We start from the raw sequence: 113,005 nt of genomic DNA on the forward strand, positions 1-113,005 counted from the left end.
CGAAGCCGCCAAACAGTGAAGCTGACAATCCCATCATCGGGCCGAAACCCTAGAGATCCGATATGCAAGAAGTCCGTCCGTCGTATGACAGAACCAAACACCCCACATATCCCTTCATCAAGATAATCATGTCAAAGAGCGCCACTCAGTCGGCAAAACAAACTTGGAAGCGTCTTTCTCGACGCGCCCTCGTTTGCGCTTTCCGGTGCCCCGTAGCCTCTCGGTCAGTGCCTCGTCCGCTGCGGTGAGGGGCTATCTAGAGATGGCCCCGGTGACTCGCAAGCGAAAAAATCCCGAAATCAGTAAAAAACTTTCAAAGCACTGATCCCAAACGATTTCTTCCATCACATTCCTGACGCACCCACAAATCCGCACAGAATCACACCCCCGCCCAAACACCGCAGAAACCCCAGAACCCCACCAAACAGAGAACAACGGGAAAAGGAGTAGAGTCCTTTCTTCGAAGCGAGCCAGCGCCCCACCACAGTCAGGGCCGCCAATCCTCCAAGGAAAGCTACCAGGGACAACAATTCAGCCTCGTCCACGAACGACCGGTGAGAAGATGACCTGCGCAGGATATAGGTTGAGGAACTTGATTGATTGCCAAGGCTGTCATCAATCGTTCCGCTTGCACACAAGTCCAGCGCCGTAGCTCCCGCCCACCCTTTGGGCATAGCAGCCATGCGGCGGCGAGCATTGCTGCACCTGCGAAAGAGCCTAGATTAGGTTAAATCGAAGTCGCGTCGGAAGCGTCCCCATAGAGACGCAGGACCGACACTGGTCCGTTCAGTTCGGCGCAAATACGCGCTACAGTCTGGAGTGTCCTTGTGTTCAAGTTTATCGCCCTTTCCGCAGCAACCCTTTCACTCGCTGTACCCGCCTATGCCGAAAGCGCTCAGACGACCCAGCCGATCGAAGCGGTCAGCCTGCATGATGGCGCCCTCGACATGGTGGCCTACTTCACCGAGAACGATGATGGTGAGTACGTGGTTGTCGCGACTTTTGCCGAAGGTGACGGTGCCTACCCCAAGCGCATTACACTCGCGCTCGATGACGGTGATAACGTCCAATTCGCAATACTCGGTCACAAGGACTCGCTCTACGGCTTCGCACGCAATGGAGATGTGCTCGCAGTGAAAGTTGATCAGGTTCTCGCCACAACTCAGGCTGCAGGGCTGACACCTGATGCGACCTGATTTCGCTTCCTACTAGGCCAACCGGGCCGCCGCGGATGCTCACCGCGCGGCCCTTGTTGACTCTGACTGCCAATGCGCTGCATCGCTCCTCGCATCATGAGCAAAAACGCCCTAGCCTCGACCAATACGCCAGCGCTGATGATCCAAGGCACCGGATCAAATGTGGGCAAATCCCTTCTCGTTGCAGGTCTCTGCCGTGCAGCGCGCAATCGCGGCCTCCGCGTTGCCCCATTCAAGCCGCAGAACATGTCCAACAACGCTGCGGTCACGGCGGATGGCGGCGAGATTGGGCGCGCTCAGGCGCTTCAATCTTTAGCTTGCGGCCTGCCCACATCCATCCACATGAATCCTGTCCTCCTGAAACCGGAAACGGACCTCGGCGCGCAGGTCGTCGTTCAGGGGCACCGGTTTACGACCACCCGCGCGGCAGACTATCAATCCCTGAAATGCACGCTGCTCGACCGTGTCCAGGAAAGCTTCTCGCACGTGGGCAAGAACGTCGATCTGGTCATTGTTGAAGGCGCAGGCAGTCCCGCGGAGATCAACCTGCGCGAGGGAGACATTGCCAATATGGGCTTCGCTCGGGCCGCTCAAGTGCCTGTCATATTGGCGGGTGACATCGACCGTGGTGGAGTCATCGCGCAGATGGTGGGCACCCGAACCATTCTCGATCCTGCGGACGAAGCGCTCGTCGCGGGCTTCCTCATCAACAAGTTTCGTGGCGACATCAGCCTCTTCGACGACGGCTATCGGTTCATCGAGGAAAAAACCGGTTGGCGCGGCTTTGGCACGCTGCCCTGGTTTGCCGAAGCGGGCAGATTGCCAGCCGAAGATGCGGTCGATCTCGGAAGCCTTCCCTCCGATGGCGGCTTCAGAATTGCCTGTCCGATGCTATCACGCATTGCGAATTTCGACGATCTCGACCCGCTCAAAATTGAAGAAGGTGTATCTCTGCAGATGATCCCTCCGGGGTCCCCTCTACCGGGTGACGCAGATCTTGTGATCCTCGCCGGCTCCAAGTCGACCCGGGGTGATCTCGCCTTTCTCAGATCTCAAGGCTGGGATGTCGACCTCTATGCCCATGTACGCCGCGGCGGACATGTGCTGGGAATCTGCGGCGGCTACCAGATGCTTGGCAGGATCGTAAGCGACCCCGATGGCGAAGAAGGGCCGGCGGGATCCGATCCGGGCCTCGGACTTCTCGACATCGAAACAACGCTCGCGAGAGACAAAGCCGTGCGGAATGTTACCGGTCGGCACCTCCCAACAAACACCCAAGTCTCGGGCTATGAAATTCACCTTGGCGTCACCACCGGACCGGACTGCCTCCGCCCCCCGATAGAAATTGGAGGGCGTCCTGACGGTGCAGCCACGACAAATGGCCGCATTTGGGGCACATACGTTCATGGTCTCTTCGGGTCGGATCCTTTTCGGAAAGCCTTTCTCGGGGCTTTCGGCTTGAAGGCAAACAGCGTGAGTTACGCCGTAGAGGTGGAGACCACACTGGATGCGCTGGCCATGCATATGGAAAGCCATCTCGACGTCGACGGACTTCTGAGTATCGCCCTTTCAGGTCGCTGACAGGTCTTACCCACCCACGTTGCAGGCACCGGATGACCTCAACTCGGTGGCGGTGCGGCGCTTCGACGCTCGATGAACTCCACCTCGATCACTTCCGAAGGCCCCGTGAGCGAACCTGTATGGATAAGCCCGAGGAGCTTCCTGGCCGCACGTATTCCGATTTCGGTCCGGGGTTGGCGTATCGTAGTAAGAGCCGGAGTCAAATGCTGTGATATTTCAATATTGTCGAATCCCACAATCGACACATCTCGCGGAACCGAAACTCCGGCTGCCTGAACGACCCCAAGAAAACCGAGCGCCATTTCATCCGACGCCAGAAAAAGCGCCGTCGGCCGCTTCTCCATAGTAAGCCATCTTCTTCCCGCAGCCGCTCCGGAATCCATGCTGTAATCGCCATCGATCACCCAGCGTTCATCCACGGGAAGTCCACGCCGTTCCATTGCAGTGCGATATCCGGCCAGGCGGGATGCCGAGAGAACGTTTCCTTCAGGACCCGTCACATGTCCAATCGAACGGTGTCCCAATGAGACAAGATGGTCTACCGCCATTTCCGCACCATGCTCGTTGTTCACCCGGACGGTGGGAACATCCCTTTCCATCCACTCACACACCATAACCAGAGGCGGTCGCCCCGGGATATCCAGGGCTTGCGACGACAACGTTCCGTCAAACAACAAGATGCCATCGGCGCGTCTGAACCTGAGGTACTCTGCCAAACGGGCATCGGGGTCGGGACCCGTCTGTGTATCGGTCACTAAGAGCCCATATTTGGCGTCGCTCAGTTCGAGAGACAACCCGGCAAGGATCTGGGAAAAGAAAGGGTTGGCGATATTCGGCAGAAGCACGATTACCGTACCCGTTCGCTGCAGACGTAAATTCGCAGCTGTCGTATTTACCTGATAACCTGTTTCCTCTACGGCACGGCGAACTGCCTCACGGGTTCCAGCAGCCACCACCGAAGGCTTGGAAAGTGTCCGGCTCACGGTTGCCGTTGATACACCCGCGACTTTGGCGACATCCTGGATCGTCGCAAACTTGTATCCCATTCCACCCCCAATGCGACCCTCCCAAGAATGGCCCGTGAGATAACCGTTGTAAACGAATACAGCCTCTGCAATACTCGTTGCAAACGATTACAGAGCCATGCGCAGAAAGCGCGGCCAAGGGGGGAACAATTGAAGACGATCAAGGGGCCAGCCCTTTTTCTCGCCCAGTTCGCGGGCGATGAGCCACCATTCGACAATTGGTCAGACATCACGAGATGGGCAGCAGAAGCCGGCTATGTTGGCGTTCAAGTACCGAGCTGGGACCGGCGCCTCTTTGATCTGGACCAAGCAGCGGAAAGCAAAGGCTATTGCCAGGAATGGGCCGGGACAGCCAAGGAGAATGGTGTCGTCGTCACCGAGCTTTCCACGCACTTGCAGGGTCAGCTCGTTGCCGTGCATCCCGCTTTTGATACCGCGTTCGACGGCTTTGCTGCCCCGTCAGTCCACGGGAACCCGACAGCACGTCAGGAATGGGCTGTCGCGCAGGTTAAGAAGGCCGTCCTGGCTTCAGCCAATCTCGGGCTGACCGCAATGCCGACTTTCTCAGGCGCACTTGCCTGGCCCTACATTTATCCCTGGCCGCAGCGGCCACCGGGTCTGATAGATACCGCGTTTGGGGAACTTGCGGCGCGCTGGCGGCCCCTCCTCGACTTTGCGGAAGAGCATGGCGTCGACCTTTGCTACGAGATCCATCCTGGAGAGGACCTCCACGACGGCGTGACCTTCGAGATGTTCCTGGATCGGGTGAACAATCACCCGCGGGCGATGATGCTCTACGATCCGAGCCATTATGTCCTGCAATGTCTCGATTATAAGGCAAACCTCGATATCTATGCCGAACGCATCGGCGCGTTTCACGTCAAGGACGCAGAGTTCAACCCTACGGGGCGGCAGGGCGTCTATGGCGGTTACCAATCTTGGGTAGATCGTGCCGGGCGTTTTCGATCGCTTGGAGACGGGCAGGTCGATTTCAAGGCAATCTTTGCCAAACTGGCTGCAATGAATTTCGATGGCTGGGCCGTTGTAGAGTGGGAATGTGCACTCAAACATCCCGAGGACGGCGCGCGCGAGGGCGCCACCTTTGTTCGCGACCACATCATTCGCGTGACACCGCAAGCGTTCGATGATTTCGCAGACGGGGGTGCCGATGATGCTGCAAACCGCCGGATGCTGGGGTTGGACGCATGAGCCGGTTTGCGGACCGCACGGGGCCAATCCGACTCGGAATGGTCGGTGGAGGCCAAGGCGCATTCATCGGCGCAGTTCACCGGATCGCGGCACGGCTCGACGGACACTTCACTCTCGTCGCCGGCGCACTTTCATCGACCCCCGACAAGGCCAGAGCTTCGGGACTTGAACTCGGCCTTGCCGAAGATCGCATCTACGATAATTTCGCGGCAATGGCCGAGCGGGAAGCGTCGCGAGCAGATGGAATTGAAGCCGTCTCGATCGTCACACCCAATCATATGCATCTGCCCGTCGCACGAGAATTTCTCGATCGCGGGATCCATGTAATCTGCGACAAGCCGCTCACCGGGACACTCGCGGATGCGCAAGAACTGCAGGCAAGTGTGGCTGCGTCGAGCGCTCAGTTCATCCTCACTCATAACTATACCGGCTACCCGATGGTCCGCGAGGCCCGCGCCCGCGTTGAGGCCGGAGAACTGGGCAAGATCCGTCTGGTGCAGGTCGAATACGCCCAGGACTGGCTTTCCGAGGCGCCCGCCCCGGACAACAAACAAGCCGAATGGCGCACCGACCCCAGTCGCAGCGGCGCAGGTGGCGCAACAGGTGATATCGGCACCCATGCCTGGAACATTGCGCGTTTCGTGACTGGCCTCAAGCCGGAGGCCATCGCGGCCGACCTTCAGAGTTTCGTGCCTGGCCGGATGGTGGACGATAACGCTCATGTCATGATCCGTTTCAAGGATGGAGCGAGGGGAACGCTCTGGTGCAGCCAGGTTGCCGCCGGCTGCGAGAACGCCCTGCGTCTTCGGGTGTTCGGCACGAAGGCCGGACTGGAATGGCAGCAGGAGGAACCCAACCGGCTCATGTTCACGCCACTAGGCGGCAGCACCCAGGTCATTACGCGTGGCTCCGGCCAGACCTCGGAGGCATCACAACGGCTAACGCGCATTCCGCCGGGCCACCCGGAGGCGTTCCTCGAGGCATTCGGCAACATTTACTCCGAAGCGGCAGCAGCCATCCGCGCTGCGCGCACCGGAGCGGCGCTGCCAATGCATGTCACATTTCCGACCGTCAGCGACGGTGTAGAGGGCGTGGCGTTTGTGGACGCCTGTATCCGGTCCTCCAAGGCAAATGCGACATGGGTTACCCTTTGACAGCCGTTCTCGACGCGCGCGGAATAAAGCGCCGTTTCGGACCGATCGAGGTACTGCACGGCGTCGATTTTTCACTTCGAGCCGGAGAAGTTCACGCGCTTATCGGTGAAAACGGCGCGGGCAAATCAACCATGATGAAGATTCTCGGCGGCTACCTCGCGCCGTCCGAGGGCGAACTATTACTCAACGGCCAGCCCACGCGCTTTACGGATCAGCGCGATGCGGAGGCCGCAGGTATCCTGATGATCCACCAGGAATTCAATCTCGCGCTTCAACTTACTGTCGAGCAGAACATCTTCCTTGGTCGTGAAAGACGGCGTGGTCCCTTCCTGGACCACCGCGCCATGCAAGACGAAGCACGGACACTCCTCGCTCGGCTCGATTGCGACGTGGATCCCCGCGCCAGGATAAATGACCTTTCCGTGCCGAACCGACAGATGGTCGAGATTGCGCGCGCATTGGGCCGGAAGGCGCGGGTTCTTATCATGGACGAGCCGACCGCGGTCCTCACCAACCGAGAGACCGACATTCTGCTCGAACAGATCGATCGACTACGCACACAAGGGACAGCCATCCTCTACACGTCGCACAAACTCGACGAGATCCATCGGATTGCCGATCGCGTGACTGTGCTGCGCGACGGCCATCCCATCGTGACCCGCGCTGCGGAGGGTTTTTCCGAACATGCAATGGCCGAGGCCATGGTAGGCCGCGAACTGTCTGACCTCTTTCCGGACAAAATTGAGCCCTCATGCGAAGGGGTCCTGGAGGTTCGTGACCTCGACGTCCCAGGTCGGGTTCAAAAGGCCAGCTTCACGCTGCATCGCGGCGAGGTTCTGGGCTTTGCGGGCCTCGTTGGCGCAGGGCGGACCGAACTCATGGAAGCCATTGCCGGCCTCCGCCCGGCCACCGGCTCGGTTCGCATAATGGGCCGCGATATCGAGACGGGTTCAGTGCAAGTCACTCGACAGGCCGGGCTCATCTACCTGACGGAAGATCGCAAGGACAAGGGGCTACTCCTGGGCAAATCCCTGACGGAGAACCTCACCCTACTCGCTCTTGACCGCTTCGGGTCGATCCGCATCGACAAGGTGGCCGAGAGGCGTGCACTTGACCGAGCGATCGAGGAGTTCGACATCCGGGTCAAGGATCGCGAAATGGTTGCAGGAAGCCTGTCGGGCGGCAACCAGCAGAAGCTGCTTCTTGCGAAAACCATGCTGGACGAGCCTCGTATCGTCATCATCGACGAACCCACACGCGGCATCGACATCGGCACAAAACAGCAGATCTACGGTTTCATCGCAGCTCTCGCACGCGCGGGCAAAAGCATCATCGTCGTTTCCTCCGAACTTCCCGAAGTGATCGGCCTTGCCTCCCGCGTGGTCGTGATGAGCCGCGGCCGGATCGCCGGTGAACTCGAAGGCCGGGACATTACCGAAGATGCCATCCTGCGCCGAGCGATGGGATTGGCGGATACCGACGAGGAAAGAGTTACCGCATGAGTGAAACCACTTCCGCCGCGCCCGTTTCCCGATCCCGCATGACGTTCCGCCTGCAGACTCTCGGCCCGGTGCTGGCACTGGTCGCGCTGATCATTCTTGGCGCCTCCCTCAACGACAATTTCCTCAGTTATGCAAACATCACGAACGTTCTCGCGCGGTCAGCCTTTATCGGTATCATCGCCGTTGGTATGACATTCGTCATTACCGCAGGCGGCATAGACCTGTCCGTTGGCTCCATGGCTGCATTCGTGGCGGGAATAATGATCCTGGCCATGAACGCTCTCATCCCGACGCTCGGTGTCGGGGTGCCACTAATTGCGGCCGGCATGGGAGTTGCCCTCCTCGCGGGCCTCGGCGCAGGGCTCGTCAACGGTTTTCTGATATCCAAGATCGGGATCGAGGCCTTCATCGTCACCCTGGGCTCAATGGGGATCTATCGCAGTCTCGTCACCTGGCTCGCGGACGGCGGCACTTTATCGCTGAATTTCGAGGCGCGGGGCTTCTACCGCCCCGTCTACTACGACGGACTTCTGGGCATCTCGTGGCCCATCATCATGTTTGCGCTGATCGCGATCCTCGGTGAACTGGCCATGCGGCACACGCCATTCGGTCGCCATTGCGCGGCTCTCGGCGCGAACGAACAGGTTGCACGATATTCCGCCGTGAATGTCGATCGCACCCGAATGGCAACATATGTCCTGCTCGGTGGGCTCGTCGGCATCGCGACCATCATGTATGTGCCCCGCCTCGGCTCGGCTTCCGGTTCGACCGGTGTACTCTGGGAGCTGGAGGCCATTGCCGCAGTGATCATCGGCGGCACGGTGCTCAAGGGAGGCTTCGGGCGGGTCTGGGGCACAGTTGTCGGCGTCGCGATCCTGAGCTTGATCGACAACATCCTGAACCTCGCCTCGATCGTATCACCTTATCTCAACGGCGCGATACAGGGCGTGATCGTCATTCTGGCCGTTGTTCTGCAACGACAGGGAAAGAAGGCCGACTGATCGGCCGAAACGGGAGGAAAATATGGAACGCAGAGATATCTTCAAGGCAGCACTGGTCGGCACACTGTTATGTGCGTCACCGCTCGCAGCACAGGACGACAAGATTGCCATCGGTGTGGCGATCCCGTCCGCCACCCACGGGTTTATGGGTGGGTTGAACTTCCATGCACAGGAAGCGATCGAGCGGCTCGAGGAAACCTATCCGCAGCTTGAATTCGTGCTCGCCACCGCCGGTGACGCAGGAAAGATGGTCAACGATATCGAGGACATGGTGGCCACCCGCGGCATCGAGGCGCTGGTGGTTCTACCCTTCGAAAGCGAACCGCTCACATCTCCCGTCCAGGCCGTTGCCGAACAGGGGATCTGGGTTACGGTCGTCGATCGCGGCCTGTCGGTTCCGGGAATTGAAGACCTCTATGTTGCAGGCGACAATCCGGGATTCGGCCGGGTGGCCGGAGAGTATTTCGCTGAAAACCTGGAAGAAGGCGACAATATCGTTGTTCTTCGCGGCATACCCACGACACTGGACAACGAAAGGGTCGAAGCCTTCCAGGCTGCGATCGACGGTTCGGGGATCAACGTGCTCGACATGCAGCACGGAAACTGGAACCGCGACGACGCCTTCAATGTCATGCAGGACTTCCTGTCCAAGTATGACGACATCGACGCCGTCTGGGCCTCGGACGACGACATGGCCATCGGTGTAATGGAGGCCATAGCGCAAGCCGGACGTGAAGACGAGATGTGGATCGTCGGCGGTGCCGGCATGAAGGAAATCATCAAGCGGATCATGGATGGCGACCCGATGCTGCCGGTAAATGTCACCTACCCTCCTGCACAAATCGCCACCGCAATCGAATTGACGGCCCTCGGGATGGTGTCGGACACACCGGTATCCGGCCGTTTCATCATCGGGAGCCAGATCATCACCCCCGAGAACGCGGAAAACTTCTACTTCCCGGACAGCCCGTTCTAGTACAGCTTTTCGGGCATCCGGCTTGCCTGCCAATCACACCCCGAAGCGCGCCGAACCGCCGCTTCGGGGCACTGCTTCCAAGTCATTGCCAAGATGAAAGAGCGGGTGGGCGTCATCCACCAGTATGGCTCATATGCCGTGACATCTGGCCCAACACGGCTTGACGTGAATAGTCGAAATCATGCCCCTTCGGCTTCCGCGCGATCGCCGCGCGAATGGCATCGACCAAGGGACGATCGTCGTCAGGCCTCTCACGCAGCACTTTCCGCAGGTCCGCCTCGTCCTCCTGTCCAAGGCACATGAAGAGCTGACCGGTGCATGTCAAACGCACCCGATTGCAGCTTTCGCAGAAATTATGCGTCAGCGGCGTGATAAATCCGATCCGCCCGCCTGTTTCGGCGACGCGTACGTAGCGTGCAGGTCCACCAGTCCGTTCCGGCGTATCCGCCAACGTCCAGCGAGCCTCGAGATCGCGGCGTAGCGCTCTCAGGGAGTAATACTGGTCGAGACGGTCTTCCTCACCCAGGTCGCCCATGGGCATGACCTCGATGAACGTGAGATCGAAACCGCGCGCACCGCACCATTCGACGAAATCATGGATCTCATCACAATTGACGCCCTTGAGTGCAACCGCATTGATCTTGATATCAAGGCCTGCGGCGACTGCAGCATCGATACCCTTCATGACCTGCTCGAACCGCCCCCAGCGGGTGATCTTCCTGAATTTCTCCGATTGCAGCGTATCGAGAGAAATGTTCACCCGGCGGACCCCGCAATCGGCCAGATCCTGAGCATACCGGGCAAGCTGACTACCGTTCGTGGTCAGGGTAAGTTCCTTGAGGGCACCGCTTTCGAGATGCCGCGACATGCCCCGAAAAAACCCCATGATGCCCTTGCGCACCAGAGGCTCTCCACCGGTGATACGGAGCTTCTGCACTCCAAGTTCCACGAACGTCGTGCAGAGCCGGTCAAGCTCCTCGAGCGTCAGAAGCTCTTTCTTGGGCAGGAACTCCATGTGTTCCGCCATGCAATAGACACAGCGGAAATCGCAGCGATCGGTCACCGAAACCCTCAGGTAGGTAATCGCCCGCGCGAACGGATCGATCAATTGTGGCAGGTCGGTCACTCGGCTCCCCCGTCGGCATGGCTTCAGGCTGACTCCGAGCTATCCTCGCACCCTTGCCATTTCAACGCCAATTAAACTTTCGTATTTCACGAGATCGGCAGGAATGAGCAATCGTGCCGCTGGTTCGCGCCCGAAAAATGTCACGGGGCACGGAGATTGCCCCATGTGAACTCCAATTCAACGATTGTTGCAAATATGATGCTGCGCATGCGAAAAACTTGCGTCAGATTGAATAGGTATGCGCCTTCGAGCGCAGGAGAACCGTGATGCGAAAACCTGGCCGACCCCTGGTGCCGGAAACCGGGATTTGGGATGAGATGCGCGCAAGCTTTCGCTGGCCTCGTTACAAGCACTTCAACATTGCCGAAGCCTGCTGCGATGGATGGGCGCGAACCGACCCCGATCGGGTTGCCCTGCGCTATATCCGGCTCGAAGGTGACGAGCGCGTCTACACCTACGGCGTTCTGGCGCGATCGGCCCGTCGCTTCGCCAACGCATTGGCAGGTCAGGGCATCGGACGCGGCGACCGGGTCGCGATCCTTCTTCCGCAGACACCGGAAGCGCTCATTACCCACCTTGCCGCCTACCGGCTGGGTGCGATTGTCGTTCCGCTCTTTTCACTTTTCGGCGAAGATGGCCTGCACTTCCGGATGCAGGATTCGGGCGCGCGCGCCATCATCACGGATGCAGCCAATCTGCCGAAGGTCGTTGCGATACGGGACAACCTCCCCGATCTGCAAACTGTCTTCTCCATCGACGTGAGAGAACCGGGTGTGCTTGGTTTCTGGCAGGAACTCGGAAAAGCGGCCGATGCATGCCCCATGGCGGCGACAGGTCCGGACGATCCGGCCTTTTTGAGCTACACATCCGGAACGACGGGTCCGCCCAAGGGCACGCTACATGGCCATCGCGTGCTATTGGGACATCTGCCGGGTATCAGCCTCGCCCACAACGCGCTTGGACGTAAGGGTGATTGCGCTTGGACCCCTGCGGATTGGGCCTGGATGGGCGGGCTGACAAACCTGCTCCTGCCTTCGCTCTATTTCGGCGTCACCGTCGTGGCGCACCGAATGGCAAAATACGATCCGGAGCGTGCCGCGCATCTCATGACGCGCACCGGGGTTCGCAACACCTTTTTCCCGCCGACAGCTCTCAAGCTCATGCGGCAGGCAGGGGTGCAGTCCGTCCCCGGCCTGAGGACTGTGACATCCGCCGGAGAAGCACTGGGGGCGGAGCTGCTGGACTGGGGCAAAGGGGTGTTCGGCCTGACCATCAACGAGTTCTACGGCCAGACGGAGTGCAACACCGTATTGGGCAACTGTGCGGAAAGAATGCCGGTCAAACCGGGCTCCGCGGGTCGCGCCATTCCGGGCCATGAGGTTGCGATCATCTCGCGTGATGGGAAAATCCGCCCCCCAGGCGAACCCGGGGAAATTGCAATCCGGGCACCTGATCCTGTCATGTTCCTGAAGTACTGGAACAGCCCGAAGAGAACCGCCGAGAAATTCGTTGGGGACTGGCTGCTCACGGGCGACGAAGGCATCATGGATGACGATGGATACTTCTTCTTTCAGTCGCGCACCGACGATTTGATTACATCGTCCGGCTACCGCATCGGCCCGACAGAGATCGAGGATTGCCTTTCAAGTCACCCCGATGTCGTCATGGCTGGTGTGGTCGGTGTACCCGACCCGATTCGTACGGAAACGGTCAAGGCATTCGTCGTGCTTCGTCGTGGCGCCCGGGAAAACGGACTGGCCGAAGCACTCATGTCTCATGTGCGCGAACGGATTTCGCCCCATGTCGTACCGCGCGAAGTCGTTTTTGTAAAAAGCCTCCCCATGACGGCAACGGGAAAGATCCAGCGCCGGGTTCTCAGAGAGGCCTGATTGGCCATACTATTTCTGAAGTGCGGCTTTCACCGGACTGAATGCCGCATGGAGCACCTCGCATGCGGGAACCCTGCAAAGGTATTTCAAGAGGCCGTTTGCGGATAAAATTGTTGTTGTCTGCTATCGAATTCGGCCGGTTCCAAGTTATTGTTATTTGAATCGACCGCCATATCGTCTTTAATGCGCGGTTAACGATATGCCGAAGCGGGGCGGCGGCTCAAATGCGGATTGCAGACTACCAGCTCGCTGTCGAAGCGGCAGCCGACATCTGGAGCCTTTGGGAGGTCTGCCAAGCCTATACGCAGGCCCGCGGGTTCCGGCGCTATTACTACGCGCATCTTCCTCCGATCGGAGCTCCCGACGAAGGCGAATTGCGGTTTCGCACCGAGGGCTTTGACAAGGATGTCGTACGGACGTTCTTCGAATCCGGTTGCTACCAGGCGGGGCGCTTGCTGCAGCATGCAAAAGCCAACCTCCATCCGTTCTATTGGGACGAAGTTCCCTCCGACAAGCGCACCCTCAGCGATCCCGAGTTCTATACTCTCAGGCGGCGTGCGGAAGAGATCAGGGGGATCTGCATTCCGGTTTTCGGTCCCAACGGAAGAAACGGCTTGGCGAGCCTCGAAATGCCCGAGAGCAAGGAGCGGTTGAACTCCGAAGAGTTGCACGAGCTGCAATGGGCCGCGCAACTGGGTCACCTTCGCTACTGTGCTCTCTGGGTGCCGGAACTGGGCCCGCAACCACGGCTCTCACCCCGGGAGAAGGAAATTCTGATCTGGGTTGCCAGGGGCAAGAGCAACCCGGCCATAGCCGAGATCCTCGGAATATCGGTTCATACCGTCGATGCGCACTTGCGCCGGATCTACCTAAAGCTCGGCGTATTCGACCGCATCACGGCTGCCGTGCGCGCGATCGGAGTGGGGCTGATCAATACTGGCCAATCTGCCGGTCTGCCACTCGAGAACGAACCTCTATCACCACCCAAGGTCACAAACGCAGGTCAATAAGCCAACAGATGCCCGGCTGTCCCGTGATCGCGTTACCCCGTACGCGAGAATTGCCCACAGGCTGAACAAATGATCAAATGCGCGCTATCCGGCGAAACGGCAGCGGCAGGGACAGCAATTTGAGACAAGGTCTCCAACAAGAACTCGTCGCGCCCCTTCTTTGCGAGTGTGCGGCGACTCCGATGTTGAAACCAAACCCCACAGACCTGCCCGAGACGCTTGGCGAGATGCGGATGCTTCTGCGGTTCATCGAGGGGCGTCTCCATGATGTAGCCAACATAAAACCCCGCTCCATTGCCGAATCGAGCGACTTGGCTCGACAGACAGACGGCCTTCTGAATCTCCAGGAGCGCGTTGGGTGGAAAGCCACGCAGAGCCGCGCACGCTCCTTGAGCGAAGTCCGATGCAAGCTCGAAATCTGGGAAATGGTCGCTGCCGACATGGACGGCGCTGGGGGAGAACTGGGTACGGCTCTGGTAAATTCCGTCAAACGGGATCTGGACCTGTTTTCCCGATAAGGTCAGCCGTACTGACCCAAATCAATCGCTGGTACTGACCGGATCGGTGGGGGCGGCAGGCGCATCCGAGGGAAGCGTCTGCGGAGATCCCGGATCGGCCGGCATATCATCCTCCCAGAGGCCGTCATAAACCTGCCCCTCCGAGAAGGTCATTCTTCCCTGACCCTGACGACGCCCGTCCACGAAGTTGCCTTCGTAGACGTCTCCGTTCGGATAGACCATGCGGCCCTCTCCATTCAGCAGGCCGTTCTCCCAATTCCCCTCGAACACATGGCCTTCCGGTAGCACGAGTTTCCCCTGCCCCGAGCGGCGGCCATTGCTGAAGTTGCCTTCGTATTTCGTACCGTTCGGATAGGTCGCCACGCCTTCGCCATCGCGCATGCCGTCGCGCCACTGGCCGGTATAGGTGTATCCATCGTCGGTCGTCAGTGTGCCTTGACCATTGTTGCGACCATCGGCGAACTCGCCCGTATATGTCGCTCCATTCGCATAGACAGCCGTGCCCTCGCCCGAAATCACACCGTCCTGCCAGCTCCCCTCGAAACTGGACCCGTCCGCATAGGTGATCTTGCCCTGGCCATTTGCGCGGCCGTCCACGAAGCTGCCTTCGTAGACCGAACCATCGGGGTACGAGGCTTTGCCCTCGCCTTCGATCTGGTCTTCAAACCAGTCGCCGGTGTAGGAAAAACCGTCCTGTGCCGTCAGCGTTCCGGCACCGTGGCGCTGATCCTCCTTGAACCCGCCCACGTAAACGTCGCCATTGGCGGACACGAGCCGCCCCAGCCCTTCCCGCCTGCCAGAGACGAAGGCGCCCTCGTATGTGATTCCATCGGGCTGTGTCAGGCGTCCCTCGCCGTTGACCTGCCCGGCCTTCCAGCCCCCTTCGTAGCGCGCGCCATCCGCGGAAACGAGGAGGCCCGAACCTTCCGGAAGCCCCGCGGCAATCTCGCCCTCGTAGTAGCTCCCATCCGCATAGTCGATCCGACCGATGCCTTCTTTCTCGCCGGCAACCCAGTCGCCCTCATAGCCGTAGCCATCTGCGCCGGTGAGCTTGCCCTTGCCGTCTTGTTTGCCGCCGGAAAACTGGCCTTCGTAGCGCATCCCGTTCGCGTAGATCGCGACGCCTTCGCCGTCGATCACGCCCGCCTTCCAGGTGCCTTCGTAGACATTGCCGTTCGGATAGGTCAGCGTTCCGACACCGTTGGGCCGGCCATTGGCGAATTCGCCGATATAGACGGAACCATCGGGGAAGGTTGCCCGACCTTCGCCCTGGATCTGACCCTCCACCCATTCACCGGCATATTCGTATCCATTGGGAAGCGTGTAGGTACCGGTGCCATGCTGGAGACCGTCCACGAACTGGCCTTCGTAGACGCCCCCATTGTCGTATTCCTTGGTGAGGACCGCCGTCTGGCCAAGCGCCGCCCCGGCCTGCAAAAGACCGACGGAAAGGGTGATCGCTGGAAGTGTTCTTGCTCGTATCACGAATAGCTCCTGCCCAGCGCGCAGCCGGTTCTGATTGCCCGGAACTTACTCAATTGGGGGGTCGGGCCACAATGCCTAATCTCTGTTCGAGTGGCCGGGCAAACGGACGCATCAGCGCAATACAGGAACACTCGGCACCGCCTTCGACTGCCGCAGTTCGGCGAGCGATTCCCGTATCACGACCGATGCGCCCTGTATGGCGAGGCCCGCCATGACGGACGCCACGATCACGTCAGGCCAGCCGGTGCCGGACCCGAAAACCCCGAGCGCAGCGGCAAGAACCGCGAAATTGGCAACGACGTCGTTTCGCGAGCAGATCCAGACCGATCGCATGTTTGCATCCCCTTCGCGGAACGCGAGCAGAAGCAGAAGGCAGGCACCGTTGACGACCAACGCCGCCAGACCCACAAGGCCCATTGTGCTCCAGCCGGGGACAGTCCCGTGGAGGCTGTGCCAGACGACGGTTCCAATGACCCAGAGCCCGAACAGGCCCATTGAAATGCCCTTCAGCAGCGCTGCCCGCGCTCTGGCGCGCAGGCCAAGCCCCAGCACGAAAAGAGAAATGCCGTAATTCGCCGCGTCCGCGAAGAAATCGAGCGCATCGGCTTGCAGCGATGCCGAACCGGCCGCCAGCCCGGCGACGATCTCGACGCCGAACATAATCGCGTTCAGGATCAGCACGATCCAGAGAATCCGACGAATCCGCGAAGATGCCGGACCTAGGGCGACGCAGCTATCGGAGGAACAACAGGGCATTTCATCCTTTCTCGGTCGAGGCTTGCACAGCGTAGTCAGGAATGCGGAAGAATGACAGGGGATGAAACCCGCACCTAGCGAACCTCGCTATTCCCAGCATTGTCTTCCACCACTTCCGGGAGGTATGCCAATCCAGTTAATTTTCAGGAGGGTATGGATCGGAAATGTCGGGAAGATTTCGACTGACCCTCGCGCAGATCAATTCCACGCTCGGGGATCTGACTGGCAATCGGGCAAGAGCGCGAGAGGGCCACGCCGCCGGCAAAGCCGCCGGGGCCGATTTCGTCGCCTTGCCGGAGATGTTTCTTGTCGGTCAGTACCCACGAGATCTTACCGCGAAAGCGGCTTTCTGCGCCGATGCCTGGCGTGAACTCCAGATGCTTGCGGTTGAACTGGGCGATGGTCCGGCGCTCGGCATCGGGCTCCCCATCCTGGAGTCTGACGGCCGGTGTTTCAACGCATACGCGATTCTCCGAGATGGCAAGCTCCAAGGCTACGCGAGGAAACACCATCTCCCGAATCATGGTGCCTTCGATGAGACGCGGATCTTCGCATCCGGTCCCGTTTCCGGGCCTTTCGGGATGGGTCCGGTCCGGGTGGGCGTTCCGATCGGGGAGGATGCCCGGCATCCCGACGTGACCGAGACACTGGCTGAATGCGGCGCCGAAATCCTATTTGTTCCAGACAGTTCTCCCTATCATCACGGGATTCACGATCTGCGGATCGGGGAGATGGTCACGCGTGTGGTCGAGACCGGCTTGCCCTTTGTCTACCTCAATGCGGTGGGTGGGCAGGACGAGCAGATCTTCGATGGCGGCTCTTTCGTGCTCAATCCTCATGGCCGGTTGGCCGTTCAGTTGCCTTCCTTTGACGAGGTAATCGCGCATGTGGATTTCGAGGAGACCGCGGAAGGTTGGTGTGCTGTTCCGGGCGAGCGGGCGATCCACCCGCCGCTGATCGAGCAGGACTATCGCGGGATGATCGTGGCGCTTCATGATCATGTGACGAAATCGGGCGTCTCGAAGGTGGTTCTGGGCCTATCCGGCGGGGTGGACAGCGCGCTGGTCGCCGCCATTGCCGCCGATGCACTCGGGCCCGAGAACCTGCGCTGCGTGACGCTGCCGTCGGAAGACACCTCCGCGCAATCGCTCGAGGACGCCACTGGCCTCGCGAAGGCGCTCGGCTGCCCGCTTCACGAGGTTCCCATCGCGCCCGCTCGGGCGGCCATCACGGAGACGCTTCAGCCCCTTCTGAATGGGCGCGCACGGGACGCGACCGAAGCGACCACCCTGTCACGGCTGCGCGGGCTCCTGCTGATGACGCTTTCGGAAGCCTTCGGAGAGATGCTGCTCATCGCTGGAAATAAGATTGACCTGGCAGTGGGTTACATTGCGGATTACGGCGGCTACAACCCGATCAAGGACCTTTACAAGAGCCGCGTTATCGAGATCTGCCGCTGGCGCAATGCGAACCATCGCCCGTGGATGAAAGGCAACGAGGGCGAGGTGATCCCGGTGCGTGTGATCGACGAGGCGCTCGCGGCGGAGCAGCGCGCCGATGGGAAGGCTGGAGATGCTCTGCCACCCCTTGGAATTCTCGACCGGATCCTTGAGCATCTGATCGAGGATGACATGGGCGTGGGCGAGATCGTGGACCTCGGCTTCGAGCGCGAAGAGGTGAAGAGGGTCGAGCACCGGCTTTACAGCCGCGAAGCGGAGCGCCTCCGAGCGGCGCCCGGGCCGAAGCTCACCCGGAAGGCTTTCTGGCCCGACAGGCGTTATCCGGTCGTGCACCGCTGGCGTGATCCGACCTGACCACATTGCACACGCCGACTTTTGGCTAGACGCAACAGAGGGTCGGCGACCGTCCGAAGGTGGGAGCAGATGCCGGTTGAGGTCATCGATTTATGGTCGAGACACCCGAAGGCAAAGCTGGCGCGCCAACGTTACGGATGCGACCGCCCAGTCAGGCGGACGGTCGCAGGCCCGGCGGTGCTGCGCACCTCGTTTCGGGCCGAGGGCAGCGGCGCCTTCCTTGTATGCTATGGCGTCCGCAATGACGCGCTGGGCCCGTTTTTTCGTTCATTAACAGGCATTTGTCTCATGCATATTGTATGCAGCTTCCATGCATATTTCATGCATATTTCATGCATATTTCATGCATACGATTTGCGCCCTGCGATGGTTGGTTAATGGTCCGGCGGGCCGCGATCACCGGGGTTGGCCGGGACTGGTGCGCCCCGCCTCCGCGTCATCGGCAAGAAGCCCCGAAGCAAGCTGCTCGAAGGCGGTGATGGCGTCCTGCAGGACATCATCGGGCGTATCGCTTGAGGCGACCCAGAGCGCGGCGTTGAGCGCGGCCCCGTTCAGAAGGCGTGCGGCGGCCTCGATGGCGACGGGCTTGATCGCGCCCTTCGCGGCCAGGGTCTCCAGGCTGCGCATCGTCGCGGTGAGACAGGCGTTCTGGCTCGGCCATTGCGAGGGATCGCCCAGCACGGCCGGGCCGTCGAGCAGGACGATGCGCCGGACCTCGGGGTTCCGCGCCGCCTCGATATAGGCCGATCCCTCGGCCAGCAGCTTGTCCCACGCGCTGCCCCCCCTCCGCTCGGCCTCCGCCATGGCACCGGCGGCCATCTCCCCGTCGACCTCTTCGACGACGGCCGCGAGCAGGCCGCGCTTGTCGCCGAAATTGTGATAGAGGGCGCCGCGCGTCAGCCCGACGGCCGCGGTCAGGTCGTCCATCGACGTGCCCGAATAGCCCTTCTCGGTAAAGGCGCGCCGTGCGGCCGCGATCAGCTTGGCGCGGGTCTCCTCCATCATCTGCGCTCTCTTGCCGGCCATGCTCCCTCTCCCTCCGGTGCGAAGACCGGCCGTTGACATACGTAGCGTATGTGAATTAACTCGCATACGAAGCGTATACCAATTCGCCGTGCGAGGCGACACCCCGAAAGGATGCCCCGAATGCTCCGCAACCAACCCGTCTTTCCCGCCAATCGCCACGCCCTCTATGAACAGCACGGCTATTCCGCCGCGATCCGGTCGGGCGATCTGCTCTTCGTCTCCGGGCAGGTCGGCAGCCGGCCGGACGGCTCGCCCGAGCCCGATTTCGCACGACAGGTGCAACTGGCCTTCGACAATCTCAAGGCCGTGCTCGAGGCGGCGGGATGCGGCCCGGAAGACATCGTCGATGTCACGACGTTCCACACCGATCCCGAGGCGCAGTTCGGCGATGTCATGGCCGCGAAGGCCCGCGTCTTTCCCGAGCCTCCCTACCCGAACTGGACGGCACTCGGCGTCAACTGGTTGGCGGGCTTCGACTTCGAGATCAAGGTCATCGCCCGCTGCCCCGCGCAGTAGCACGAGAAGAATGGCCCGCAGCTACGCGCGCCGAAGCACCATCCCGGCATGGTGAAGGACGCCGTCCACGAAATCGCCGTCGGCCGTGAAGCCGGTGTCGTCCCGGTAGTCGATGTGATCACCCGTCACCTCGTATCGACCGGTATAGGCCGCCTCTCGCGTGCCGCGCGCCTCGACATAACGACCATCCGGCAGAAGCTCGTGCCGGATGTGGCCGTCCGCTGTGACCCACAGTCCGATGTAGGGGTGGATCATGGTCACATGGTCCGCGTGGGGCGGATGACGATCTCGTTCACGTCTACATCCTCGGGCTGTTCCAGCGCGAACCGGACGGCGCGGGCGATGGCGTCCGGTTTCAGGGCGATGGCCCGGTAGATCTTCATCCCTTCGGCCGCGACGGGGTCGGTGATGCTGTCGGCAAGTTCGCTTTCCACCACGCCGGGGTGAATGCAGGTCACGCGGATGTCCGGGTGCTCCTGCCGCAGCCCGTCCGAGATCGCGCGCACCGCGAATTTCGTGGCACAGTAGACCGCGGCTGTCGGCGAGGCGGTCAGTGCCCCGATCGAACCGATGTTGATCACATGCCCCGATCCGAGCGCGGTCATCTGCGGCAGAACGGCCGCGATCCCGTAGAGCGTGCCCTTGATGTTCACGTCCACCATCCGATCCCACTCATCGATCTTGAGCGAGGCCAATGCCGAAAGCGGCATCACACCGGCATTGTTCACGATGGCATCGACGCGCCCCCATTCGGCACGGGCCGCGTCGGCAAACGCAGCAACGCCGGGGGCGTCCGTTACGTCAAGCGCGCGGAAGCGGACATTCTCGCCCAGCTCGCTGGCCAATGCAGCCAGCCGGTCCGTCCGCCGCGCCCCGATCATGAGCTTCGCGCCCGCGGCCGCCAGTTCCCTGGCGATGCCCTCGCCAATGCCGCTGGAGGCGCCGGTGATTAGAATGACCTTGTCCATGTCGTGCTCCATCATCTGCATGATGAAGCTAGACAGGTCGCAGTGTCGTCGGTATCCGCTAAGTCATGGACGCAGTGTCAAGGCCAGCTAACCAATGGATCTGAATCTCTTGCGGGTCTTTCTGGCAGTTGCCGAGGCAGGAAACTTCAGCGCCGCCGCCGAACGGCTGGGCGTGACGCGTTCCGCCGTCAGCCAGGGCATCCGGCGGCTTGAGGATCAGCGTGGTGTCGCCCTTGTTCACCGCACCACCCGTCACGTGCGCCTGACCGAGGCCGGGGCCGCCTTTCACGCCGCTATTGCGGTGCCCCTTGCCGAGATCAATGCGGCAATGGACGATCTGGCCGTGGTGCCGCAGGGAACGCTGCGCCTCGCCGTCACCTCGATCGCCGAGAGGTTCCTGTCCGGCGCCCTCGTCGCGTCCTTCATGGAGGCCCATCCCCAGGTGGCGCTGGACATCACCGTGACGGATGACGAATTCGATATCGTGGCGGGCGGCTTCGACGCGGGCGTCCGGCTGGGCGAGGTCATCGCCCAGGACATGATCGCCATTCCCCTGACGGGGGAACAGCGGCAGGTCGCCGTCGCCACGCCGGCCTATCTTGCGACCCACGGCACCCCGGCCCATCCGCGCGAACTGATGTCGCATCGGTGCATCGGCTGGCGCCCGGCGCCCGAACGCGCGCCCTACCGGTGGGAATTCGAGGAAAACGGCTCTGCGTTCGATGTCGCGGTTCCGGCGCATCTGACCACCAACGACCTGCAGCTGATGATCCGCACCGCGCTCGCCGGTGGCGGGATCACCTTCGGTATGGAAGAGACCTTTGCCGAGCACATCCGCAGCGCGGCGCTCGTCCCGATCCTGCAGGATTTCCTGCCGCCCTTCGCCGGGTTCTATCTGTTCTATCCGGGCCGCAGGAACAATCCGCCCAAGCTGACGGCAATGATCGAGCATGTCCGTCGCTGGCGCGATCCGTCCTGAGGGCGGACAGCTTGGCTTGCAGCTGGGCCCATGGCACCATCGGTGCTGGGAAACACTGGCACGGAACAAGCCGAAGGCGCCGTGCCTGCGACGGCCCGACCGGACGGGTCGGCGCATCGTCTATGCAGGGGCATACCTCCGGTCTAGGCAATGTCGTCACCGTAAACCACGTTGAACAAGCGGTGGTGCGCCACCCCCCGGTCCGCCGCATGCACGACGTCGAGAACGGAAGCGATCTTGCACGCTTGCCTTCGCCCCGGAACATTTGCCGCTGTCCGCGTGTTTCAGAGCGATACGAAAGCGGACTTGTCCGCGCTTCGGAAACACACAAGAGCAAGGAACATTCCATGCGCAAGGCAGAAACTTTCGCGGGCGGCGACACTGACGCAACGGCCCCCGCGGCCGGTTTCCCGATCTCGGCAGGCATCTTCCTGGGATTGGGGATCGGCGGCTTCTTCGACGGGATCGTGCTGCACCAGATCCTTCAGTGGCACCATATGGCCTCAAGTGCGGGCTTTGCCTCGGATACGGTCGAGGGCCTGAAGTGGAACACGCTCTTCGACGGCCTCTTCCATGCCGCGACATACGTCTTCATCCTGGTGGGGCTCGTTCTTCTGTGGCGCGCGGCCAGGAAACCCCATCGGCCCTGGTCGAGCCGCCGGCTTGTCGGCAGCCTGCTGGCGGGTTTCGGGCTGTTCAACCTCGTCGAGGGCCTCGTGAACCATCAGATCCTCGGAATTCACCATGTGAACGAGACCGTGCCGCGCAGCCAGTGGATCTACTGGGATATCGGTTTCCTCGTCTGGGGCGCGGCGATGCTTGTGGCCGGCGTCGCCCTCCTGAGGCGCAGAACGGCATGAGGTCGGACAGCGCCGGGCCAACTGCCTGCCCGGCGCCGTCCGTTTTCGGGTTCTCAGAGATACATCAGCCCCAGGGAGATCACGATGCCCGAGAGGATCAGGTGCAGGGTGCAGAAGCCCATGATGTCCTTGGCCCTGAGCCCCGCGATGCCCAGGATCGGCAGCGCCCAGAAGGGCTGGACCATGTTGGTCCAGGCATCGCCCCAGGCGACGGCCATTGCGGCGCGGGCGGAGTCGACGCCCAGCGCCTCGGCGGCGGGCAGGATCACCGGGGCCTGAACCGCCCACTGGCCGCCCCCCGAGGGCACGAAGAAGTTCACGATACCCGCGCTGAGGAAGGCCCAGAACGGCAGCGTCGCCTCGCTCGCGATCGAAACCAGGGCATTCGAGATCGTCACGGCGAGACCGGAGCCCACCATGATCGCCATGATCCCGGCATAGAACGGGAACTGGATCACGATCCCCGCCCCGCCCTTCACGCCTTCATTTAGGCTCGCGAGCAGGTGCCGTGCGCTGCCGTGGAGCACGATGGCGACCATCAGGAACAGGAAGTTGACGATGTTGAGCGTGAGCCCGCCCGATCGCACGAAATAGTCCACGAGATAGGCAAGCCCGGACACACCGATGGCAACGGGGAGGATCTTGCTGTCCATCATCCGTTCGGAGGGCGTGTCGGCCTGGGCCACTGGCATTTCGGCGTCCTTGATGAGGGCCGGGTCCACATAGACGCTCTCGCTTTCGGGTGGCATCATCATCCGGTTGACCAGCGGCACCACGATCAGGAGTGCCCCGACGATGGCAAGGTTGAAGCCCGAGAAGATCGTCTCGCCGGTGCCGATGACCCCGATCTGGTCCTGAAAGGGATGGCCCTCCGTGGCGACGGCGAGCGGAATGGAACCTGCGAGCCCGCCGTGCCAGATCAGGAAGCCCGAATAGGCCGAGGCCACGAGAAGCCGGTAGTCCACGCGGATCTTGCGCGCGATCTCCTTGGCGAAGAGCGCACCCACGACAAGGCCGAAGCCCCAGTTGAGCCAGCTTGCCACGAGCGAGACGTAGCTCACCAGGAGGATCGCCGCGCCGGGCGAGGTGGCGACATCCGCGAGGCGGGCCAGCAGCCGCCGGACCACGGGCGTCGAGGCCATCATGTAGCCGGTGACGAGCACGAGCAGCATCTGCATGGAAAACTGCAGCAGTGACCAGAAGCCGTCGCCCCACATGCGGATGACCGCAAGCGGGGACTGCGCCTCCACGATCATCGCGGCCAGGGCCACGATCACGGTCAGGATCAGGACGAACATGTAGGGATCGGGCAGATACCGATCCATCAGCCGCACCAGCGGCCGGGAAATGATGTTGAGCAAGGCAGCTTCCCCCTATTTACGTTTCTCTTTGCCGGCCCGGGGGCCGGCACTCTCGTTTTCGTGGTCGCATGAGACAAACGCGTAAGTGCCGGGGCGGACCTCGAAGGCCAACACACCTCACAGGATCGTGAACCCCTTCGCTCTGATCGCGGCCCGCGTCCGGATCCTGCGGCTCGGGCAAACGCCATATTTCTGACATGCTTCGGTCACGAAACAGTCGCAATCCTTACCCAAAGACAAGCGGGCATCCCAAACGGAGTTCCCCCATGCATCTAAAGCTTGCCGGGTTCGTCTCCACCGCCGCGCTGGCAGCCGCCCTGCCGCTTCAGGCCGAGACGATCTTCAACCGCATTGCCGCCTTCCCGGTTCCCGAGAACCTTCCCGCCGATGCCGATCCAGCCACCGAGACCTCGGCGGAGATCATCGACGCGACCGAGGACGGCATGACGCTGGTCTATTCCGACAGCCCGCTCGGCGCGATCGGCCTTGTGGACATCACCGATCCCTTTGCCCCGGCACCGGGCGGATCGGTGGACATGGAGGGCGAACCCACAGCCGTGGCCATTCTCGGCAGCGAGACCGCCTTCGTGGGCGTGAACACGTCCCCGAGCTATACCGAGCCCTCGGGGCATCTGGCCGCCGTTTCGCTGAGCGAGAAATCCATCACCGCGACCTGCGACCTGGGCGGGCAGCCCGACAGCGTTGCTGTGGCGCCTGATGGCAGCTTCGTGGCGATCGCCATCGAGAACGAGCGCGACGAGGATCTCAACGATGGCATCATCCCGCAGATGCCGGCGGGCTACCTCGCGATCGTGCCGCTCGAGGGTGGCGCGATGGCCTGCGACGGGTTGATCAAGGCGGATGTGAGCGGTCTGGGCGGTGTTGCGCCCTCCGATCCCGAGCCGGAGTTCGTCGCGATCAACGCGGCGGGCGAGATCGCGCTCACGATGCAGGAGAACAATTACGTCGTCATCCTGGACCAGCAGGGCAATGTGACCTCGCATTTCGACGCCGGCAGCGTGGATATCGAGGGCATCGACATCGCCGAGGATGACGCGCTCGACTTCACCGGTTCGCTTTCGGGCGTGAAGCGCGAGCCTGATGCGGTGAAATGGCTCTCCACGGGGCAGATCGTCATTGCCAACGAGGGCGATTACGAGGGTGGCTCGCGCGGCTTCACCATCTTCAATACCGACGGCTCCGTCGCCTACGAGAGCGGCCCGGCCTTCGAGCACGAAGCGATCAAGATCGGCCACTACCCGGAAGCCCGCTCCGAGAACAAGGGCGTCGAGCCCGAGGGTCTCGCGACCGGCACCTTCGGCGACAGCGACTACATCTTCGTTCTGTCCGAGCGCGGTTCCGTGGTCGGCGTCTACCGCATGGAAGACGGCACGCCCACGTTCGTGCAGGCCCTGCCCTCGGGTATCGGGCCGGAAAGCGCCGTGGCGATCCCCTCGCGCAACCTGCTTGCCACGGCGAACGAGGTGGATCTCATCGAGGATGGCGGCGTGCGCTCGCATGTCATGCTCTTCGAGGCCCAGGAAGACGCGGCACCGGCCTATCCGTCGATCACCACCGAGGGCATGGACGCGCTCACCGGTTTCGGTGCGCTTTCGGGTCTTGCGGCATCCGAAACGCCCGGTCGGCTCTATGCAGTCAACGACAGCTTCTACGGCGGCCAGCCGACGATCTTCGAGATCGACGCCACCCAGGCGCCGGCGAAGATCATCAAGGCGATCCGCGTGACCGAAGACGGCGCACCGGCGGCCAAGCTCGACCAGGAAGGCATCGCGCTCGACGGCATGGGCGGCTTCTGGATTGCCTCCGAGGGTCGCAGCGACCGCGAGATCCCGCACGCGATCTACCATGTGGATGGCGAAGGCGCGATCACCGACACGATCCCCTTTGCGGACGAGCTGCTGGCGCATGAGACACGCTTCGGCGCCGAGGGCATCGCGGTATCGGGCTCCAAGCTCTGGATCGCCATCCAGCGCGAATGGGCCGACGACCCCGAAGGCATGGTGAAGCTGGTTTCCTACGATCTCGAGACCGGTGAATGGGGCGCGGTGCACTACCCGCTCGAGCCCAAGGGCGAAGGCTGGGTGGGCCTCAGCGAGATCACCATTCATGGCGACCACGCCTACATCCTCGAGCGCGACAACCAGATCGGTGGGGCGGCGAAACTGAAGAAGCTCTACCGCGTGCCGCTTGCGGAGATGCAGCCCGCAGCGCTCGGGGGCGAGCTTCCGGTGGTGACCAAGGAAGAGGTCCGCGACTTCATCCCCGACCTCGAAGCCGCCAATGGCTATGTCGTCGACAAGATCGAGGGTTTCACCATCGATTCCGCCGGCTATGCCTTCGCCGTGACCGACAATGACGGCGTGGACGACAGCTCGGGCGAGACCCACTTCCTCAAGCTCGGCCCGCTCGAGGCGATGTGATCGCCGTCAGGTGCATGAGAACGAAAAACGGGCCCTCACGAGGGCCCGTTTCCCTGTTTCCGCTCTGTGCGTCGGGATCAGACGCCGAGGCAGAGATACTTGATCTCGAGGTAGTCATCGCAGCCGTATTTCGATCCTTCGCGGCCCTGGCCGGACTGCTTCACCCCGCCGAAGGGCGCGACCTCGGTGGAGATCAGGCCGGTGTTGATGCCGACCATGCCGTATTCGAGCGCCTCGGCCACCTTGAACACGCGGGAGAGGTCGCGGGCGTAGAAGTAGGATGCCAGACCGAAGATCGTGTCATTGGCCTGCTCGATCACGTCATCGACGGTGTCGAACTTGAAGAGGGGGGCAACGGGACCGAAGGTTTCCTCGCTGGCCACCTTCATTTCCTTTGTCACGCCGGTCAGCACCGTGGGCTGGAAGAAGGTGCCGCCGCGCTCATGCGGCTTGCCGCCGGAGACGACCGACGCGCCCTTGGAAACCGCGTCCGAGATGTGATCCTCGACCTTTTCCACCGCGGATTTCGAGATCAGCGGCCCGGCCGCGACACCATCCTCGAAACCGTCACCGACCTTCATGGCCTCGACGGCCTTCACCAGCTTCTCGGCAAAGGCATCGTAGACGCCGGCCTGGACGTAGATGCGGTTCGCGCACACGCAGGTCTGGCCGTTGTTGCGATACTTGGAGATCATCGCGCCTTCGACGGCGGCATCGAGATCGGCATCATCGAAGACGATGAAGGGCGCGTTGCCGCCCAGCTCCATCGAGGTCTTCTGGATCTGCTCGGCGGACTGCTTCATCAGGATGCGGCCGACTTCGGTGGAGCCGGTGAAGGTCAGCTTGCGCACCTTCGCGTTGGAGCAGAACTCCTCGCCGATGGGCGCGCTGCGCTTCGCGGTCACGACACTGAAGAGACCTGCGGGCAGACCGGCGTCCTCGGCCAGCTTCGCCATCACGAGGGCGGAGAGCGGCGTTTCGCTTGCGGGCTTCGAGACGAAGGCACAACCGACAGCCAGCGCCGGTGCGACCTTGCGCGCGATCATCGCGTTCGGGAAGTTCCAGGGCGTGATGGAGGCCACGACGCCAACGGGCTGCTTCATGACGATGATGCGCTTGTCCGGCTGGTGGCCGGGGATCACGTCGCCGTAGACGCGCTTGGCCTCTTCGGAGAACCACTCGATGAAGGACGCCCCGTAGAGGATCTCGCCGCGCGCCTCGGCGAAGGGCTTGCCCATTTCCGCCGTCAGGATCGCGCCGAGGTCATCGGCATTGGCGACCATCAGGTCATACCATTTGCGCAGCACCGCCGCGCGCTCCTTGCCCGTCTTCGCGGCCCAGTCCTTCTGGGCGACATAGGCGGCGTCGATCGCCTTCCGCGCGTCCTCGACGCCCAGATCCGGAAGCGTCGCGATCACCTCGCCGGTCGAGGGATTGGTGACCTCGAACTGTGCGGAGGCATCTCCCGCCTTGATCCAGCGGCCACCGACGAGGGCGGCCTCAACCAGAAGCTCGGGGTTCGACAGCCGGCTGGCGAGCGACGTCGCCTTCGGCTTCTCTTCGAGAATGGTTGCGCTCATGGTTTGCTTTCCTCAGCCTGTTTCACTCGGCGGGGGCGCCAAGCGTGTTTTCGGCCCATCCGGCTGCCCGCCATGCGATCAGGCATACGGCGCCTCGACGATGTCTCCTCCCCCGTCATGGGGAGGACGTTGCCCTTGCGAGGCCAAGTGTCAAGGGAGCGCGGCCAGACTTCGACCCATTCCGCCTCCCGTCAGACAGGGGCTTGCCCCTGGGATTGTGAAATATTGGTGACACCGCGCGCCGGCGGTTGTTCGGCATAGTTATTTCGTATATTCGTGAATTATGGAAACAGTGACCTCCAATCGTCTCTCGGTGCTCGGCCATCCCCAGCGGCTTGCCCTCTTCCGCCTGCTCATGCGGCGGTATCCGGATCGGGTTCCCGCCGGGGAACTGGCGGCCGCGCTCGGCCTGAAGGCCTCCACGCTTTCGGCCTACCTCTCGGCGTTGGGGCAAGCCGGGCTGATCACCCAGGACCGGCTCGGCACGTCGCTTCGCTATTCCATCGACCTGGTCGAGGTGCGCCGCACCCTCGACTTCCTTCTTCTCGATTGCTGCCGCGGGCGCGCGGATCTCTGTGCGCCCGTCTCCGAACTCACACAGGCTGGAACAGATCTCATGTCCGACCAGAAATACAACGTGCTCTTCATCTGCACCGGCAACTCGGCCCGGTCGATCTTCGCGGAATCGATCCTGAACCGGGAAGCGGGTGACCGATTCACCGCTTACTCGGCCGGAACGAAGCCCTATTCCGAACTGAACCCCTTCGCTCTCGAGGTGCTCGAGCAGAACGGGTACGACATTTCCACCCTGCGCTCGAAGAACGTTTCCGAGTTCCAGGGACCGGACGCGCCGAAATTCGATTTCGTCTTCACGGTATGCAACCGGGCGGCGAACGAGGAATGCCCCTCATGGAACGGCCAGCCGGTGAGCGCGCATTGGGGCATGCCCGACCCGGTCAAGGCCGAGGGCACCGACGCGCAGAAGAGCCTTGCCTTCCACCAGTCCTATGGCGCGCTGCGCAACCGCATCCTGGCCTTCACCGCCCTGCCGATCGCCTCGCTCGACCGGATTTCCCTCCAGAAGGCCGTGGACGAGATCGCCCATGCCGACAAGGGAGTTCCCGCGTGACCGTCTACGCTCTCAACGGCCTTGGCCGCATCGGCAAGCTCGCCCTCAAGCCGCTCCTCGAAAGCGGGGCGGAGATCGCCTGGATCAACGATGCCGTCGGCGATCCGGCCATGCATGCGCATCTGCTGGAATTCGACACGGTTCATGGCCGGTGGAACGCCGCCTTCACCCATGATGACAGCTCGGTGAGCATCGACGGCACCCGCCTGCCCTTCATCGGCACGCGCGACATCAAGGATCTGCCGCTCGACGGCGTCGATGTGGTGATCGACTGCACCGGTGTCTTCAAGACCGAGGCCAAGATCGCCCCCTATTTCGAGGCCGGCGTGAAGAAGGTGGTGGTTTCCGCCCCGGTGAAGGACGGCAATGCCGCCAACATCGTCTACGGTGTGAACCACGACACCTATGACCCGGCCGAGCACAAGATCGTCACCGCCGCGTCCTGCACCACGAACTGCCTCGCGCCGGTGGTGAAGGTCATTCACGAGGCGCTCGGCATCCGTCACGGGTCGATTACCACGATCCACGACGTGACCAACACCCAGACCATCGTGGACCGCCCGGCGAAGGACCTGCGCCGCGCGCGCTCCGCGCTTAACTCGCTCATTCCGACCACGACCGGGAGTGCGACGGCGATCACGCTGATCTACCCCGAGCTCAAGGGCCGGCTGAACGGCCATGCGGTGCGCGTGCCGCTGCTCAATGGTTCGCTGACCGATTGCGTCTTCGAGGTCGAGCGGGAGACCACGGCGGAGGAGGTGAACGCGCTCTTCAAGGCCGCCGCCGAAGGTCCGCTGAAGGGCATTCTCGGCTACGAGGAACGCCCGCTCGTCTCGGCCGACTATACCAATGATGTGCGCTCGGGCATCGTCGATGCGCCCTCGACCATGGTCGTCAACGGCACGCAGCTGAAGGTCTACGCCTGGTATGACAACGAGATGGGCTACGCGCACCGTCTCGCGGATGTCGCGCGCATGGTGGGGGCCTCGCTGTGAGCCAGCCCTCCACCCGGCCCGAGGGGCTTTCGGCCTATATCGCCGTGACCGCCGCCTACTGGGCCTTCATGCTCACGGACGGCGCGCTCCGGATGCTGGTGCTGCTGCACTTCCACACCCTGGGTTTCAGCCCGGTGCAGCTGGCCTATCTCTTCGTGCTCTACGAGATCGCGGGGATGGTGACGAACCTGTCGGCCGGCTGGATCGCGGCGCGGTTCGGGCTCACCTCGACGCTCTATGCGGGGCTCGGGCTTCAGGTCGTGGCGCTGATCGCGCTGGCCCAGCTCGATCCGAGCTGGACCGTGGGGGTTTCGGTTGCCTTCGTCATGATCGTCCAGGGCGCTTCAGGCGTCGCGAAGGATCTGGCCAAGATGTCCTCGAAATCGGCGGTGAAGATCCTTGCGCCGACCGAGGGCGGAGGTCTCTTCCGCTGGGTCGCGGTGCTCACTGGCTCGAAGAACGCGGTCAAGGGCGTCGGCTTCCTGCTCGGTGCGGCGCTGCTCGCCTCGCTCGGCTTCGTCTGGGCCGTGCTCGTGATGGCCGTGGTGCTGGCCGCCATCCTCGTTGCCGTTCTGGTGGCGATGCCGTCGGGACTGCCGAAGGGCAAGAAGGGCACGAAGTTCTCGGAGGTCTTTTCGAAGTCGGCCAACGTGAACTGGCTCTCCGCCGCGCGTGTCTTCTTGTTCGGCGCGCGGGATGTCTGGTTCGTGGTGGGCATCCCGATCTACTTCTACGCGGTCCTGTCGGACGGCACGGAAGAGGGGAACCGCGCGGCCTTCTTCATGATCGGCACCTTCATGGCGGTCTGGATCATCCTCTACGGCGCCGTGCAGGCTGCGGCCCCGAAGCTGCTGAATGCGGCGAACAGGCCCGAAGGTGACCTGATCCGGGCGGCCCGAAGCTGGGCCGGGGCGCTGGCGGTGGTGCCCGCTGTGCTGACGGCAGCCATTCTCGTCGCAGATGGCCAGCAGACCTGGCTGACCGTGACGGTCGTCATCGGGTTGCTGGTGTTTGGTGCGCTCTTCGCGGTGAACTCCTCGCTCCACTCCTACCTGATCCTGGCCTTCACCAAGGCCGAGCGGGTGACGATGGACGTGGGCTTCTACTACATGGCCAATGCGGGTGGTCGTCTCGTCGGCACGGTGCTCTCGGGCCTGACCTACCAGGTCGGCGGGCTGGCCCTGACGCTGGGCACGGCGGCTGTCATGGTGGGGCTTGCGGCGCTTGCCTCGGGCAAGCTGAGCGTCGAGGAACCTGAGGCTTCCCTGGCCTGACGCCTCTCCCCCCACACACATGAAAACTCCGGTGCCTGCCTCGCGCGGGCGCCGGCTTGCCTCTTCTCCGGGCGGGTCGATCCGCGACCACACCCGGCGCCAATCTTTGGCCACCTTCTGGATTTCCCTACGTTTTGCCGCGAGGATCCGTCACACTCGCTTCCCCGGCGCCTCATTCTGGCTGCCCGTGAAACTGCGGACCAGGCCCCGGCACACCGGCCAAACAACGGAGACATCGATGGCAACGAGATCGGGAGATCAGGCCTTTCGGCGCAAGGACGGCACGAAGGGGCGTTGGCACGAAATGACCTATGGCGGCGCGCTGAGCTTTCTGCGCCGGAACTACAGTCGCGACCTGACCGATGTGGATGTGGCCGTCACCGGCATTCCCTTCGACAATGCCGTGACCTTCCGCCCCGGCTGCCGCCTCGGACCGCAGGCCATCCGGGCCGGGTCCGTGCAGCTTGCCGAACTCAAGGCCTTCCCCTTCGGATTCGATCCCTTCGAGACGCTCAGCGTGGTGGATTACGGCGACGTGCATCTCGATCCGCACCATCCCGACACCGTGCCACTGGCCATCGAGGCCCATGCGGACGAGATCCTCTCGAGCGGTGCGAAGCTGCTGTGCCTGGGGGGCGATCATTCCATCGCCTATCCGTTGCTCAAGGCGCATGCCAAGCATCACGGCCCGATTGCGCTCATCCAGTTCGATGCCCATTGCGACACCTGGGACGATGATGGCGTGCAGATGGATCATGGCACGATGTTCGCCCGCGCCGCCGACGAGGGCATCGTCGATCCGACGAAATCCACCCAGATCGGGCTGCGCACCTTCAACGACAGCGCCCATGGCTTCGAGATCCTCACCAGCCCCTGGATTCACCGGAACGGCATCGAGGCGGCCATCAAGATCACACGCGCCCGCGCCGGAGACGCGCCGGTCTACATCAGCTTCGATGTCGACGGCATGGACCCGGCCTTCGCTCCTGGCACCGGAACACCCGTGCCCGGCGGCCTGAGTTCCTGGCAGGCGCTCGAACTCATCCGCGGCATGGAAGGGCTGAATCTGGTCGGAATGGATGTGGTCGAGGTCTCGCCGCCCTACGACCATTCCGAAATCACCTCCATCGCCGCCGCCACCGTGGCCCATGACTGGCTCTGCCTCCTGGCGCGTGCCAAGGGAGCCAGGCCGGTGCGGATCGGACGGCTCTGACGGCTTTCGCCGAGGCGCCCAAAGGTCATGGGGAACGGGCGCGGTCCGATCGAGCCGAATCGCCGGGACTGCAGGGCTTCCCTTTTCCGGCCCGGCGTGGAATAGGGACGCCAAACCGACAGCCCATGGCGGAGATGTACAAATGATTCTACGCGAGGCGCTCACCTTCGATGACGTACTCCTCGTTCCCGGCCCTTCCGAGGTTCTGCCCGCGACGGCCGACACGCGCACGCTCATCACACCCAGCATCTCGCTGAACATTCCGCTTGTCAGTTCCGCGATGGACACGGTGACCGAGTCCAAGATGGCCATCGCAATGGCGCAGGCCGGCGGAATGGGCGTGATCCACCGCAATTTCACCGTCGAGGAGCAGGCCGCGAAGGTCCGCACCGTCAAGCGCTTCGTCTCCGGTGTGGTCGACACGCCCGTGACGCTGAGGCCGGACAACACCCTCGCCGATGCCCGCGTCCTGATGGAACAGTATCGCATCACCGGCTTCCCGGTGGTGGACGAGCGTGGTGTGCTGGTGGGCATCCTGACCAACCGGGACATGCGTTTCGCGAACGACGAGACCACGCCGGTGCGCGAGATGATGACGGCCGACGATCTCGCAATCCTCCGCGAACCCGCCGATCTTGCCGAAGCGCGCAAGATGATGCAGGCGCGGCGGATAGAGAAACTGCTTGTCGTCGATGGCAAGGGCAACCTGACGGGCCTGCTGACGCTCAAGGATCTCGAACAGGCCGTGCTCAACCCGCGTGCCGCCCGCGACGATCAGGGCAGGCTCCGTGTGGGCGCTGCCTCGACCGTCGGTGATGCGGGCTACGAGCGCTCGGTCGCGCTGATCGAGGCGGGCGTGGACATCGTGGTGATCGACACGGCCCATGGCCATTCGAGCGCGGTTGCGGAAGCCGTCAGCCGGATCAAGGCCTTCAAGCCGAAAGCACAGGTGATCGCGGGCAACGTCGCGACCGCCGCCGCAACCCGCACGCTGATCGATGCAGGTGCCGATGCGGTGAAGGTCGGGATCGGTCCGGGATCGATCTGCACCACACGCATCGTCGCCGGTGTCGGCGTGCCGCAGATGACCGCGATCTCCGACTGCGCGACGGAAGCCCGCAAGACCGGCCATGTCGTGATCGCGGATGGCGGCATCAAGTTCTCCGGCGACTTCGCCAAGGCGATCGGCGCAGGCGCGCATTGCGCCATGGTGGGCTCGATCCTCGCCGGGACGGACGAGGCGCCCGGCGAAGTGATCCTCTACCAGGGGCGCAGCTTCAAATCCTATCGCGGCATGGGCTCGGTGGGTGCGATGGCGCGCGGCTCGGCTGACCGCTACTTCCAGAAGGAAGCGAGCGCGGACAAGCTCGTGCCCGAAGGCATCGAGGGCCAGGTGCCCTACAAGGGCGCGGTCTCGGCGGTCCTGCACCAGATGGTGGGCGGTCTGCGCGCGGCCATGGGATACACCGGCAACCGGACCGTTCCCGAGATGCAGACCGGCTGCGAGTTCGTGCGCATCTCCAACGCGGGCCTGCGCGAAAGCCATGTGCACGACGTGCAGATCACGCGGGAGAGCCCGAACTATCGATTGGGATAGCGGGCCCAAGCCTCATATCCGGGCAAGAACCGGGGCGTTGGACATCAGCGCCTGAAGACGGGTTCTGGCCAGATCGACATGCCGGCACGAAACTCCGGGTTCAACCCGTTTTGGCCCGGACCGCCTTCGTCCCGAGCGAGCCTTCCCCGCACGAGGCCTCGGCCAGCGCCGCGGCGATCAGACCGTGGATCTCGTCCCATTCACCCACCGGTGGCAGGACCGTTCCGGCGTAGTGCCCTTCCTCCAGCGCTTCGGGCAGATCCTCCAGAACATGGGAATTGCTCGTCGCGAAGAACGGCAGGCAGAGCCCGTTCCGTGTCTCGGCTGCGGCGTCCCGCAGGTAGGGCGCCTCGTCGACATAGCCGGTGACGACGGCGGCAAAATCGCTTTCCTGCCGGATCCTCTCGGCCAGCGCCTCGGTGACGCGCTTGGGCCGCGGATTGCTCGGGGAGCCATGGGCGGCGAGGAGAAGCGGCATGTCACTTGCGGGCCGATCAAGCTCGCGACAGGCGCGATCGAGCCGAGACAGGATCATCTCCGGCAGTTTTGGATCGAGGCCCAAGGGGGGCAGAATGCGCGCATCGCCCGCTCCGGCCTCTGCGAGCCGCCTTGGCAGGTTGGTGCTTACGAACCAGCCATCTGTCATGAACATCGGATAGATGACCGGCGTTTCGCCCAGCGCATCTATTGCCGCCGCCAACGCTCCGCTCGCGGCAAGCGTTGCCGAGCGGACCGTCCAGCCCGGCAGCATCGCCTCGACGCGAGCGGCGCGCGCAGCAAGCTCGCGTTCCGGCCGCTCCGGATCGGAGGGCTGTCCATGGGCGACGATCAGGGCAGTCCTTGTCACTTCTGCCATCGAAACACGTGACCTTTCTCCAGAGTTTGCATGACCGGTCGTCGGGAGCCAACAGAGACCGCGGGGAAATTGGGCTATGGCGTTCCGGGGGGTGGTCCGGTGCGCCCCATGTGTCTGATTATGGCGTAGTGTTCCGGGGCGGCAAGCGACCATTACCCCTCGGCGCCGCTCAACAGCAGCAGGGCGTGGGGATCGGTCACGGTGATATGCCGCCGACGACTGGCAAGAATGCCCTGCCTTTCCCAGGCCGAAAGCAGCCGGCTGACCGTGTGGAGCGTGGTGCCGGTCATCTCGGAAATGTCCGCCCGGGTCACCGGAAAGGCGATCTCGACGTGTCCTTCGACCTTGCGACCGGACTGGCTGACCATCCTGAGCAGGGCCGAGGCGACCCTCTGTTCGACCGCCCGTGTCGCAAGCTCCAGAATCCTGGCGTGAAACTCCTCGACCCGCTCGCCGACCGTCTTGTAGGTCTCCGTGGCGAACCCGTCGTATTGCGTGACGAACGTCTGCCAGAGCCGCACCGGCCAGGAGAGCGTCATGGTTTCGGTGGCACAGACCGCGGTGGCCGGATAATGCGTCTTGCCGAGCGCGGGGGCTATTCCGAAAAGTTGACCGGGCGGAATGTGCAGCGCGATGATCTGCTCGCCGTCATCTGTCGTGCGGACAACCCGGATATAGCCGTCCAGCAGCAGGTAGAACCGTTCCGCCTCCAGACCTTCCGTGAAAACGGCAACGCCCTCGGCATGCCGCGCCGGAGTGGCGCGGTCCAGGATTTCCCGGATCTGCTGCCGCGACAGTTTCGAGAAGGGCGGCAGATCCCTCAGTAGGCTTTCGTCAAGCTTGGCCAATTTTCGGTCCGGAAGGTTGCGGAGAGACAAAGTCGGCGCGGAAGGGTTAGGACATTCTCGTCGAAAGAGAAACATCCCGGTGCGCCGGAACCGCGACCTGGCGCCTCCCTGCTCTTTCGAAAGGGAAACCCCATGCCCTCCAAGGCACCCTATACCGGCCCTGCCCTCATCAGCTACGGGTTCCGACCCTTCTTTTTCCTGGCCACCCTCTTCGCGTTGCTGGCCATCCCCGTGTGGCTTCTGGTCTGGCGCGGCACATTCACCCTCGGCGGCCCGTTCAGCCCGATTGACTGGCATATCCACGAAATGCTGTTCGGCTACGCCGCAGCCGTCATCGCGGGATTTCTCTTCACAGCCGTTCCTAACTGGACCGGTCGGCTGCCGGTTCGGGGCTGGCCGCTTGGCCTTCTCGCGATCCTCTGGCTTTCGGGTCGCATTGCCGTCGCGGGCGGGTTCGGCCTGCCTGCGGAGGGTGTGATGGTGCTGGATTGCGCCTTTCTCCTCGTCGTCACCCTTGCCATCGGCATGGAGATCATGGCGGGAAGGAACTGGCGAAACCTGCGGGTTCTCGTCCCTGTGTCGCTTCTCTGGGCGGCGAATGTCATCTTTCACCAGGAAGCGATGCGGTCGAGCGCTGCCGATCTCGGTGTCCGGCTCGGTTTCGCGGTGGTGGTCTTCCTGCTGACGCTCATCGGGGGGCGGATCATCCCGAGCTTCACCCGCAACTGGCTCACCAGGCGTGACGCTTCGCGCCTGCCCGCCCCGTTCGGGCGCGTGGACCGGATCGCGCTTATTGCCGGGGCCTCGGCGCTTCTGATCTGGGTGGCCGCGCCTGTCTCGGTTTTCGCGAAGTTGCTTCTTGCGCTTGCGGCAGTCCTGCACAGCCTGCGCCTTGCGCGTTGGAAGGGAGAGGCCACATGGCCCTCACCGCTGCTTCTGATGCTGCATGTGTCCTATGCCTTCGCGCCGGCGGGACTGCTCGCACTCGCCATGGCCGATACGCCTGCCATGGGACTGCACCTCCTGGGCATCGGCGCGATCGGCGGCATGACCGTCGCGGTCATGATCCGCGCCACCCGCGGACATACGGGCCGAAGCCTCGTCGCGGGCCGGGACCTGACGTTTGCCTACAGCCTCATCGTGCTTGCCGCATTGATCCGCACCTTCCTGCCGAATGTCGTGATTGCCGGGCTGGACGGCATCCTGCTTTCGGGCCTGATGTGGACGGCGGGGTTCGCCCTCATCGTGGTTCGGATTGTGCCATGGCTCGCGCTGCCGCCCGACGGCCGCAAGACACCCGGTCAGCCGAAGCGCCCTCAGGGCCCTGGCGCAGGGGCAAGCTTTCCGGACCCGAAATCCGGGTGAGGCACGCCGTGCCTCATCTGCGGTTTGCCGCGCCCCCCTGTTGGAAAATGGTTTCGCCATCATCGGCCAGCGCGCATAGTGGAACACCACCTGTGATCGAAAGCCACCACCGGGCCTATCGCGGAAAAGGATCGAACCCGGTCCCACCTGTCAGAACCGCCCAGCGGCGACTTGGAGTGCCTGAGAATGACCGAGACCGTCACCGTGGAAGCCCTGGGCAAGGCGCTTCTGGAAAGCACCGGCGCCAAGCGCCGCCTCGTCGGCGTCGCCGGACCGCCTGGTTCCGGCAAGAGCACGCTCGCGGACATGCTGCGGGACGAGTTAAACACTCATGTGCCGGGTTGCGCCGAAGTCCTGCCGATGGATGGCTTTCATTTCGACGACATGCTGCTGAAGGCGCGCGGGCATCTCTCCCGGAAGGGCGCACCCCATACATTCGACACCGGGGGACTTCTCTCCGCATTGCACCGGATTACCGCCAATGACGGTGCGGATGTTGCCGTGCCGGTCTTCGACCGCTCCATCGAAATCGCCCGTGCTGGCGCCCGGATCATCGGGCCGCGCGCGCGCATCGTGATCGTGGAGGGGAACTACCTGCTGCTCGATCACCCGGACTGGTCCGCGATCCGCGCGTGTTTCGACGTCACCGTCTTTCTCGATGTCCCCGAAGCCGTGCTTGAAGCGAGGCTCACGGCCCGCTGGCGCGGCTACGGGCTGGAAGGAACGGCCTTTCATGACAAGATGGAGGGCAATGACATGCCCAATGTCCGGCAGGTGCTGCGTGAGAGCGTTGCGCCCGATTACCGGATCGAGAACTTCTGAACCCCGGCCGGTTCAGGCCACCCGGCGCCGGATGGTGCCAGGCAGGGTGAAGCTGTTGCCGCCCTGCTCCAGTTCGGTCGCCTTGTCCCGCAGCGAGGTGACCGCCACGGTGGTTTCCTCGAACATGGCGGCATTGTGCTGCGTGATCTGATCGAGTTGGTTCACCGCGGCCGAGATTTCCGAAAGCGCGATGGCCTGCTCCGAGGATGTCTCCGCGACGCCATTGACCAGATCGTTCAGCCGCCCGACGAGCTGTTCGATCGCCTCGAGCGCGGTCCCGGATTCGTTCACCAGCGTCACACCGGATTCGACCTGGCGCGTGGAGGTCTCGATCAGCGTCGCGATCTCGCGAGCCGCTTCGGACGAGCGTTGCGCCAGGGCACGCACTTCCGAGGCGACCACGGCAAACCCCCGCCCGGCATCGCCGGCCCGCGACGCCTCGACACCGGCGTTGAGCGCGAGGAGGTTGGTCTGGAACGCGATCTCCTCGATCACCGTGGTGATGCGTGAGATGCTCGCGGAACTCTGGGCGATATCACTCATGGCCTTCACGGTCCGCTGGACAACCTCGCGCCCCGTCTCGGACATTTCCCGCGTGCTCGACACCGCCGCGGTGGCCTCTCTCGCCCCCTCGACGGAACTGTCCACGGAGGCGGAAAGCTCGGTGATCGCGGCGGCTGTCTCCTCAAGGGAAGCCGCCTGGTTCTCCGTGCGCTGGCTGAGCGCAAGGGTCGCGGAACTCAGGCTCTCGGTATCCGATCTCATGGACGCCGCGCCTTCGAGGATCATGCCCACGAGCATGGCGATATGCTCCACCGCCTCGTTGAAGTCGCGGCGAAGTTGTTCGTAGGCCGGCGGAAAGGCGTCCTGGATCGCCACGCCCAGATCGCCCTTGGAAATGGCGCTGAGCGAGTTGGCGAGCGTGTTGACCACGGCTTCCTGTTCGAGGCGCAGACGCTCGCGCTCTGCCTCCGCCGCGGCACGTTCCGCCTCCTGCTGCGCCCGCGCCTCTTCCTTCTCGACCCGCCGCTGCTCTTCTGCCTGGCGATGGCGCTCGGCAATCTCGGCCTCCCGCGCCTCGGCCTCACGCTCCTTCTCGCGGGCGGCCTCCTGCTGCCGGGCGTATTCGGCATCCTTCTCGGCCTGCTCTTTCGCGAGCCGTTCGCGCTCCTGCATGGCCTGCCGGAACATTTCGATCGAGCGCGCCATGTCGCCGATCTCGCCGCGCGCCTCGACATGCGGAACGGGAGCCGCGATGTTGCCTTCCCGCATGGCCTTCATCCGCTGGATCAGGCCCCCGATCGGCCCGGTGACACTGCGCACGAGGATCGTGGAAATGACCAGAAGCGCGATGAGGCTCACGCCCAGCACGCCCAGGCTCACATTCCTCAGATGCGCGAGATTTCCCTTGATGTCGGACACGTAGGAGCCGGTTCCGATGATCCAGCCCCAAGGCTGGAACTCGCGCGCAAACCCGAGTTTCTGATCGGTGACATTCGTGTCGGGCTTCAGGAAATCATAGAGGACGGCTCCCCCGCCCTCCTCGAGCGCAACCCGCCGCAACTCCTTGAAGAGCTTCAGCCCGTTGATGTCCTCGTATTCCTCCTGGTTGGTCCCGACCCAATCCGTGAGGATGGGATGCGCCACGATGGTCACATCATGTTCGAACACGTAGAAGTAGCCGATCTCCTCGTAGGTCAGCGACATCATGATCCGCTGCCCTTCGGCCTGTGCCTCATCGAGGGTCATTCCACCCTCGGCCACCTGCCGGTCGAGATCCGCGAGGATGCTGATCGCGGTATCCACCACATCGCTCAGGTGCCGCTCGCGCATGTCGTAGGCGTTCTGAATGGCCAGGGAAAGCAGCGTCCAGGCCAGGAAAGCCGTCAGCAGAACCGCAAGGGCGACAATCGCGTAGATCCGGGTCGACAATCTGTAAGCGCGCTCACTCAGCATCGAATTGACCTGCGTTATCTGTTCATGAACGGAATCAGGCGCTTCTGGACCCGGTCGTTCTTCTGCTTGATAGGCCTCGATTGCTGAACCACGGGTAAATGCGGGCAAAAACCCGCCCTCTTGCGCGTCCCGGCAACCGGCCAGGTCCGGAAACCGTTAGGGAATTCACGAAACTTGTGTGCGACCCGATGTTTCCGAGCGCGGCGTTTTCACGCTAAGGAAGCAATGCGGAACTGGTTTTCTGGAGAACGTGCATGGATCGTGTCGATTGCGTGGTGATCGGAGCGGGCGTCGTCGGACTGGCGGTGGCGCGGGAGCTTGCGCGCGCGGGCCGCGAGGTTGTGGTGCTCGAACGCGAGAGCCTGATCGGCAGCCATACGAGCTCGCGCAACTCCGAGGTGATTCATGCCGGCATCTACTACACTGCCGGCTCCGCCAAGGCCCTGCACTGCGTGCGCGGCAAGCACATGCTCTACGACTATTGCGAGAGCCGGAACGTGCCCCACAAGCGGCTTGGCAAGATCATTGTCGCCACCGAGCCGGAGCAGGTCGCAACACTTGAGGGGATCGTCGAGAAGGCCCGCGCGAATGGCGTCGATGATCTCACCCATCTCGACCATTCCGAGCTTCACCGCATGGAACCCGCGCTTCGCGGCGAGGCCGGGCTGCTCTCGCCCTCGACCGGCATCATCGACAGCCACGGCCTGATGCTCAGCCTGCAGGGCGAGATCGAGGATCACGGGGGCATGATCGCCTTCGGCACTGGCTTCGTCTCCGCTCGCGCAACGGCGGACGGCTTCGAGATCGAGACGGAAAGCGACGAAGGGCGGCTGACCATCGGCGCACGCGAACTGGTGAATGCGGCAGGTCTCTTCGCGGGCGAGGTCTCGACGGCGATCGAGGGTCTCGCGCCCGAGCACACCCGGCAGATCCACTACTGCAAGGGCAACTATTTCTCCGTCTCCGCGCGCGTGCCCTTCTCGCGGCTGATCTACCCGGTGCCCGAGCGCGACGGGCTGGGCGTTCACCTCACGCTCGACATGGGCGGCGCGGGTCGCTTTGGCCCCGACACGGAATGGATCGACGGCATCGACTACAGCCTCGATGCCAGCCGCGGCGACGTGTTTTACGCCGCGATCCGGCGCTACTGGCCCGATCTGGCCGACGAAGCACTCGCGCCGAGCTACACGGGCATCCGCCCCAAGCTCTATCCTGCGGGGGGCGCGGCCACCGATTTCACCATCGAAGGGCCGGAAACCCACAACGTGCCGGGCCTCGTGAACCTCTTCGGGATCGAGAGCCCTGGCCTCACCTCGTCGCTTTCCATTGCCGACACGGCCGCAGCACTCCTGCTGAAGGAATAGGGCGCCGCTCGACGGGTCAGGGCGCCCTACCCTGCAGATGTTCGATCAGTCCGCGACCACGTCCTGGCGCTGGCTGCCAAGCCCGTCGATGCCCAGTTCGACCACGTCGCCCGCCTTGAGGTAGCGCGGCGGCTTCATGCCAAGCCCCACACCCGGAGGCGTGCCGGTCGAGATGACATCGCCGGGATGCAGCGTCATGAACTGGCTGAGGTAGTGCACGAGGAACGGCACCTTGTAGACCATGGTGGCGGTCGAGCCGTCCTGCATGGTCTCGCCATTGACCTTTAGCCACATCTTGAGCGCGCTCGGATCGGCCACCTCGTCAGGCGTCACCAGCCATGGCCCGATCTGGCCGAAATTGTCGCAGGACTTGCCCTTGGTCCACTGGCCCGAGCGCTCGATCTGGAAGGCACGCTCGGAGACATCGTTCGTCACGGCAAAACCCGCCACGTGATCCATTGCCTCGGCTTCGGAGACGTATTTCGCGGGCTTCCCGATCACCACGGCAAGCTCCACCTCCCAGTCGGTCTTCTCCGAACCGCGCGGAATAATGATCGGGTCGTTCGGCCCGCAGATCGCGCTCGTGGCCTTCATGAAGATCACCGGCTCGGGCGGCACATCCATGCCACTTTCCTCGGCGTGATCGGCATAGTTGAGGCCGATGCAGATGAACTTCCCCGTCCCCGCGATCGGCGGACCCAGCCTCGGGTCGCCCTCCACCAGCGGCAGCGTGTTCGCGTCGAGCGCGGCAACTGCGGCCAGCCCCTCCGGGTGGAGCGCGTCACCCGCCAGATCGCCGACATGGGCGGAGAGGTCGCGCAGGCGCCCCTCGCCATCCACCAGCCCCGGCTTCTCCGCGCCGCGCTCGCCATACCGTACAAGTTTCATGCCCTGTCCCTCATCCTGTTCAAATCGACCAGCCGCCATCGATACAGACAGCCTGCCCGCTCGTGAACCTCGCGCCCGCCAGATAGACCGCGAGATCCGCAATCTCCTCCGGTTCCGCGATCCGCCCCATGGGCTGGCGCGCGACGAATTCCTTGTGCGCCGCCTCGTAGTCGCCCGTGGCACGCAACCGATCGTCGAGCGAGGGCGTCTGTACGGTGCCGGGGCAGATCGCGTTGCAGCGGATGCCCTGCTTGACGTAATCGGCCGCGACGGCCTTCGTCATCCCAAGCACCGCCGCCTTGGTGGTGGAATAGACGAAACGGTTCGGCACGCCCTTCAGCGAGGAGGCGAGGGAGGACATGTTGATGATGCACCCATCGCCGCGCTCCAGCATCCCCGGCAGAACGCCGCGTATCATCCGGATCATCGCCCTCACGTTCAGATCGCAGGCGAAGTCGAACTCCTCCTCGGTGGACTCGAGCAATGTCCCGTTGTGCACGATGCCGGCGCAGTTGAAGAGAATGTCCACCCGGCCCACCTGGGCGCAGAACGCCTCAACCGCTTTCCTGTCCAGCACATCGAGCCGCGCGGTCTCGCAGCTGTCGAGCCCTGCAAGCCCCGCCTCGTTCACATCCGTCGCGATGACCCGCGCACCGGCACGCGCGAATGCCACGGCGGTGGCCCGCCCGATGCCCTGGGCTGCCGCGGTGACAAGCACCACCTGCCCGGCCAGATCTGTCTGCCCCATGCCTCGTCCTCCCGTCAATTTGGTCTTGATTACATTACCGCGCCGATCTGCCACGGCACGAATTCCACCGCACCGAAGCCCTGCGCCTCGCTCTTGGTATGTTCACCGGAAGCCACGCGCAGCATCAGTTCGAAGATTTCGCGGCCCTTGTCCTCAAGGGTGACGCCCTCGAGAATATCGCCGCAATTCACGTCCATGTCCGGTTCCATCCGCCGCCAGAGATCGGGGTTGGAGGCGATCTTGATGCAGGGCACCGGCTGGTAGCCCGAAACACTGCCGCGACCGGTGGTGAACGCGATGAGGTTCGCCCCCGATGCGGTCTGCCCGGTCACCGAACAGGGATCGTAGCCCGGGCTGTCCATGAAGACGAACCCTGGCGCGTCGATGGGTTCGGCATAGCGGTAGACACCCGAGAGCGGCGCGGAGCCCCCCTTGGCCACCGCCCCGAGGCTCTTCTCGAGGATCGTTGTCAGGCCGCCCCGCTTGTTTCCCGGCGAGGGGTTGTTGTCCATCTCGCCGTAGTTGCGCGCCGTGTAATCCTCCCACCACTCGATGAGATCGATCAGCTTGCGGCCCGTGGCTGTATCGACCGCGCGCTGTGTCAGCAGGTGTTCCGCTCCATAGATCTCGGAGGTTTCCGAGAGGATCGAGATCCCGCCATGACGCACGAGCAGATCGGAGGCGACGCCCAGCGCGGGGTTCGCCGTGATGCCGGAATATCCGTCCGAGCCGCCGCATTGCATCCCCAGCACCAGCTTCGACGCGGGCGCCTCTTCGCGTTCGGCCTTGTTGGCCTCCGCCGCCAGTTCGCGCAGGATGCCGAGCCCCTTCTCGACCGTGGCCCGTGTGCCGCCGGTCTGCTGGATGGTCATGTAGCGGAACCGCGCGCTGTCCTTCAGCGCCTCGCGGTCGATCAGGTCGGGGATCTGCATCACCTCGCAGCCGAGCCCCACCATCAGGATCGCACCGAAATTCGGATTGTGGCCGTAGCCCGCCAGGGTGCGGAAGAGCGTCTCGTAGCCCTCGCCGCCCCCCGACATGCCGCAGCCGGTGCCATGGACCACCGGCACGATGCCATCCACGTTCGGAAAGGCATCGAGCAGCCGCTCGCGGTGGGCGTATTCCGCAATGAACCGCGCGACCGAGCCGGAGCAGTTCACCGAGGTCAGGATGCCGATATAGTTGCGCGTGCCCACCCGCCCCGAGGGGCGGTGAAAGCCACGGAAGGAGGCCTGCACCTCCATGGGTCGCAGGGCCTTGGCCTCGCTGCCGAACCCGTAATCCTGCTTGTGCGCCCCCATGCCGAGATTGTGGACATGCACGTGTGCGCCCGGCGCGATGTCCTCGGTTGCCGACCCGATGATCTGGCCGTATTTGCGCACCGGCGCGCCCGCGGCGATGGCTGTGGCTGCGACCTTGTGACCCGAGGGGATCTTGCTCGCTGCCGCGATCCCGTCTCCCAGATCCGCGCCCGCCGGAATGTCGCGAAGCGCCACCAGCACGTTGTCGCTTCCATGCAGCCGAAGCACGGCCGTACCCTGGTCTGTCAATGTGGTCACGGCGTCACGATCACTTTCACGAGTTGATCCCGGTTCTCGACCAGACCGGGAAAATGGTCGGGCAGCTTTGCCAGTGGCAGCACCAGCGACGCGATGGCATCCGTCGGGATATGCCCCTTCCGGATCGCATCCATCACCTGGTAGAAATCCGCCTCAAGCGCATTGCGCGACCCGATGATGCGTGCCTCCCGCTTGTGGAACTCGGCATCGCTGAAGCGGATATCATCCTTCACCACGCTCACCAACACCGTGCTCCCGCCATGTGCGACCAAGGGGAAACCGGCCTCGATGGCCCTTGCGTTCCCGGTTGCATCGAACACCACGTCGAACCCCTCGGCAAGATCGCCGGTGCTCAGATCATCGCTCGGCAGATGCCCGTGCTCGAAACCGAAATGATCACGCGCGAGCCCGAGCCGCGCCGGGCTCAGGTCCATCAGGTGCACCTCCGCCCCCGCGAGCCGCGCGAACATCGCTGTGCCGAGGCCGATGGGCCCCGCCCCCGTCACCAGAACGAGGTCACCCGGCCCGGTGCCCGACCGCGCGACCGCATGGGCGCCAATGGCGAGAAACTCAACCATCGCCGCCTGCTCGGCCGTCAGCCCGTCCGCCGGGTAGAGATTGCCTTCGGGCACCGCGATCCGCGCGCACATGCCCCCGTCCCGGTGAACGCCAAACACCTCGATCTCCGTGCAGCAATTCGGCTTGCCCTGCCGGCAGGCCCGGCAGCGCCCGCAGGAGACGTAGGGGTTCACCACCACGAGCCGGCCCTCTTCCGGCCCGCTCGCCACATGGCCCGAAAGCTCGTGGCCGATCACGCGGGGGTAGTCGAGAAACGGATGCTTGCCCTCGAAGATATGGTAGTCCGTGCCGCAGATGCCGATGGCCGCGATATCCACGAGCGCCCAGCCCTCGGGCGCCTCCACGGGCAGGGGCCGCGCCTCCACCGCCATCCGGCCGGGCTCGACACATACGCCGCATTGCATCGTCCGCACAGCGGTTCCGATCATGTCGCGGCCTCCAGGTTGCTATTGAAGTAGCCGAACCAACTCTGGGCACTTCCATGCCAGATTTGACACGTGGCAAATCTGGTCGCGCAGCCCGTCCCGGGCGGCTGCGCGCTTTCGCGCGCGCCACGGTCTTGCGCGTCCAGAACCATCGGTCGGGTCCGGCTCTTCCGCTCTCGACCTCCGCGCGTAGCGCTCCGCTCGACCAGCCTGCGCAAGTCTCCACTGGAGACTTGCCAGTGCAGCCCGGGGTTGGTGTGCGTCGCTTCGATCATGTCGCGGCCTCCAGATTGCGGGCCGACCAGTCAGCCGGCAGCTCACCCTTGACGATCAGGCTCAGCACGTCGTCCTTGCTCACCTCATCAATGGCATGGGCACCGACGACGCGCCCCTTGTTCATCACCACAACCCGGTCGCAGAGATCGAACACGTCATGCATGTCGTGGCTCACCAGGAAGATGCCGATCCCCTCCGCCCGCAACTGCCGGATCAGGTCCGCCACCATCGCGGTTTCGGACGGCCCGAGCGCCGCGGTCGGCTCGTCCATGATCAGGACGCGCGTGTCGAAATAGATCGCGCGCGCAATCGCGATCACCTGCCGCTGCCCGCCCGAGAGACTCGAGACCGGGTCGCGCAGGTTCTTGAAATTCGGATTGAGCCGGGCCAGCACCTTTCGCGCGGCTTCCATCATCCGCGCGTCGTCGAGGTTGCCGAACCGGGTCTTCAGCTCGCGGCCTAGGAAAAGGTTCGCCGGCGCGTCCAGATGCTCGGCCAGTGCCAGCGTCTGGTAGATCGTCTCAATTCCCACCGCGCGCGCATCGTTCGGCTCGGTGAAATGCACCACCTCGCCATTCACCCGGATCTCGCCGCCATTGGGGATCATCGCGCCGGCAAGTATCCGCATCAGGCAGGATTTGCCCGCGCCATTGTGTCCCAGAAGGCCCACGACCTCGCCGGGATAAAGATCGAGCGACACGTGATCGACCGCGCGAACGCCGCCGAAATGCTTCTCGATATCCTTCATTTGAACCAGCGGAGTGCGTGACACGAAAGCGGACCTTTTCATTCTTGGCGAAAAAGCCGGGGACAGCGCCATCACCGCCCCCGAAAGTTAAGTCAGTAGAGGACGTTCTGCGCCTCGTCGGCGTCGATATTGCTCTGGTCCACCAGCACCACGCCGGTGTTGATGTAGCTCTCGACCGTCTCGCCATTCAGGATGTCGATGATCGCGTTCACGCCCATCTCGCCCATGGCGAAGGAGCCCTGCACCGCCGTCGCTTCGAGCACGCCGTCGCGCACGAACTGCTGCAGGTCCTCGTTGCCGTCGAACCCGAGTGCCACGAGCTGGCCCGCCTTGCCGGCCTGCTCGATGGCGCGCCCCATGCCGACGGCGGTCGGTTCGTTCGCGCCGAAGATGCCCACGAGATCCGGGTTCGCCGCCAGGACGTCAGTGGTCTGGTTGAGCGCGGTCGCCATCTGGCTCTGGGAGTAGTAGGGCCCGACGATCTCAAGCTCGGAGTTCGCCTGGATATGGTCGGTGAAACAGCCGACCCGGCCGATCTCGGAGCCGACACCCGCCACATAGGACATGATGGCGATCTTGCCCTCGGTCCCTGCGGCATCGATCATCCGCTGCGCCACCTGCTCGCCGGCCGCGCAGTTGTCGGTGGAGAGAAACGCCTGATAGGTGCCTTCGCCCGCCTCGCTCAGCGCGCTGTCGATGATGACGACCGGAATACCGGCCTCGAAGGCGCGCTTGACCGGCGGCACCAGCGCATCGGGATCGGACGGCGCGAGCACGATGCCCGACACACCGCGGTTGATCGCGTTCTCGACAAGGTTCACCTCGTCACCGATCGCGCTCTCGGCAGCAGGACCGTCGAAGCTCATGGTGTGCTCGTCCTGCGCCTCGATGGCCGCCTGTGCCCCGAGGTTCACGTTCTGCCAGAAGTTCGAGTTCGTGGTCTTCACGATCACCGCGATCTCGCCCGCCTGCGCCATCCCGGCTCCAAGTGCGATCACCGACGCCGCGGCAAGGCTCTTTCCAAAAGTCATTTCAGTCCTCCACTGTTTATCTGTTCGCTGTTCTTTTTTTTATCGTTGTCACTGGCGGTTGCGGACCTGATCGATCCACACCGCTCCGATCACCACCAGACCGATCACGATCTGCTGGATGAATGCCGATACGCCGGCCATGTTGAGGCCATTGCGCAGAATGCCGATGATGAAGGCGCCGATCATCGTGCCCGAGATCGTGCCGACGCCGCCTGAGAGCGATGCGCCGCCGATCACCGCCGCCGCAATGGCATCGAGCTCATACATCACGCCCTCGCTGGGCTGGGCCGTGACGAGCCGCGACATCAGAACATTGCCCGCGAGCCCCGCCAGCGCGCCGGACATGGTGTAGGCTGTGAGCTTGACCTGGTCGACCCGCACACCCGAAAGCCGCGCGGCCTCCTCGTTCGAGCCGGTGGCGTAGATGTGCCGCCCGATCTGGCGCCGCCGTAGCAGGTAGGCCGCCGCTAGGGCAACAATGAGCAGAAGGATTGCGGGATAGGGAATTCCGGGGAAGATCACCTTGGGAAAGCCGTTATCCTGCATCTCGACCATGCGGAAGAGCGCACCATTGCCCAAGAGGCCGAAGCCCGATCCGAGCCCGGAGATCGGCACCGCGCCGGTGATCTGCAAGGCAAGGCCGCGCGCAATCAGCATCATGCCCAGGGTCGCCACGAAGGGGGGAATGCGCATCCTGGTGATGACGAACCCGTTGAAGGCGCCGCAGGCCGCACCGGCCAGGATGCCAAACACCATCGCGGGCGCGACCGGCAGGCCCGCCTTCACGCACATTGCGGTGATGACCCCCGAAAGCGCCAGCACCGAGCCGACTGAAAGATCGATGCCGCCGGTGAGGATCACCATCGTCAACCCGATCCCCAAAAGCCCGATCACGGAGGTCTGCAACAGGATCGTCAGCGCATTGTTCACCGAGAAGAACGCGCTTGAGGCCATCCCGAATCCAAGGATCAGCAGAATGAGCGTCAGCAGGGCCGAAAGCCGATGGATCTCTGCCGCGCCAGGCACGAGCCTGCGCGGGTCGAAAGCTTGCGTGTGCTGGCTTGCTTCAGCCATATACCCCCCGGCGTCTGAATTTTATTATTAAAAACTACTCCCATCGCTCTTGATTCCTGTCAACAGTTTTTTCTAATTTAAAACCGCACACGCCCCGGCACTGCTTTTGCGGATTTCGGCGGCGGCAAGGAAAGGCCCGATGACATGGCACGGAGCGACACGCGGTATAGGGAGGCCTACAACCGCATTCTAGACTATTGCGGATCGCTGCCAGTGGGCGCGGCCATGCCCGCGGAAAGTGCGCTGAGCGATATCGCCGAAGTGAGCCGCACCGTGATCCGCCGCTGCCTTGGCCGCCTGGAGGAAGAAAAGCTCATCAGCTGGGTCGGACGCGAGAAACGCATCCTGCGCAAGCCCACCGAGGCCGACCGCATCGACCTGCCCGAGAGCGGCGCCAGCCCCGAAGATCTCGAACAGCGTTTCCTCGAATGGGTATTGCGCTTCGACGTGCCCGCCAACACGCCGCTTTCGGTGGCGGAGCTTGCGCGCCGCTTCGACGTGCCGCAGCACGAGTTGAAGGAATTTCTCGCCGGCCTGAGCCGTTTCGGTCTCGTCGCCCGGCGGCGGCAGGGCGGCTGGATGCTTCTGGGCTTCACCGCCGATTTTGCCGTCGAGCTCTCGGACTTCCGCTCGGTGCTGGAGCAGAACGCCGTGACCTGCGTCGCGGAGGCGCCTGTCGATCATCCGGTCTGGGCACGGCTGGCCGAGCTACGCGCCCGGCATCTCTCGCTCAAGGAGCGGATCGACACCGATTTCCACGAGTTCTCGAAGCTGGACGAAAGCTTCCACGCCGCGATCAATTCGGTGGTGAAGAACCGCTTCGTGACCGAGTTCCAGAAGGTGATCTCGCTAATCTTCCACTACCATTATCTCTGGGACAAGACCGAGGAAAAACTGCGCAACAGCGCCGCCATCGACGAGCATCTCGCGATCATGGATGCGCTGGAGAACCGCGATGCCGAGGCCGCCCGCGAGGCCGCAGCCCGGCACATGCGCACCTCGAAGACTACGCTTCTCTCCTCGCTCCGTCATCACGAACTGGGGTGACTCACCCCAGCATGTCCGCGCTTTCAGCCGGAATGTCCTGCGCCAATGCATCGAGGTTGCGCTTCAGCGAGGAGACCTTCGCCGTGCCGAGCAGCACGGATGCCGTCGCCGGATGCCGCATCGCGAAATGCAGGGCGGCCGTCGCGAGCGGTATTCCATGGCGCTCCGCCTCGCGCTGCAGATCCGCGACCCGATCGAGCACCTCGCGCGGCGCGGGCCCGTAATCGTATGTCGCGCCCTCGACCGGCCCCGTGGCCAGGATACCGGAGTTGAACACGCCCCCCAGAACAAGGCTCGTCCCCGCGTCCAGACAGCGCGGCACCAGAGCCGCCTCCGCCGAGCGATCGAGCAGCGTCAGCCGCCCGGCGAGCAGAATGGCATCGAGGGGCCCGTGGTCCATGACATCGAGACAGACCTGGCATTCGTTCACCCCGAGGCCGATGGCCCCGATCCGGCCCTGCTCCTTCAGCCGCACGAGCCGGGCGTAGCCGGAACCGAAGAAGTCCTCCATGTGACGCGCGTTTTCCGCCCCATGGGTGTATTCACCGATGTCGTGAACATAGACGATCTCGACGTGCTTGACGCCTAGCCGTTCGAGGCTCTGCTCGAAACTTTCCTCGATCCCGTCCCCGGAGTAATCATAGCGCACATCGTTCTGCGCCGGATTGACGAACCCATCGGCTTGCGCAATCGGGGACTTCGCGGGCGAAAGCACCCGCCCGACCTTTGTCGAGAGCACATAATCCTGGCGACACTTGAGAAACCGGCCCAGACGCTCTTCCGACAACCCGCGCCCGTAGTGCGGCGCGGTGTCGAAATAGCGGATGCCCGCATCCCAGGCCGCCTGAAGCACGTCCCGAGCGGCCGCCTCGGAGACCTCGTGATAGAGATTGCCGATGCTGGCGCAGCCGAAGGCCACTTCCGTTACTTCGACGTCGGTTGCTCCGATGCGTCTCGTCTCCATTCCGCCCTCCCCTTTGCAGATCCGGAGATGGAGTATTTTATTATTTTGAACCGAATTTCAACAATCATCGCGCGGCAGGTGAAATCCGCGCTTATCGGATCGTCCGGCCCCCATCGGTGGTGAGGTTCGCACCGTTCACGATGCCGGCCCCTTGCGAGCACAGGTAGATCGCCGCCGCGGCAATCTCTTCGGGCTTCGCGAACCGGCCGACCGGGATCTCCCGCTTGGCCCGCTCCCCCTTCTCCCCGGCCCAACCGACCAGCGCCATCGGGGTCTCGACGACCGTGGGCGAGATCGCGTTCGTCGTGATGCCGAACTTCGCCCATTCCAGCGCCATGACCTTGGTGAGCCCGATCAGCCCCGCCTTGCTGGAGCCATAGGCCGCGTGCTCCTCAAGGCCGATCACCCCGGCCTGGCTCGCCAGGTTGACGATCCGCCCGCGCCCGGAGCGCTTCAGATAGGGCAAGGCCGCTGCGGCCATGAGCCATGGCGCGCGGAGATTGATCGCCATGGTCCTGTCCCAGTCCTCGACACGCATTTCCTCCGCCGGAAACACGATCCCGAAGCCCGCATTGTTGATGAGCAGGTCGATGCCCATCTCCGCGCCGATCCGCGGCACGAGATCGGCGATGGCCGCCGGGTCCAGGAGATCGAGATGAAAGGCCCGATGCTCCGGCCCCAGCCGTTCGGCAAGGGGGCTTGCATCCACGCGATCCACCAGCGCCAGTCGTGCCCCGGCCGCGGCGAAGCCCTCGGCCATTGCCGCACCGATTCCGCCAGCGGCCCCGGTGATCAGTGCCGTGAGACCCTTGAGTTCGGCCATGATCAGTCCTCCCGCCCTGAGCTCAGATATCGAAACTCGACGGCAGCACCACCATGTCCCGGATCGTGACATTGCGCGACCGGGAGAGCGCGAACACCACCGCATCGGCGACTTCCGAGGGCTCGATCAGCGCGCCGTTTTCCTTCGCCTTGCGCAGGTTCTCTTCGGGCCAGTCCGCCAGCAGCGCCGAGATCACGGGGCCGGGGGAGACCTGCCCGACCCGGATGCCGTGCTTCAGAAGCTGGCGACGCATGGTCTGCACGAAGCAGGTTATTGCCCACTTCGAGCCCGAGTAGACCGGCTCCCAAGGGATTGCCGAATGCCCGGCCACGGAACAGGTGACCATGATGTCGCCGGTCTTGCGCTCGGTCATGTGCGGGATGACGGCGTGGACGTTCTTCATCACCGCATTGACGTTGAGGTTCAGCATCCGGTCGATTGTGGCGGCATCCGTCTCCTCCAGATCACCGCCGATATAGGTCCCGGCATTGCAGTGCAGGATGTCGATCTGCCCGGTCTTCGCGAGGATCTCGGGCACCATCGCGTCGCAACTTGCAGGGTCGAGCAGATCCGTTACCTGCGCGATGCACTTCTCCCCATGCTTCGCGACCAGCGCATCGAGCGCCGCCTTGTCCCGATCCACCAGCACCACGGTCGCGCCCTCGGCCAGAAGCGCCTCCGCAGTCGCGAGCCCGATCCCCGATGCACCGCCGGTAATCGCCGCGACCTTGCCCTCAAAACGTCCAGACATGTCTCTCGTCCCCTCATCCACAGAAGTTCAGACGGCGAGAAAGCCGCCATCGACCGGCAGCACCGCCCCGGTCACCATCGCGCTGTCATCGGAAAGCAGCATGGCAATGGTTGTCGCCACATGTTCCACTTCCGCGAACCGCCCCACCGGATGGCGGACCATCATCGGCTCCGATTTCGCCGGATCGCTCCAGGCGGCCGCCGCGAGTTCGGTCAGCGTGATCGTCGGCGCGACGCAGTTCACCCGGATGCCGTGCGGCCCCAGTTCCTTCGCCATCACCCGGCTCGCGCCCTCGAGCCCGGCCTTCGATGCGGCATAGGCCATGTGCTCCGCGAAACCGCGATGACCGGCGATGGAGGTGACATTCACGATCGATCCGCCGCCACCCGCCTCGACGCGCGCATGGGCAAAGGCCTGGGCGCAGATCAGTGCCGCGCGCAGGTTGATCCCCATGACGGTCTCGTAGCCGGTTTCGGTCATCTCAAGCACGGATTCGAGCACATTGGTTCCGGCGCAATTCACCAGGTGGTCCGCCGTGCCCGCCTCCTTCATCGCGGCGCGCGCCTCCGACGTGTCCGCGAGATTGGTCAGGATCGTCTTTGCACCGGTCTCCTTGGCGAGGCTGTCGAGGTCGGAAGGCGTGCGCGCGATTGCCACCACCTCCGCGCCGCGCGCGGCAAGCGCCTGCGCCGTGGCCCGGCCGATCCCCTTGCCCGCGCCGGTGATGATGACGCGCTTTGCGGTGAAATCCTGTGCCATGTCTCCCTCCCCTGCGCCCTTTGGCGCTCAGTGCGTGATGTAGCCGCCGTCCGCGACCAGCGTGGCTCCGGTCACGTAGGATGCCGCGTCCGAGGCAAGGAACAGCGCACAACTCGCCATTTCCTCCGGCTCGCCGAACCGGCCCATCGGCGTGTTTTCCTGCCAGACCTTGCTCATGGCCGGATCTTCCATCCCGTCGATGGCCATGCGTGTGCGGATATAGCCCGGTGCAAGCGCATTCACCCGAATGCCGCGCGAGGCATATTCGAAGGCCATCACCGCCGTCATCTGGTGGATCGCGGCCTTGGAGGAGTTGTAGGCCACCTGAAGTTGGGGCTTGTTGGCGACATAGCCCGAGATCGACCCAATATTCACGATCGAGCCCGCGCCCTGATCCAGCATGGGCCGGATGCAAGCCCGCGCCACCCGGAAGGGCGCGATCAGGTTGGTGGACATGATCCGGTCAAGCCGCTCGTCGTCGAAATTATGGAAATCGCCGCCATCGGCCACGCCTGCATTGTTCACCAGCACGTCGAGCCGGCCGAATTTTTCCATCGTCGCGTCCACGAGCTTTCCGGGTGTTGCGGGATCGGTGATGTCGCCAGGGACGAAGGCGAAGTTCTCGCCTTCACACAGCGCGCGGGATTCATCGGTTTCCGAACGTGCACTCAGCAGGCACTTCGCGCCCGCCTCACCGAAGAGCTTCGCCGTTGCGAGGCCGATGCCGCGATTGCCGCCGGTGATGAGTGCGACCTTGCCGTCGAGGCGGAAGATGTCGAGGGACATGGGGGTAGGCTCCTGTCGTCAGAGATTGCAGGCGGCGTGATAGGCGCGGAGACTGCGCTCCACCCGCCAGAGCAGAAGATCGTTGGGGTCGAGCGGCCTGTCCGCGAAGCGCGCCGCCATCGGCATGTGCTGCCAGAACAGCGTCTGCGGCACGCGCTTTCCCTCCAGCGCTTCGAACAGGCGAGCCACAACGGCCTCCGCGCGCGGCTGTGCCCAGTAGTAGCGGATACGGTCCGATAGCGAGTAGTGCCGCAGAACCCGCTGCGCCTCCTCAGAGCCGGAATAATGGCGCACCCAGTTCTCCGGTGCTGCGCGCATCAGCGCCTCCATCTCGGCCTTCAGCGGGCGTTCGCCGTAATCCGGCAGGAGGTCCGTGGCGACGGCATCGAGCGCGTAGAGCGCCTCGCGCAGCACGAAAGTCAGTTCCGGCCCGACCTTGAGGATCGCGAAACCGTCCTGCACCAGGGCGCTCAGAGGGGCCGCGCCCTGGTAGTCGGTCGAATGCGCCTCGAAGACGAGACCCGGCAATTCGGTCAGCGTCGCGATAAGGCCTTGCGCCGCCGGCGGGTCGTAGGGAATGACATTGGCGTTGCCGAACTCGACACCCGGCTGGACCACGAGGCCGATCACCCGCTCGAGTGCCGCACCGAGGCCCGCCGCCTCAAAGACCATGCGATGCACGCGAACCGTTTCGAGCGCGGCTTTCGGGTCGGTCGGCGTGACCGTATCGAGCAGGTGGTCCGCGCCCCCGGGTGGGGGCACCTCGGTCCCGATGATGTAGCGCGGGGGTGCGAGCCCCGCCTCCTTAGCCGTGGTCTCCGCAACGCGCGCCAACCGGGCCGCGCGATGCGCCGTCGTCTCGTCATCGAGCGCTGCCGGCTCGCCCGCGCAGCCCATCGAGGCATCGAGATGAATTTTGGAGAAGCCCGCCCGGACATAGGCCGCGACCATATTCTCGGCCTCGGTCATCGCCTCCTCCGCCGGACGGTCGCGCCACGGGTTCGGCCCGAGGTGATCGCCGCCCAGAAGGATCTGATCGCGCGGGCAGCGCTCGCGCATCGCGATCAGCGTCACGAGATCCGCGAAATCCTGTGGCTGCATTCCCGTGTAGCCGCCCTGGTGGTTGACCTGGTTGCAGGTGGCCTCGATCAGAACCGTTGCCCCGGTCTTGCGCCCGTGGCGCAGCGCCGCGGCGAGCACCATGGGATGCGCCGAACAGACCGAGGTGATCCCGCGCGGGGTGCCGGAGCGATAGAGGTCTGCAAGCTCGTCCAGAGTGACACGGGTCATCGGCGGCACACCTCCGCGAGGAAGGCGTCGAGCTCGGCCCGGCTTCCCGCACCCTCCATCGGCCCCCGGACAGTCACATTGCGCGCCCCCGCAGCGCAGCCATAACCGAGGGCTTCCTCGAGCCCCATACCCAGCCGCCGCGCCGTGACATAGGCCCCGCCGAAACAGTCGCCCGCGCCGGTGGGATCGACCTCCTCGACCATTGGCGCCGCTGCATCCCGCCGCGTGCCATCGGGCAGAAAGACGCTCGCGCCGTCCGCACCGCGCTTGAGCGCGATTTCCCCCACGCCGCGCGCGAACAACCGCGCCACGGCCTCGGCTTCCCCCGAGACGCCAGCGGCCCGCTCCAACTCCTCGCCGGAGGGCAATAGCAGGTCGGCACGATCCACGAGGCCCGCGAACCGCGCTTCGGTCGCCGCATCAAGCTCGAGTTCCTTGCGGATGTTCGGATCGAGCGACAGGCTTCCGCCCCGGCCCTTCACCACCTCCACCGCCCGCTCGATCACCTCGACCGCGGGCGCCATCGACAGCGCCGAGCCCATGACATGCAGATGCCCGGCACGGGCCATGAGCGCCTCCACCGGTGCCGTCCAGCCGAACCGCGCCGCCGCCGATGTGGCAATGTTGTAGACGAAATCCCGGCTGCCATCGGCGCGGTAGCGCACGAAGGCGCTGCCCGTCGGCCAGTCCGCATCCACGGCCACGGCGGAGACATCCACCCCATCGGCCTTGAGCCGGTCGAGATTGACCCGCCCGAAGTCATCGTCGCCAACGGCTCCCACCATCGCCGCGCGGCCGCCCATTCTCCCGCACTGGTCGATGAAGATCGCAGGCGCGCCCGAGGGATAGGGCCCCATCAGCGGCTGGGCGGTACGAAACCCCTCGCCCACCGTGGTCGCGACGATCTCCACCAGGATCTCGCCCACCGTCACCGTGGGCCCGAGACTGTCAGGTGCGAGCGGCATCACGGCCTCGCATTGGTGTCGCGCCGGCGCTTCGCCTCGGCATGCTTGAGTTCGATGAACTGCTTTGCATGGGCGGCCAGCGGATCGTTGTCGTCCCAGGTGTCGCGCCAGATTGCGCAAGCCAGCGACAGCCCCTCGTCCACCACGGCCGTCGAAAAGCTCTCGAACACCACGTCGCGGTCATAGCCGATATCGAGCAGCGCATCGAAGATCGGCTCCCACTGGATCGTGCCACAGCCGAGATAGCCCCGGTTCGATTCGCCGATATGGAAATAGCCCAGTTTGTCGCCCGCCATCCGGATCGCCTGCGCGGGGTCGGCCTCCTCGATCTGCATGTGGAACGTGTCCATGTGCAGCGTCACGTCCGGGTTGCCGCAATCCTCCAGGAATTTCAGCCCCTGCGCGGTGGTGTTGAGCAGATTACTCTCGAAGCGGTTCACCAGTTCGAGCGTCAGCATCACGCCCGCCTCGCTGGCCTCGCGGCCGATCTCGCCGATCACTTCCGCCGAACTCATCCAGCCGTCGCGCGTGGGCGCCCGGCCGTATTTCATGTGCGCCGAGTAGAGAATGCCGCCGAGCTTGTCGCCGCCGATGTCGCGCACGGCCCGGACCGCATCGGAAAGCATGGCGCGCCCCGCGGCAACGGCATCCGGATCGCCCGAGGAAATGTCCTTGTCGTTCGGCAGGCCCATGGTCACGCCGATCTGGACGTCGAGCGCCTGGCTTCTCTTCGCCAGCCGGTCGAGATCGAACAGCTCGGGCCGAAGGTAGGCAAACTCGATGCAGCGGTAGCCATGCTCGGCGCTCTTCTCCAGCGCCATTTCCAGCCCCTCCTGGGTCTGCCCACCGGTCCAGACAAAGGAATGGATGCCAAGTCGTCTCATGTGTCGCCCTCCTCCGGGCCGTCGGCCAGCAGCAGCTCGCCGGTCAGATCATCCGTCACAAGCGCATTGAAGAGCCCCGCGCGCGCCGCCGCGCGGATAATCTCGACCTTGTGCGGCCCGGCCGCGGCCATGATCTTGTGCGGAACCTTCGCCACCACATCCATGGGCACGCCGATGGCCCGGTCGTCGATCGGATGGTCGATGGGCTGGCCGTTGCAGTCGAGAAAGCGCCCGAGCACGTCGCCCACCGCGCCCGCCGCCTCCAGCTCCGCCTGCGTCACCTCACTCGGCAGGCCGTATTCCACGAGGAAGGACTTGGGCGAGACGTCGCTTGCGGTCAGGATCGCCGCATCGAGCCGCTCGAACTTGGCGAAATGCTCCTCGAAGATCTCCTGTCCCAGAAAGGCTTCGCGATCGACGCTCTCCGAAAGATAGACGGGTGCGGCAAGCAGCGAGTATTTCGCCCCCACCCGTTCCGCGAGGCTCGAGGCAACGGCAAATGTGTTGAAGGACGCCCCCCGCGAGGTACCGCCCAACATCGAGACGATCTCCAGATCCGGAAAGGGCTGAAGCGGCATCCGGCGCACCGCGTTCTCGATGGTGAGCCCCCAGGATACCCCGAGCATCCGCCATTTCCCCTCGCGCAGCTGGTCGAGCAGATAGCTCGCCAGCGCCGCACCAACCGCCGAATGGTAGTTGTAGGGCGTCCGGTTCGCCGGTGCGACGAGCGCCACATCGATCCCGAGCCGCTCGCGCAGGGCCTCCTGCATCTCGATCCGCGGCAGGAAGGGCGAATGGATCTCGATCCGCACCATGTTGCGCGCCCGTGCCTTGCGGATCGCCTGGTTCACGCGCAGCCGGGTCACCCCCATCTGCTGCGCGACCTCGGCCTGGGTCATCTCGTTGATGAAGTAGTGCCAGCAGACTTCGCAGATGAAGGCATCGCTGTCTTCGAGAGCGTCGCGCGGCATGTTCTAAGTTCCTCCCCGATGGCGCCCGAACTTCTGCCGGTTCCGCCGACGGAGACACTGGCACACGTTACAGATGTTATGCAAGCATTACATTTGAAATTTTTCACTTGCATCGGAAGCGATACATATGCATTCATTGAGTGGGGAGTTGGAGTGGACGGACCGGCACTGACACGGTTGCGCAGCCGACCCCTGACAAACGGGAGGAGCTCATGAGCTTTGCATTGAAGATCGGCGCATCCGTGCTGGCACTCAGCGTGGCCGCCGGTTCGGCTTTCGCGCAGGACATCCAGATCGAGAACGAGGATTGGTGGAAGGAAGCCGGCGCGCAGTTCGACGGCGTGACGCTCCGTGGCGTTACCGAATCCACCCCGCCCTCGAACTATATCGGCGACGTGCTCGCCCCCAAGTTCGAGGAACTGACCGGCATCCGGGTCGAGGTCGAAACCACGTCCTGGGACCAGATGTACGACAAGGCCATCAAGGACATGGAAGCCGGCACCGGCATCTATGACATGGTCTATATCGAGCAGGACATCGTCTATGCCTATCTTGCCCGCGACTTCCTGGTGGACCTGACCGCCGCACTCGAGGCACAGCCGGACCTGAAATCCCCGAACTACTCGGAAGACAATTTCACCACCTTCGCCGACAACTTCCGCGGCGAGAACGGCCACCTCTACGGCACGCCGATGGAAGCCTTCATCAAGGTCTACCTCTACCGCACCGACCTGTTCGAAGACGAGGAGATCCGCGCGGCCTTCCAGGAAAAGACCGGCCGCGAGCTGGAGCCGGCCACCAACCACGCCGACTATGCCGAGATCGCGGAATTCTTCACCGCCTGGTTCGAGGAAAAGGGCGAGGACATCTGGGGCACCACGGCCCAAGCCCATACCGGCCACCCGGCCTCCTGGTATGAATTCTTCGAATCCGTCGCGCCGACCTATGGCGTCTACGACTGGGGCATCGACCCGGACAACAACTACGCCGCAAGCGTCGAGAACGGCGGCACCATGAACTCCGAGGAAGCCAAGGCCGCGCTGACATGGTGGCTCTCGATGCGCGACATCGCACCGCCCGAGTCCGTGCAGTCCACCTGGACCGAGGTGGCAACGACCTTCGCCGCCGGCCGCGCCGCGCAGGGCCTCGTCTACGGCGAGAATGCCGCCTGGATCGCGACGGATGACACCAAGTCCCGCGTGGTTGGCAATGTCGGCGTTGCCCTGCCGCCGCTTCAGGATGGCGTGCTGGAAGAGGCCGAAGCCGGAGATGGTTATATCGGCTACTATGACGGCGGCGCGTTCGGCCTGCCCGTCACGTCGAACAACCAGGATGCCGCCCTGCTTTTCATGCAGTTCATGGCACTCCCGGAAATTCAGGAAGACTGGGCCATCGCCGGATCGCGCATCACGCTCGACTCGACCTATGACGCGCCGAAGGTGCAGGAGGTCAACACGGAACTCGGCGGCTATTACGACATGCTCCGCGACCAGGGCTACCTGTTCAAGGGCGCGCCGGAATACGCCTTCCACGCCCAGGTTCGTGAAGCGACCGCACCGACCTTCTACTCCATCCTCACCGGCGAGATCGGCGTGAGCGAGGGGCTCGACCAGATGGCCTCGATTGCCGAACAGGAGCTGACCGACCTCGGCTACCGCCAGTAGGTCACGCTCCACCAGGGCCGGGCTGCGATCCTCCTCAGGCAGTCCGGTCCTCCCCGATCCAGTTTCTGGACACGACCGGAAGGCGCGCAACTGCGCGCCCTGTCCCCTCACCTCCGGAGCGCACCTCCGGGCAAGGCGCCTCGGCCAAGCCGGCCAGGGCGACGAATGACGCATCGCAACTGCGGGAGCTCAGGCCAATGCGATCCAACAGACTGGGCTGGATACTTCTCGCGCCCACGCTCTTCGTCCTCTTCCTCTTCGGCGTCGTGCCGTTCCTCTACGTGGTCTGGCTGTCCTTCCACCAGTGGAACCCCTTTGCCGCCAATCCGGACATCATCTACAACGGCGCCGCCAACTTCCGGCGGCTGGTCTTCGACGCAGGCTTCCTCGCCTCGCTCGGCGTCACCGTTGCCTTCGTGTTCTTCGCCGTGGTCTCCGAGCTGATCCTCGGCTACATCCTCGCCCAGGCCTTCCTGAAGGAATTTCCGGGCAAGGCGATCTTCCGCACGATCCACACGCTGCCGCTCATCATGGCACCCATCATCGTCGGCTCGATCTGGAAGCTGATGACCACGCCCTCGATCGGCATCATTCCGAGCCTGCTCGACAGCTGGTTTGGCTACGACCTCAATATCGGCCAGAGCGCCACGGCGGCCTTCACCGTCACCGTCATCATGGATATCTGGCACTGGACACCGCTGGTCACGCTCACGCTGATCGCGGCGCTCGTCTCACTGCCGCCCGATCCATTCGAACAGGCCCAGATCGACGGTGCAGGCAAGCGCCAGATCTTCTGGCACATCACCCTGCCGATGATCGCTCCGGCCGTCGTCGCCACGGTCTTCATCCGCCTGATGGACGCGCTGCGCACCGTGGACGAGGTGCTGATGCTTACCGGCGGCGGTCCCGGCTCGGCCACCCGCTATCTCGGCGTGCACATCTTCAAGGAGGTCTTCCCGCGGACGAACTACGGCTACGGCTCGGCGATCTCCGTCATCGTCCTCTACCTCACCATCGTCGTCTGCTGGCTGCTCTACGTGAGCATGCTCGCACCGCGGAACAAGAAGTGAGACCGGCCCCATGAAACAAGGCAATCCCTGGCTCAAGACGATCTTCTGGATCTTCGTGAGCTTCCTCACGCTCTTCCCGATCTACTGGCTCTTCGTCATCTCGGTGAAACCGGCGGTGGATCTCTTCTCCACCCCCGAGATCCTCCTGAGCGACCCCTACTGGCAGAACTACGTCGATGTCTGGACCGACCGGACACTCCGCGGCTACATGGTCAACTCGCTGGTGATCTCGTCGGGCAACGCGCTGCTGTGTACAACGCTCGGCTTCTTCGCCTGCTACGCGCTCACCCGCTTCAACTTCGGCGGCAAGGAGAGCATCTTCTTCTGGACCATCACCAACCGCATGGCGCCGCCCGCCGTGTTCCTTCTGCCGCTGTTCCTGCTGATGACCCAGGTCTATCGCTTCGGAGATTTTACTCTGCTCGACACCAAGATCGGCATGATCATGGTCTATTGCACCTTCAACCTGCCGTTCGCGATCTGGACGTTGAGGCCCACCCTCGACGGCATCCCGCGCGAACTCGACGAAGCGGCCTACGTCGATGGCGCCTCGAGCTGGAAGGTCATCACCGAAGTCGTCTTCCCCCTCTGTCGCCCCGGCCTCGCGGTGACGCTCATCCTCACCTGGGTCTTCGCCTGGAACGAATACCTGCTGGCCGCGACGCTCACCAACTTCAACGCCCGGACACTCACGACCGGGCTCTCCGAATACGTCACCACCACCGGAACCGAATGGGGCATCATGGCGGCGATCTCCGTCTTCACCCTGATCCCCGCGCTCATCGTCTTCACGATGGTCCAGCGCCATATTGTCGCAGGGCTGACCTTCGGCGCCGTGAAAGGCTGATCCCATGACCGGAAACGATATCGACATACCGCTCGACGGCCTCGGCGAGGAGGAGGACGCCCCCGCCCCGGCCAAACAGGACGCAGGCTTCCTGCCCATCGAGACCAACTGGTTCGACCGGGTCTTCATCTCCGTGGTGATCTGGGTCGCGCTCTGCCTGGTCTGGCTCCGCTTCATCGAACCCATCGGGCTCGACCTCTACTTCGCACATGCCATGGCCGTTCTCATCGGCGCCATCATCGTCTGGAAAGGGTGATCGACATGAAATCGCTGGTTCTGGAAAAGAAGGACGAACTCAGCTTGCGCGACTTCCCCGCGATCGACCGCGCGGAAGAAACGCTCGGGCCCCGTGACGTCCGCATCAAGCTCCACACCGTCGGCATCTGCGGCTCCGACGTGCATTACTACACCCACGGCCGCATTGGCCCCTTCGTGGTGAACGATCCGATGATCCTGGGCCATGAAGCTTCCGGCACCGTGATCGAGACCGGCGCACAGGTAACCACCCTCAGCGTCGGCGACCGGGTCTGCATGGAGCCGGGCATCCCAGACCCGAACTCCAAGGCCACCCGGCTCGGGATCTACAATGTCGATCCGGCGGTCCGCTTCTGGGCCACGCCTCCCGTTCACGGCATCCTGCGGCCCACCTGCGTCCACCCCGAGGCGTTCACCTATCGGCTGCCCGACAACGTGAGTTTCGCCGAGGCCGCGATGGTCGAGCCGCTCGCCGTGGGCGTCCATGCCGCCACCAAGGCGCGGGTCAAGCCGGGCGATATCGGCGTGGTGCTCGGTGCAGGCCCCATCGGCCTCGTCACCGCGCTCGCGGCGCTCGCCGCGGGCTGCGCGCGGGTCTATGTCACCGACCTCGCGGAGAAGAAGCTCGAGATCGCCGCAAGCCTCTCGCCCGCCATCACGCCGGTGAATGCCGGAAGCGAGAACCTCGTCGAGCGGATCATGGCCGACACCGATGGCTGGGGCGCGGATGTGGTCTGGGAGGCCACCGGCTCGCCCCGCGCCGCGGCAGGCGTTTTCGAGCCGCTCGCACCGGGCGGATGCGTGGTGATGATCGGCGGCCAGCCTGACCCGATCTCCTACGACGCAGGAGCGGCCATGATCCGCGAGGCCCGCGTCGAGAACATCTTCCGCTATGCCCATGTCTTTCCGCGCTGCGTGGCGATGCTTTCGTCAGGCGCGATCGACGTGAAACCGCTCATCACCAGAACCTTCGACTTCGACGACAGCGTCAAGGCATTCGAGATCGCCGCCTCCGCCCCGCCCGCGGACGTGAAGATGCAGATCGAACTGCCGCAATAGGGGGGCAATCCCGTGGCCGACGTAAAGATAGAAAACGCAATCAAACGCTACGGCAATGTGCAGGTCATGCACGGGGTCTCCGTGGACATCGAGGATGGCGAATTCGTCGTCCTCGTCGGTCCCTCGGGCTGTGGCAAATCGACCCTGCTGCGGATGCTGGCGGGGCTCGAGGAAATCTCCGACGGCTCGATCTCCATCGGCGGCCGCGTGGTCAATGACGTGCTGCCCAAGGAGCGCGACATTGCCATGGTGTTCCAGAGCTACGCGCTTTACCCGCACAAGACGGTGTTCGACAACATCGGCTTCCCGCTCAAGATGGCCAAGCGCCCGCAGTCTGAGATCAAGGAGAAGGTCGAGCACGCCGCCGGCATCCTCGATCTCACCAAGTATCTCAAGCGCTACCCCAAGGAGCTCTCGGGCGGCCAGCGCCAGCGCGTCGCTATGGGCCGGGCCATCGTGCGCGACCCGCAGGTCTTCCTCTTCGACGAACCGCTCTCGAACCTCGATGCGAAACTCCGCGTCACGATGCGGGTCGAGATCAAGGAACTGCACCAGCGCCTCAAGACCACCATCGTCTACGTCACACACGACCAGATCGAGGCCATGACCATGGCCGACAAGATCGTGGTGATGCGCGACGGACGGGTAGAGCAGATCGGCGCACCGCTCGACCTCTACGACAATCCGGCCAATACCTTCGTGGCGGGCTTCATCGGCTCGCCCTCGATGAATTTCGTCCAGGGTCGCATCTCCGGCCAGAACGGCACCCGGCAGTTCGTCTCCGATGGCGGGCTCAGCCTGCCGGTGCCTGAAACCTCTGCGGCCGATGGCCAGCCCGTGACCTACGGCATCCGCCCCGAGCATATTGCCATCGGTCCGGGCGGCGTGCCGATGAATGTGGTCGTGGTCGAACCCACCGGCTCCGAGACCCAGGTTTTCGCCCGGTCCGGCAAGGATCTGCTCGACGCGGTGGTGAAGGATCGCATCTCGGCCCGGCCCGGAGAGCAGATAGGGTTTCACATCGACCCCGCAAACGTGCATCTCTTTGACCGTGAAAGTGAACAGGCCCTGTGAGTTTCAGGGCATCTTGAACGGGAGTGCCCTGAAATGACCGAGATCTCGGCCGTGATCTTCGACCTCGATGGTTGTCTGGTGGATAGCGAACCCCATTCCCTCGAGGCGGTTGCAGCCGAGATGAACGCCATAGGGGTCACGGGCACCACGCCGGAGCAGATCCGCCACGACTATCTCGGCGTGTCGATGACCGATATCGTCCGCGACATCACCGAGCGCAGCGGTCTGCCCGTGCCTTCCGATTTCGTCGATCGCGTGGAACTGCGGCTTTTTGCGGTCTACGAACAGAAGCTTCAGCGGATCGAGAAGGCCACGCAACTTCTCGACCAGCTTGATGACGCCGGCATTCGGCAGGCCATCGCGACCGGCGGTTCATTGCGCCGCATGGGCGAGACCCTGCGCATCAGCGCTCTGGCGTCCCGCTTCGAGGGCCGGGGTTTCAGCGCCGAGCAGGTCGCCCGCGGCAAGCCCGCCCCCGACCTCTTCCTCTTTGCCGCCGAAGAGATCGGCGTGCCCCCGGAAGCCTGCGCCGTGCTGGAAGACTCCCCCCATGGGGTGAAGGGCGCGGTCGAGGCCGGAATGCGGGCGGTGGGCTTTGTCGGCGGCACCCATCTCGACGGCATCCGCGACGCCCACGCCGAACGGCTTTCCAATGCCGGAGCGGCCCCCGTGCTCACCTCCCTCGATGCCGCCTTCGAGGCGCTGACGGCCACGCGGTAGCGGGCCTGCTTCGCGCCTTGTTGGAATATCTGGCCTGACGCTTGCCGTGGCCTTGTCTTTTTCCCCGCACGATATGGCCGGCGACAGATCGTGCCGCGCAGCCCGTCCCGGACCGAAGGCCGCGACCCTCTTCGCATACATACCGAAACCATACTGAAACCATACCGTTTCCATACGCGCAGAAACTGCGGTCAGAACGGCAGCGGCGCCTCGAACTCGACCCACTTCCCGCCATCCGGGTGCATCATCCGAAGCCGCTGCGCATGAAGCTGCAGCCGGTCTGCGGCCGCCAGCGCATCGCCCGTGGCATAGAAATTATCCCCCAGGATCGGGTGCCCCAACGCCAGCATATGCACCCGAAGCTGGTGGCTCCGACCCGTTCTGGGGCGCAGTTCCAGACGGGTGGCATTCGATTCGCGCTCCAGTACCCTCCACTCGGTCAGCGCCGGCTTTCCCCGCTCGAAACAGACCATCTGAAGCGGGCGGTTCGGCCAGTCGCAGATGAGCGGAAGATCGACAACTCCCTCGTCCTGCTCGAGTATTCCGGCCACCCGCGCCACGTAGGTCTTGCCGGTCTGTCGCCGCTCGAACTGCCAGTTGAGATGCCGCTGCGCCAGCTTCGTCCGTGCAAAGACCATCACGCCCGAGGTGTCCATATCGAGCCGATGCACCAGAAGCGCATCGGGATAGCTCGCCTTCGCCCGCGCTTCGAGACAGTCCTGCGGACCGGGCGGCTTCGCGGGCACGCTCAACAACCCCGAGGGTTTGTCGAGCACCAGAAGCTGGTCGTCGCAGTGCAGGATCATTTCCGGCGAGAGTAAACGCGGAACCTGATCTGCATCATTTTTATCTGGCTGAATCATGGCTAGGACATGACCCATGCAATCTTGATAAGGCAACCCGCAAGAGGTCTCCAGATGTACAAGAATATCCTGGTTCCCATCGACCCGGCTCATGGCGAAATCGCTGACAGGACACTGACGATCGCGAAAAAGCTTGTCGACGATGACGGCCAGGTCACCGCGCTTTCCGTGATCGAACCGCTGCCGAGCTACATCTCCGGCTACATCCGCGAGCAGACGCTCGGCGACCGCATCAAGGAGAACCAGGAGGCCGCGATGGCTGCCTTGCGTGCCGCGATGGACCGCGTCGGCCTCTCCGGCAAGGTCATCCTCGACGAAGGCACCCCGTCGCCGGAAATCCTTCGTATTGCCCGGGAAATCGAGGCCGATGCCATCGTTCTCGGCTCCCACCGGCCGGATTTTCGCGATTACCTGATCGGTTCGACCGCCGCCCGCGTGGTGCGCCACGCGCAATGCACGGTCATCGTGGAACGCTCGACCCCCGTCCCGACCTGAGACGGGGGCCGGCTGCGCGCACTTACGCGCGAAGCGATCCGATCAAGCCAAGCAGCCCGGCGGTGGAGCCATCCTTCTCCGCCGTGGCGTCACCGGCCTGAACCATCGGCAGGAGCGCGGTCGCCAGCTCCTTGCCAAGCTCCACGCCCCACTGGTCGTAGGAGTTGAGCCCCCAGATCGTGCCCTCGACGAAGACCCGATGCTCGTAGAGCGCGATGATGCGCCCGAATGTCGCCGGATCGAGTTTCGGGTAGATCAGCGTCGTGGATGGACGGCTGCCCTCGAAAACCTTGTGTGGCGCGATGGCGGCGTCCTTGGTGGCCTCCATTGCCGCGGCCAGGTCGCGCCCTCGCATCAGCGCCTCGGACTGCGCCAGGCAATTGGCCAGCAGAAGCTCCTGGTGATGCTGGAGATCCCGCTCGTGTCCGTTCACCGCCACGAGGAACTCGCAGGGGATCACGTTCGTGCCCTGATGGATGAGCTGGTAGAACGCGTGCTGCCCGTTGGTGCCCGGCTCGCCCCAGACGATCGGCCCGGAAACCCGGTCGAGTTTCGCACCGTTAAGGTTCACGCCCTTGCCGTTCGATTCCATGTCGAGCTGCTGCAAGTAGGCCGGCAGCCGCAACAGCCGCTGGTCGTAGGGCAGAACCGCGCGCGTGTCATAGCCGCAGATGTTGCGATGCCAGATCCCCACCAGCGCCAGCAGCACCGGCAGGTTCTGCGACAGGGGAGCTTCGGCGAAATGCCGATCCATCTCGTGGGCGCCGCGCAGGAAGTCGATGAAGTTCTTCGGCCCCACCGCAAGCATCACCGGCAGCCCGACAGCGCTCCACACCGAGTAGCGTCCGCCGACCCAGTCCCAGAAGCCGAAGACGCGGGCATCGTCGATCCCGAAGGCCGCGGTCTTCTCAAGTGCGGTCGAAACTGCCGCAAGATTCGCCCCGAAGTCGTCGCCCAGCGCCCCCTTGAGCCAGGCCACGGCCGTCTTGGCATTGGTCATGGTCTCGATGGTGGTGAAGGTCTTGGAGGCGATGATCACCAGCGTCCGTGCGGGGTCGAGTCCTTCAAGCACGTCGTGGACATGCGCACCATCGACGTTCGAGACGAAATGCGCCCGTGGCCCATCGTGGTAGGGCGCGAGCGCCAGCGTCGCCATGACCGGGCCGAGATCCGACCCGCCGATGCCGATATTGACCACATCCGTGAAGGGCTTTCCATCCGCGGCTGCGATCGCGCCGGAACGCACGCCATCGGCGAAGTCGCCCATCCGCTCGAGCACCGCGTTCACACCGGGCATCACATCCGCGCCGTCAACCATGATCGGCGTGTTCGCACGGTTGCGCAGCGCCACGTGCAGCACCGCGCGGTTCTCCGTGGTGTTGATCTTCTCGCCCGAGAACATCGCGTCCCGCCGCGCCTCGACCCCGCTTGCCATGGCGAGGTCGATGAGCTGCGTCAGGGCGCGCGCATCGATGTTGGTCTTGGAGAAATCCAGCACCATGTCGCCCAGGCGGGCCGAGAACTCCTCGAACCGCTGCGGATTGCGCTCGAAGAGGTCGAGGATCGTCCGATCCTTGACCTCGGCATGGGTCGCCTCGAGATCCTGCCAGATCGCACTGGTGTCCGACATGGCTTACCCCCTCTTGAGCTGACTCGCCGCGCGGGCGCGCTCTTCGATCTCGCCCCACTTGCCCGCCTTGGCCAGGTCCGGCTTCGCGACCCAGGATCCGCCGCAGCAGAGCACGTTGGGCAGCGACAGATAATCGTTCACGTTGTCCATGCTGACCCCGCCCGTAGGGCAGAAATGCATCTGCGGCAGCGGTCCTGCAAAGGCCTTGAGCGCGGGCGCACCGCCGTTCGCTTCCGCCGGGAAGAACTTGCAGACATCATAGCCGCGCTCGAGCATGGCCATGGCCTCGCCCACGGTGGCCACACCGCCCAAAAGCGGCAGATCGTGCGCCTCGCAGGCCTCGACCAGCGTCGGCGTGATGCCCGGAGACACACCGAATTTCGCGCCCGCCTCCTTGGCATTGCGCACATCGTCCGGGGTCAGCAGCGTGCCCGCCCCGACAACACCGCCCTTCACCTTGGCCATGGCGCGGATCACGTCGAGCGCCACCGGCGTGCGAAGCGTCACCTCGAGGACCGGCAGACCACCCGCCACGAGCGCCTCGGCCATGGGCTCGGCCTGGGCGACCTCATCGACCACGAGCACCGGAATGACCGGGGCGAGCGAGCAAATCTCGCGGCTGAAAGCTGAAGCGTCTTGGGGGGTCATGCAGAAATCTCCGAAAACAGACTTGAAGCGCCGAGCTCGGCCGGCCCGACATTACGACGGAAGGCACCGAACAGGTCACGTCCCGTGCCATGCTCGTTGCCCGACAGATCGGCGCGGACCGGTGTGCGATCGAATACACCCTCCGTCAACACGTCGAGCTTGCCGTTCGTGGCATCGACACGCACCAGATCGCCATCCTTGAGCAGCACCAGAGGCCCGCCATCGAGCGCCTCGGGGCTGACATGGATCGCGGAAGGCACCTTGCCCGATGCGCCCGACATGCGGCCATCGGTCACCAGCGCGACCTTCAGCCCGCGATCCTGAAGCACCGCAAGCACCGGGGTGAGGCTGTGAAGCTCCGGCATCCCGTTGGCCTTCGGCCCCTGGAACCGTACCACGACCACCGTGTCGGAGGTGAACTCGCCGGCCTTGAACGCGGCCTTCACCGACTCCTGGTCATGGAAGACACGGCACGGCGCCTCGATCACATGGCGCTCGGCCGCAACGGCGGAGACCTTCATCACGCCCGTTCCGAGATTGCCCGATAGCCGCCGCAGGCCGCCCGTGGGCTGGAAGGCATCGCTGGCCGGGCGCAGGATCTTGTCGTTGAGCGTTTCGCCCGAGCCCTCGGACCAGGTCAGCTCGCCATTCACCAGCTTCGGCTCCTCGGTGTAGCGCGCCATGCCATCGCCCGCGACCGTGCGCGTGTCGGGATGCATCAGCCCGTTGTCGAGCAGTTCGCCGATCATGTAGCCGAGGCCACCGGCGGCATGGAAATGGTTCACGTCCGCAAGGCCGTTCGGGTAGACCCGTGCCATCAGTGGCGTCACGTCCGAAAGCTCCGCGAAATCCTGCCAGTCGAGCCAGATGCCGGCTGCGCGCGCCATGGCGATCAGGTGGATAAGCAGGTTGGTTGAGCCGCCCGTGGCATTGAGCCCGACGATACCGTTCACGAAGGCCCGCTCGTCGAGCACGTCACAGGTGGGCGTATACTGATTGCCCAGCGCGGAGATCGCCAGCGCCCGCTTCGCGCCCTCGATGGTCAGCGCATCGCGCAGCGGCGTGTTGGGATTGATGAAGCTCGATCCGGGCAGATGCAGCCCCATGAACTCCATGAGCATCTGGTTGGTGTTGGCCGTGCCGTAAAAGGTGCAGGTGCCCGGCCCGTGATAGGAGGCCATCTCGGCTTCCATCAGCTTGTCGCGGCCAACTTCGCCGGAGGCAAACTGCTGACGCACCTTGGATTTCTCGTCGTTCGGCAGACCGGAGGTCATCGGGCCGGCAGGCAGGAAGACCGCCGGCAGATGCCCGAAGGTCGCAGCCGCGATCACGAGACCCGGCACGATCTTGTCGCAGACCCCGAGATAGACGGTCGAATCGTAGACGTCATGGGAAAGCGCGATGCCCGCCGCCATCGCGATCACGTCGCGGGAAAAGAGGCTCAGCTCCATCCCCGCCTGACCCTGGGTCACGCCGTCGCACATGGCCGGAACACCGCCCGCCACCTGCGCCGTGCCACCGGCCGCGCGCGCCGCCTCGCGGATCAGGTCCGGGTAACGCTCGTAGGGCTGATGCGCCGAGAGCATGTCATTGTAGGCCGTGACGATCCCGAGATTGCCCGCGCTAGTCTTGGCCAGGCTCTCCTTGTCGCCATCCGGCATCGCGGCGTAGGCGTGCGCGAGGTTGCCGCAGGTCAGATGCGCGCGCTTGGGGCCTTCGTCGCGGGCCCGCGCCATGCGATCGAGATAAGGCCGTCGGTGGGGTTCGGACCGCTCGATGATCCGCTGGGTAACTCGGGCGACTGTGGCATTCAGGCTCATGTCGAACTCCGTATGTGAATTCTATTCGGCGTAGTGGACGGTCACCGGGCAAGGCGCGTTCAGCACCACGCGGATCGGCGCGTCCGCCGCCGGTCCATCTGTCAGCGCCGTCTCCAGCGCCGCCTTCTTCTCGGGGCCGGTGATGAGAATATGCGCGGCTCCGGCCGCCTTCAGCACCGGCGCTGTCAGGGTCAACCGCTCCTCCGGCTGGCTCGCGGGCTGGATCGGCATTAGGACCGGCGCATCCTCGGCAAGCGCGTCGCCAAGCTGCGGCGCATCGGGAAAGAGCGAGGCGGTGTGCATGTCCGCCCCCATTCCAATCACCAGAACATCGATGGGCAAGACCGCTTCGATCTCGCTGGCCGCCTGCGCGAGCGCCCCGTCCCCGGCATTGAAATCGATAAGCTGCACGGAACTGGCCGCGTTCTGCACCAGCGTGCCCTTGATCAGCCGCAGGTTCGAGCGCTCCGAGCCTTCCGGCACCCGGCGCTCGTCGGTGAGCAGGACCGTGATATCGGCCCACTCCAGATCCTCTTGCGAGAGCCATTCGAGGAACGGACCCGGCGTGGTGCCGCCGGGCACGGCGAGCGTGGCGCGCCCCTTGCTGGCATGGGCGGCGCGGAGCTGGTCGGCCACGAGATCCGCGAGGCTGCGCATCAGCGTGTCGCGGTCGGGATAGGGGGTAAAGGCAACCTCGGTCATGACAGGAGCTCCCGCCAGATATGGCCTTCCGCCATGGTAAGCTTGTAGCTGTCGATGGGTCCCGCGCTGCCTGGATCATAGGGCAAGGGCTTTGAGCCGCTCTCGGCCCAGGCAGCGATGATCGGATCGGTCCAGGCCCAGGCCGCCTCGACCTCGTCCCCGCGCATGAAGAGCGTCTGGTCACCACGCACCACATCCATGATGAGCCGCTCGTAGGCCTCGGGCATTTCGCCCGCCTCTTCCCCCAGCGCATCGGCGAAGGTCATGTCGAGGGGCACCTCCGCCAGACGCATTCCGCCCGGTCCCGGCTCCTTGATCGTCATGCGGAAGGTGATGCCTTCGTCGGGCTGGAGCCGGATGATGAGCGCATTGCCCTTCTGCTCGTCGACCTGCGGGAAGATCGCGTGCGGCGGGTGCTTGAAGACCACGGCAATCTCCGAGGTCCGCGCCGCGAGCTTCTTTCCCGTCCGCAGGTAGAAGCTCGTTCCCGACCAGCGCCAGTTCGAGATATGCACCCGCAGCGCGACATAGGATTCCGTTCGGCTGTGCGGATCGCCCACATGGTCGAGATACCCGCCCTCCTTGCCGTTCGCGCGATACTGGCCGCGCACCGTGTCGGTGATCTTCAGCGGATCGAGCGCTCGGATCACCTTCAGCTTCTCGTCGCGCACCGCATCGGGGTCGAAGCGTGAGGGCGGTTCCATGGCCGTCAGGCAGAGAAGCTGCATCAGGTGGTTCTGCACCATGTCCCGCATGGCACCCGACTTGTCGTAGTAGCTCCCGCGCCCCTCGACGCCGACGCTTTCGGCCACCGTGATCTGCACGTGCTCGATGAACCCGGAGTTCCACAACGGCTCGAACAGCGCATTGGCGAAGCGGATCGCCATCAGGTTCTGCACCGTCTCCTTCCCGAGGTAGTGGTCGATGCGGTAGATCTGCCCCTCGTCGAACACCTGGGAGAGCGAGGCATTGAGCTTCTTCGCGGATTGCAGGTCGTGTCCCAGCGGCTTCTCGATCACGATCCGGCACTCGGGCGTCGAGCAACCGGTCTCGGCCAGCCGGTGCGCGATCTCCTCGAAGAGGAACGGCGCAACCGAAAGGTAGAAGGCCCGGATCACGTCGGGGCGCTCGTTGAGCTTCTTGCAGAGCGTCGACCAGCCGTTCGTCCCCGTGGCATCGACCGTCACGTAATCGACGAGGCCCAGGAACGTCTCGACCGTTTCCGGCTTCAGGAGCTTGGGCTGAACGAATTCCTCCAGCGATTCCGAGACCATCTTGCGGAATTCCGCCCGGGTCATCTTCGAGCGCGCCGCCCCGATCACCCGTGCCTCGGGTGGCATCTGCCCGACGGCCAGACGCCGGTAGAGCGATGGCAGGATCTTGCGCTTCGCTAGGTCGCCCGTCGCACCGAATATCACGAGGTCGAACGGTTGAACTGGAATGACAGTGGAGACCATTCTGGCGTCCTTCTATTCAAGTTTTTTTCCGGGCTCGGGGCCGGATGCCTCATTCTTCAGACGACGCCGCGCACGCCGACATGCAGCGCGAAACGGGTCTCCCCGGCTGATCTTGAAGCGTCCTCACCCGCGTCTCAACGGTCTTCTCGGGTAGTTTTCGGATTTTTGTCAAGTGAACATAAATGAACACCAGCCGAACGTGGCTGAAAAGCTTTGCGCACGCGCACGAAAGATCATTGACGCGCGTCAATCATGGCGCGCGCGAACCCGAAGGGCCTGAATCGAAAGAGCTGTGTCAGTTCCGGTAGAGAAAGGACCGGCCGGTGCGATCGAAGAGGTGCAGCTTCGAGGTTTCCGCCGTGAAACGAATCGTCGCACCCCGGTCGATCCGGTGGATGCCGGGCAGTTTCACGATCGGAGCTTCCTCGCCCTCGCGGGGCGCCAGATGCAGCAGGGTCGTCTCCCCCAGCCCCTCGACGATCTCCACATCGCCCACGAGAACCGCATCTTCCCCGTCGGTGGGCACGAGATCTTCCGGGCGCACGCCGAGCTTGACCTCTTTGCCCTTGTCCTGCCCTTCGGACGGCACGGGGAGGGTCACCGTGCCGCCATTCTTCAGCGACACGACCGTGTAATCCCCGCTGGCCTTCACCACCCCGTCAAAGAGGTTCATGGCCGGTGATCCGATGAACCGCGCCACGAAGGTATTGGCCGGCTTCTCGTAAAGCTCCAGCGGGGGGCCGACCTGTTCGATCCCGCCGCCATTGAGCACCACGATCCGGCTCGCGAGCGTCATCGCCTCCACCTGGTCATGGGTGACATAGACCATGGTCGAGCCCGCCATCCGCTCCTTGAGCTGGGCGATCTCGATCCGGGTCGCCACACGCAGCGCCGCATCGAGATTCGAGAGCGGCTCGTCGAACAGGAAGACCTTGGGGTCGCGCACGATCGCGCGCCCGATGGCCACGCGCTGGCGCTGACCACCCGAGAGCGCCTTGGGTAGCCGGTCGAGGTAGGGCTCGAGCTGCAGCATCCGCGCGGCATTCTCCACCGCCTCGTTGATCTCGTCGGCCGGCCGCTTGGCGATCTTCATGCCGAAGGCCATGTTGTCGCGCACGGTCATGTGCGGATAGAGCGCGTAGGACTGGAAGACCATCGCGATGCCGCGCTGCGCCGGAGGGATGTCGTTCATCCGCACGCCGTCGATGCTGAAATCGCCGCTCGTGATCCGCTCGAGCCCGGCGATCATTCGCAACAGGGTGGATTTTCCGCAGCCGGATGGGCCAACGAAAACCACCAGTTCTCCGGTCGTGATCTCGAGATTGATGCCGCGCAGCACCTCGACATCGCCATACGCCTTGCCGACTTCCTTCAGAACCAGTTCAGCCATTTTCCCCACCTGCAATTGCGTCGCCGGACGCGGCCGAAAGCCTTGCGCCGCCGGAATTCGTGTTTCGCATCCGAGCCATCACTTGACCGACCCCGCGAGCAAGCCCCGCACGAGATAGCGCTGGAGCAGGAAGAACACCGCCAGCGGCACCGAGATCGAGACAAAGGCCGCGGTCGCGAGAATGCCCCAGTCGCCGCCGCGCGAACCGAGCAGGTCATCGGCGATCTTCACCGTCATGACCTGGCTCTCCGAGTTGCTCGGCAGGAAGACCTTGGCCACCAGCAGGTCATTCCAGGTCCAGAGGAACTGGAAGATCGCGAAGGAGGCCAGTGCCGGGAAGGACAGCGGCAACACGATCTTCACGAAGACCTCGAAATCCGTCGCCCCGTCGACCTTCGCGCTCTCGATGATGTCGCGCGGCAATCCGGCCATGTAGTTGCGCAACAGATAGACCGCGAGCGGCAACCCGAAGCCGGTATGGGCAAGCCAGATGCCGAGAAAGCTCTGCCCGATCCCGATGGAGTTGTGAAAATTCAGGAGCGGAACCAGCGCCAATTGCAGCGGCACCACCAGAAGCCCGACTACTGCCGCGATCAGAACCCCGCGCCCCGGAAACTGCATCCAGGCGAGCGCATAGGCCGCAAAAGCCGCGATCAGGATCGGAATGACCGTCGCCGGGATCGCCACCGTCAGCGTGTTGATGAAGGCCTTGTCCATGTTGTCGGCGGTCAGCACGGTCCGGTAGTTGTTCAACGTGAACTCGGGTGGTGTCAGCGCCTCGAAATAGATCCGCTGGCCGCGCCCGCCCGGCTCCTCCTGGGATGTGAACCGGTAGGAGCCGTCCTCGTTGACCACCAAGGTCTCGCCATCGCCGAGATCCGCGACCTCGCCTGCGTCATAGGCTCCCGGCTCCACGCCCCGCGTGCCGAACGCCCCGACCGTGCCGGTGCCGTCGGGGAAGGCCTCCGCGTTCTCCGGGTCGGCGAAGACATTCCCCTCGATCACCCAAGTGCCGTCCTGCTGGCCGGGATCGCCCGAGGCTCGCGCCCGGAAGGTCTGCTCGACCGCGAACGGCGTGCTCCACCAGCCCGAAGCCGAGATCTGGTCGCGCTCCCGGAAGGAGGAGACGAAAAGCCCGACAGTCGGCACCAGCCACAGGATCACCAGCACCACGACGGAGATCTGCACCGCCCAGACGAGCCCGGCCTTCTCGCCGATGGGTCTTTCGGTCTTGGCCATCGTCGTTACCTCATTTCCTTGCGGGCCTGAACGATGTTCCAGATCATCACCGGCAGAACGATGATCATGATGACAAAGGCCGTGGCCGTCGCCCGGCCGTCATCGCGGAACATGTAGGACATCATGTAACTGGGCAGGATCTGCGTGTCGAAATTGCCCCCGGTCATGGTGTAGACGATGTCGAAGACCTTCAGGACCAGGATGGTGATCGTCGTCCAGACCACCACGATCGTGCCCATGATCTGCGGCACCTTGATCTTGAAGAAGATCTGGAACGGGCTCGCGCCATCGAGAACCGCCGCCTCCACGGTCTCCTCCGGAATGCCCCTGAGAGCGGCCGAGAGGATCACCATGGCGAAACCGGTCTGGATCCAGATCAGGATCACCATCAGGAAGAAGTTGTTCCAGAACGGGATCTGCAGCACATCCACCGGGCGTTCCGCCCCCAGAAGTGCGCGGATCGCGTTCAGGATGCCGATATCGGGATTGTTGGCGTAGACGAACTTCCAGATCAGCGAGGCGCCCACGAAGGAGATCGCCATCGGCATGAAGATCAGCGACTTCGCGATATTGCCCCAGCTCAGCCGGTCGGTGAGCTGCGCCGCGACCAGCCCCATGAAGGTCGCGCCCGCCGGCACGAACAGGACCCAGAGCATGTTGTTGAACACCGCGCGGCGGAAACTCGGATCCTCGTAGAGCGCGATGTAGTTGCCCATCCCGATGAAATCTGTGCCCGCCCGGTTGAAGAGCGAGCGGTAGAAGGAGCCGACCACCGGATAGGCGAGATAGAGCCCGAGCGCGAAGATCGCCGGAAAAAGGAAGAGCCAGGGCCGGACCATGTTCGCGCGGTTGATGTTGCGCGCGATGTTCTTGCCCTTCGCCGGGAAGATCACCCGGTCCAGCACCATGTTGGAGGCGTAGAAATAGCCGATGCAGCCCACGACACCGATCAGGATGGTGACCATGCCTTGCACTAACGGGTTCATCTGGAAGCCTCCAAATCCGTGCCAGTTCGACCGGGCCGCCGCGCCATGGAATTGCGGCAGCCCGGCTTTTCAATCGTGCAGGAAGGCTTACTTCAGCGCGTCCCAGCGATCCTGGATCGCAGCCCCGACCGTCTCCGCATCGGCACCGGTGGTGTAGTCGACCATGCCGGTCCAGAAGGCGCCCGCACCGATCTCGCCCGGCATCAGGTCCGAGGCGTCGAAGCGAAGCGTGGTGGCGTTGGTCAGGATCTCGCCCATCGCCCGCAGCGAGTCGCTGCCATAGGCATCGGGATTCACCTCAGAGTAGGACGTGAGGAACCCGCTCTGCGCCATCCAGACCTCATGCGCGATCGGCGTCTTGAGGAACTCGATGAAGGCCCGTGCCGCATCGCTGTCGTTGGTGATGGAGAAGAGCGTGCCCGCACCCAGAACTGGGGTGCCGAGATCCTTTTCCTCGTAGGCCGGGAAGTAGAAGAAATCCACGTCCATGCCGACTTCCGTGCCTTCCGGGAAGAAGGTCGGGATGAAGGAGGCCTGCCGATGCAGGTAGCAATCGGGCGGGAAGTTGAAGAGACCGCTCGGGCTGTCGCGGAAGTCGGTCGTCGCCGCAGCAGCCGAGCCGCCCTGGACGAAATCGTCATTGCGCACGAACCAGCCGTAATCCTCGAGTGCCGTCAGCACCGCCGGATCATCGAAGGGGATTTCGTTGGCCACCCACTGGTCGTAGACCTCCGGCGGGTTGTTGCGCAGCATCAGGTCCTCGACCCAGTCCGTCGCCGGCCATCCGGTTGCGGCCCCCGATCCGAGCCCCACGCACCAGGGCGTGCCGCCATCCTCGACGATCTGCTCCGTGAGCGCCTTGAGATCCTCCATCGTCTCGGGGATCTCGTAGCCCATTTCCTCGAACTGCTCCGGCACGTACCAGACGAGCGATTTCACATCGAGCTTATAGAAGAGGCCATACATCGCCTCTTCGCCTTCGGGTCCGGCGAAGGTGGCGAGATCGGCAAAGGATTCACCGGCGGCGTAGTTGTCGACGACCCACTGCGCCGTTTCCTCGTCCAGCGGCGCCACGAAACCGCGGCCCGCCATGTCCGCGGCCAGACCCGGCTGCGGGAAGACGGCGATATTCGGTGCGGAGCCCGCCTGCGCGCTGATGACGATATCCTGCTCGAAGCTGTCCGACCCGGAGTAGTTGACCGTCGCGCCGGTCGCTTCCTCGAAATAGGCCAGCACCGACGAGAACAGCTGATCGTCGAGCCCGGTCCAGGGGCCCGAGATCGACAATGTCTGCCCGCTCAGGTCATTGGCGGAGGCAAACTCCTCGTAGCTCCCCCAGTTGAACCGGTCATCCTCGCCGGGTGCGAAGACCAGATCCTGGGCCCCGGCAGATACGGCGATAGATGCGAGTGCTGCCGCCCCCGCATACCGAAACACGCTCATGCATTCCCCCTCTGTCAGCGGCCGTTAAGAGGCCCGCATTACAGTCGGTCGACACAATTGCCAAACCGCTTTGATTCACGACACCATGCTCTTGCGACCCTGAACTGTCAAGCATTGCGCCCAACTCCGCGAAAAAACTTCCTACCAAATTCGCGAAAGGCGTATTATGGTCGCAAGCTATCCAAAGCGCTTTGAAGGCCGCCTGATCCATGAACCTCCGGGAGCTGTCGCAAATACTGGGCCTGTCGACGACAACCGTCAGTCGCGCGCTCAACGGCTATCCGGAGGTGAGCGAACTGACCCGCGCCCGCGTGGCCAAGGCGGCAAGCGATTATGGATACGCGCCAAACAATTACGCCCGTCGCCTCGCCACAGGCCGGACCCATTCCATCGGCCTCGTGATCCCCCTGGCGGAGCACCAGATGATCAACCCGGTCTTCGCGGATTTCCTCGCCGGCGCCGGCGAGGTCTACTCCGCGGCAGGGTACGACTCGGTGCTCTCGATCGTGCCGGAAGTGGACGAGGTTGCCTCCTACCGCGCCATGGCCTCCGAGCGGAAAGTGGACGGGCTCCTTGTCTCCGCCCCGCGCGTCAACGATCCCCGGCTCGAGATTCTCGCCGATCTCGGCCTGCCGTTCATCTTCCACGGACGCACCGGCGACGCCGATGAAGGCTACTCCTGGATCGACATCAACAACCGTCGCGCCTTCCGCCGCGCCACCGAGCTTCTCATCCACATGGGTCACCGCCGCATCGTGCTCATCAACGGGCAGGAGGCGCTGGCCTTCGCCGCGCGCCGCAGGCTCGGATACGAGGAGGCGCTTATCGAGGCGGGCCTCCCCATCGACCCCGACCTCATGCGCCAGGACGAGATGACCGAACCCTTCGGCTACGAGGAGGCCCGGAAGTTCCTCGAGCGCGAAGCGCCGCCCACCGCCTTTCTCACCTCCTCGATCCTCTCTGCCTACGGCGTCCTGCGCGCGGTGCGCGAGGCCGGGCTCCAGCTCGGCCGCGAGGTCTCGATCATCACCCATGACGACGACCTCTCCTTCCTGCCCAACAGCGGCGACGTCCCGCTCTTCACCGCCACGAGGTCTTCGGTCCGGGCCGCCGGCAAACGCGCCGCTCAAATGCTGATCGACCTCATCAAGTCTCCCGGCCTTCCACCCAGAACCGAGCTCTGGGAAGTCGATCTCACCATCGGGCGCTCCACCGGCCCCGTCCCCAACAGGTAGTTTCATGACCAGCGACACCAGCCGCTTCGCCTTCGCCCGCAGCAATTTCCCCAAGGGCTTCCGCTTCGGCGCAGCCACCGCCGCCTACCAGATCGAGGGGTCCTCCTTCGGCGGTGCCGGCCCCTGCCACTGGGACACCTTCGCGCAGACACCGGGCAACACCGCCGGTGCCGAGGATGGCTCCGTTGCCTGCGATCACTACCACCGCTGGGAGGAGGATCTCGACCTCGTGCGCGACGCGGGCCTCGATGCCTACCGCTTCTCGATGTCCTGGGCACGCGTGCTGCCCGAGGGCCGCGGCCAGCCCAACCGGGAAGGGCTCGACTACTACGACCGGCTGGTGGACGGCATCCTCGAACGCGGGCTCGAACCCTGGGCCACGCTCTATCACTGGGACATGCCCGCCGCCCTTTCGGATCTCGGCGGCTGGCGCAATCGCGACGTGGCCGACTGGTTCGCGGAATACACGCAGATCATCATGGGCCGCGTCGGCGATCGGCTGAAAGGCACCGCCACGCTCAACGAACCCTGGTGCGTCGCCTGGCTCAGCCACTTCCTTGGCCATCACGCGCCGGGCCTGCGCGACATCCGGGCCGCGGCGCGCGCCATGCATCACGTGCTCCTCGCCCATGGTCGCTCGATGGAGGTGATGCGCGCCATGGGGCTCGAGAACCTCGGCATCGTGCTCAATTTCGAACACGCGCGCCCGGCGGACGAGAGCGATGGAGCAGCACTTGCCGCCGCACGCTACGACGGCATCTACAACCGATGGTTCATCGAGGCACTCCTGCACCGCCGCTACCCCGAGATCGTCCTCGAAGGCCTCGCGCCGCATCTGCCCGCGGGCTGGGAGGACGACATGGACCTGATCGGCCGGCCGCTCGACTGGCTGGGCGTCAACTACTACACCTGCAACCGCGTCGCCCCCGATCCGGACCAGCCCTGGCCTGCGCTAACCAGCGTTCCCGGCCCCCTGCCCAAGACCGACATGGACTGGGAAATCGCCCCCGACGGCCTCGCCTTCTTCCTCAAGCGTCTCTCGGCGCTCAGCGACGGCAATCTGCCGATCTATGTCACGGAGAACGGCATGGCCGATTCCGCACCGGAAGATGACCAGACCCGTATCGCCTATCTCGACAGCCATTTTGCCGCCGCGCGAGCAGCCATCGACGACGGCGTCGACCTGCGCGGCTATTTCGTGTGGTCGCTGCTCGACAATTACGAATGGGCCTTCGGCTATGACAAGCGCTTCGGCATCGTTCATGTGGATTTCGATACCCAGAAGCGCACCCCGAAGGCAAGCTGGCATGCCCTGCGCGCCGCGCTCCGCGAACCCGCCCCGGCGGAGTAACAGAAAACGCCCCTCGATCACGTGGCAGCCGAGCGGCGGGACGAAGAGGACACAGCGCCTCGCCCGCCGCTCCGGTCACGTCAGAGCGGCCAGTTCTCGACCGCCTGGGATTTTTTCGAGAACCGGGTGAAGATCGGCCCGAGCAGTCCGACCATGCGCCCGGAGAAGGCGGGGCTGCCGGTTTCACAAATCGTCTTGAGATTGTTGGCAATGAAACCTTGAGAGGAGATCATCTCCTTGGCGAGCTTGCTACCCGGAACCAGATTGTCGATGCGCAGCTCGAACTCCGTGCCGCCCTCCTTCTCGGTCAGCGTGTAGGTGACCGTCACCGGCGGCTCTTCGATATTCGTCATCGTGAACGTGTGGGAATAGACATCCGGCGGCTCGAAGCGGAGCACCTCGCCCACCACCATCGCAACCCTCCGATTGGCGCTGACCATGCGAAAGGTGGCGCCCTCACGCATTCCGCCCGCGGTTTCGCATATCGACCCGAAAAAGAACGGCAACGCCTCGTCGGTCTTGACCAGCGTGTTCCACACGGTCTCTTTCGGGGCTTTGATCAGGGTGCGGTTGATGTTTGTTGTTCCGGAGTTCATTCGTCAGACCCTCTCTCGGCTGTCTGCGCCGCGGCCTCCGCCACGGACTTGATGAAGCTCATCCGGTCCAGCCAGTGAGCGGAAAAGGTGTCCGTCCAGCGCTCGTATATCGCCTGGATCGGTAGCGCGTTCATGTAGAGACGCCGCGAACGGCCATCCTTCTCGCTGATCACCAATCGGGCTTCTTCCAGAATCTTCAGGTGGTTCATCACCGCGATGCGGGTGACATCGAAATTCGCCGCAAGCTCTCCGACGCGGAGCCCTGGCCTTTCCAGAATGAGGTCAAGCATTGCCCTCCGGGACGTATGGGAAAGCGCGGAGAAAACCCGGTCCATTTCAGATTCGGTAAACATGTAATTACATAATTACATATTGGATCGGCCGTCAAGCTTCAGCCAGAGCGCCCGGCGAACCTTTCGCCTTGGAGATGGGCGACAGGGCGAAATCCAGGAAACCCTGTCTCCGGGATTTCGCTTCGGTCTCTAGAACGATCTGTATTCCGCCTCAGACGGCGCTTTCTGCTGGAATGGCCTTGGCCCGGTCCGTCTCGACGGTCCGGATCAGCGCGTTGATCTCGTCGGCAATGATCTGCGGGTGATCCTCTGGCGTGAAATGCAGCCCACCTTCGATCCGGCGCAGCGGTGCGCCAAGGTCCGAGGCCAGACGTTCGCCATACTCGATCTTCTGGAAGTCATCAGCCTCACCCCAGACGATGCGGGCCGGAATGCCAAGCTTTGGCAGTTGATAGGCGATGGCCTTGGTGTCTTCCACGTTGAGCGACTGCGCCTGCCGCACGAAGGCCTCGGCCTCGCCGTGGCGGGCATAATGCGGGCCGTGTGCGTCAAATGCCGCTTTGGCGGCTTCTTCCGTTTCATGGCCCTTCGAGAACATCAGTTTCAGAAGCTGGTGGAAGGCCCCGTCGGGGGCGTGCTTCGCGATGGAGCCGGTTTTCGCTACCACATCCACGAGTGGCACAGGCCACGAATCGTAGCAGATCGCGTTCGTCAGCAGCAGACCGGCGACCATCTCCGGGTGTCGCACGGCCACGATCTGCGCCACGCCCCCGCCGAGGTCATGGGCGGCGACGATCGCGCGCTCGATGCCCAGGCTTCGCATCCAGGCCGCGAGGTACTCGGCTTGCGCTTCGATCGAAATGTCGCGGTCCACGCCCTCGGGGATAGATGCGCCATAGCCGGGCATTTCCCAGGCGAGGACTCGACGGCCCTCGATGCGCGGCGCGACCTCGCGCCAGAGCGCCGGACAGGTCGGGATGCCGTGGATCAGGATGAGGGGATCACCCGCTCCGGTTTCTTCCCACCGCATGTCGATCCCATCGACGGTGATGCTATGGCTCTGCATGGCGTGACCTCTCTTTGTGGATACCAGTGTTCACGCATTCAATCCGCCACGCCCGGGTTCGTTCCCGCGCCTGCCCCGTCCTCACGGGAACCTGAATGCGGAGTGTGCGGCATCGCCGGAGGGCTCCGCGAGAGCCGCAATCCTTAACAGAACGCAAATTTTTATATGCATGAAAACACTACGAAAAGCATATCGAAGTCATATCGTTTTTCACACCGGATTCCTGCCGCTTCGACACCTTGAGACACGGTCCTGACCAGGCGACATATCCCACCATCAGCACCCGACAAACTCCGCCTTCGCGAGCCCGGAACGAGGGCCACGAAGCGGGCCGAGATCGATAAACCCGTTGACAGAATCGCCTTCATGCGTGCATGACACCGATGTCATGACACCGATGTCATGATAATTTTGCAAGGAGCGGGAGCGTGCCGACCATCTACGATGTCGCGAAAAAGGCCGGCGTATCGCCGAAGACCGTCTCGCGCGTCCTCAATGGCGATGCACCGGTCAACGAGAAGACCCGCTCGAAGGTTTCGGACGCGATCGCGCAACTCGGCTATGTCCCGTCCCAGGCCGCGCGCATGATGCGCTCATCCCGGTCTGGGCTTATCGGTCTGATAACAGGCGCAATTTCCACCTCACCGCATGGAAACGAACCCGGCGGCCTGCCCGACATGCTGATCGTTCAGGCAATCCAGCGCGAGATGTCCGCGCGCGGCAAGATCCTGATGATCGCCGATACGGGTGGCTCTTCTTCCACCGTGCCGATGCTGGCCGCGACCTTTGCACAGCACAGGGTCGAGGGGCTCATCTATGTCGCCGACCATCACCGGGAGGTGGATCTGGATCTCGGCGGCGCGAATTGCCCGGTTCTGCTGACAAACTGCTACGACAGCCAAGGCACGAACTGCGTTCTGCCGGATGACACCACCGGCCAGGCGGCTCTGGTTTCGCGGCTGATCGAAGCCGGGCATCGGCGGATCGGCTTCCTGACGCTCGATCAGGCCATGTCCGCGGGCCGGCTGCGTCTCGAAGGCTACAAGTCCGCGCTGTCACAGGCCAAAATCCCGCATGACCCCGCGCTTGTCGCAGCGGGTCACGCCATCGGCCTCGAAATGCAGGGTGAAACACTGACCAAGGCGCTGGAGCAACTGCTCGCGCTCGACCAGCCTCCAAGCGTGATCTGCTGCGGCAATGACGAGATGGCGATGCGGGTCTATGGCCTGCTCCGCAGCCGGGGCCTTCGCGTGCCTGAAGACATTTCTGTCGCCGGCTACGACAACCACCGCGGCATCGCCGAAATGCTGCATCCTCATCTCACGACCGTCGAGCTGCCCTATGTCGAAATGGGGCAACGGTCCGCTGAATGGCTTCTGGAATTGATCGGGGGCACCCCCCCTGCAACCCCCAGCCCCCTGCTCGTGCAGGGACCGGTGGTCTGGCGATCATCGGTGACGGCGCTCGACAAGACCTGACACTTATCAAACGGGAGGAGAGAACCATGAAATGGACGAAACGAACCCTTGGCGCATTGGCCGCCACCACAGCCCTGGCCGGCATGGCCAGTGCCCAGACCGAACTGTCGCTGTGGTATCACGGCGCCGGCAACGAGGTGGAAAGCCGCATCCTCAATGGCATCATCGAGGATTTCAACGCCGCGCAGGATGACTGGGCAGTCAGCGTCGAAAGCTTCCCGCAGGAGAGCTACAACGACTCCGTGGTCGCTGCGGCGCTGGCGAACAACCTGCCCTGCATCCTCGACGTCGACGGCCCCGTAATGCCGAATTGGGCCTGGGCCGGATACCTCCAGCCGCTGCCGATCAGTGAAGACGCCATCGAAGGCCACCTGGACGCCACGATCGGCCGCTGGAATGACGAGATCTACTCGGTCGGCCTCTGGGACGCAGCCGTGGCGCTCTATGCCCGCCAATCCACATTGGACGAATTGGGCCTGCGCAAGCCGACGCTGGATGACCCCTGGAACAAGGAAGAGTTCATGGCCGCGCTCGACGCCGCCAAGGACACGGGCAATTACGACTACCCACTGGACCTCGGCACCGCCTGGACCGGCGAATGGTATCCCTATGCCTTCTCGCCCTTCCTTCAGAGCTTTGGCGGCGACATTGTGGATCGCTCGACCTATGACACTGCCGACGGCATGCTGAACGGCGACGCGGCCATCGAATTCGGCGAATGGTGGCAGTCGCTCTTCGAAGAGGGCTATGCTCCCGGCACCAGCCAGGACCCGGCAGACCGCGATTCCGGTTTCATCGAAGGCAAATACGCGTTCTCGTGGAATGGCAACTGGGCCGCAGCCAACACGCTGGCGAACGTCGAAAACCCGGACGACGTGCTCTTCCTGCCCGCTCCCGATTTCGGCAACGGCCCGATCATCGGCGCGGCATCCTGGCAGTTCGGCGTGTCCAGTGCGTGCGAGAACCCCGAGGGTGCGGCCGCCTTCGCGGAGCACGCGCTTCAGGACAAATACCTCGCGGCATTCTCCGACGGCATCGGCCTGATCCCTGCGTCCAGGGAAGCGGCTGAAATGACGGAGAGCTATGCCGAAGGCGGCCCGTTGGCGGTATTCTTCGACCTCTCGGAACAGCAGGCGCTCGTTCGCCCCGTGAGCCCGGGCTATGTGGTCGCCGCAACGGTCTTCGAGAAGGCCTTGTCCGACATCGCCAACGGCGCGGACGTGGCAGATGCACTCGATGCCGCGGTTGACGAGATCGACGACGATATCGAGGCCAACCAGGGCTACGGTCACTGAACTCACGCGGGGGCCGCGGCGCGGTCCCCACCAGACCCCGAGGGACTGTCATGTCTATCAAGCTGACACGGTCGAACCGTGCCGGGTGGCTTTTTGCGCTTCCGGGCTTCTCGCTCCTCTTTCTGTTCATCATCGTGCCGTTCTTCTTCGCCTTCTGGCTTTCGCTGACGAACCAGCGCCTTGTCTCGCCCAATCCGACCGAATTCATCGGCTTGAAGAACTACACCGAGCTTCTGAGCGTATCCGTCATCACGCTGGAGCCGGAGCGCGACGCGGCTGGCGAGGTGATCCGGGATAAGGATGGCGCCTTGAAGTATCCGCGCGTCCGCAGCATCACCCGCTCCGACGATTTTCCACAGTATCGCGGGATGCGCGAATGGTTTCGCTGGCACTGGGGGGACACTGCCAAGGTGGTGATCGCGTCGGATGTCGTGTTCATGAAGGCCCTGGTAAACACGCTGGCCTTCGCGCTTTTCATCGTGCCCGTGCAGGGCGGTGGTGCGCTGCTGCTGGCCTTGCTGATCAACCAGAAACTGCGCGGCATCAATGCCTACAGGACGATCTACTTCATGCCGGTCGTCATCTCCATCGTGGTGATATCGCTGCTCTGGCGGTTCATCTACTCGGGCGATGACGGTCTTCTTAACAACATCCTTGCAGGCCTGACCTTTGGCGCATTCGAGCCGATCGATTGGCTGGGCCGGACGGACACCGCGCTGGGTGCGATCATCGGCATGTCAGCCTGGCAGGGCATGGGCTTTCACATGGTGATCTGGCTCGCCGGGCTACAGTCGATCTCGCCCACGCTCTACGAGGCAGCTGCCATTGAGGGCGCCAGCAAATGGCAGACCTTTCGCTACGTGACATGGCCGGGGCTCAGGAACACCGCGATCCTCGTGCTAATCGTCATCACAATGCAGTCCTTCGCGGTTTTCGCCCAGATCGACGTGATGACCAACGGCGGCCCGCTCGATTCAACGCAGACGCTGGTCTTCCAGACCGTCGAACGCGGCTACGGCAAGCAGGACATCTCGGGAGGTGCGACCATCTCGGTCATCCTGTTCCTCATGGTCCTGATGATCTCGGCCCTGCAGGGGTATCTGACCCGGGAGCGCAAATAATGGCCCTCGTCACTTCCGACAATCGCGGCCTCAGGCTTGCGGCGCGCTATGCGACGCTATCGCTCGTGGCGTTGATCTTCCTCTTCCCACTGGTCTTCATGGTGGTCTCAAGCCTCAAGCCTGACCAGCAACTCCTGGCCGACACGTCGAGCATCCGCGCCTTCCTGCCGGTGGGCGACATCAGCCTCGATAACTATTACAAGGCGTTCGAACGCGCCCCCATCGGGCTCTTCATGATGAATTCGGTGGGCATCACCATCGTCACCGTGTTGCTTTCGATACTGCTCTGCTCGCTGGCGGCCTTCTCCTTCGTCTTTCTGGAGTGGACCGGCCGCAACATCCTGTTGAGCGTCATCGTCGCCACCCTCATCATCCCGTTCGAGACCATCGCGGTGCCGCTTCTGCTCTTCGTGTCGAAACTCCCCTGGATCGGCTGGGAAGGTCTGGAATGGGGCTGGCTGAACACCTACAGGGTGCAGGTCATCCCTTGGATCGTGGATGCGCTGACGATCTTTCTCTTCGTGCAATTCTTCAAGGACCTGCCGCGCGAACTCATCGAAGCCGCCCGTGTCGAAGGCGCGAGCTGGTTCACGATCTACCGCAGGATCGTCATGCCCCTTTCGGGTCCGGTTCTGGCAACCGCGGCCATCCTGAAATCGCTGAAGATGTACAACGAACAATACCTCTGGCCGCTGATCGTGGTTCAGGACGAGGCCCATCGCCCCGTCATGGTGGGCTTGGGCTACTTCTTCCAGCTGCAGATCGCCTGGGGCGAGGTCATGGCCTACCTCACGCTGATCTCCGTGCCGGTCATCGGCTTCTATCTTGTCATGCAACGCGCCTTCATCTCGTCGATCGCATCGACCGGCGTGAAGGGCTAAGGACGAAACACATGGTTATTGCACTCGAGAACGACTGGATCTGGGACAGTTGGTATGCCCATGACGGCGAGCGTTGGCACGGGTATTTCCTGAAAGCCCCCAAGAGCCTGATCAACCCGGAACTTCGCCACTTCAATGTCAAGCAGGGCCATGCCACGAGTGAGGATCTGGTCAACTGGGAGCATAAGGGCACCTGCTTTGAACCCGCGCAGACGAAAGCCTGGGACAATTTCACCACCTGGACCGGGTCGGTCGTTCGGGACGACGCCGGTCTCTGGCACCTGTTCTACACCGGCACGTCCAAGGCCCAGGAAGGGCTCTACCAGCGGATCGGTCATGCCACTTCCACCGACATGCACAACTGGGAACGCGTCGGCGACGGGCTCTGTCTAGACCTGACCGGACCGAATGCGGCGCACTACGAGGCCGATCATATGGTGGGCTTCTGGCACGACCGCGCCATGCGCGACCCATGGGTGATGCGCGACCCGGACGGCGACGGCTGGTTGATGTATTTCACCGCCCGCGCCCCAGGCATCGAAGAGCCCAATGCCGGCGGAGCCATCGGTTTCGCGACCTCGCCCGATCTGCGGAACTGGACCCTGCAACCGCCGGTCTTCATCGGAGGTTTCGGGCAGTTGGAAGTGCCACAGGTCTTCGAGCACGAAGGACGCTGGTTCTGCCTCTTCTGCACCGCCGCCGAGCACTTCTCGAAGGCGCAGGCCGAGGAAGCACCCTCCGGCCCCGTGACAGGCAACCACTATCTGATCGGGGAAAGCCCGCGCGGTCCATGGAAGATCGCACCCGGACCATTCCTTGACGGCGCCCTGCCCTGCTACCGCTACGCGGCGCGGATCGTCGACACCGGCGAGAGTCTTGTGATCCTCGGCTTCAACGACCATGCGCCAGACGGGGTCTTCGGTGGCTACGTCCTGGACCCCGCCCCCGTCACCATGGACGAGAACGGCTACCTCCGCGTGGAGCGGCCTCTGGAAGCTGCGGAGTAGAGACAATGGCAACGCTGAAACTCAAGGATGTTCGCAAGAGCTATGGTTCGGCCCACGTCATAAAAGGCGTCGATCTGGAAATCGCCGACGGAGAATTCACTGTATTCGTTGGCCCCTCGGGCTGCGGGAAATCCACGCTTCTTCGCATGATCTCCGGGCTCGAGGACATTACCGCGGGAACATTGGAAATCGGCGGGCGGGTGGTCAACGACCTGCCACCCAAGGACCGCGGCATTGCGATGGTGTTCCAGTCATACGCGATCTTCCCGCACATGACGGTGCGCGAGAACGTGGCCTTCGGCCTCACGATCGCGGGTGCATCGAAACAGGAGAAGGAGGAAAAGGTGGCTGAGGCCGCGCGCATCCTGCAGATGGAACATCTGCTCGACCGACGTCCGAGCCAGCTCTCCGGCGGCCAGCGGCAGCGTGTCGCCATCGGCCGCGCCATCGTGCGCAAACCGGAAGTGTTCCTGTTCGACGAGCCGCTGTCCAACCTGGACGCTGCCTTGCGGATGGACATGCGGATGGAGATCGGCAAGCTCCACAAGCAGCTGGATGCCACGATGATCTACGTCACCCACGACCAGGTCGAAGCCATGACCTTGGCCGACAAGATCGTCGTGTTGAAGGACGGCAAGGTGATGCAGGCGGGCCCGCCGATGGAGCTTTTCCACGAGCCAGCCAACCGCTTCGTCGCGGGATTCCTCGGTGCGCCGTCCATGAACTTCCTCGATGTATCTGTTGATGGGAAGGACGCAACTGAGGCCAAGGTGGCCAATGCGGCACTGGAGCCGATCGCGGTGGAACACAAGGGCCGCATCACCGGACAACCGCGGGCGGTTCTTGGCATCCGACCGCAGCATGTCTCGGCGACGGAGCCGGGCCAGGGAATGCTGCACGGCACCGTTAACCTGTCAGAGCGGCTGGGCACGGAAACTGTTGTCGATCTGACGCTGAAGGACGGCACGAAATTCATCGCGACCTTCGACGAGGACAAGGTGTTCGATCCGGGAGAGGCCATCAGCCTCCGTTTTGATCCCGCCCGCGCACATCTTTTCGCACCGGGCGACGAGTCGGCGGCTCCACACTGACCCGTCCCCGGTCGATTGACCGGCGAAGCGCCTGGGCCCGCTTCATGTGCGCGGTCTCCGGCGGAGCATGGGCGTGCGTTTGCACGCTCACGCGTCATCACACCGCAAGCACCTTTGCGCCACTCGAGGAAGTAGCGCCAAATCCCTTTGCCGGGTCCAACCATGTCATTGATTTCGTTGGTAGCGGAGGAGGGACTTGAACCCCCGACACGCGGATTATGATTCCGCTGCTCTAACCACCTGAGCTACTCCGCCAACGAGGGCGGTCTATACGCAGGCGGCTGATGGCCGTCAAGGCCGCTTCTGTCTCCAAAATGGAGCGCTTGCGCAAAAAATCACTCTAGCGATCAGCGAGCGCGCCAACCGCCTAGCGTCCGCGGTTGGAGATCCAGCGACACTGGTAGGGCGCGAACGTGACGACGCCATTTGCCGCATGAAACGCCTCGCCCGAAAGCAGATCGATCCACTTCTCGCCGGAGATCAGGTTGATCGCCACAACCGGGATCTCGACCGTTTCGTTCGTGACATTGTGAAGCGCAAAGATCGACTGGTCCCGCTCCCTGCTCTGGCGCCAGAACCCGAAGATCTGCTCGCCCAGGTGCATGGTGAACTGGGTCGCGTTCGGGTGAAATGCCGGCTGCTTGCAACGAATGGCGAGCCGTCTCTTCATCTCCGCAAGCACCTGGGCGTGAACGGTCCCCGGATCGTTGAGTTGGGCTTGAAGTGCGGAATACTCCCAGCGATGCCGGTTGATGGCCCGGTTCGCTCCCGTCCGCTCCACCCCCTCGAGATCGTTGCGTGTCGCGAGCAGGGAGTGGATATAGAATGCCGGAATACCCTCGAGCGCCATCACGATGGTCTGGCTGCTCAGGAATCGCGCGATCTGATATTCGTCCTCGCCCTTGAGCGTGCCTTTCATGGCGTCGAAAAAGGTCACGTTGAGCTCATAGGGTTTCTGCCCCCCGTCGGGCATGGCCCGCATGCTCACAAGCCCCCCGAACGACCGAACCGCGCCGATCACATCCGCAAGCTCCTCATCGCTCAGAAGCCCTTCGGCCCCACGCACGCCGATCCCGTCATGAGAGGCGGAGAAGTTGAGATAGGCACAGCCCAACTGGGCTGGCGGCATTCCCATCTGCCATTCGTTGAGATGCTTTGCGGTTCCGGACAGAAGGGCATGCAGAATCAGCGGCGGCAGCGAGAAATTGTAGATCGCGTGCGCTTCGTTGCGATTGCCGAAATAGGAGAGATTCTCGGCATTGGGCACGTTTGTCTCGGTAAGCAGCACCATCGGCTCTACCGCATAGTCGAAGAGCACTCGCATCAGCCTGACGATGGCATGGGTCTGCGGCAGGTGGATGCAGGAACTGCCGATCTCCTTCCAGATGAAAGCGACCGCATCGAGGCGGATGATCCGAACGCCCTGGTCGATGTGAAGCCGCATGACGCGTAGAAATTCGAGCAGAACCTCGGGGTTGCTGAAATCGAGATCGACCTGATCATGGCTGAACGTACACCACACATGTCGCGGACCGTTCGCCGTCTGCACTTCGCGTAGGAGCGGACTTGTGCGCGGACGCACGACGCTCGAGAGGTCTTCCTGCGGATCGGCCTCGAAGAAGAACTTGTCGAAGGGTTCGTGACCCTGGAGATACTCATTGAACCATACGCTCTGGCTCGAGACGTGGTTCAGCACGAGATCCGACATCAGCTTGAATTCTTCGGCGATCCGGCTGATGTCCGACCAACTCCCCAAGCTGCCGTTGACCGCGCGGTAATCTGTCACCGCAAAACCGTCATCGGAGGTAAAGGGAAAGAAGGGGAGGATATGGACCGCGTTCACCGCGCCCTTTAGATACGTCTCGAGGAAATGGCGCAACAGATCCAGCGGCTTATGCGAACCATCCACGATAGAATTGCCGTAAGTGATGACCAGCGCGTCGCGCTCTGACCAGAGCGAGCCGCCCGGCGGTCGCGCACGGCTGCGCGGCTTGGTCTCCTCAGGCCAAAAAGCCTCGACAACAGCCGCAGTCAGTTCCGCAGGATCCTTGTCCGGATAGATCGAAGCCAGAAGCGTTGAAACTTTCAGCCGAAGTGACGAATTGATTGAGGCCACTTTGGGGAACTCGCAAGCTGCATCATAATTGCCTCACATCCTTTCCCCTGTTGCCGCGCTTGGCAAGGCGAGCATTTAAGATTTGTGAAGACGCACCCGGTTTGCTGCGTTCAGTGCACTCTGTGGGCAGTCGCGGGTCAAAAACTGTTCAGTGGCGGGAATGTCCAATGGAAGGATGGGTGCGCCCGACCGGCCAGGTAATTGCGGTTTGACAAGCAGCCCGCGTTCGTTAGCGTCGCGGCAAGCTTGGCCCGATCGGTCGGCTGCACGCATACCCCGACTACCGCGGACAGGCCCGCAATGAATGCAAACTCCACCCGCACGTTCCCCATCGTGTTCTCCGACCTTGATGGGACCTTGCTTGATCACGCCACATACGACTACGCGCCCGCCAAACCGGCGCTGGCACGACTGAAGGAACTGAGTTGTCCTCTGGTGCTCGCTAGCAGCAAGACAGCGCCCGAAATGGCCGCCATTCGCTCCGAGATCGGGTTCGAACATTGCCCGGCAATCGTCGAAAACGGCGCAGGCGTCATGGCCCCCGGTCCGTTTGACCCACACGCGGATGCCAACTCCTACGACGAACTGAGAATGGCGCTTGATTCCATACCGGCGCAGCTAAGAGAGGGCTTTACGGGGTTCGGCGACTGGAGCGCGGAGCAGGTCGCAGAACAAACCGGCCTATCCGTTGAAAAGGCACGGCTCGCGAAGGCGCGGCATTATTCTGAGCCCGGCCTTTGGCACGGCACGGAGGCAGATGAGCGAAGTTTTCTTGGCGAACTCGCAGAGATGGGGATCTCGGCACGCCGGGGCGGGCGCTTTCTGACCTTGAGCTTCGGGGCAAGCAAGGCCGACAGGATGGAGCAAATCGCGGAAAGGCTTGCGGGCGAAGAGGTCGACAGGGTTGTCACGCTTGCGCTCGGAGATGCTCCAAACGACTTGGAAATGCTCGAACATGCCGATCGCGGCGTGATCGTCGCGAACCCGTCCGGAACGGGAATACCCCATCTCGCGGGTGAAGATGCCGGCCGGATCACTCGAACCGCACTACATGGCCCGGCAGGTTGGAACGAAGCTGTATTTCGCTTTCTCGCGGAGATCGGCGCATGATCGCATCGCGGTCAAAAACTCATAAGGAAATTTTCGGGCATGGCTGATTTCCACCAGAATGGCTTCGTCGCCACCCTGCACAACCTCCGGAGCACGGACACGGCAAAGCTCACCGCAGAGCTCGACGGCTTCGCACGCACGCGCAAGATCACACTCATCTTGCCCTCCCTGTTTTCCGAACTTGAGGGCGACGCCCTGCCCCACATCATTGACGAGCTTTCGGGGGCGAGCTTCGTCAATCGGATCGTCATCGGGCTCGACCGCGCGGACAGCGACCAGTATCGCATAGCCAAGGAATTCTTCTCCCGCCTGCCACAGGAACATGCCGTTCTCTGGAATGACGGGCCAAGACTCAGAGAGATCGACGCCCATATGGAGCGGATCGGGCTGGCGCCTGAGGAGCCGGGCAAAGGGCGGAACGTCTGGTATTGCTTGGGGTATGCGCTTGCCTCGCAGGGCAGTTCGGTCATTGCGCTCCACGACTGCGACATCACGACCTACTCGCGAGACATGCTGGCGCGCCTCGTCTATCCTGTCGCGAACCCGAATTTTCCGTATCAGTTTTGCAAGGGTTATTATCCACGGATCGCTGAAGGCAAGCTGAATGGCCGCGTCAACCGGCTGCTCGTGAGCCCCCTTCTCATCGCGCTGAAGAAGGTCGCGGGAGATCGCGTCTTCTTCGACTATCTCCGAGCTTTCCGCTATCCGCTCGCAGGCGAGTTCGCCATGCGTACGGCCATCGTGCCGGACATGCGCATTCCCTCGGATTGGGGGCTCGAGATCGGCTTTCTCTCGGAGGCATGGCGCAACGTCAACCCACGCTCGATCTGCCAGGTCGATATCTCCGACGCATATGACCACAAGCACCAGCAGGTTTCGGCTGACGACCGCTCGAGCGGACTTTCCCGCATGTCGATCGACATCTGCAAGGCGATGTATCGCAAACTGGCAGCAGAGGGAGTCGTCTTCACGCGAGAATCGTTCAGTTCATTGAAGGCGACCTACCACCGCATCGCACTCGACATGATCGAAAGCTATTATAACGATGCTGTTCTCAACGGCCTCTATATCGACCGGCACCAGGAAGAGAGCAATGTGGAGCTTTTCGCGTCGAACGTGGTCGAGGCGGGCAACATATTCCTGGAGAACCCGATGGAAACGCCCTTCATTCCGAGCTGGAGCAGGGTCTACTCGGCGGATCCGGATATCCTGCGCCAGATGCTCGATGCAGTAGCGCAGGACAATGCAGATTTCGCGCCCTGAGGGCAGTCCGGGCGGACTGCCCCAAGACGGCGCGCTCAGTCCTTCTTCTTGCCTAGGTCACGCTCGGCCCGGACGTCCTTGTCCATCTTTTCGAGACTTTCGATGATGCCGTCTGTCTCGGTTTTCTCGTCAGGCACGGCTTGGCGCTGGTTGTGGACCTGTTCCTGATCGTCACCCTGCAACCGGTTATAACCCATCTTGTCGGAGGCGAGATCTGTCTCGGTGATATCGCTGGTCTTTCCGCCGGGTTTGCGTATCGACATGTTCATTCTCCTTCTCTGTAAACGGGGGAGGTCGCTCGGATCAGCCTCGCTTTGCCGCGTCCATTACGAGACGGAGTTCGTCGGCAATCGCGCCTTCGATCGCGAAAGCCTCGTTGGGCACCACGCCGGGATCTTCCTCATGATCCTGCACTTCCAGCCTGGCCTCCAGCGTTTCCCGCAAGGCCCCCGAATCGCCGCAATGCTCAAGTAGCAACGCCAAGATCTTCCGATGCGCTATGAGTCGCCCCTCCAGACTGCCGATCGTCTCCGATTTCATCTGTCCAATTCCTTTCCACGTCGCGAGTGAGCTAGCTTTTGGCAGCCTGATTTCCAGCAACCGCAAAAGATTCAACGATCCGCGCAAGAGAAGGTTTCCTCCTCGCGAGACGTTGATGAACAGGTCGCAAGACCTAGGTCAGGGGAAGGAAGTGACTAGAAAAGGAGCAGACCCGATGAAAATTCCGCATGAGAGCTGGGTTCTGATCCTCGATGGAGAGCGGTTCCTGCTTCTCGCGAATCGAGGAGACGAGGACATCATCGACCTCCGGGTGCTCAAAGCCGAGGAAATCGAAAATCCCGCAACCAGCGAGCAAGGCACGGAACGCCCCGGCCGGTTCCCCGACGCGGGCATTGGCAAGAGTGCGGTGGCACAGACCGACTGGCATGCGCTAGAAAAGGAAAGATTCGCAGCAGATATCGCCGAACGCCTGAAAAAATGGGCGATGGCGGGCCGCTACTCGAAACTTGTGATTTGCGCGGATCCCAAGACGCTTGGACGCATTCGCCCGGAATACCACGTCGAAGTCTCCCAACGCCTGATTGGCGAGATCGACAAGGACCTGACATCCATGCCCGTCGAGCAGATCGAGAAGATCCTTACGTCACCCTGAACGAGGAAAAACCGCAGCCGTCAGACCGGCCCTCGCATTGGAAAGCTGGTTCGCCGGCAGGCGGAATCTTGAAGATTTCTGGTGCGAACACGTGGGAAAGCGCTCTTCAACCCTTGGACAGATCAAACTGATCAAAGGTGCGATCGGGGCAGCCTCAGGCCCCGACCGCGAGTTTGCGTTTCGCTTCGCCGCTTGAAGGGTCGCGGAGGACATAACCCCGACCCCACACTGTCTCGATATAGTTCTCGCCTCCCGTGGCTTCGGACAACTTTTTCCGCAGCTTGCAGATGAAGACGTCGATGATCTTCAGCTCCGGCTCGTCCATTCCGCCATAGAGGTGATTGAGGAACATCTCTTTCGTAAGGGTCGTGCCCTTGCGGAGAGAAAGCAGTTCCAGCATCTGATACTCTTTTCCGGTGAGATGCACCGGGTTCCCATCGACCTCGACCGTCTTGGCATCGAGATTGACCGTAAACTTGCCGGTGGTGATCACCGACTGGGCATGACCCTTAGACCGGCGCACGATTGCATGGATGCGCGCGATCAGTTCCTGACGATGAAACGGTTTCGTCATGTAGTCGTCGGCGCCGAACCCGAAGCCCTTGAGCTTGTTCTCGGTATCATCCGCGCCGGAAAGTATGAGAATCGGCGTCTCGACCTTCGCGAGCCGAAGCTGCCGGAGAACGTCATGTCCGTTCATGTCCGGCAGATTCAGATCGAGCAGGATCAAGTCGTAATCATAGAGCTTGGCGAGGTCGATCCCTTCCTCCCCAAGGTCCGTGGCATAGACATTGAGGTTTGCGTTCTGGAGCATCATCTCGATACTCTTCGAAGTTGTCGGATCGTCCTCGACCAACAGGATACGCATGTGCAGCTCTCCGTCTCTGCCAACCAAGCCTGAGCATTTCGATGTTAATCTTAGACAGGCATTGGTTAACGACTGATTACGATAGGCACACGCTAAGACTTCGCCTTAAAGTTGTCTATACTTTTGTATCGCAGTCACCCTGAGCGCGGCGGCTCCGTGCTTGTGGACAGCGGACCTCCAGAGATCGAGTTCCTCGTCCGATAGACGATACATTTCGCAAGCTTCTTTCTCGTCGATCAGGCCGTAGTCGACGGCCGCCACGACCGTCGCTTTCCTCCGCGCAACCCAACGCTTCGTGTTGGCTGGCGGCAAATCGGAACGTGTCAGTTTGCTCCCGTCCGGAAGCTCGACAAACACTGGTCCCTTCTCTCGGCGAATATACATCGGTTACTCCCAACTCACTCATCACCCGGGAGAACAATACGTGGCCACGCCTTAAATGCGGGTGAACCAAACACTTGAACATGAAAAGGATTTTACTATATTCCCCGGAACTTGGGATTTCCGGAAATGATGCTCGAAACTGCGCCTGATACTCAGGTCAACTCGCTTGGCCTCAACAAACCCGTGAACGAAACACGTGTGGTCGTCGCCATGTCCGGCGGCGTGGACAGTTCCGTCGTGGCGGCCATGCTGGCCGAAGAAGGTTATGATGTCGTTGGGGTCACGCTCCAGCTTTACGACCACGGCGCCGCACTCGCGAAGAAGGGAGCATGCTGTGCGGGGCGCGACATCCACGATGCGAGGCGGGTCGCCGAGACGATGGATTTCCCTCACTACGTGCTCGATTACGAGAACCGGTTTCGCGAAAGCGTGATCGATGAATTCGCCGACTCCTACCTCGCTGGAGCGACCCCTGTTCCCTGCATTCGATGCAACGAGCGGGTCAAGTTCCGCGATCTGCTCGAAACCGCGAAGGATCTCGACGCCGACTGCATGGCGACCGGGCACTACATACGCCGATTCGCCGGGCCTTCCGGATCGGAATTGCACCGCGCGGCAGACCCGGATCGCGACCAGAGCTACTTCCTGTTCTCGACAACCCGGGAACAGCTCGACTATCTCCGCTTTCCGCTGGGCGGCCTCGCTTCAAAGGCAGAGACCCGCGAACTGGCCGCGCGCTATGGCCTGCCCGTCGCCGACAAGCCCGACAGTCAGGACATCTGCTTCGTTCCGAACGGCTCCTACGCCGCCGTGATCGAGAAGCTGCGGCCAGGCGCCGCGGAACCCGGCGAGATCGTCCATATCGACGGTCGAGTGCTCGGAACTCATGATGGTGTGATCCGCTATACCGTGGGCCAACGTCGCGGGCTCGGCATCGGTGGCACTGTCGATCCGCTCTACGTGATCCGGCTCGATGCCGATGCCCGGCGGGTGATCGTTGGGCCGCGCGACGCACTGGCAAGCCGGGCGGTGCCAGTAGCGGAAGTGAACTGGCTCGGCGATACGGCCTTCGAGGACGCGCCCGAAGGTGGTTGGGAAGCCGCCGTTCGCGTTCGCTCGACCCGCCGGCCCAAACCTGCACGCATCCATCCGCTCGGCAACGGACGAGCGCGCGTCGAACTCCTCGACGCCGAAGAGGGCGTCGCGCCCGGTCAGGCCTGCGTTTTCTACGCCCCCGAAGGCAGCCGCGTGCTAGGCGGCGGCTGGATCATACGGGTGTGATGAAACTCCCCTAGAGTTGCACCGTTAGACGAGCGACCTTGGGAGAGAGCAAGACATGGCCCAACAGCAACCGCTGGAAGACATCGTGGGCGACCTGCGGGGCGCCTCAAATGATCAGGACATCAGTGTGGGCAAACTCGTCGAAGCCTTCGACGATCGGCCTGCAGGTGTCGTCGTAACACTTCTGGCGTTTCTGGCACTCATTCCGGTCATCGGTGGTCTGCCCGGTGCGCCGGTGGTCATCGCGCTATTGATCCTCACCATGCTCATCAAGCCCTACTTCGGCGGCGGTGGCATCTGGGTTCCAGGGTTCATAGCGAAACGCAAGATCCCGGCCGAAAAGCTGGAGAAGGGCCTCGACGCCGCAGAACCCTGGGCCAAATGGATCGATGGCCTGACTTCGGAGCGGCTCCGCTTCATCGTGGCCGGTCAGGTTCCGCGTAGCATCGTCTTCGGTCTCGTCGCCCTGCTCGCCATCGCGCTCGTGCCTCTCGGCCTGATCCCGGCTGGCATCACGCCCGCCGCGCTCGGCATCCTGGTGTTCGGCCTCGCACTCGTGGTGCAGGATGGCCTCTTCGCCATCATCGGCTACGCATTCTCGGCCGCCTCCGCCTATATGCTCTTCCAGTTCCTGTAGGACAGAGACGCAATCCACGCGCTTCATTGAGGTTTTTCGGACCGGCACCGTTCCGGGTTGAGGATAGCGCGAAGCGCTTGCCAACGCGCCCTTCGTCTAAACACAGTTGGCGGTGCGGGCGTGGATGAAAAACAACACCCACCTCATACCGGGAACCACAATGCGCCACGTGGGCATCACGGACAGTACGGCGCAGGACTTCATTCTCTCCTATTTCGAATCGGTGCCCATGCCGAATTGGCCCACACCACCCCTTGCGGCCGACCGCGGATCGACTAGGCTCGCGCCGCTGCCGAAAAGGGGGAGATCACATGAGCCTGCAAGCCGTTCTGGACCGAATTGACGCGGAGCTGCCGCAATCGCTCGACCGTCTCTTCCATCTTCTTCGGATCGAGAGCATCTCGACCGATCCGGCCTATGCCACGCCCTGCGTCGAAGCCGCGGACTGGCTCGTCAATCAGCTCAGGACGATTGGCCTTGATGCGAGCCGCCGCGACACGCCCGGCCATCCGATGGTCGTGGCCCATGGCGGTGACAAGGGGCCGCACCTTCTTTTTTATGGTCACTACGACGTCCAGCCTGTCGACCCCCTGGAGCTCTGGACCGCGCCCCCCTTTGAGCCGGCCATTCGCGAGACGCCCAACGGCAAGACCATCGTTGCCCGCGGCTCAAGCGACGACAAGGGACAACTCATGACCTTTGTTGAAGCGCTCCGCGCATGGAAGACCGTAGAAGGTGATTTCCCGGCGCGCATCACCATTCTCTTCGAAGGCGAAGAGGAGAGCGGCTCACCCTCGCTCGTGCCCTTCCTGAAGGAGAATGCCGACGAATTGCGAGCCGATCTCGCTCTCGTCTGCGACACCGGCATGTGGGACCAGAACACGCCCGCGATTTCCACCATGCTGCGCGGCCTCGCCTCCGAGGAAGTCACCATCCACGCCGCTGACCGCGACCTGCATTCGGGCATGTATGGCGGTCCGGCGATCAACCCGATCCGCGTGCTCACTCGCATCCTTGCAGGCCTTCATGACGACACGGGCCGCATCACCCTGCCCGGCTTCTACGACGGCGTTCATGACCTCCCTCCCGAGATCAAGGCACAATGGGACGGGCTGAATTTCGATGCATCTGAATTCCTTGGCGCCGTGGGCCTCTCTACGCCTGCGGGGGAGCAGGGCTACTCCGCGCTCGAGCAGATCTGGTCACGCCCCACCTGCGAGGTGAACGGCATCTGGGGCGGCTATACCGGCAAAGGCTTCAAGACCGTACTGCCCGCCGAAGCCCACGCCAAGGTGAGCTTCCGCCTTGTCGGCGATCAGGATCCCAACGCGATCCTCGAGAGCTTCCGCAACTATATCGAGAGCAGCCTGCCGCCTGATTGCACTGCAAGCTTTGCACGGAAAGAACCATCCGGCGCAACCATGCTCCCCGTCGATGCTCCCGAGTTCACCAAGGCCCGCGACGCCCTCACCGAAGAGTGGCCCAATCCGGCCGTCTTTGCCGGATGCGGCGGCTCCATACCCATCGTCGGGCATTTCCGTGAAATCCTTGGCATGGATTCGCTGCTGATCGGCTTCGGCCAGGATGACGACGCGATCCATTCCCCGAACGAAAAATATGACCTGCGCAGCTTCCACAAAGGAACACGGAGTTGGGCGCGTGTGCTCTCGGCGCTGAGCGATCAGAATTAGATCCCATCCTCTTCAGCCGGGCTCACCGGCTGAAGAGGGAACTCACCTCAAAGCGCCCCGAAATCGGCGTCTCTCACGATCACTCCAGCGGGATGGATTTCGCTCGCAGGAGCCGTTTCTGAGCCGCAATCCGAAACGGCGCGTTCGGCGCTCCGAAACCGGAATAGCCGCCGCGCCGCTCTACGATCTCGAAGAACATGCCGTTCGCGAAGGGTCGCGAATAGAGCTGGAAAAACTCTCCCGTCCCGTCCCGGTCATAGAGGATGCTGGCGGACTTCATCTGTGTGACCATCCCATCCGGAAGATCGAAACGCGCTTCCAGGTCGGCATAGTAGTTTTCCGGCAAGGGCAGCGTCTCGAATCCTTTTGCGGCCAGGCTCCGCGCAGTCGCGAAAATGTCCTTGCTCTGAAATGCTATGTGCTGGATCGAACTGCCAAACGTGTCGGCAAGAAAGCCGCCCGCCAGCGTTCGGTGCGTCTCCGCGCCGTTGAGCGTGATGCGGAAAGACCCGTCGGGTGTAGAGAGCGCCTGACTTCGCACCAGTCCGTCCGGGTCGATCACATCGACCATCGGCGTCTTCGCCATGTCGAACAGGGTGGTATAGAACAAGGACCAGCTGAGCATCTCCTCGTAGCTCATCGTCTGGGCAAGGTGATCCACGCGCGTCAAACCGGCATCGGGGGCAGCCGCCGCGCTCTCTGAGCGGAACTCGACAGACCAGACATCCGCAAGGCCCGCCGACCGGTCCAGGAAATGCAGCACGCTGCCGCAGAGGCCGCGAATGGCCGGAATATCAAGCTCGCCCGGCCCCAGGGGCTGGCGGAAGGTTTCGGCCCCGAGTGCCGTGGCGCGTGCCACCGTATCAGCCGCCGATCCGACCTCTATCCCGATATCGCAGACGTTTGTGCCCCGTGTAGACCAGGCACTATTGGCATATCCCGTGGCTTCCTCGTTGAGCACAATACGAATCTCGCCTTGCTGCCAGAGCGCGAGTGCCTTGCTGATATGGCTTCCGACACGCCGGAACCCCAGCGTTGCAAGAAGGTGCTCAAGTTGCGCCTTTTCGGCATCGCGCGTTGCGAACTCTATGAACTCGGCACCACGAACGTCGAGACGGGGCGGAAGTTCCGGCAGGTCCAGCGCGTGATCAGGTTCTACGCGCCGCACGTCATCAAGGATCGCCACAAGCGAGCGATGACCGTCTCGCGCGACAATGCACGGACGCCCGCTGCGGAACTGGTCATTGAAGATTTCGAGGCTGACCGGGCCGGAGTAGCCGGTCGCCACGACCGCTCGCAGGAATGCGGTCACATCGAGATCCCCTTCCCCGGGCATGCAGCGGAAATGCCGTGACAGATAGAGTGGATCCATGTCAATCGCAGGTGCATCGGCAAGTTGGACGAAGAAGATGCGATCGCCTGGTATCCGTCTGATGGTCTCCGGGTCGATCTTGCGCGAAAGTGTGTGAAAGCTGTCGAGGATCAGGCCGACATTCGGATGATCGGCGCGCCGCACGACCTCCCAGGCATCACGGTGATCATTCACGTGGCGCCCCCAGGCCAGCGCCTCGTAACCGACACGAAGCCCCCGACGCGCCGCGCGCTCTCCGAGCTCGGCGAAATCCGCCGCCGCCCGGTCGATCCCGCCAAGTGCCTCCTTGTGAACGCTGGAACAGATAAGCACGAGCTCACAACCAAGCTCCTGCATCAGGTCGAACTTGCGCTCTGCCCTGTCAAATGCCTTCGTACGCAGCGGTTCGGGCAGGCCCTCGAAATCGCGAAACGGCTGAAACAGCGGAATTTCCAGCCCCATGGACCGGATCTGCTGACCCACTTCGCGTGGCGGTCCGTCGTGAGCGATGAAATCCTGCTCAAATATCTCGATCCCGTCGAAACCTGCTGCAGCGATCGCTTCGAGTTTCTCCGGCAAGCTCCCGGAAATGGATACCGTTGCGATTGACGTCTTCATGGCCCTAGCATCCTGAGTGCTGCAGCCGGAAGCATACCATCTTCCGCTCATGACTCAGGATCGACATCTCAGGCACCTCCCGCACGAACGAAACACTGAATGCAAGCGGATGCCGCACGCAACGCATCTTAGCGGCAGGAACCACTTCGACCAAGCCGATACCGGTTGGCTGGTTTCCGGTTCTTCATGCGGTGGGAGCCTGAAGAAAGCCTTACGGATCTGCGATTGACCGCACAATGACCGGATGTGCGACAGTCTATCGGGCTGAAGTTGCGCCTTGATACCAGGCCACGATGCTCCGGCGCGCTTGTGGTTCCATTTCTATTGCGCTTGGCGGCGGCATGGCGTGGCTGCGACCCGCCTGCAGGTAAACCTGCTTGGCATGGCGCGCCACATCGGCTTCCGTCTCCAGCACCACGCCCTTGGGCGACCAATGAATACCCTCCCAGGAAGGTTCGCGCGCATGACACATGGAGCAGTTTCCGACCACTGCTAAATAGGCGTCATCGAACCCCGCGTCCGAAGCAAAGCGCTCTTCCACGGGCGTCAGCACGCGGGCTTCCGCCTCTTCATACGTCTCCCCGCCCGGCACGGTCGACAGCCATGCGATCACCAGCATGATCAGCACCGTTGCCAACCACGTCCAGGTCGGCCCGGCTCCAGTGGCATGCATGGTGTTGAAATAATGACGGATCGTCACGCCGGTCAGGAAGATCAGGCTCGCGATGACCCAGGCATATTCCGTCCCGAACGCAAGGGGATAGTGGTTCGAAAGCATCAGGAAAACGACCGGCAAGGTCAGGTAGTTGTTGTGCGTTGAGCGCAGCTTGGCGATCTTGCCGTATGTCGCATCCGGCGTCCGCCCCGCCTGCAAGTCCTTCATCACGATGCGCTGGTTCGGCATGATAACGAAGAAGACATTCGCAGTCATGATCGTGGCCGTAAAGGCGCCAAGATGGAGGAGCGCCGCCCGGCCCGTGAAAATCTGATTGTAACCCCAGGACATGGCCACGAGGATTGCAAACAGGAGCAGCATGAGCACGGTCGGTGCTTCGCCCAGCTTCGATTTGCAGAGAAAGTCATAGAAGAGCCAACCGATGGTGAGCGAACCACCGGAAATCAGGACCGCCTGCCAGAGCGACAGGTCTGCCTTTGAAGGGTCGATGAGAAACAACTCGCCCCCCACCCAGTAAACGACCATCAGAAGCGCCACACCGGAAAGCCAGGTCGCATAGCTCTCCCATTTGAACCAGATCAGGTGCTCCGGCATGTTGTCGGGTGCGACGAGGTATTTCTGGATGTGGTAGAAGCCGCCGCCGTGAACCTGCCATTCTTCGCCATGCGCACCGGGCGGCAGATGGGGCGCCTTCCTCAGACCGAGGTCGAGGGCCACGAAGTAGAAGGACGACCCGATCCATGCAATCGCCGTGATGACGTGCAGCCAACGGACCGAGAAAGCCAGCCAGTCCCAGATGATTGCCAGATCGTACATGGCATTGCTCCCTTTTTTTGCTGGCACCATGCTATTCAGGATGGCTTTCTTCTGGTATTTGCAATGAAGACCAAGCAGCATCAAAAATATCCGAATAATGTCGTATCTCGACAATGTCCGAACCTTCGTCCGGGTCTATGACCTCGGCAGCATGTCCGCCGCGGGGCGAGATCTGCGCATCTCGCCAGCCGTCACATCCTCGCGGATATCGCAACTTGAAGAACATCTCGGGGTCCGGCTTTTCCAGCGGACGACACGCAGCCTCACCCCAACCGAGCAGGGCAAGGCGTTCTACCGTGGGGCGATGGACATCCTGGAGGCGATCGAGACCGCCGAAGCTCAGATCGTTAACATCACCGAGAATCTCAAGGGATCGCTCTTTGTGGCCGCCCCCCTCGGTGTCGGTCGCCGGCTGATCGCGCCGCAGGTGCCCGGCTTTCTGGAGCAGTATCCGGAAGTGAGCCTGCGTTTGCGCCTGACCGACAGAAAGGTCGACCTGACCACCGAGGGCCTGGACCTGGCGTTTTTCCTTGGTCTGCCCGAGGACAGTAACCTGCGCATCCGCAAGATCGCCGATGTCGAACGCGTACTCTGCGCTGCACCCTCCTATATCACGGCCCGTGGAATGCCTGCGAATGGCGCCGAGCTCGTTTCCGCAAAGCACGAATGCCTGAACCTGCGCTTTCCTGGCGCAACGGAATTCCAATGGCGGCTCATTACACCCGAAGGCCCGCAACGTTTCCGCGTCGAAGGCCGCTATGAATGCGACGACGGCGATGTTCTCACCGAATGGGCCCTCGCCGGCCATGGAATCGCAATGAAACCCCTTTTCGAGGTTGCCGATCACCTCGCGTCTGGTGCCCTCGTCGCGGTTGCCCAGCAAACACCCCCGGAACCGATCCAGATGGCCTGCCTCTTCACCCACCGCCGAGGCCAGGACCCGAAGGCCCGTCGCTTCATGGAATTCGTGATCGAGCGTATTGCCGACACGTTCCGCCCGTAGACTCGCCTAACTCCCGCGGTAGGTCGAATAGCTGTAGGGCGAAAGCAGCAGCGGCACGTGATAGTGGCTCTGGTCTGACAGGCCGAACCGGATCGGGATCGCATCCAGAAACCGCGGCTCTCCCGCCTGCACACCCACCGCGTCCAAATAGGCGCCCGCATGAAAAACAAGCTCATATATGCCGGTCCTGAATTCCGACGCGGGCAGGATCGGTTCGTCCGTTCGTCCGTCATCGTTCGTCCGCATCGCCTTCAGCAAACTGCGCGCGTCGCCATCGATCCGAAACAACTCGATCTTCATCCCCTCTGCCGGGCAACCACGCGCCGCATCGAGCACATGGGTCGTCAGGTATCCGGTCACGGGCAGTTCCTCCTTGGTCTTCACGCGCATCTAGCCTCGGAGAGCCAGCGGCGACAAAGCGCGACATTTGGGAGGCTCCTTTCTGATTTAATTGAAAATGCGCACCGATTTTCCGGGTTATACTGCGTCAAAACGGGGAGCCATCACAATTGAACCGCTATCCGCGCAACATGACCGGCTACGGGGCAGAGCCTCCTGCCGCCAACTGGCCCGACGGGGCAAAGATCGCCATCCAGATCGTCCTGAACTACGAAGAAGGCGGCGAGAACAATATCCTGCACGGCGATCCGGCGTCGGAGGCCTTTCTTTCCGAGATCACCGGGGCGCAGCCCTGGCCTGGTCAGCGGCACTGGAACATGGAGTCGGTCTACGAATACGGCGCCCGCGCCGGTTTCTGGCGGATTCACCGGCTGCTGAAGGAGCTGCCCATTACCGTCTACGGCGTTGCGACGGCGCTCGCCCGTGCCCCCGAACAGGTGGCGGCCATGAATTCCGCGGGCTGGGAGATTGCCAGCCACGGGCTCAAATGGATCGAACACAAGGGCATGACGCCCGAGGAGGAACGCGCGCAGATCCATGAGGCGATCAGGCTTCATACCGAGGTAACGGGCCGCGCACCGCGCGGGTGGTATACCGGGCGCTGCTCCATGAACACGGTCGATCTCGCCGCCGAAATCGGTGATTTCGCCTATATTGCAGACAGCTACGCCGACGATCTGCCCTACTGGGTCCGCGCGGGCGGCAAGGACCAGCTCATCGTCCCCTACACCATGGATTGCAACGACATGCGGTTCGCGATCCAGGCAGGCTTCACGGATGGGTCGCAGTTCGAACGCTACCTCACGGACAGTTTCGACATGCTCTACGCCGAGGGCGCGGCTGGAATCCCGAAGATGCTTTCCATCGGGCTCCACTGCCGGCTGGCGGGTCGCCCCGGTCGCGCCATGGCTCTACAACGGGCACTGAAACATTTCTCGAAACACGACGGCGTCTGGTTCGCCACTCGCGAGCAGATCGCCGACCACTGGGCAAGGGAGCATCCCGTGAAACAACGCATTGCGCCATCGCAGATGGACAAGGAGACTTTCGTCGCGGAATTCGGCCGCGTCTTCGAACACAGCCCCTGGATCGCCGAAGGTGCCTTCGCAGCTGAGCTCGGACCTACTCATGATACTGCGACAGGCATCCACAGCGCCATGGCCCGAGTGTTCCGCGCCGCATCCGAAGAGCGACGGCTCGGAGTGCTGACGGCCCACCCCGACCTTGCGGGCAAACTGGCCCAGGCCAAACGCCTTACCGCCGAGTCCACAGCCGAGCAGACCTCCGTTGGTTTGGATGCGCTTACCGACGCGGAGCGCGCGGCCTTCACGGAGTTGAACGAGCGCTACACCGCCCAGTTCGGATTTCCCTTCATCATCGCCGTGCGAGACAACACCAAGGCAACCATCATGGAAGCATTCCGGCGACGCGCTGCGAACGACCGCGCCACGGAATTTGCCGAGGCCTGTCAGCAGGTCGAACGCATTGCAGAGCTTCGCTTGCAGGAGAAATTCGCCGCATGACCGATCGGATCCGTATCCAGCCTTTGACCGTGGAAGCCTTCGCCCCCTTCGGCGATGTCCTTGAAGTGAACGGCGCACCCGACAAGATCATCAACCAGGGCATGTGCGGCAGACACCATGACCGCGCGGTGCTCGACTTCCCTGACGGCCGTGCGGGGATCAGCCTCTTCGACGCCAAACCGCGCAAATTGCCCCTCACGCTCGATATGGTGGAACGCCATCCTTTAGGCAGTCAGGCCTTCATTCCGATGAATGAACAGGCATTCCTGGTGGTTGTGGCGCCAGACGAGCATGGAAAACCGGGTCGCCCCCTCGCATTTCTCACTCGACCCGGACAAGGTGTGAACTACCACCGGGGGGTCTGGCATGGCGTGCTCACGCCGCTTTCCGAACCGGGCCTTTTCGCCGTCGTGGATCGCATTGGAGAGGGCGCGAACCTGGAGGAGCACTGGTTTCGGGACGAGTTCGAAATCGTGGAGTGACATTTTTACCCGGCGAGATGCCGGACCTGGTTGGAAACGGGGAGAAACACTATGGCCGACGATTCTGTCGGGACGCCGGAGCAGCTGCGCGACCCGAACTATACACCACCTCTGGCCAAGGCCGTGCCACTGGGCATCCAGCACGTTCTGGCCATGTTCGTCTCGAATGTGACGCCCGCGATCATCATCTGCGGGGCCGCCGGTTTCGGCTTCGGGTCCGACAGCGCCGACTTCCCGCAGATGATCTACATGATCCAGATGTCGATGTTCTTCGCAGGCGTCGCCAGCCTGTTCCAGTCGATCGGCATTGGTCCCGTGGGGGCTCGCCTGCCGATCGTGCAGGGAACGAGCTTCGCCTTCATCCCGATCATGATCCCGCTCGTCGCTGGAAAAGGGGTCGATGCCATCGCGGTTCTGATGGGCGGCATCTTCGTGGGCGGCCTGTTCCACACCTTCCTCGGACTGTTCATCGGGAAGCTCCGTTTCGCGCTTCCGCCGCTCGTAACCGGCCTTGTCGTCACCATGATCGGTCTCGCGCTGGTCGAGGTGGGGATCCAGTATGCCGCCGGTGGCGTTCCGGCGATCGGCACACCGGAATACGGTTCCGCACTCAACTGGTCGATGGCCGGGATCGTGATTCTCGTCACCCTCGGCCTCAAGTTCTTCGCGCGCGGAATGCTCTCGGTTTCCGCCGTTCTGGTTGGCCTTCTGGTGGGCTATGCCTTTGCATACCTGTTCGGCCAGGTCAGCCTTGGCAATGTCAGCAATGCAGCCCCCTTCGCACTGCCCGATCCGATGCATTTCGGTATGGAGTTCTCTGTCGCGGCAATCATCGGCTTCTGCCTCATGTCCTTTGTCTCCGCCGTTGAAACTGTCGGCGATGTGTCCGGCATCACCAAGGGTGGCGCGGGCCGCGAGGCGACCGACAAGGAGATTCAGGGAGCCACCTTTGCGGACGGGATCGGCACTGCAATCTCGGGCCTGTTCGGTGCGCTGCCCAACACGTCCTTCAGCCAGAATGTCGGCCTCATAGCCATGACGGGCATCATGAGCCGCCATGTGGTGACCATCGGCGCGATCTTCCTGATCCTCTGCGGACTCATGCCGAAGGTCGGCGCAGTCATCTCCTCGATCCCGATCGAAGTTCTCGGCGGAGGCGTCATCGTCATGTTCGGCATGGTCGTTGCGGCCGGCATCTCGATGCTTTCGGACGTGAACTGGAATCGCCGCAACATGGTGATCTTCGCAATCGCCCTTTCGCTCGGACTCGGCCTTCAGCTTGAGCCGGACGCGCTCCAGTATATGCCGGGAACCCTGAAGGTTCTGGCGACATCGGGCATCCTGCCTGCAGCTCTCATCGCCATCGTTCTCAATCTTGTCCTGCCGGAAGAATTGACTGACGAGGCAACGGAGGAGGTTTCCGGTGGTATGGCCGGGCATGGCCGCGGTTCCCTGCCGGAGAGCAGGCACAGCTGATCCGAAGGACGCCGGCAACACATCCCGAGAAGGACGCCCGCGGCTCTCCGCGGGCGTTTTCATTAGTTAGACCTGCATTCGCGCCAGTTCGGCCAAAATCACGAAACGCCGTCCAGAGCTAGAAATCCACCTCGATAGCAAGACCTTTGTCCACTGCGAGATCGACCACCGCCGAAGCCACAGCCAGATCCTGAAGCCCCACGCCTGTGCCATCGAAGAGCGTGATCTGATCGTCAGAGCTTCGCCCCGGATGGCTCCCGTTGATCACCGCGCCTAGCTGGGCCACATCCGCTGCCGTGATCATCCCCTGCGCAACGGCATGTTGTGCCTCACCGATCGAAACCGATTGCGCCACCTCGTCGGTAAAGACACGGGCCGCGGCAAGCAGTTCCGGCGCAACCTCCTGCTTGCCCTTCGTGTCCGTGCCCATGCAGGCAACATGCGTTCCCGCACTGACATGGCTTGCTAGCACCACGGGATCGAAGGACGAAACGATGGTGATGATCACATCGGCCTGGCGCATACCCTCAAGCTCGACCGCCTCGAAAGGCACACCGGCTTCGCCGGCGACCGCCTCGAGGCGCGCAAGCCGATCCGGGTTCCTGTTCCAGCCGATGACCTTTTCGAAATCGCGCTGCTCCAGCGCAGCCCGAAGCTGGAACGTCGCCTGATGCCCCGCACCGACCATGCCGATCACCTTCGCATCCTTCCGCGCCAGATGCCGTATGGAGACGGACGAAGCGGCTGCGGTGCGAAGCGCAGTCAGCAGGTTTCCCCCTACCATCGCCTTCACCTTGCCGCTGTCCGGATCGAAGAGAATGATCGTCGACTGATGATTGATGAGCCCCTGCCGTTCCATGTTGTGCGGCCAGTAGCCCCCTGCCTTGAGCCCGAGCGCAAGCCCCGCACGATCAAAACCGCCCTTGAACCCATAAAGCGCATCTTCATGCCCGATGGCCTCGCGCACCACGGGAAAGTTACGCGCGTCGCCTGCGGCCATGGCGGCAAAGACTTTCTCCACCGCGTCGAACGCGGCCTGACGACTCACAAGGTCGGCAATCTCCCTCTCCGGCACGATCCACATGCATCCCTCCATTCGCAAAACGCATCCGCGCGCCTCAGCCGATAGGAGCCGTGGCACGCGAACACCGGGCGGCTCACTCCCGAGCCCGCCCGTTCTCCAGTTCGATCAATCAGTAGGCCTTGCCGCGAGCCGAGACAGGCCAGAGCGTCTCGACCTTGCCGTTCCGCACGCCCACATACCAGTCATGGACATTGGCGGTCGGATCGCAATGGCCAGGCACCAGCCGCAGCTTCTCGCCCACCTTCAGCCTGCCCTGAGGATCGGCAATCACCCCGTGCTCATCCGAGCACTTGATGTATTCCACATCCTCCCGCCCGAAGATGAACGGCAGTCCGCTGTCCACCGACTGTGCCTTCAGACCTGCGTCACAGATTGCCCTGTCCGCCTTGGCGTGGCTCATCACCTGCGTGAGGATGAAGAAGGCGTTCTCCCACTCACCCTGATCGATCCGCCTGCCGTTTTTGTCGAGAATGCGTCCGTAGTCGGCATCCATGAAGGCGTAGGAGCCGCATTGCAGCTCGTTGTAAACGCCCGAGTTCGCTTCGAAATAGTAGGAGCCGGTGCCACCACCCGAGACAAGCTCCGGCTCGAGGCCCGCCCCCTTCAGACCATCGACCGCATCCCGAACCATTGCGATGGCGATGTCGAGTTTTTCCTTGCGCGCCTCATAGCTGTCGAGATGCTGCATCGCGCCCTGATAGGCTTGGATACCCGCGAAACGGAGCCCGAGTGCTGCATCCACTGCGCGCGCAATCGCTAAAACATCCGCAGCTGTCGTCACACCACAGCGCCCGGCACCGCAGTCGATCTCGACGAAACATTCCAGCGTGGTGTCGTGTTTCTCCGCCGCGGCCGAAAGCTCAGCCACGTTCTCGATATCGTCGACACAGACGATGATCCGTGCCCCGAGCTTGGGCAACCGCGCCAGCCGGTCGATCTTGGCCGGATCGCGCACCTGGTTCGACACCAGCACGTCCTTGATCCCGCCGCGGACAAACACCTCGGCCTCGGACACCTTCTGGCAGCAGACACCCACCGCGCCGCCAATCTCCTCCTGGAGCTTCGCCACATCAACCGACTTGTGCATCTTGCCATGGACACGATGCCGCATCCCATGCGCCTTCGCGTATTCTCCCATCTTCCGGATATTCCGCTCCAGGGCGTCGAGATCGAGCACCAGACACGGCGTCTGGATATCGGCCTCATCCATGCCCGGCAGCGCGGGAACATCGAAACCCACTTCAAGTTGGTCGAGCTTGGTATGTGCGTTCATGTCGATAACTCCCTTCACGTCAACCACGGCAGCCTGTCGAGATCGACATTGCCGCCTGTAATGATCACGCCGACACGCTTGCCCTTGAACGTCTCGGGGTTCTTGAGAATGGTCGCGAGCGGCACCGCGCTCGACGACTCCATCACCACCCGCAGATGTTTCCAGGTGATCTTCATCGCGTCGACGATCTCCTGCTCTGATGCCGTGTAGATGGCCGAGACATGGCGCGAAACGAAATGCCAGGTCAGGTCCTTGAGAGGCACCTTCAGCCCGTCCGCCACCGTGTCCGGCGCATCATCGGCGATGATATGCCCCGCCTTGAAACTGCGATAGGCATCATCGGCCTGCTCAGGCTCCGCTGCGATGATCTTCGTCTCTGGTGCGAGCGTCGAAAGCGTCAGGCAGGTGCCCGAGACCATGCCACCGCCCCCGATGGGTGCGACCACGAGATCGAGCCCGTCCGCCTGCTCGACCAGTTCCTTCGAACACGTCCCCTGCCCTGCAATCACCCGCGGATCGTTGTAGGGATGAACGAAGTCGCCCCCCGTCCTGGCCTGCACCTCGGCGAAGACCGCCTCGCGCGCGCTTGTCGAAGGCTCGCACTCGGTGATCTTGCCGCCATAGCGCCGCACCGTGTCCTTCTTTGCCTGCGGGGCCGTGCGCGGCATGACAACATGGCAGGGAATACCACGCTTCATCGCAGCAAAGCTCAGACATGAGGCGTGATTGCCAGAAGAGTGCGTCGCCACACCCTTGCGTGCCCGATCCTCGTTCAGCCCGAAGACGGCGTTCGAGGCCCCACGCACCTTGAAGGCACCCGGCTCCTGGAAATTCTCGCATTTGAAGAACAACTGCGCCCCGGACAGTTCGTCGAGATAGGCCGAGCGCCGAACCGGCGTGCGAAGGACATGCGGCTTGATCCGCTCGTGAGCGACCAGCATGTCCTCGTACGTCGGAACGTCCATGATCCCGTCCTTCATCACGCCGCGTCCTTCTGCGCGACCAGCCGGTTTGCGCGGTAGTAGTCCTGCGCGGCAGCGACGCCCGAACCCAGAGTGATGTCCAGCCCTAGGTCGGCCATGCACATCTCGGCCGTGGCAATACCCGACAGCGCCATGACATCCGTGAGACTGCCCAGATGGCCGATGCGGAACACCTTGCCCGCGACCTCGCCCAGGCCCACACCGAAGGCGACCCCATAGGCATCGGCCGCGTGGGTCACGATATCCGTCGCGTTGAACCCCTCCGGCGTGCGGATCGCGCTCACGGTGTCGGAATAGACCGATGGCTCCACTGCGCAGAGCTCCAGCCCCCAGGCCCGGATCGCCGACCGCACACCCTCCGCAATCCGCGCATGGCGCGCAAAGACGTTCTCCAGCCCTTCGTCGAGCAGCATGCGGCAGGCTTCGTTCAACCCGTTCAGGAGCCCGACCGCTGGCGTATAGGGATAGGCGTTGTTGGCATAGCCCTTCGCCATGTCATGCACATCGAAGAACGTCCGCGGCAAGCCAGCGGTCTTCGTGGCCTCCATTGCCTTCGCGCTGAAGCCTGTAATGGCGAGGCCCGCCGTCAGCATGAAGCCCTTCTGCGAGCCGGTGACAGCAACATCGACACCCCACTCGTCAAAGCGGAAATCCATCGAGGCGATGGAACTCACACCATCGACGAAAAGAAGCGCCGGGTGGCCAGCCGCGTCGAGAGCCCGGCGGACCGCCGCGATGTCGGACTTCACGCCCGTTGCCGTCTCGTTATGGGTGGCCAGAACCGCCTTGATCTGGTGCCCCGTGTCGGCAGTCAGGATCTCCTCGTAGCGGTGAGCTGGCAGGCCCGCTCCCCAGGGAGTCTCGACGATCTCGACGTCGAGCGCGTGGCGCTGGCACATGTCGATCCAGCGATGGCTGAACATGCCGTTGCGCGCAGCCAGAATCCTGTCGCCCGCCGAAAGCGTGTTGGTGATGGCCGTTTCCCAGCCGCCTGTCCCGGTCGAAGGGAAGATGAAGATCTCCGCGCTCGTGCTCTTCAGAACCTTCCGCACCCCATCGCGTGCAGGATGCAGGATCTGCCCGAAAAGCGGCGAACGGTGATCGATCGTCGGCATGTCACAGGCCTTGCGGAGGTTCTCGGGGATGTTGGTAGGCCCCGGAATGAAAACAGGGTTCTGAAAACTCATCTCTCGCTCCTTCCGTCTTTATGGCGACCCTACCGCAATGAAATCGAGCAAGCCATTTTTTTGAAATTGTTTTTCAAAAATGATAGTTTTGCAAATATCCGTTTATTGCGAACGACATATATTTTTCATATGTTGATATGGTTTTTCATTTTCGCCAGCAGGCACCTTATGGAATCTCGAGAAAATGGCATCGGCGGCACGCGCAGACCGCGCGGCAGGCCCCGTGACTGGGAGGACAAGACCAGCCAGAACACCATCAAGTCGCTTGACCGCGCGATGGAGGTCTTCGAGTTCCTCAGCGAAGCGCAGGGAATGACCCTGAGCGAGATCTCGTCGGAAATGGGCCATTCCCCGGCCACGGTCTACCGCATTCTCGTGACACTGGAGACACGGGGGCTGGTGGAGTTCGATGTCGAAGAACAGCTCTGGCATATCGGCGCGCGCGCCTTCGTCATCGGCGCACGGTTTCTGCGTCGAACACAATTGGTCGACAGGGCGCGCCCCATTCTTCGCCGCCTGATGGAAGAGACCGGCGAGACCGCGAATCTCGCCGTCGAAAAGGGAGGCTCCGTGCTGTTCCTGAGCCAAGTGGAAACCACCGCGAACATCCGCGCCTTCTTCCCGCCGGGCACCCTGTCACCCTTGCATGCCTCAGGCATCGGCAAGGCCCTGCTGGCGGAAATGGAAGAGGAAAGGTTCGCGCGTTTCCTCAAGCGATCGGATCTTTCCGCCTTCACCGAGCACACGTTCATTGACCCGGGCGCGCTGCGGCACGAGATCGAGATGATCCGCGCGCGCGGTTACTCGATCGATGACGAGGAAAAGAACATCGGCATGCGCTGCATCGCGGCCCCCGTCTTCGACATGAACCGCGAGGCCATCGCGGGCATTTCGG

General features: G+C 63.0%; 104 protein-coding genes and 1 tRNA gene (1 of these 105 cut by a window edge). 51 read left to right on the forward strand and 54 right to left on the reverse strand.

The annotated features are described in order from the left end of the window. Nucleotides 1-827: 827 nt before the first annotated feature. Nucleotides 828-1,196 carry a hypothetical protein gene (locus ACP15W_RS07760; RefSeq protein WP_424932301.1) on the forward strand — a complete coding sequence of 123 codons (369 nt, stop codon included), beginning with the start codon at nt 828-830 and terminating at the stop codon, nt 1,194-1,196. 96 nt (nt 1,197-1,292) lie between these two features. After that, a complete protein-coding gene (locus ACP15W_RS07765) occupies nt 1,293-2,777 on the forward strand; it encodes a cobyric acid synthase (RefSeq protein WP_424932302.1) in 1,485 nt (494 codons plus the stop codon). 38 nt (nt 2,778-2,815) lie between these two features. Here the strand turns inward: ACP15W_RS07765 and ACP15W_RS07770 are convergent, their stop codons facing one another. Next, a complete protein-coding gene (locus tag ACP15W_RS07770; RefSeq protein WP_424932303.1) occupies nt 2,816-3,823 on the reverse strand; it encodes a LacI family DNA-binding transcriptional regulator in 1,008 nt (335 codons plus the stop codon). Between the two features lie 129 nt (nt 3,824-3,952). Between ACP15W_RS07770 and ACP15W_RS07775 the strand changes: the two genes are divergently transcribed. The 5 genes from ACP15W_RS07775 to ACP15W_RS07795 are packed head-to-tail and all read left to right on the forward strand — an operon-like array spanning nt 3,953 to nt 9,644. After that, nucleotides 3,953-5,011 carry a sugar phosphate isomerase/epimerase family protein gene (locus ACP15W_RS07775; protein WP_424932863.1) on the forward strand — a complete coding sequence of 353 codons (1,059 nt, stop codon included), beginning with the start codon at nt 3,953-3,955 and terminating at the stop codon, nt 5,009-5,011. Continuing rightward, nucleotides 5,008-6,165, forward strand: a complete 1,158-nt coding sequence (locus ACP15W_RS07780; RefSeq protein ID WP_424932304.1) for a Gfo/Idh/MocA family protein — start codon at nt 5,008-5,010, stop codon at nt 6,163-6,165. The genes ACP15W_RS07775 and ACP15W_RS07780 overlap by 4 nt, the downstream gene beginning before the upstream one ends. After that, complete coding sequence (locus tag ACP15W_RS07785; RefSeq protein WP_424932305.1) at nt 6,150-7,667, forward strand: sugar ABC transporter ATP-binding protein; 1,518 nt, start codon at nt 6,150-6,152, stop codon at nt 7,665-7,667. The genes ACP15W_RS07780 and ACP15W_RS07785 overlap by 16 nt, the downstream gene beginning before the upstream one ends. After that, on the forward strand, nt 7,664-8,668 hold the full coding sequence (locus ACP15W_RS07790) for an ABC transporter permease (RefSeq protein WP_424932306.1): 1,005 nt from the start codon (nt 7,664-7,666) through the stop codon (nt 8,666-8,668). The genes ACP15W_RS07785 and ACP15W_RS07790 overlap by 4 nt, the downstream gene beginning before the upstream one ends. Before the next feature lie 22 nt (nt 8,669-8,690). Then, on the forward strand, nt 8,691-9,644 hold the full coding sequence (locus tag ACP15W_RS07795) for an ABC transporter substrate-binding protein (protein ID WP_424932307.1): 954 nt from the start codon (nt 8,691-8,693) through the stop codon (nt 9,642-9,644). A 112-nt stretch (nt 9,645-9,756) separates the two neighbouring features. Here the strand turns inward: ACP15W_RS07795 and moaA are convergent, their stop codons facing one another. Continuing rightward, complete coding sequence (gene moaA / locus ACP15W_RS07800; protein ID WP_424932864.1) at nt 9,757-10,761, reverse strand: GTP 3',8-cyclase MoaA; 1,005 nt, start codon at nt 10,759-10,761, stop codon at nt 9,757-9,759. 275 nt (nt 10,762-11,036) lie between these two features. Between moaA and ACP15W_RS07805 the strand changes: the two genes are divergently transcribed. The 3 genes from ACP15W_RS07805 to ACP15W_RS07815 all read left to right on the forward strand — a co-directional run bounded on the left by ACP15W_RS07805 (nt 11,037) and on the right by ACP15W_RS07815 (nt 14,187). After that, on the forward strand, nt 11,037-12,659 hold the full coding sequence (locus tag ACP15W_RS07805) for an acyl-CoA synthetase (protein WP_424932308.1): 1,623 nt from the start codon (nt 11,037-11,039) through the stop codon (nt 12,657-12,659). A gap of 224 nt (nt 12,660-12,883) precedes the next feature. Then, a complete protein-coding gene (locus ACP15W_RS07810; protein WP_424932309.1) occupies nt 12,884-13,669 on the forward strand; it encodes a LuxR C-terminal-related transcriptional regulator in 786 nt (261 codons plus the stop codon). Nucleotides 13,670-13,851: 182 nt separating this feature from the next. Continuing rightward, complete coding sequence (locus ACP15W_RS07815; protein ID WP_424932310.1) at nt 13,852-14,187, forward strand: hypothetical protein; 336 nt, start codon at nt 13,852-13,854, stop codon at nt 14,185-14,187. Nucleotides 14,188-14,208: 21 nt separating this feature from the next. On the opposite strand, the gene ACP15W_RS07820 is transcribed toward ACP15W_RS07815, so the two are convergent. Continuing rightward, nucleotides 14,209-15,672, reverse strand: a complete 1,464-nt coding sequence (locus tag ACP15W_RS07820) for an MORN repeat-containing protein (protein WP_424932311.1) — start codon at nt 15,670-15,672, stop codon at nt 14,209-14,211. A gap of 111 nt (nt 15,673-15,783) precedes the next feature. Then, entirely contained in the window at nt 15,784-16,353 is a 570-nt protein-coding gene (locus ACP15W_RS07825) for a cation transporter (RefSeq protein WP_424932312.1), read from the reverse strand. A gap of 239 nt (nt 16,354-16,592) precedes the next feature. On the opposite strand from ACP15W_RS07825, the gene ACP15W_RS07830 reads away from it, so the two are divergent. Beyond that, entirely contained in the window at nt 16,593-18,242 is a 1,650-nt protein-coding gene (locus tag ACP15W_RS07830) for an NAD+ synthase (RefSeq protein ID WP_424932313.1), read from the forward strand. Between the two features lie 396 nt (nt 18,243-18,638). On the opposite strand, the gene ACP15W_RS07835 is transcribed toward ACP15W_RS07830, so the two are convergent. Further along, nucleotides 18,639-19,268, reverse strand: coding sequence for a TetR/AcrR family transcriptional regulator (locus ACP15W_RS07835; RefSeq protein WP_424932314.1), 630 nt, complete (start codon nt 19,266-19,268; stop codon nt 18,639-18,641). A 120-nt stretch (nt 19,269-19,388) separates the two neighbouring features. Here ACP15W_RS07835 and ACP15W_RS07840 point away from each other — a divergent pair, with 120 nt between their 5' ends. Further along, complete coding sequence (locus ACP15W_RS07840) at nt 19,389-19,784, forward strand: RidA family protein (protein WP_424932315.1); 396 nt, start codon at nt 19,389-19,391, stop codon at nt 19,782-19,784. 21 nt (nt 19,785-19,805) lie between these two features. Here ACP15W_RS07840 and ACP15W_RS07845 read toward each other — a convergent pair whose 3' ends face one another. Both ACP15W_RS07845 and ACP15W_RS07850 read right to left on the reverse strand, forming a co-directional pair. After that, entirely contained in the window at nt 19,806-20,039 is a 234-nt protein-coding gene (locus ACP15W_RS07845; RefSeq protein WP_424932316.1) for an Atu4866 domain-containing protein, read from the reverse strand. A 2-nt stretch (nt 20,040-20,041) separates the two neighbouring features. Continuing rightward, the gene (locus tag ACP15W_RS07850) at nt 20,042-20,752 is read right to left on the reverse strand and encodes an SDR family oxidoreductase (RefSeq protein ID WP_424932317.1); all 711 of its coding nucleotides are present in this window, start codon (nt 20,750-20,752) and stop codon (nt 20,042-20,044) included. Nucleotides 20,753-20,846: 94 nt separating this feature from the next. Between ACP15W_RS07850 and ACP15W_RS07855 the strand changes: the two genes are divergently transcribed. Together ACP15W_RS07855 and ACP15W_RS07860 are read left to right on the forward strand one after the other, a co-directional pair. Continuing rightward, entirely contained in the window at nt 20,847-21,731 is an 885-nt protein-coding gene (locus ACP15W_RS07855) for a LysR family transcriptional regulator (RefSeq protein WP_424932318.1), read from the forward strand. Between the two features lie 347 nt (nt 21,732-22,078). Then, nucleotides 22,079-22,591, forward strand: a complete 513-nt coding sequence (locus ACP15W_RS07860; RefSeq protein ID WP_424932319.1) for a DUF2243 domain-containing protein — start codon at nt 22,079-22,081, stop codon at nt 22,589-22,591. 53 nt (nt 22,592-22,644) lie between these two features. On the opposite strand, the gene ACP15W_RS07865 is transcribed toward ACP15W_RS07860, so the two are convergent. After that, nucleotides 22,645-23,952 carry a short-chain fatty acid transporter gene (locus ACP15W_RS07865; protein WP_424932320.1) on the reverse strand — a complete coding sequence of 436 codons (1,308 nt, stop codon included), beginning with the start codon at nt 23,950-23,952 and terminating at the stop codon, nt 22,645-22,647. A 266-nt stretch (nt 23,953-24,218) separates the two neighbouring features. Between ACP15W_RS07865 and ACP15W_RS07870 the strand changes: the two genes are divergently transcribed. Further along, nucleotides 24,219-26,393: an esterase-like activity of phytase family protein gene (locus ACP15W_RS07870; protein WP_424932321.1), complete on the forward strand. Its 2,175-nt coding sequence runs from the start codon at nt 24,219-24,221 to the stop codon at nt 26,391-26,393. Between the two features lie 77 nt (nt 26,394-26,470). Here ACP15W_RS07870 and ACP15W_RS07875 read toward each other — a convergent pair whose 3' ends face one another. Further along, nucleotides 26,471-27,973: an NAD-dependent succinate-semialdehyde dehydrogenase gene (locus ACP15W_RS07875; protein WP_424932322.1), complete on the reverse strand. Its 1,503-nt coding sequence runs from the start codon at nt 27,971-27,973 to the stop codon at nt 26,471-26,473. Nucleotides 27,974-28,256: 283 nt separating this feature from the next. On the opposite strand from ACP15W_RS07875, the gene ACP15W_RS07880 reads away from it, so the two are divergent. The 5 genes from ACP15W_RS07880 to guaB all read left to right on the forward strand — a co-directional run bounded on the left by ACP15W_RS07880 (nt 28,257) and on the right by guaB (nt 34,181). After that, nucleotides 28,257-29,102: a helix-turn-helix domain-containing protein gene (locus tag ACP15W_RS07880; RefSeq protein WP_424932323.1), complete on the forward strand. Its 846-nt coding sequence runs from the start codon at nt 28,257-28,259 to the stop codon at nt 29,100-29,102. After that, entirely contained in the window at nt 29,099-30,097 is a 999-nt protein-coding gene (locus ACP15W_RS07885) for an ArsJ-associated glyceraldehyde-3-phosphate dehydrogenase (RefSeq protein WP_424932324.1), read from the forward strand. Before ACP15W_RS07880 ends, ACP15W_RS07885 begins: the two co-directional genes overlap by 4 nt. Next, complete coding sequence (gene arsJ / locus ACP15W_RS07890) at nt 30,094-31,371, forward strand: organoarsenical effux MFS transporter ArsJ (RefSeq protein ID WP_424932325.1); 1,278 nt, start codon at nt 30,094-30,096, stop codon at nt 31,369-31,371. The genes ACP15W_RS07885 and arsJ overlap by 4 nt, the downstream gene beginning before the upstream one ends. Before the next feature lie 238 nt (nt 31,372-31,609). Then, the gene (gene speB / locus ACP15W_RS07895; protein ID WP_424932326.1) at nt 31,610-32,584 is read left to right on the forward strand and encodes an agmatinase; all 975 of its coding nucleotides are present in this window, start codon (nt 31,610-31,612) and stop codon (nt 32,582-32,584) included. A 142-nt stretch (nt 32,585-32,726) separates the two neighbouring features. Further along, on the forward strand, nt 32,727-34,181 hold the full coding sequence (guaB, locus tag ACP15W_RS07900; protein ID WP_424932327.1) for an IMP dehydrogenase: 1,455 nt from the start codon (nt 32,727-32,729) through the stop codon (nt 34,179-34,181). Between the two features lie 100 nt (nt 34,182-34,281). On the opposite strand, the gene ACP15W_RS07905 is transcribed toward guaB, so the two are convergent. Both ACP15W_RS07905 and ACP15W_RS07910 read right to left on the reverse strand, forming a co-directional pair. Continuing rightward, a complete protein-coding gene (locus ACP15W_RS07905) occupies nt 34,282-35,037 on the reverse strand; it encodes a CbiX/SirB N-terminal domain-containing protein (RefSeq protein ID WP_424932328.1) in 756 nt (251 codons plus the stop codon). Nucleotides 35,038-35,189: 152 nt separating this feature from the next. After that, entirely contained in the window at nt 35,190-35,885 is a 696-nt protein-coding gene (locus ACP15W_RS07910; protein ID WP_424932329.1) for a Crp/Fnr family transcriptional regulator, read from the reverse strand. A 132-nt stretch (nt 35,886-36,017) separates the two neighbouring features. Here ACP15W_RS07910 and ACP15W_RS07915 point away from each other — a divergent pair, with 132 nt between their 5' ends. Together ACP15W_RS07915 and ACP15W_RS07920 are read left to right on the forward strand one after the other, a co-directional pair. Beyond that, the gene (locus ACP15W_RS07915) at nt 36,018-37,250 is read left to right on the forward strand and encodes an NnrS family protein (protein WP_424932330.1); all 1,233 of its coding nucleotides are present in this window, start codon (nt 36,018-36,020) and stop codon (nt 37,248-37,250) included. A 186-nt stretch (nt 37,251-37,436) separates the two neighbouring features. Continuing rightward, the gene (locus ACP15W_RS07920; protein WP_424932331.1) at nt 37,437-38,072 is read left to right on the forward strand and encodes a nucleoside/nucleotide kinase family protein; all 636 of its coding nucleotides are present in this window, start codon (nt 37,437-37,439) and stop codon (nt 38,070-38,072) included. A 12-nt stretch (nt 38,073-38,084) separates the two neighbouring features. On the opposite strand, the gene ACP15W_RS07925 is transcribed toward ACP15W_RS07920, so the two are convergent. Then, nucleotides 38,085-40,028 carry a methyl-accepting chemotaxis protein gene (locus ACP15W_RS07925; RefSeq protein WP_424932332.1) on the reverse strand — a complete coding sequence of 648 codons (1,944 nt, stop codon included), beginning with the start codon at nt 40,026-40,028 and terminating at the stop codon, nt 38,085-38,087. Between the two features lie 254 nt (nt 40,029-40,282). Here ACP15W_RS07925 and ACP15W_RS07930 point away from each other — a divergent pair, with 254 nt between their 5' ends. Next, nucleotides 40,283-41,392, forward strand: coding sequence for an NAD(P)/FAD-dependent oxidoreductase (locus ACP15W_RS07930; protein WP_424932333.1), 1,110 nt, complete (start codon nt 40,283-40,285; stop codon nt 41,390-41,392). A 45-nt stretch (nt 41,393-41,437) separates the two neighbouring features. On the opposite strand, the gene ACP15W_RS07935 is transcribed toward ACP15W_RS07930, so the two are convergent. The 7 genes from ACP15W_RS07935 to ACP15W_RS07965 form a co-directional block, all read right to left on the reverse strand. Continuing rightward, complete coding sequence (locus ACP15W_RS07935; protein WP_424932334.1) at nt 41,438-42,280, reverse strand: fumarylacetoacetate hydrolase family protein; 843 nt, start codon at nt 42,278-42,280, stop codon at nt 41,438-41,440. Nucleotides 42,281-42,299: 19 nt separating this feature from the next. Next, a complete protein-coding gene (locus ACP15W_RS07940) occupies nt 42,300-43,028 on the reverse strand; it encodes an SDR family oxidoreductase (protein WP_424932335.1) in 729 nt (242 codons plus the stop codon). Nucleotides 43,029-43,057: 29 nt separating this feature from the next. Beyond that, nucleotides 43,058-44,587 (reverse strand): UxaA family hydrolase, encoded by a 1,530-nt coding sequence (locus ACP15W_RS07945; RefSeq protein ID WP_424932336.1) that lies wholly within the window; start codon nt 44,585-44,587, stop codon nt 43,058-43,060. Next, nucleotides 44,584-45,594, reverse strand: a complete 1,011-nt coding sequence (locus tag ACP15W_RS07950) for a zinc-binding alcohol dehydrogenase family protein (RefSeq protein ID WP_424932337.1) — start codon at nt 45,592-45,594, stop codon at nt 44,584-44,586. The genes ACP15W_RS07945 and ACP15W_RS07950 overlap by 4 nt, the downstream gene beginning before the upstream one ends. A gap of 268 nt (nt 45,595-45,862) precedes the next feature. Beyond that, on the reverse strand, nt 45,863-46,615 hold the full coding sequence (locus tag ACP15W_RS07955; RefSeq protein ID WP_424932865.1) for an ATP-binding cassette domain-containing protein: 753 nt from the start codon (nt 46,613-46,615) through the stop codon (nt 45,863-45,865). Nucleotides 46,616-46,707: 92 nt separating this feature from the next. Next, a complete protein-coding gene (locus ACP15W_RS07960) occupies nt 46,708-47,646 on the reverse strand; it encodes an ABC transporter substrate-binding protein (RefSeq protein WP_424932338.1) in 939 nt (312 codons plus the stop codon). A 48-nt stretch (nt 47,647-47,694) separates the two neighbouring features. Next, nucleotides 47,695-48,720 (reverse strand): ABC transporter permease, encoded by a 1,026-nt coding sequence (locus ACP15W_RS07965; protein ID WP_424932339.1) that lies wholly within the window; start codon nt 48,718-48,720, stop codon nt 47,695-47,697. Nucleotides 48,721-48,864: 144 nt separating this feature from the next. On the opposite strand from ACP15W_RS07965, the gene ACP15W_RS07970 reads away from it, so the two are divergent. Beyond that, on the forward strand, nt 48,865-49,767 hold the full coding sequence (locus ACP15W_RS07970; RefSeq protein ID WP_424932340.1) for an FCD domain-containing protein: 903 nt from the start codon (nt 48,865-48,867) through the stop codon (nt 49,765-49,767). A 1-nt stretch (nt 49,768) separates the two neighbouring features. Here ACP15W_RS07970 and ACP15W_RS07975 read toward each other — a convergent pair whose 3' ends face one another. The 9 genes from ACP15W_RS07975 to ACP15W_RS08015 all read right to left on the reverse strand — a co-directional run bounded on the left by ACP15W_RS07975 (nt 49,769) and on the right by ACP15W_RS08015 (nt 57,960). After that, nucleotides 49,769-50,731 carry an aldo/keto reductase gene (locus ACP15W_RS07975; RefSeq protein ID WP_424932341.1) on the reverse strand — a complete coding sequence of 321 codons (963 nt, stop codon included), beginning with the start codon at nt 50,729-50,731 and terminating at the stop codon, nt 49,769-49,771. Between the two features lie 91 nt (nt 50,732-50,822). Beyond that, nucleotides 50,823-51,554 carry a GolD/DthD family dehydrogenase gene (locus ACP15W_RS07980; RefSeq protein ID WP_424932342.1) on the reverse strand — a complete coding sequence of 244 codons (732 nt, stop codon included), beginning with the start codon at nt 51,552-51,554 and terminating at the stop codon, nt 50,823-50,825. A 22-nt stretch (nt 51,555-51,576) separates the two neighbouring features. Beyond that, a complete protein-coding gene (locus ACP15W_RS07985; RefSeq protein ID WP_424932343.1) occupies nt 51,577-52,305 on the reverse strand; it encodes an SDR family oxidoreductase in 729 nt (242 codons plus the stop codon). A 27-nt stretch (nt 52,306-52,332) separates the two neighbouring features. Then, entirely contained in the window at nt 52,333-53,064 is a 732-nt protein-coding gene (locus ACP15W_RS07990) for an SDR family oxidoreductase (protein ID WP_424932344.1), read from the reverse strand. Between the two features lie 27 nt (nt 53,065-53,091). Continuing rightward, complete coding sequence (locus tag ACP15W_RS07995) at nt 53,092-53,850, reverse strand: SDR family NAD(P)-dependent oxidoreductase (RefSeq protein ID WP_424932345.1); 759 nt, start codon at nt 53,848-53,850, stop codon at nt 53,092-53,094. Nucleotides 53,851-53,868: 18 nt separating this feature from the next. Further along, on the reverse strand, nt 53,869-55,140 hold the full coding sequence (locus tag ACP15W_RS08000) for a D-tagatose-bisphosphate aldolase, class II, non-catalytic subunit (RefSeq protein WP_424932346.1): 1,272 nt from the start codon (nt 55,138-55,140) through the stop codon (nt 53,869-53,871). Next, nucleotides 55,137-56,105, reverse strand: a complete 969-nt coding sequence (locus tag ACP15W_RS08005; RefSeq protein ID WP_424932347.1) for a tagatose kinase — start codon at nt 56,103-56,105, stop codon at nt 55,137-55,139. The genes ACP15W_RS08000 and ACP15W_RS08005 overlap by 4 nt, the downstream gene beginning before the upstream one ends. Continuing rightward, nucleotides 56,105-56,989, reverse strand: a complete 885-nt coding sequence (locus ACP15W_RS08010; protein WP_424932348.1) for a sugar phosphate isomerase/epimerase family protein — start codon at nt 56,987-56,989, stop codon at nt 56,105-56,107. The genes ACP15W_RS08005 and ACP15W_RS08010 overlap by 1 nt, the downstream gene beginning before the upstream one ends. After that, nucleotides 56,986-57,960, reverse strand: coding sequence for a sugar-binding transcriptional regulator (locus ACP15W_RS08015; protein WP_424932349.1), 975 nt, complete (start codon nt 57,958-57,960; stop codon nt 56,986-56,988). The genes ACP15W_RS08010 and ACP15W_RS08015 overlap by 4 nt, the downstream gene beginning before the upstream one ends. Nucleotides 57,961-58,172: 212 nt before the next feature. Between ACP15W_RS08015 and ACP15W_RS08020 the strand changes: the two genes are divergently transcribed. The 7 genes from ACP15W_RS08020 (at nt 58,173) to ACP15W_RS08050 (ending at nt 64,649) form a co-directional block, all read left to right on the forward strand. Continuing rightward, the gene (locus tag ACP15W_RS08020; protein ID WP_424932350.1) at nt 58,173-59,624 is read left to right on the forward strand and encodes an extracellular solute-binding protein; all 1,452 of its coding nucleotides are present in this window, start codon (nt 58,173-58,175) and stop codon (nt 59,622-59,624) included. Nucleotides 59,625-59,821: 197 nt separating this feature from the next. Then, on the forward strand, nt 59,822-60,694 hold the full coding sequence (locus ACP15W_RS08025; protein ID WP_424932351.1) for a carbohydrate ABC transporter permease: 873 nt from the start codon (nt 59,822-59,824) through the stop codon (nt 60,692-60,694). A 10-nt stretch (nt 60,695-60,704) separates the two neighbouring features. Next, on the forward strand, nt 60,705-61,541 hold the full coding sequence (locus ACP15W_RS08030; RefSeq protein WP_424932352.1) for a carbohydrate ABC transporter permease: 837 nt from the start codon (nt 60,705-60,707) through the stop codon (nt 61,539-61,541). Nucleotides 61,542-61,545: 4 nt separating this feature from the next. Then, complete coding sequence (locus ACP15W_RS08035) at nt 61,546-61,797, forward strand: DUF2160 family membrane protein (RefSeq protein ID WP_424932353.1); 252 nt, start codon at nt 61,546-61,548, stop codon at nt 61,795-61,797. Nucleotides 61,798-61,802: 5 nt separating this feature from the next. Continuing rightward, entirely contained in the window at nt 61,803-62,855 is a 1,053-nt protein-coding gene (locus ACP15W_RS08040; protein ID WP_424932354.1) for an NAD(P)-dependent alcohol dehydrogenase, read from the forward strand. 12 nt (nt 62,856-62,867) lie between these two features. Further along, complete coding sequence (locus tag ACP15W_RS08045; RefSeq protein ID WP_424932355.1) at nt 62,868-63,929, forward strand: ABC transporter ATP-binding protein; 1,062 nt, start codon at nt 62,868-62,870, stop codon at nt 63,927-63,929. 33 nt (nt 63,930-63,962) lie between these two features. Further along, a complete protein-coding gene (locus ACP15W_RS08050) occupies nt 63,963-64,649 on the forward strand; it encodes an HAD family hydrolase (RefSeq protein WP_424932356.1) in 687 nt (228 codons plus the stop codon). Nucleotides 64,650-64,840: 191 nt separating this feature from the next. Here ACP15W_RS08050 and ACP15W_RS08055 read toward each other — a convergent pair whose 3' ends face one another. After that, complete coding sequence (locus tag ACP15W_RS08055; RefSeq protein ID WP_424932357.1) at nt 64,841-65,512, reverse strand: RluA family pseudouridine synthase; 672 nt, start codon at nt 65,510-65,512, stop codon at nt 64,841-64,843. A gap of 54 nt (nt 65,513-65,566) precedes the next feature. Here ACP15W_RS08055 and ACP15W_RS08060 point away from each other — a divergent pair, with 54 nt between their 5' ends. Then, a complete protein-coding gene (locus tag ACP15W_RS08060; RefSeq protein ID WP_424932358.1) occupies nt 65,567-66,007 on the forward strand; it encodes a universal stress protein in 441 nt (146 codons plus the stop codon). A gap of 22 nt (nt 66,008-66,029) precedes the next feature. On the opposite strand, the gene pgi is transcribed toward ACP15W_RS08060, so the two are convergent. The 9 genes from pgi to ACP15W_RS08105 all read right to left on the reverse strand — a co-directional run bounded on the left by pgi (nt 66,030) and on the right by ACP15W_RS08105 (nt 77,322). Continuing rightward, nucleotides 66,030-67,637, reverse strand: a complete 1,608-nt coding sequence (gene pgi / locus ACP15W_RS08065) for a glucose-6-phosphate isomerase (RefSeq protein ID WP_424932359.1) — start codon at nt 67,635-67,637, stop codon at nt 66,030-66,032. Nucleotides 67,638-67,640: 3 nt separating this feature from the next. Then, a complete protein-coding gene (gene eda, locus ACP15W_RS08070; RefSeq protein ID WP_424932360.1) occupies nt 67,641-68,285 on the reverse strand; it encodes a bifunctional 4-hydroxy-2-oxoglutarate aldolase/2-dehydro-3-deoxy-phosphogluconate aldolase in 645 nt (214 codons plus the stop codon). Then, nucleotides 68,282-70,105, reverse strand: coding sequence for a phosphogluconate dehydratase (gene edd, locus ACP15W_RS08075; protein ID WP_424932361.1), 1,824 nt, complete (start codon nt 70,103-70,105; stop codon nt 68,282-68,284). Before edd ends, eda begins: the two co-directional genes overlap by 4 nt. Before the next feature lie 21 nt (nt 70,106-70,126). Next, a complete protein-coding gene (pgl, locus tag ACP15W_RS08080; RefSeq protein WP_424932362.1) occupies nt 70,127-70,807 on the reverse strand; it encodes a 6-phosphogluconolactonase in 681 nt (226 codons plus the stop codon). Further along, nucleotides 70,804-72,264 (reverse strand): glucose-6-phosphate dehydrogenase, encoded by a 1,461-nt coding sequence (zwf, locus tag ACP15W_RS08085; protein WP_424932363.1) that lies wholly within the window; start codon nt 72,262-72,264, stop codon nt 70,804-70,806. Before zwf ends, pgl begins: the two co-directional genes overlap by 4 nt. Nucleotides 72,265-72,559: 295 nt before the next feature. Continuing rightward, nucleotides 72,560-73,654, reverse strand: coding sequence for an ABC transporter ATP-binding protein (locus ACP15W_RS08090; protein WP_424932365.1), 1,095 nt, complete (start codon nt 73,652-73,654; stop codon nt 72,560-72,562). Nucleotides 73,655-73,732: 78 nt separating this feature from the next. After that, nucleotides 73,733-74,893: a carbohydrate ABC transporter permease gene (locus ACP15W_RS08095; protein ID WP_424932366.1), complete on the reverse strand. Its 1,161-nt coding sequence runs from the start codon at nt 74,891-74,893 to the stop codon at nt 73,733-73,735. 5 nt (nt 74,894-74,898) lie between these two features. Next, entirely contained in the window at nt 74,899-75,879 is a 981-nt protein-coding gene (locus ACP15W_RS08100; protein WP_424932367.1) for a carbohydrate ABC transporter permease, read from the reverse strand. Between the two features lie 87 nt (nt 75,880-75,966). Then, nucleotides 75,967-77,322, reverse strand: a complete 1,356-nt coding sequence (locus ACP15W_RS08105) for an ABC transporter substrate-binding protein (protein WP_424932368.1) — start codon at nt 77,320-77,322, stop codon at nt 75,967-75,969. Between the two features lie 209 nt (nt 77,323-77,531). Here ACP15W_RS08105 and ACP15W_RS08110 point away from each other — a divergent pair, with 209 nt between their 5' ends. Then, the gene (locus ACP15W_RS08110; protein ID WP_424932369.1) at nt 77,532-78,557 is read left to right on the forward strand and encodes a substrate-binding domain-containing protein; all 1,026 of its coding nucleotides are present in this window, start codon (nt 77,532-77,534) and stop codon (nt 78,555-78,557) included. A 4-nt stretch (nt 78,558-78,561) separates the two neighbouring features. Further along, the gene (locus tag ACP15W_RS08115) at nt 78,562-79,908 is read left to right on the forward strand and encodes a GH1 family beta-glucosidase (protein WP_424932370.1); all 1,347 of its coding nucleotides are present in this window, start codon (nt 78,562-78,564) and stop codon (nt 79,906-79,908) included. Between the two features lie 80 nt (nt 79,909-79,988). Here ACP15W_RS08115 and ACP15W_RS08120 read toward each other — a convergent pair whose 3' ends face one another. From ACP15W_RS08120 to ACP15W_RS08130, 3 genes are all read right to left on the reverse strand, one after another. After that, on the reverse strand, nt 79,989-80,504 hold the full coding sequence (locus ACP15W_RS08120; RefSeq protein WP_424932371.1) for an SRPBCC domain-containing protein: 516 nt from the start codon (nt 80,502-80,504) through the stop codon (nt 79,989-79,991). After that, nucleotides 80,501-80,857, reverse strand: coding sequence for an ArsR/SmtB family transcription factor (locus tag ACP15W_RS08125; protein ID WP_424932372.1), 357 nt, complete (start codon nt 80,855-80,857; stop codon nt 80,501-80,503). Before ACP15W_RS08125 ends, ACP15W_RS08120 begins: the two co-directional genes overlap by 4 nt. 151 nt (nt 80,858-81,008) lie before the next feature. Next, entirely contained in the window at nt 81,009-81,863 is an 855-nt protein-coding gene (locus ACP15W_RS08130) for an alpha/beta fold hydrolase (protein ID WP_424932373.1), read from the reverse strand. 428 nt (nt 81,864-82,291) lie between these two features. Here ACP15W_RS08130 and ACP15W_RS08135 point away from each other — a divergent pair, with 428 nt between their 5' ends. Genes ACP15W_RS08135 through ACP15W_RS08160 form a run of 6 tightly spaced genes read left to right on the forward strand, consistent with a single transcriptional unit; the run spans nt 82,292 to nt 88,736 of the window. Continuing rightward, nucleotides 82,292-83,341 (forward strand): LacI family DNA-binding transcriptional regulator, encoded by a 1,050-nt coding sequence (locus ACP15W_RS08135; protein WP_424932374.1) that lies wholly within the window; start codon nt 82,292-82,294, stop codon nt 83,339-83,341. 26 nt (nt 83,342-83,367) lie between these two features. Continuing rightward, on the forward strand, nt 83,368-84,636 hold the full coding sequence (locus tag ACP15W_RS08140; RefSeq protein WP_424932375.1) for an ABC transporter substrate-binding protein: 1,269 nt from the start codon (nt 83,368-83,370) through the stop codon (nt 84,634-84,636). Nucleotides 84,637-84,686: 50 nt separating this feature from the next. Further along, a complete protein-coding gene (locus ACP15W_RS08145; protein WP_424932376.1) occupies nt 84,687-85,757 on the forward strand; it encodes a carbohydrate ABC transporter permease in 1,071 nt (356 codons plus the stop codon). Continuing rightward, nucleotides 85,757-86,638, forward strand: a complete 882-nt coding sequence (locus tag ACP15W_RS08150) for a carbohydrate ABC transporter permease (RefSeq protein WP_424932377.1) — start codon at nt 85,757-85,759, stop codon at nt 86,636-86,638. Before ACP15W_RS08145 ends, ACP15W_RS08150 begins: the two co-directional genes overlap by 1 nt. Nucleotides 86,639-86,649: 11 nt before the next feature. Next, nucleotides 86,650-87,645 carry a levansucrase gene (locus ACP15W_RS08155; protein ID WP_424932378.1) on the forward strand — a complete coding sequence of 332 codons (996 nt, stop codon included), beginning with the start codon at nt 86,650-86,652 and terminating at the stop codon, nt 87,643-87,645. A 5-nt stretch (nt 87,646-87,650) separates the two neighbouring features. Next, nucleotides 87,651-88,736: an ABC transporter ATP-binding protein gene (locus tag ACP15W_RS08160; protein WP_424932379.1), complete on the forward strand. Its 1,086-nt coding sequence runs from the start codon at nt 87,651-87,653 to the stop codon at nt 88,734-88,736. Nucleotides 88,737-88,914: 178 nt separating this feature from the next. Here the strand turns inward: ACP15W_RS08160 and ACP15W_RS08165 are convergent. Both ACP15W_RS08165 and ACP15W_RS08170 read right to left on the reverse strand, forming a co-directional pair. Continuing rightward, nucleotides 88,915-88,991 (reverse strand) — tRNA-Met (locus ACP15W_RS08165). Between the two features lie 112 nt (nt 88,992-89,103). Beyond that, nucleotides 89,104-90,852, reverse strand: coding sequence for a sugar phosphorylase (locus ACP15W_RS08170; RefSeq protein WP_424932380.1), 1,749 nt, complete (start codon nt 90,850-90,852; stop codon nt 89,104-89,106). 300 nt (nt 90,853-91,152) lie between these two features. On the opposite strand from ACP15W_RS08170, the gene ACP15W_RS08175 reads away from it, so the two are divergent. Continuing rightward, nucleotides 91,153-91,962 carry an HAD-IIB family hydrolase gene (locus ACP15W_RS08175; RefSeq protein ID WP_424932381.1) on the forward strand — a complete coding sequence of 270 codons (810 nt, stop codon included), beginning with the start codon at nt 91,153-91,155 and terminating at the stop codon, nt 91,960-91,962. Between the two features lie 39 nt (nt 91,963-92,001). Next, a complete protein-coding gene (locus ACP15W_RS08180) occupies nt 92,002-93,225 on the forward strand; it encodes a glycosyl transferase (RefSeq protein WP_424932382.1) in 1,224 nt (407 codons plus the stop codon). A 35-nt stretch (nt 93,226-93,260) separates the two neighbouring features. Here ACP15W_RS08180 and ACP15W_RS08185 read toward each other — a convergent pair whose 3' ends face one another. Beyond that, nucleotides 93,261-93,488, reverse strand: coding sequence for a hypothetical protein (locus tag ACP15W_RS08185; protein ID WP_424932383.1), 228 nt, complete (start codon nt 93,486-93,488; stop codon nt 93,261-93,263). Between the two features lie 40 nt (nt 93,489-93,528). After that, nucleotides 93,529-93,765, reverse strand: coding sequence for a hypothetical protein (locus ACP15W_RS08190; protein ID WP_424932384.1), 237 nt, complete (start codon nt 93,763-93,765; stop codon nt 93,529-93,531). Between the two features lie 175 nt (nt 93,766-93,940). Here ACP15W_RS08190 and ACP15W_RS08195 point away from each other — a divergent pair, with 175 nt between their 5' ends. Further along, nucleotides 93,941-94,378, forward strand: coding sequence for a host attachment family protein (locus ACP15W_RS08195; RefSeq protein WP_424932385.1), 438 nt, complete (start codon nt 93,941-93,943; stop codon nt 94,376-94,378). A 154-nt stretch (nt 94,379-94,532) separates the two neighbouring features. Here ACP15W_RS08195 and ctrA read toward each other — a convergent pair whose 3' ends face one another. After that, complete coding sequence (gene ctrA, locus ACP15W_RS08200) at nt 94,533-95,246, reverse strand: response regulator transcription factor CtrA (protein WP_424932386.1); 714 nt, start codon at nt 95,244-95,246, stop codon at nt 94,533-94,535. Between the two features lie 105 nt (nt 95,247-95,351). Continuing rightward, nucleotides 95,352-95,630: a DUF1153 domain-containing protein gene (locus ACP15W_RS08205; RefSeq protein ID WP_424932387.1), complete on the reverse strand. Its 279-nt coding sequence runs from the start codon at nt 95,628-95,630 to the stop codon at nt 95,352-95,354. A gap of 126 nt (nt 95,631-95,756) precedes the next feature. On the opposite strand from ACP15W_RS08205, the gene mnmA reads away from it, so the two are divergent. The 3 genes from mnmA to ACP15W_RS08220 all read left to right on the forward strand — a co-directional run bounded on the left by mnmA (nt 95,757) and on the right by ACP15W_RS08220 (nt 99,239). Continuing rightward, a complete protein-coding gene (mnmA, locus tag ACP15W_RS08210) occupies nt 95,757-96,911 on the forward strand; it encodes a tRNA 2-thiouridine(34) synthase MnmA (RefSeq protein WP_424932388.1) in 1,155 nt (384 codons plus the stop codon). 55 nt (nt 96,912-96,966) lie between these two features. Further along, the gene (locus ACP15W_RS08215; RefSeq protein ID WP_424932389.1) at nt 96,967-97,548 is read left to right on the forward strand and encodes an exopolysaccharide biosynthesis protein; all 582 of its coding nucleotides are present in this window, start codon (nt 96,967-96,969) and stop codon (nt 97,546-97,548) included. A gap of 311 nt (nt 97,549-97,859) precedes the next feature. Next, entirely contained in the window at nt 97,860-99,239 is a 1,380-nt protein-coding gene (locus ACP15W_RS08220) for a M20/M25/M40 family metallo-hydrolase (RefSeq protein ID WP_424932390.1), read from the forward strand. Between the two features lie 79 nt (nt 99,240-99,318). On the opposite strand, the gene ACP15W_RS08225 is transcribed toward ACP15W_RS08220, so the two are convergent. Both ACP15W_RS08225 and ACP15W_RS08230 read right to left on the reverse strand, forming a co-directional pair. Next, the gene (locus ACP15W_RS08225) at nt 99,319-101,208 is read right to left on the reverse strand and encodes a bifunctional sugar phosphate isomerase/epimerase/4-hydroxyphenylpyruvate dioxygenase family protein (protein ID WP_424932391.1); all 1,890 of its coding nucleotides are present in this window, start codon (nt 101,206-101,208) and stop codon (nt 99,319-99,321) included. A 256-nt stretch (nt 101,209-101,464) separates the two neighbouring features. Then, nucleotides 101,465-102,700 (reverse strand): urate hydroxylase PuuD, encoded by a 1,236-nt coding sequence (locus ACP15W_RS08230; RefSeq protein WP_424932392.1) that lies wholly within the window; start codon nt 102,698-102,700, stop codon nt 101,465-101,467. A gap of 97 nt (nt 102,701-102,797) precedes the next feature. Between ACP15W_RS08230 and ACP15W_RS08235 the strand changes: the two genes are divergently transcribed. Continuing rightward, nucleotides 102,798-103,703, forward strand: coding sequence for a LysR family transcriptional regulator (locus ACP15W_RS08235; protein ID WP_424932393.1), 906 nt, complete (start codon nt 102,798-102,800; stop codon nt 103,701-103,703). Between the two features lie 6 nt (nt 103,704-103,709). Here ACP15W_RS08235 and uraH read toward each other — a convergent pair whose 3' ends face one another. Next, entirely contained in the window at nt 103,710-104,063 is a 354-nt protein-coding gene (gene uraH / locus ACP15W_RS08240) for a hydroxyisourate hydrolase (RefSeq protein WP_424932866.1), read from the reverse strand. A gap of 149 nt (nt 104,064-104,212) precedes the next feature. Here uraH and puuE point away from each other — a divergent pair, with 149 nt between their 5' ends. The 3 genes from puuE to ACP15W_RS08255 are packed head-to-tail and all read left to right on the forward strand — an operon-like array spanning nt 104,213 to nt 107,583. Next, nucleotides 104,213-105,625: an allantoinase PuuE gene (gene puuE / locus ACP15W_RS08245; RefSeq protein WP_424932394.1), complete on the forward strand. Its 1,413-nt coding sequence runs from the start codon at nt 104,213-104,215 to the stop codon at nt 105,623-105,625. Continuing rightward, nucleotides 105,622-106,107 (forward strand): ureidoglycolate lyase, encoded by a 486-nt coding sequence (locus ACP15W_RS08250; protein WP_424932395.1) that lies wholly within the window; start codon nt 105,622-105,624, stop codon nt 106,105-106,107. The genes puuE and ACP15W_RS08250 overlap by 4 nt, the downstream gene beginning before the upstream one ends. Before the next feature lie 51 nt (nt 106,108-106,158). Then, the gene (locus ACP15W_RS08255; RefSeq protein WP_424932396.1) at nt 106,159-107,583 is read left to right on the forward strand and encodes a uracil-xanthine permease family protein; all 1,425 of its coding nucleotides are present in this window, start codon (nt 106,159-106,161) and stop codon (nt 107,581-107,583) included. 118 nt (nt 107,584-107,701) lie between these two features. Here the strand turns inward: ACP15W_RS08255 and bhcD are convergent, their stop codons facing one another. The 4 genes from bhcD to bhcA all read right to left on the reverse strand — a co-directional run bounded on the left by bhcD (nt 107,702) and on the right by bhcA (nt 112,110). After that, nucleotides 107,702-108,667 carry an iminosuccinate reductase BhcD gene (gene bhcD, locus ACP15W_RS08260; protein ID WP_424932397.1) on the reverse strand — a complete coding sequence of 322 codons (966 nt, stop codon included), beginning with the start codon at nt 108,665-108,667 and terminating at the stop codon, nt 107,702-107,704. Nucleotides 108,668-108,776: 109 nt separating this feature from the next. Beyond that, complete coding sequence (bhcC, locus tag ACP15W_RS08265) at nt 108,777-109,940, reverse strand: 3-hydroxy-D-aspartate aldolase BhcC (RefSeq protein WP_424932398.1); 1,164 nt, start codon at nt 109,938-109,940, stop codon at nt 108,777-108,779. A 14-nt stretch (nt 109,941-109,954) separates the two neighbouring features. After that, a complete protein-coding gene (gene bhcB / locus ACP15W_RS08270) occupies nt 109,955-110,920 on the reverse strand; it encodes a beta-hydroxyaspartate dehydratase BhcB (RefSeq protein WP_424932399.1) in 966 nt (321 codons plus the stop codon). Continuing rightward, a complete protein-coding gene (gene bhcA, locus ACP15W_RS08275; protein WP_424932400.1) occupies nt 110,920-112,110 on the reverse strand; it encodes an L-aspartate--glyoxylate aminotransferase BhcA in 1,191 nt (396 codons plus the stop codon). Before bhcA ends, bhcB begins: the two co-directional genes overlap by 1 nt. Nucleotides 112,111-112,278: 168 nt before the next feature. On the opposite strand from bhcA, the gene bhcR reads away from it, so the two are divergent. Continuing rightward, a protein-coding gene (bhcR, locus tag ACP15W_RS08280) for an HTH-type transcriptional regulator BhcR (protein ID WP_424932401.1) crosses the window boundary here: on the forward strand, nt 112,279-113,005 show its 5' portion. Its footprint extends 125 nt past the window's final position; the window shows 727 of its 852 coding nt (coding positions 1-727); the start codon lies at nt 112,279-112,281; the stop codon falls past the right edge of the window.

It is taken from the genome of Amaricoccus macauensis, assembly GCF_049800915.1.
GTDB lineage: Bacteria > Pseudomonadota > Alphaproteobacteria > Rhodobacterales > Rhodobacteraceae > Amaricoccus > Amaricoccus macauensis_A.

What these genes read in the sequence shown, in the direction of transcription:
- ACP15W_RS08185 (WP_424932383.1), bottom strand. Translation starts at nt 93,488, where the DNA reads ATGTCGATACGCAAACCCGGCGGAAAGACCAGCGATATCACCGAGACA.
- ACP15W_RS07905 (WP_424932328.1), bottom strand. Translation starts at nt 35,037, where the DNA reads ATGGCAGAAGTGACAAGGACTGCCCTGATCGTCGCCCATGGACAGCCC.
- ACP15W_RS07935 (WP_424932334.1), bottom strand. Translation starts at nt 42,280, where the DNA reads ATGAAACTTGTACGGTATGGCGAGCGCGGCGCGGAGAAGCCGGGGCTG.
- ACP15W_RS07815 (WP_424932310.1), top strand. Translation starts at nt 13,852, where the DNA reads ATGTTGAAACCAAACCCCACAGACCTGCCCGAGACGCTTGGCGAGATG.
- ACP15W_RS08195 (WP_424932385.1), top strand. Translation starts at nt 93,941, where the DNA reads ATGAAAATTCCGCATGAGAGCTGGGTTCTGATCCTCGATGGAGAGCGG.
- ACP15W_RS07920 (WP_424932331.1), top strand. Translation starts at nt 37,437, where the DNA reads ATGACCGAGACCGTCACCGTGGAAGCCCTGGGCAAGGCGCTTCTGGAA.
- ACP15W_RS08120 (WP_424932371.1), bottom strand. Translation starts at nt 80,504, where the DNA reads ATGAACTCCGGAACAACAAACATCAACCGCACCCTGATCAAAGCCCCG.
- ACP15W_RS08220 (WP_424932390.1), top strand. Translation starts at nt 97,860, where the DNA reads ATGAGCCTGCAAGCCGTTCTGGACCGAATTGACGCGGAGCTGCCGCAA.
- ACP15W_RS07770 (WP_424932303.1), bottom strand. Translation starts at nt 3,823, where the DNA reads ATGGGATACAAGTTTGCGACGATCCAGGATGTCGCCAAAGTCGCGGGT.
- ACP15W_RS07975 (WP_424932341.1), bottom strand. Translation starts at nt 50,731, where the DNA reads ATGGAGACGAGACGCATCGGAGCAACCGACGTCGAAGTAACGGAAGTG.
- ACP15W_RS08190 (WP_424932384.1), bottom strand. Translation starts at nt 93,765, where the DNA reads ATGAAATCGGAGACGATCGGCAGTCTGGAGGGGCGACTCATAGCGCAT.
- ACP15W_RS08130 (WP_424932373.1), bottom strand. Translation starts at nt 81,863, where the DNA reads ATGCAGAGCCATAGCATCACCGTCGATGGGATCGACATGCGGTGGGAA.
- ACP15W_RS07870 (WP_424932321.1), top strand. Translation starts at nt 24,219, where the DNA reads ATGCATCTAAAGCTTGCCGGGTTCGTCTCCACCGCCGCGCTGGCAGCC.
- ACP15W_RS08110 (WP_424932369.1), top strand. Translation starts at nt 77,532, where the DNA reads ATGAACCTCCGGGAGCTGTCGCAAATACTGGGCCTGTCGACGACAACC.
- mnmA (WP_424932388.1), top strand. Translation starts at nt 95,757, where the DNA reads ATGATGCTCGAAACTGCGCCTGATACTCAGGTCAACTCGCTTGGCCTC.
- ACP15W_RS08030 (WP_424932352.1), top strand. Translation starts at nt 60,705, where the DNA reads ATGAAACAAGGCAATCCCTGGCTCAAGACGATCTTCTGGATCTTCGTG.
- ACP15W_RS08050 (WP_424932356.1), top strand. Translation starts at nt 63,963, where the DNA reads ATGACCGAGATCTCGGCCGTGATCTTCGACCTCGATGGTTGTCTGGTG.
- bhcC (WP_424932398.1), bottom strand. Translation starts at nt 109,940, where the DNA reads ATGAACGCACATACCAAGCTCGACCAACTTGAAGTGGGTTTCGATGTT.
- ACP15W_RS07835 (WP_424932314.1), bottom strand. Translation starts at nt 19,268, where the DNA reads ATGGCCGGCAAGAGAGCGCAGATGATGGAGGAGACCCGCGCCAAGCTG.
- ACP15W_RS08140 (WP_424932375.1), top strand. Translation starts at nt 83,368, where the DNA reads ATGAAATGGACGAAACGAACCCTTGGCGCATTGGCCGCCACCACAGCC.
- ACP15W_RS08225 (WP_424932391.1), bottom strand. Translation starts at nt 101,208, where the DNA reads ATGAAGACGTCAATCGCAACGGTATCCATTTCCGGGAGCTTGCCGGAG.
- ACP15W_RS07790 (WP_424932306.1), top strand. Translation starts at nt 7,664, where the DNA reads ATGAGTGAAACCACTTCCGCCGCGCCCGTTTCCCGATCCCGCATGACG.
- ACP15W_RS08125 (WP_424932372.1), bottom strand. Translation starts at nt 80,857, where the DNA reads ATGTTTACCGAATCTGAAATGGACCGGGTTTTCTCCGCGCTTTCCCAT.
- ACP15W_RS07950 (WP_424932337.1), bottom strand. Translation starts at nt 45,594, where the DNA reads ATGATCGGAACCGCTGTGCGGACGATGCAATGCGGCGTATGTGTCGAG.
- ACP15W_RS07995 (WP_424932345.1), bottom strand. Translation starts at nt 53,850, where the DNA reads ATGTCCCTCGACATCTTCCGCCTCGACGGCAAGGTCGCACTCATCACC.
- ACP15W_RS07765 (WP_424932302.1), top strand. Translation starts at nt 1,293, where the DNA reads ATGAGCAAAAACGCCCTAGCCTCGACCAATACGCCAGCGCTGATGATC.
- ACP15W_RS08155 (WP_424932378.1), top strand. Translation starts at nt 86,650, where the DNA reads ATGGTTATTGCACTCGAGAACGACTGGATCTGGGACAGTTGGTATGCC.
- ACP15W_RS08020 (WP_424932350.1), top strand. Translation starts at nt 58,173, where the DNA reads ATGAGCTTTGCATTGAAGATCGGCGCATCCGTGCTGGCACTCAGCGTG.
- bhcA (WP_424932400.1), bottom strand. Translation starts at nt 112,110, where the DNA reads ATGAGTTTTCAGAACCCTGTTTTCATTCCGGGGCCTACCAACATCCCC.
- ACP15W_RS08235 (WP_424932393.1), top strand. Translation starts at nt 102,798, where the DNA reads ATGTCGTATCTCGACAATGTCCGAACCTTCGTCCGGGTCTATGACCTC.
- ACP15W_RS07955 (WP_424932865.1), bottom strand. Translation starts at nt 46,615, where the DNA reads ATGAAGGATATCGAGAAGCATTTCGGCGGCGTTCGCGCGGTCGATCAC.
- ACP15W_RS07960 (WP_424932338.1), bottom strand. Translation starts at nt 47,646, where the DNA reads ATGACTTTTGGAAAGAGCCTTGCCGCGGCGTCGGTGATCGCACTTGGA.
- ACP15W_RS07830 (WP_424932313.1), top strand. Translation starts at nt 16,593, where the DNA reads ATGTCGGGAAGATTTCGACTGACCCTCGCGCAGATCAATTCCACGCTC.
- ACP15W_RS07845 (WP_424932316.1), bottom strand. Translation starts at nt 20,039, where the DNA reads ATGATCCACCCCTACATCGGACTGTGGGTCACAGCGGACGGCCACATC.
- ACP15W_RS08010 (WP_424932348.1), bottom strand. Translation starts at nt 56,989, where the DNA reads ATGAGACGACTTGGCATCCATTCCTTTGTCTGGACCGGTGGGCAGACC.
- ACP15W_RS07855 (WP_424932318.1), top strand. Translation starts at nt 20,847, where the DNA reads ATGGATCTGAATCTCTTGCGGGTCTTTCTGGCAGTTGCCGAGGCAGGA.
- pgi (WP_424932359.1), bottom strand. Translation starts at nt 67,637, where the DNA reads ATGTCGGACACCAGTGCGATCTGGCAGGATCTCGAGGCGACCCATGCC.
- ACP15W_RS08115 (WP_424932370.1), top strand. Translation starts at nt 78,562, where the DNA reads ATGACCAGCGACACCAGCCGCTTCGCCTTCGCCCGCAGCAATTTCCCC.
- ACP15W_RS07805 (WP_424932308.1), top strand. Translation starts at nt 11,037, where the DNA reads ATGCGAAAACCTGGCCGACCCCTGGTGCCGGAAACCGGGATTTGGGAT.
- ACP15W_RS08000 (WP_424932346.1), bottom strand. Translation starts at nt 55,140, where the DNA reads ATGACCCGTGTCACTCTGGACGAGCTTGCAGACCTCTATCGCTCCGGC.
- ACP15W_RS07930 (WP_424932333.1), top strand. Translation starts at nt 40,283, where the DNA reads ATGGATCGTGTCGATTGCGTGGTGATCGGAGCGGGCGTCGTCGGACTG.
- ACP15W_RS08105 (WP_424932368.1), bottom strand. Translation starts at nt 77,322, where the DNA reads ATGAGCGTGTTTCGGTATGCGGGGGCGGCAGCACTCGCATCTATCGCC.
- ACP15W_RS07850 (WP_424932317.1), bottom strand. Translation starts at nt 20,752, where the DNA reads ATGGACAAGGTCATTCTAATCACCGGCGCCTCCAGCGGCATTGGCGAG.
- edd (WP_424932361.1), bottom strand. Translation starts at nt 70,105, where the DNA reads ATGAGCCTGAATGCCACAGTCGCCCGAGTTACCCAGCGGATCATCGAG.
- zwf (WP_424932363.1), bottom strand. Translation starts at nt 72,264, where the DNA reads ATGGTCTCCACTGTCATTCCAGTTCAACCGTTCGACCTCGTGATATTC.
- ACP15W_RS08060 (WP_424932358.1), top strand. Translation starts at nt 65,567, where the DNA reads ATGTACAAGAATATCCTGGTTCCCATCGACCCGGCTCATGGCGAAATC.
- ACP15W_RS07915 (WP_424932330.1), top strand. Translation starts at nt 36,018, where the DNA reads ATGCCCTCCAAGGCACCCTATACCGGCCCTGCCCTCATCAGCTACGGG.
- ACP15W_RS07860 (WP_424932319.1), top strand. Translation starts at nt 22,079, where the DNA reads ATGCGCAAGGCAGAAACTTTCGCGGGCGGCGACACTGACGCAACGGCC.
- ACP15W_RS08180 (WP_424932382.1), top strand. Translation starts at nt 92,002, where the DNA reads ATGGCTGATTTCCACCAGAATGGCTTCGTCGCCACCCTGCACAACCTC.
- guaB (WP_424932327.1), top strand. Translation starts at nt 32,727, where the DNA reads ATGATTCTACGCGAGGCGCTCACCTTCGATGACGTACTCCTCGTTCCC.
- bhcD (WP_424932397.1), bottom strand. Translation starts at nt 108,667, where the DNA reads ATGTGGATCGTGCCGGAGAGGGAGATTGCCGACCTTGTGAGTCGTCAG.
- ACP15W_RS07880 (WP_424932323.1), top strand. Translation starts at nt 28,257, where the DNA reads ATGGAAACAGTGACCTCCAATCGTCTCTCGGTGCTCGGCCATCCCCAG.
- ACP15W_RS08250 (WP_424932395.1), top strand. Translation starts at nt 105,622, where the DNA reads ATGACCGATCGGATCCGTATCCAGCCTTTGACCGTGGAAGCCTTCGCC.
- ACP15W_RS07990 (WP_424932344.1), bottom strand. Translation starts at nt 53,064, where the DNA reads ATGGCACAGGATTTCACCGCAAAGCGCGTCATCATCACCGGCGCGGGC.
- eda (WP_424932360.1), bottom strand. Translation starts at nt 68,285, where the DNA reads ATGACCCCCCAAGACGCTTCAGCTTTCAGCCGCGAGATTTGCTCGCTC.
- ACP15W_RS07785 (WP_424932305.1), top strand. Translation starts at nt 6,150, where the DNA reads ATGGGTTACCCTTTGACAGCCGTTCTCGACGCGCGCGGAATAAAGCGC.
- ACP15W_RS08095 (WP_424932366.1), bottom strand. Translation starts at nt 74,893, where the DNA reads ATGGCCAAGACCGAAAGACCCATCGGCGAGAAGGCCGGGCTCGTCTGG.
- ACP15W_RS07925 (WP_424932332.1), bottom strand. Translation starts at nt 40,028, where the DNA reads ATGCTGAGTGAGCGCGCTTACAGATTGTCGACCCGGATCTACGCGATT.
- ACP15W_RS08205 (WP_424932387.1), bottom strand. Translation starts at nt 95,630, where the DNA reads ATGTATATTCGCCGAGAGAAGGGACCAGTGTTTGTCGAGCTTCCGGAC.
- ACP15W_RS08025 (WP_424932351.1), top strand. Translation starts at nt 59,822, where the DNA reads ATGCGATCCAACAGACTGGGCTGGATACTTCTCGCGCCCACGCTCTTC.
- ACP15W_RS07940 (WP_424932335.1), bottom strand. Translation starts at nt 43,028, where the DNA reads ATGGGGCAGACAGATCTGGCCGGGCAGGTGGTGCTTGTCACCGCGGCA.
- ACP15W_RS07810 (WP_424932309.1), top strand. Translation starts at nt 12,884, where the DNA reads ATGCGGATTGCAGACTACCAGCTCGCTGTCGAAGCGGCAGCCGACATC.
- speB (WP_424932326.1), top strand. Translation starts at nt 31,610, where the DNA reads ATGGCAACGAGATCGGGAGATCAGGCCTTTCGGCGCAAGGACGGCACG.
- ACP15W_RS08040 (WP_424932354.1), top strand. Translation starts at nt 61,803, where the DNA reads ATGAAATCGCTGGTTCTGGAAAAGAAGGACGAACTCAGCTTGCGCGAC.
- ACP15W_RS08090 (WP_424932365.1), bottom strand. Translation starts at nt 73,654, where the DNA reads ATGGCTGAACTGGTTCTGAAGGAAGTCGGCAAGGCGTATGGCGATGTC.
- pgl (WP_424932362.1), bottom strand. Translation starts at nt 70,807, where the DNA reads ATGACCGAGGTTGCCTTTACCCCCTATCCCGACCGCGACACGCTGATG.
- ACP15W_RS07970 (WP_424932340.1), top strand. Translation starts at nt 48,865, where the DNA reads ATGGCACGGAGCGACACGCGGTATAGGGAGGCCTACAACCGCATTCTA.
- ACP15W_RS07795 (WP_424932307.1), top strand. Translation starts at nt 8,691, where the DNA reads ATGGAACGCAGAGATATCTTCAAGGCAGCACTGGTCGGCACACTGTTA.
- ACP15W_RS07985 (WP_424932343.1), bottom strand. Translation starts at nt 52,305, where the DNA reads ATGTCTGGACGTTTTGAGGGCAAGGTCGCGGCGATTACCGGCGGTGCA.
- ACP15W_RS07965 (WP_424932339.1), bottom strand. Translation starts at nt 48,720, where the DNA reads ATGGCTGAAGCAAGCCAGCACACGCAAGCTTTCGACCCGCGCAGGCTC.
- ACP15W_RS08005 (WP_424932347.1), bottom strand. Translation starts at nt 56,105, where the DNA reads ATGCCGCTCGCACCTGACAGTCTCGGGCCCACGGTGACGGTGGGCGAG.
- ACP15W_RS08055 (WP_424932357.1), bottom strand. Translation starts at nt 65,512, where the DNA reads ATGATTCAGCCAGATAAAAATGATGCAGATCAGGTTCCGCGTTTACTC.
- ACP15W_RS08175 (WP_424932381.1), top strand. Translation starts at nt 91,153, where the DNA reads ATGAATGCAAACTCCACCCGCACGTTCCCCATCGTGTTCTCCGACCTT.
- ACP15W_RS08145 (WP_424932376.1), top strand. Translation starts at nt 84,687, where the DNA reads ATGTCTATCAAGCTGACACGGTCGAACCGTGCCGGGTGGCTTTTTGCG.
- ACP15W_RS08150 (WP_424932377.1), top strand. Translation starts at nt 85,757, where the DNA reads ATGGCCCTCGTCACTTCCGACAATCGCGGCCTCAGGCTTGCGGCGCGC.
- ACP15W_RS07780 (WP_424932304.1), top strand. Translation starts at nt 5,008, where the DNA reads ATGAGCCGGTTTGCGGACCGCACGGGGCCAATCCGACTCGGAATGGTC.
- ACP15W_RS07840 (WP_424932315.1), top strand. Translation starts at nt 19,389, where the DNA reads ATGCTCCGCAACCAACCCGTCTTTCCCGCCAATCGCCACGCCCTCTAT.
- ctrA (WP_424932386.1), bottom strand. Translation starts at nt 95,246, where the DNA reads ATGCGTATCCTGTTGGTCGAGGACGATCCGACAACTTCGAAGAGTATC.
- ACP15W_RS07875 (WP_424932322.1), bottom strand. Translation starts at nt 27,973, where the DNA reads ATGAGCGCAACCATTCTCGAAGAGAAGCCGAAGGCGACGTCGCTCGCC.
- ACP15W_RS08035 (WP_424932353.1), top strand. Translation starts at nt 61,546, where the DNA reads ATGACCGGAAACGATATCGACATACCGCTCGACGGCCTCGGCGAGGAG.
- ACP15W_RS08015 (WP_424932349.1), bottom strand. Translation starts at nt 57,960, where the DNA reads ATGCCGCGCGACGCTCTCGAAGACAGCGATGCCTTCATCTGCGAAGTC.
- ACP15W_RS08160 (WP_424932379.1), top strand. Translation starts at nt 87,651, where the DNA reads ATGGCAACGCTGAAACTCAAGGATGTTCGCAAGAGCTATGGTTCGGCC.
- ACP15W_RS08255 (WP_424932396.1), top strand. Translation starts at nt 106,159, where the DNA reads ATGGCCGACGATTCTGTCGGGACGCCGGAGCAGCTGCGCGACCCGAAC.
- ACP15W_RS08100 (WP_424932367.1), bottom strand. Translation starts at nt 75,879, where the DNA reads ATGAACCCGTTAGTGCAAGGCATGGTCACCATCCTGATCGGTGTCGTG.
- ACP15W_RS07980 (WP_424932342.1), bottom strand. Translation starts at nt 51,554, where the DNA reads ATGGCCGAACTCAAGGGTCTCACGGCACTGATCACCGGGGCCGCTGGC.
- bhcB (WP_424932399.1), bottom strand. Translation starts at nt 110,920, where the DNA reads ATGAAGGACGGGATCATGGACGTTCCGACGTACGAGGACATGCTGGTC.
- ACP15W_RS08215 (WP_424932389.1), top strand. Translation starts at nt 96,967, where the DNA reads ATGGCCCAACAGCAACCGCTGGAAGACATCGTGGGCGACCTGCGGGGC.
- ACP15W_RS08230 (WP_424932392.1), bottom strand. Translation starts at nt 102,700, where the DNA reads ATGTACGATCTGGCAATCATCTGGGACTGGCTGGCTTTCTCGGTCCGT.